The sequence below is a fragment of the Limnohabitans sp. TS-CS-82 genome (genome assembly GCF_002943475.1).
The window spans coordinates 1-114,813 of record NZ_PTQX01000005.1 but is presented as its reverse complement, the minus strand read 5'-3'; the positions used below and the strand labels follow the sequence as shown (position 1 = coordinate 114,813).

Here is a 114,813-nt window from a genome sequence, read left to right as displayed (position 1 = left end):
GCCCACAGGTGCTGACACCTTTGTGGTGGTCGACACAGCCGCTGGCAAGGTCACCGTGCGTACCGCGCCGCAAACCCAAGTCCGCCCCGGCGACAACGTGGGTTTGGGCATTCAAGTCGAGCACGTCACTTGGTTCGACCAAGCCTCTGGTTTGCGGGTGGCTTAAGGCTGGTTTAAGCGACGTTGAGCGTGAGCTCAACCCGCAAGCCCTGCGGCTGCACCGGCAGCACGCGCGCTTCGCCGCCATGGCGACGCGCAATTTCTTGCACGATGGACAAGCCGAGGCCGCAGCCACCTGGCAGTTCATTGGCGCGCCAAAAGCGTTCAAAGGCTTGCTCGCGTTGTGCATCGCTCAAACCCAGTCCGTTGTCTTCAATGGCCAGCACGCAGGTGTGTGCGTGTTGGCGGACCGACACCGTGATGGTCGGGTCGCTGCCTGGCGCAACGCCCACGGCCCCGTAGCGCAGCGCGTTGTCGATCACGTTGGTGATGGCTTCGCGCAGCAGCAGCACCGAGCCATTCACCCAAACATGGGCATCGCCTTCGTAGCCTAAATCGACCTTCAGCGCCACGGCGCGTGGGCTCAGTTCGCGCGCCACATCTTGGGCAAGGCTGGCCACATCCAAACGCGTCATGGGCACTTCGGTGCCACTGCGCGCCAAGGCCAGCAGTTGGTTGACCAAGTGCGCGCTGCGTTGGGCGCCAGCATGCACTTTGTGCAATCGCGCTTTGAGCAAGGAGGCATCGGGCTCGCCCAGCGCCAAATCGGTTTGGTTGATCAGCCCAGCCAAGGGCGTGCGCAGTTGGTGGGCCGCATCGTTGATGAAGCGCTTTTCTTGGCTCACATTGCGTCGCACAGCCAGCAGCAAGCGGTTGATCGAGGCCACCAACGCATGCACTTCGGTCGGGGCGGTGGTCAGCTCCAAGGGCGTGAGTTCAGACACCGAGCGTTCTTGCAGTTGCTTTTCAAGCTTGGTCAGCGGCGCCATGCCCCGTTTGATACCGGCGTACACCAAGATGCTCAGCACCACGCCCAAGAGCAGCAGTGGGGCCAGCAAATCAGCCACCAGTTCTTCGGCAATGCGCTCGCGCGCGACATAACTTTTGGCCAACTGCACACGCAAGCGCTGCGGGGTTTCAGCGTCACCGTAGGCCACTTCTAAAGACACGGCGCGCATGGGCTTGCCCGCGAGTTCCATGCGATAAAACACGGGCGCGTCGGGGGCATTCACTGGCGCGCTTGTGTTGGGTGGCTCGGGAAACGCTTGGTTGCCGAGCAAAAACTTGCCGGGCGGTGAGGACACCATGTAGCTCACGCGATCTGCTGGGTCTTCTTCGATGATGGCTTGCGCTGCGCGTGGAAAGTCCACCAACAGGCCCGATCCCAGCGGTTTGACTTGGCGTGCCAACGAGCGCACCGACTGCGACAGCGATTGGTCCAAGCCTTTTTCTGCGTAATTGCGTGCAATGCGGTAGGTCAGCGCACCGCCGCCCAACCACAGCACCAGTTGGGGCAACAGCAGCCAGAGCAACAACTGGCGGCGCAACGACAAGCTGGGTTGGCTCACACCGGTTCCAGCATGTAGCCCAAGCCGCGCACGTTGCGAATGTTCAGGCCAGAGCCATTGAGCTTGCGGCGCAGGCGGTGGATATACACCTCCAGCGCATTCGACGCTGTCGGCTCTGCCGATTCGCTTTGCCACGCGGCGGCCACATCGTCGCGGCTCACCACTTGGTTGAGGCGTTGGTGCAGCAAGCGCAGCAGTTCCCACTCGCGCTGCGTCAAGTCGGTGGCATGGCCGTTGATGCGCATGCGTGGCAGGTCGGGGTCAATCTCCAGCGCCTGTTTGGTGTCGTGGTCGTCAACCACGCTGCTTTGAAAAGCGGGCAATCGGGCGCGGCGCAGCAGGGCTTGCATGCGGGCGCTGAGCTCGGCGTTGTTGAAGGGTTTGGTGAGGTAGTCGTCGGCGCCAGCCATCAAGCCTTCGACGCGGTCGTCCACGCCGTCGCGCGCGGTCAAGATCATCACGGGCAGGCTTTCGAAGCGAAGTCGCAGCCATTTCAGCAAGGCCATGCCGTCGAGTTTGGGCAGTCCCAAGTCGAGCAGTACGGCGTCAACCACGAGGTCGCTCAACAGCGTTTGTGCGCTGAGGCCGTCTGCGCAGTGGTCCACGGTGTGACCGGCTTGGCGAAACAGGTCCGTCAAGCCGTCACGCAGCAAGTCGTCGTCTTCAACAATCAGTAAATGGGCCATAGGGGCTAATTTACCGCACCCAGCGCTGGGTTTAGCCCGTGTTGCGCAAACCAGCGGCAATGCCGTTGATGGAGATGTGAATGCCGCGTTGGGCTTTCTCATCGCGGTCTTGCGGGCGCAAGCCTGCCCGGTAGCGGCGAATCAGCTCGACTTGCAAATGGTGCAGCGGGTCGATGTAGGGGAAGCGGTGGCGCATAGAGCGCTCCAGCGCTGCGTTGTTGACCAAGCGCTGTTTGTCACCCGTGACTTGTTTGAGCGCGTCGGAGGTGCGGTGCCACTCGGTTTCGATCAAGGCAAAGATCTTTTTGCGCAAGCGCGTGTCGCTGACCAACTCGGCGTAGCGCGAGGCCAAGCCCAAATCGCTCTTGGCCAAGACCATGTCGAGGTTGGAGAGCAGTGAGCGGAAAAACGGCCACTGACGTTGCATTTTTTGCAGCAAAGCCAGCGCGTCTTTGGGCCTGAGCGTGGGGTGGTGGTGGATGAACTGGTCCACCGCCGAGCCAAAGCCCAACCAACCGGGCAAAGTCAGGCGGCATTGGCCCCAGCTGAAGCCCCAAGGAATGGCGCGCAAGTCTTCAATGCGTGGCGAGGCTTGGCCTTCTTTGGGGCGACTGGCGGGGCGCGAACCGATGTTGAGCTCGGCAATTTCACGCAGCGGGGTGGAGGCAAAGAAGTACTCGGTGAAGCCGGGTGTGTCGTACACCAAGCCACGGTAGGCCTTCATGCTCGCTTCGGACAGCCATTGCGCGGCATCCAAAAAGGTTTGGGGTGCGGGCTTGGTGGTTTGCAGCATCGTGGCTTCGAGTGTGGCGGCCACCAAAGTTTCTAAATTGCGTCGACCAATTTCGGGGTTGGCGTATTTGGAGCCAATCACTTCGCCTTGCTCGGTCAGTCGAATTTGGCCACGCACGGTGCCGGGGGGCTGGGCCAAAATGGCTTGGTAGCTGGGGCCGCCGCCGCGACCCACGGTGCCGCCACGGCCGTGGAACATGCGCAAGGTGATGTCGTGTTGTTTGAACAAGCCATCGAACAAAGCGACCAAAGCAATCTCGGCGCGGTACAGCTCCCAGTTGCTGGTGAAGATGCCGCCGTCTTTGTTGCTGTCCGAATAGCCCAACATGATGTCTTGCTCGGCACCGCTGCGTTTGACCAAATCGGCCACGCCCGGCACGGCATAGAAGCCGCCCATGATGTCGGCGGCACGGCGCAAGTCGTCGATGGTTTCGAACAAGGGCACCACCACCAAATCGCAGGTGGAGGTTTTGTGGTCCAAGGTGCCGCGCATCAAGCCGGTTTCTTTTTGCAGCAACAACACTTCCAGCAAGTCGCTCACGGTTTCGGTGTGGCTGATGATGTAGTGGCGAATGGCGTCGGCGCCAAAGGCAGCGCGCATGTCACGAGCGGTTTCAAAAATGGCCAGTTCTTTGCGGGCCAGGTCTGAGTAGGGCGCGCCCATGACGCGCAGGGGGCGGGCGTCGCGCAGCAACTGCGTCAGCACCGCTACGCGTTGTTCTTCGTTGAGCTTGGCGTAGTGCGCTTGCACACCTGCGGTGGCCAGCAATTCAGCGATGACCAACTCGTGTTGGTCAGAGCTTTGGCGCAAGTCCACGGTGGCGAGGTGAAAGCCAAATACCTCGACCGCGCGCATGAGCGGCGTGAGGCGTTGCGCCATCAAGGCGCTGCCGTGTTGCGCTTGCAGGGACTCGGCAATCACGCGCAAGTCAGCCAACAAGTCTTGGGCCGAAGCGTAGGGGTTTTGCGGCGCCACAGCGTGGCGTGCGGCGTCGCCACCGGTGAGGTCTTTGAGCGTGGCGGCCAAACGGGCGTACATGCCGGTCAAAGCGCGGCGGTAGGGCTCGTCTTGGCGGTGGGCGTTGGTGTCGGGCGAGCGTTCGGCCAAGGCTTGCATCTCGGGCGTGACATCGACCAGCATGGCAGACATGGACAACTCGGTGCCCAAGTAATGCAACTCGGTCAGGTAGTGGCGCAGCGCCACATCGGCTTGGCGACGCAGGGCGTAGTGCAGGGTGTCGGCGTTGACGTTGGGGTTGCCATCGCGGTCGCCGCCAATCCATTGCCCCATGCGCAAAAAGCTGTGCACATGGGCGTGGCCCAACTCGGCTTCGAGGTCGGCGTAGAGCTTGGGAATTTCGCTCAAGAACGTGGCTTCGTAGTAGCTCAGCGCGTTTTCAATCTCGTCAGACACGGTGAGTTTGGTGAAGCGCAACAGGCGCGTTTGCCACAGTTGCAACACGCGGGCGCGAATTTGCAGTTCGTTGGCGGCCAACTCGCGCAGGGCCAAAGCGTCGGGCACGGTTTTGGATTTGGCGCTGGCCTGCGGCAGGGCGCGAGATTGGATGTCATCGCGCTCACCCAGCAGCACGGCAATGCCACGCTCGGCGTCCAAGATGCTCTTGCGCTGCACCTCGGTGGGGTGGGCGGTGAGCACGGGCGACACATGGCTGTGTGCCAGCGTTTGCACAATGCTTTTCGGCGCGATGCCCGCTGCTTTGAGTCGGCTCAGTGCCACCGACAAGCTGCCTTCTTGCGTGTCACCCGCGCGCTCGTGGATGGCGCGGCGGCGAATGTGGTGGCGGTCTTCGGCCAAGTTGGCCAAGTGGCTGAAGTAGGTGAAGGCGCGAATCACGCTGACGGTGGCTTCGCCGCTGAGCGAGGCGAGTAGTTTTTTGAGCGCTTTGTCGGCGTCGGCGTCGGCATCGCGGCGAAAGGCGACCGAGAGTTTGCGCACTTGCTCGACCAACTCGTACGACTCGCGGCCTTCTTGCTCGCGAATCACGTCGCCCAAAATGCGGCCCAACAGGCGAATGTCTTCGACCAGCGGACGCTCATTGTTTTTGGCGATTTGTGTGGCGCGTGCAGCGGCAGACAGTTTGGCTTTGGCTGAAGGGGTTTTGTCAGTCATGCGAGGCTCGATGGTGTGAGGAGTGAAAAAGTGCGTCAGGCCTTGTGAGCCCTCAGCTGAAGAAACGTGTCAGACCCACTGCGTGAGCGACAGCGCTTGCGAGGCGCCTTGCAAGGCGGGCGAAACAGGGCTGTGGATGACCCATGTGGGCACGTCTTGCAGGTATTTTTTAAAGCGGCCTTTGGCTTCAAAGCGTTCGCGAAAGGGCGAGGATGCAAAGCGTTCACCCAAGCGTGGCACGATGCCGCCGCCAATGTAGATGCCACCGCGTGCGCCCAAGGTCAAGGCCAAATCGCCAGCGACGGCGCCTAGGAAGCCGCAGAACATGTCGAGCGCTTCGTTGGCGGTGGAGGTGGGGACTTCTTGGGCGCGCTCTAGTACTTCGGCGGGGGTGGTGATTTCTCTGCCGTGGCCATCTTTCAAATCGCACAGCGCGTGGTACAGATCGACCAAACCCGCGCCTGAGATGACGCGCTCTGCCGACACATGGCCGTAACGTTTTTGCAGTTGTTGGATGACCGCAAACTCATGCTCGGTGGTGGCGGTCAAGCTGACGTGACCGCCTTCACCGGCGATGGGCATCCATTTGTTTTGGTAGCCCACGGGGAACAGGCCCGACACGCCCAAACCGGTGCCAGGGCCAATCAAGCCGATCGCCGCGTCTAGCGCAGCTTGACCGCCGCCCACTTGCACTTTGCTGCCCACGGGCAACTGCGTCAGCGACAACGCCAAGGCGGTGAAGTCGTTGAGCAACAAGAACCGCGACACGCCCAAGCCTTCACGCAGCGCGGTGACCGAGAACTTCCAGTGGTGGTTGGTCATGGCCACTTGGTCGCCTGTGACGGGGTTGGCAATGCCGAAAGCGGCGCAGGGGGGGGCGCTCAACTGCTGGTCACGCAAGTAGCTTTGCGCCGCCTCTAGCAACGAGGCATGCTCTGCGCAGGGCAACACTTGCACATGGTCGATGGGCCCGTTCTCAGCGGCTTGCCAGCCAAAACGTGCATTGGTACCGCCGATGTCACCGAGCAAACGGGGGTAGGCCGCGCAGTGGCTCACGGCGGGGTCGCGGGACTCAAACATGCATCAGTCTTTCAGGCGTTCGGCGTCAGCGGCTTCAATGTCTTTGGCCATCTTCTTGCCCAATTCCACCCCCCATTGGTCGTAGGCGTGAATGCCCCAAATGGCGGCTTGGCAGAACACTTTGTGCTCGTACAAGGCCATCAAGGCGCCCATGCTGCGGGGGGTCAGTGCGTCCACCCAAATGGTGGTGCTGGGCACGTTGCCGGGGTAGCTGCGGTGCGGGGCCAAGCGTTGCACCTCGGCTTCGTCGGTGCCGCTGTCGCGCATTTCTTGCACGGTTTCTTCCAAACTGCGGCCCATCGCCAAGGCTTGCGCTTGGGCCTGCATGTTGAGCAACACCACGCGGTGGTGTTCAGCCGCAAATGGCAGGGGGCTGCGCTCGGTGCGCAGGCCAATGAAGTCCATGGGCACCAAATGCTGGCCTTGGTGGATCAACTGAAAGTAAGCGTGTTGGCCGTCGATGCCCAACCCGCCCCACAACACGGGCGAGGTGCCCACTTCGACAGGGCTGCCATCGATGTGGGTGCGCTTGCCGTTGGACTCCATGTCCATTTGCTGCAAGAACGAGGCGAACTTGCCCAAGGGCGACGCGTAAGGCGCGATGTTGTGCGTGGTGGCGCCTAAAAAGTTGCGGTTCCACACGCCCAACAAGGCCATCAACAGCGGCAGGTTTTGTTCTTTGGGCGCCGTCATGAAGTGCTCGTCCATGGCGCGTGCGCCCAAGAGCATGTCTTGAAACGCGAAAGCACCAATCGAGATGGCCAAGGGCAAACCAATGGCCGACCACACGGAGTAACGGCCACCCACCCAATCCCAAAAACCAAAGGTGTGCTCCGCGGTAAAGCCCTGCGCCGCCGAGAGTTTGGGGCTGGCGGTCACGGCCACCAAATGCTGGTGCAGTTGATCGGACGGGCAGCCGCCGTCGTTCAACCAACGCTTGGCCGAGGCTGCCAAGGTCATGGTTTCTTGCGTGGTGAAGGTTTTGCTTTGCACCACAAAGGCGGTGCGTGCGGGGTTGAGGTGGGCGAGGGTGGTGTACAGGCTCCACGCATCCACGTTGGACACGTAGTGCACGCGCACTTTGTTTTTGAAGCTGTCACGGGTCAAGTGGCTGAGCGCTTCGGTGGTCATGCGCGGGCCGAGGTCGGAGCCGCCAATGCCGAGGTTCACCACGTCGGTGATGGACTCGCCGCCATAGCCTTTCATTTGGCCTTCGCGCACTTTTTCAGCGAAGGTGCACACGCGGTGCAGTTCGTGCGCCACTTGTTTGGAAATCTCACGGCCCCACGGTGGGTTGGGCACATGGCTGCCACGCAAGGCCACATGCAACACGGCGCGCTGTTCGGTGGCGTTGATGGGCTCGCCCTTAAACATCGCTTGCGCTTGTTGCATGACTTGCGATTCATCGGCCAAGGCCAGCAGCTGTTGCAGCACAGCCTCGTTGACGCGTTGACGCTCGTACTCGATGGTGATGCCTGCGCCACTGGCTTGCAGTTGTTCGTGGCGGTGTGGCGTTTTCAGCAGGTCGCGCAAATGCGGCAGCGTGCTGTCAGACAGGCTTTGGAGGGCTTTCCAAGCCGTGCGGTGTTGGGGCGGGACGAAGGTGGTCATGTGTGAATTTTCGTCAAATTAAGAGGGGTTCTTAGGCCGGGCCGATGAAAGTTCTTCAACGGCCTTGAATTAATTCTGGTGGGTTCAGGCGTTGGCTGCCGCTGTGGCTTCACGCGCCAAGCGTGTGATTTCGGCCCAGTCGCCGCGCTCGACCACGTCGACGGGCGTGAGCCATGAGCCGCCGACCATGGCCACGTTGGGTTGCTTCAAGAACTCACCCATGTTGGCCAGCGACACGCCGCCGGTGGGGCAAAAACGCATGTCGCCCAAAGGGCCGCCCAAGGCTTTGAGCATGGCCAAGCCACCGGCTTGTGCGGCGGGGAAGAGTTTGACCACGCCAAAACCGTAGTCGCGTGCGGCCATCACTTCACCAGGCGTCATCACGCCGGGCATGAAGGGCAGCTTGCAATCTATGGCGGCCTGCACCAACGCGTCGGTCATGCCGGGTGAGAGCGCAAAGCTGGCACCTGCGGCTTGCACGCGTGCCATTTCTGCGGCGCGGGTGACGGTGCCTGCGCCCACATGCATCTGCGGCACATGCTTGGCGACTTGCTCAATCGCGGGCAGGCCTGCGGCATGGCGCAAGGTGATTTCCATCACATCCACGCCACCTTCGAGCAGCGCGTGTGCCATGGGCACGGCTTGGTCGGGGTGGGTGATGACGATGACCGGCACCACGCGTGAGTTGAAGGCGGGGCGGCTGAAAGCTGGGTTGGTGTGTGTCATGACTTTGATGCGAAGCAGTTGAACGTTTGAAACGCTTGGCTGATGGGTAAATGGTGGGTGAGCGGTTGGCTTAAAAAGCGGCTGATGCCACGCTTTAAGCGACGTGCGCCAGCAAAGGCGATGCGCCGTCTTCGGCATGCGCCGCGTTGTCGCGGAACAGCGCAAAGAGGTCGCGGCCTGTGCCACGTTGGTAAGCCGACACATCGGGTGCGGCGGCGGTGCGGGTGGCCAAGTCTGCAGCGCTGACTTCGAGCGTCAGGGTTTGGGCATCGCAATCGAGGCTGATGATGTCGCCGTTTTGGACTTTGGCAATGTTGCCGCCGTTCATGGCTTCGGGGCTGAGGTGAATGGCGGCGGGCACTTTGCCGGACGCGCCCGACATGCGGCCGTCGGTGACCAAGGCCACTTTGAAGCCTTTGTCTTGCAACACGCCCAAGATGGGCGTGAGCTTGTGCAACTCGGGCATGCCGTTGGCTTGCGGGCCTTGGTTGCGCACCACGGCCACAAAGTCGCGTTCCAACTGGCCGTCTTTGAAGAGTTGGGCCAGTTCTTTTTGATCAGTCACCACCACGGCGGCGGCGCGCACTTGGCGGTGCTCAGGCTTCACGGCCGAGACTTTCACCACCGCACGGCCCAAGTTGCCTTGCATCAAACGCAAGCCACCATCGGCGCTGAAGGGCTGGGTGTAGGGGCGCAACACGGCCTCGTCGGCGGATTGCGCAGGCACATCGCGCCAAGCCAATTGACCATCGTTGAGCCAAGGCTCCACGGTGTAGCGGTGCAAGCCGTGGCCCATGATGGTTTGCACATCGTTGTGCAACAAGCCCGCACCGAGCAGCTGGCTGATGAGGTAGCCCATGCCGCCAGCGGCTTGGAAGTGGTTCACATCGGCACTGCCGTTGGGGTAAACGCGGGCGAGCAAAGGCACCACGCCTGAGAGCTCAGAAAAGTCGTCCCAGTTGACGATCAAGCCTGCCGCGCGGGCCATGGCAATCAGGTGCATGGTGTGGTTGGTCGAGCCGCCTGTGGCCAGCAAACCGACGATGCCGTTCACCACCACTTTGGCGTTGATTTGGTAGCCCATGCCCGTCTCTTTGTCTTGCGACAGCGCCACGGCTCGTTGCACGGCGGCGACGGTGAGCGCTTCGCGCAAGGGTGTGCCTGGGTTCACAAAAGACGAGCCGGGCAGGTGCAGGCCCATGATCTCCATCAACATTTGGTTGGAGTTGGCGGTGCCATAAAACGTGCAGGTGCCAGCGCCGTGGTAGGCCGCTTGTTCGGCTTCGAGCAGAGTTTCGCGGTCGACCAAGCCTTGCGCGTATTGCTGACGCACTTTAGATTTTTCGTCGTTCGACAAGCCCGAAGTCATGGGGCCTGCGGGCACAAACACCGCAGGCAAATGACCAAACTGCAAGGCGCCCATGAACAAGCCAGGCACGATCTTGTCGCACACGCCCAAGAACATGGCGGCGTCAAACACGTTGTGCGACAAACCCACGGCGGTGGCCAAGGCGATCACATCGCGCGAGAACAGCGACAACTCCATGCCGTCTTCGCCTTGGGTGACGCCGTCGCACATGGCGGGCACGCCACCCGCCACTTGCGCGGTGGCACCGGCATCGCGTGCGGCGGCACGGATTTTTTCGGGGTAGTGCTCGTACGGCTGGTGGGCCGAGAGCATGTCGTTGTAGGCGGTGATGACGCCCACGTTGGGCTGGCGTTCTTGGCGCAGCACCAACTTGTCGTTGGCGGGCATGGCCGCGTAGGCGTGGGCGGCGTTGGCGCAACCCATGCCGCCGCGGTAGGGGCCGGGCTTTTTGGCTTTGGCCAGCACGGCCAAATAGGCTTGGCGTGAAGCCACGCTGCGTTGTTCGATGCGTGAGGTGACAGCCGCCAAGGTGGCGTGCAAGTTGACGTGCATGGGGGTAGGTGTGGTCATGGGGTCAGCCAAAGTGCGACGGGGGTTTGTGTTTGGTGCAACACGTAAGACACGGGGTAGCGCGGATCGCGCTGACCCCAAGCCTGTTGCAAGGTGTTGTGTTTCTCGGCGCCGCTGAGCGGCAGCACGATGTGACGCGCACTGAGGATGTGCGCGAGGGTTTGCGTCACCCGCGCATACGGGGCGTTGGCGGGCGGATGGGCCAGCTCAATCGCCACGCAAGCTTGGGTGTTGCGGGTGTCTAAAGCGTCTTGCAAATTGGGCGCGTCGGGGAACAGCGAGGCGGTGTGGCCATCGTTGCCCATGCCCAGCACCAACACATCGGCAATGCCTGCGGCCACCAAGGCGATGCCAGCCACTTTGGCTTGCACCACGGGCGATAACAACGGCACGTTGGTGATGTTGGGTACGTCGCTTGCATTGCGTTCGTGCGTGTCGTGGGTGGCTGTGCGCACCATCGGTACCAACCGCGCTTGCGCGGCCAAGCCTTGCAGCAAATGGGTTTGCACCAGCAGGGCGTTGCTGTCGGGGTGGGTGTGGGGCACACAGCGTTCGTCCACCAAGGTCACGCGTACCTTGGCCCAATCAATGGCTTGCACGCGCAAGGCTTCAAACAAGGCGATGGGCGATTTGCCGCCCGACACGCTGAGCACGGCAAATCCGCGTGCGTCAATGGCGGCGTTCAGGCGTTGTGCAATGTCTTGGGCCAAACGCGCATTGAGCGCGTCTGCGGCGACTTGCTGCACCGTCACTTGGGGCAGCGGCTGCGCTTGCCAAAAAGGTGCGGTGGTGTGAAGGGCGTGGGCAGCCGACATCAGACTTCCTCAAACCAAGACAAGTCTTCGCGCGCCATCAGCGCCGACGAGGCGGCGGGGCCCCAGCTGCCTGCTGAGTAATTACGAGGCTTGTCGTCCAAGGCTTGCCAGCCGTCCAAGATGGGCTCGACCCACATCCATGCCGCTTCCAATTCGTCGCGGCGCATGAAGTGCGTGAGGCGGCCTTTGATGACGTCCATCAACAAACGCTCGTACGCTTCGGCGCGGCGCTTGTCCGACGATTGCTGCAAATCGAGGCCGAGTTTGACGGGGTGCAGCGACATGCCTGTGCCCGGCTCTTTGACCATCATTTCCAACTGAATCGACTCTTCAGGCTGCAAGCTGATGATGAGGCGGTTGGGTTCGTGGTGCGCCGTGGTGCCAAAAATAGAGAAGGGCTGATCGGCGAACTCGATGATGATTTCGGACTGGCGCTTTTGCATGCGCTTGCCGGTGCGCAAGAAGAAGGGCACATTGGCCCAACGCGCGTTGTTGATTTGTGCGCGCAAGGCCACAAAGGTTTCGGTGCGGCTGCCCGCAGGCACGTTGTCTTCTTCCAAATAGCCTTTGACGGCGGCACCTTCCGAGGCGCCTGCGGTGTATTGGCCGCGCACGGTGTCGCGCTTGATGTCGGCCAAATCCATCTTGCGCAGCGAGCGTAAAACTTTGAGTTTTTCGTCGCGCACATCGTCAGCGCCCAACGAGATCGGTGGCTCCATGGCCACGATGCACAGCAGCTGCAACAAGTGGTTTTGCACCATGTCGCGCATGGCGCCCGCGCCGTCGTAAAAGCCAGCGCGGCTGCCCACGCCCACGCTTTCGGCCACGGTGATTTGCACGCTCTTGATGTAGGGCGCGCGCCACAGGGGCTCAAAAATGGCGTTGCCAAAGCGCAGCACCATCAGGTTTTGCACGGTTTCTTTGCCGAGGTAGTGGTCGATGCGGTAAATCTGCTGTTCGTCAAAATAGCGGGCCACATCGGTGTTGATGGCGCGGGCCGAGGCGAGGTCGGTGCCCAATGGTTTTTCTAACACCACGCGCGACTGTGCGTCCACCAAACCGGCAGCCGACAAGTTGGCGCAAATTTGCGTGAACAGGCTGGGCGCTGTGGCCAGATAAAACACGCGCACCATCGGCGCGTCGCACACGGCTTTGAGTTTGGCGTAGTCGCTGGCAGCGGTGACGTCGAGGCTCACATAGACCAAACGGGCCATGAAGCGCTGCCAATCGGCAGGGGTGAAGGCATTTTTTTCGATGAACTGGGGCGAGTTTTTGTCGATGAAGTCGAGGTACTCCTCGCGCGACCAGCTCTGACGCCCCACCGCCACGATGCGGGTCTCAGGGGAGAGGCGGCTGTGCAAATGCGCCATGTACAGCGCGGGCAAGAGTTTGCGAAACGACAAGTCGCCCGCACCGCCAAAAATCACGATGTCGAGTGCGCCTGTTTCAATGGGGGTCGTGTTCATGAGTAACGTTTGTTCAAGAGGTTTTGTTTCATGTTGCGCAGCAAAGGCTGCAGCTGCGCACTGCCAATGCGCAGCGCCACCGAGGTGGCCAACACGTCGATGATCATCAGGTGCAGCAAGCGCGACACCATGGGGCTAAAGCGTTCGTAACTCTCGGGATGATCGGCCGCGAGGTGAATGTGTCCGGCGTTGGCCAAGGGCGAGCCCGAGGCGGTGATGACCACGGTGGTCGCGCCGTTTTTGCGGGCAATTTCACAGGCGTCTTGCAAGTCACGGGTGCGCCCGGAGTTGGACACGACCACCAAGCAATCGCCGGGGCCGAGCAACGAGGCGCTCATGATTTGCAAATGCCCATCGCTGTGCGCGATGGTGTGAAAACCCAGCCTGAAAAATTTATGTTGCGCGTCTTGCGCCACGATGCCGGAGTTACCGACGCCAAAAAACTCCAGGCGGTTTTTGTTCGCGTGGGCCAGCGCGATGGCGTCCACCGCTTTGTCGATGGCGGCGGTAGAGGCGTCGTTGCGGTACTTCAAAAACGCAGCCACCGTGTTGTCGATCACCTTAACCAACACATCGCCCGTGGTGTCGGCTGTGCCCACGTTGCGGTGGATGAAGGGCACGCCTTCGCTGAGACTGCCTGCGAGTTTGAGCTTGAAATCGCTCAGACCTTCGTAACCCACGCTGCGACAAAACCGCACCACCGTGGGCTTGCTGACCTGCGCGCGCTCGGCCAACTCCACCACCGGCAAGCCCGCAAACGTGCGCGGGTCGCTCAACAGCAACTTACCCACACGTTGTTCGGCAGGGGCTAAAGAGGCGAGCGTCGATTTGATGCGATCTAGCATGGGCATGAATGTAACTTAGTTTCATGATGCATGCAAGGATGTTACGGGTAAATCCTCATAAATAGGTAACTTGGTTACTTTTTCTGGCTGCAGCATCTATCTTGGGTGTGAAAGTCATGCGCCATCAAATTAAAGCCAGCTTTAAAATGGTTGACTCGTATTAAAGATTTCTTTAATATCTTTTCTCCGTATTTAAAAATATATTTATGACACGCATCACTGGTACTTATGCAGTATCTACAACCTTGGGTGAGCCCGTGCGTGCGTTTATTCCGCATGCACTTCCACCCACAGAGCCGGTGCTGGCGGATGCCGTTTGGCGCACCCACAATGATGCGGCGGTCATGGCTTTGCAGCGCCTGTCAGCGGTTGCTGGACTGGTGCCGTCTGTGGACTGGTTGCTTTACAGCGCCATTCGCCAAGAGGCATTGATGACATCGCAAATCGAGGGCACGCAGGCCACTTTGGTCGATTTGTTTGACGACGAAGCCGGACTTGCCATCAGCAACACCGACGACGTGGAAGAGGTGACCAACTACTTGCAGGCGTTTCAGTGGGTGCAAGCGCAGTTGCGAAGTCCGCAAGGTTTGCCCATCAGTGTGCGGCTGCTCAGTGAGGCGCATCGTCGCTTGCTGGATGGCGCTCGCGGCTCAGGCAAACAACCGGGTGAGCTTCGGAGGTCGCAAAACTGGATTGGTGGCACTCGGCCGGGCAATGCTGTGTTTGTGCCGCCCCCTGCTGATCAAGTGCCCGCGTTGTTGACCGATCTGGAGCGTTTTATTCATGCTGAGCAAACAGATTTGCCCGCCTTGGTGCGCGTGGCTTTGGTGCATGCGCAGTTTGAAACCATTCACCCATACCTCGATGGCAATGGCCGTATTGGCCGTTTGTTGATTGCCTCTTTGTTGGAGCATTGGCAGTTGCTGCCGGAGCCGTTGATGTACTTGAGTGGCTACCTCAAGCAACACCAGTCGGAGTATTACCGTCGTTTGTCGGCCATCCGCACGGACGGTGATTGGGAGGGATGGGTGCAGTTTTTCCTGGAAGCGGTGCAAAACGCCGCCGCACAGTCAGAGCGCGCCGTGGTGGCACTTGCCAGCTTGGTTGCCAATGACCGTCGGCGTTTATTGGCGCATCCCAAAGCCAATGCCGTCAGTTACCGCTTGTTTGAACTGCTGCCCACCATGCCACGCCTGTCGGTGGATCGGGTGTGCGAGGCCGTGCAGACCACGTTTCCCACGGCGAATACAGCGATCAAGCTATTGGAAGAATTAGGCATTTTGACCGAGCTGACAGGTCAAAAAAAGAACCGCACTTTCAGCTATGCGGGATACATTCAATTGCTCAGTCAATAAGCCAGCGGAGTGCAGATCAAAGGTGCGTCTTCTACGCGTTGTAATTCAGCGCAAGTCCTGCCGTAGGCCAATCGTCAATGGCCACCAAGCGCCCCGTGGCAGACAAGGTGATGTAGGCCGTTCGCCGGTTGGGCCCACCAAAACAGATGTTGGTGGTGAACGGGTCTGGCAAAGGCACATGCTGCACGTGTTGGCCGTCTGGGCTGACGATTGAAATGCCGCCGTGCATCAGCGTCGCCACGCACACATTGCCCTCGGCATCGACCGCCATCGAATCGAACCTTTGCCAATGGTTCGCGGGCGAGGCGACCACCATGCGTGCGCCTTGGGGGGAGGGCCACGGGTCTTTGCGAAGCTGGCCTGGGGCTGTCACATCGAAGGCCCACAACCGAGCGCCCTCGGTTTCAGCGTAATAAAGCGTTTGGCCATCGGGCGACAGTGCAATGCCATTGGGCGTCATCACGGGCTTTGCCACAGCGTGTATGCCAGAGCCACTGGGTTGCGCATAAAAAAGGCCACCCCTGTCCATCTCGTGTTCGCGCACTTTGCCGAGGTCGGTGAAGTAAAAGCCGCCGTGTGCATCGAACACGAGGTCGTTGGGGCCGCGCAAACCGATGCCATCGACTTGTTCATACAGCCGCTCAACTTTGCCGGTGTGCAGGTTGACGCGCTCGATGCGACCGCCTGAATAGTCATGCGCTTGCCCAATGGGGCGCAAGTAGTTGCCGGGGTCGCGCGTCCATGCAAAGCCACCGTTGTTGCAGATGTATACCGCGCCATCGGGGCCGATGGCCGCGCCGTTGGGGCCCCCGCCTAAATCAGCCACCACGTGAACCTGTCCATCGACGGTCACCCGCGTGAGGGTGCCTCGGGCAATTTCGACCAACAACACAGAGCCATCGTCCATGGCGACGGGGCCTTCAGGAAATTGCAAACCGGTGGCGAGCTCTCGAATTTTCATGGTGTTGGCCTCTATCGATGATGAAGACCAATGTAGTGTCCGTGTGCAGACCCGCAATCGGGCAATCCCTGAGCGCCGCAGCGCGGACTGCCGAGCCTAAACTTAGCGACATGACTGCCTTCACACCGCGCACCCTAAGCCCACAACAAACCGCCGATGCACTGCCGTATGCCGCGCTCACCCGCGAAATCGAACGCTTGCTGCAAGACCCCAGCGTTCATGTGCCCGCTCGCCTGGTTCAACCCTTGCAGGGGGGCGGCAGTTTGTTCGTCATGCCTGCGGCCGACGCGCGTGTGGCGATGACCAAGCTGATCACCTTCATCGCCCAAAACGCCCAACAGGGCTTACCCACCATCCAAGGCGACATCGTCGTGTTTGATGTGGCGACGGGGCAACGCGTCGCCTTGATGGATGGCCCCACGGTCACGGCGCGGCGCACTGCGGCAGTGTCTTTGTTGGCTGCGCAAAAGCTGGCCCCGCGCAAGGAGGGGCCGTTGCTGATTGTGGGTGCGGGTGTGCAAGGCCTGTCTCACTTAGAAGCATTTCATGAAGGTCTTGGCGTGAAAGAAGTTTGGATCGCCTCGCGCTCTGCCGCCAGTGCGGACGCCTTGGTCGGCCATGCCGAGCGTTTGGGGATGAAGGCGCGTCGGGTGGACGACCCCAACGCGGCCTTGGCCGAGTGCCCGCTGGTGATCACCACCACGCCCGCACAGCAGGTGGTGATGACGGCGCGCCCCCGAGACGATGCCTTTGTGTCGGCCGTGGGCGCGTTCACGCCACGCATGGTGGAGTGGTCGGCAGACGTTTGCCAGCATGTGGCGAGCACCGGCATGCTGGTGGTGGACACCCGCGATGCAGACCATGAAGCGGGCGATTTCTTGCAAGCGGGGCTGGATGTGGCGGCATGGCCCACGTTGAGTGATGTGGTGTGCCAGACACCGATGTGGCAAGCCGCGGCCCAGCGCCATGCAGCGCGCACAGGGCCAGTATTTTTCAAGAGTTGTGGCTGGGGCGGCTGGGACTTGGCGGCCGCACGGTGTGTGGCCGCGCACAAGCCCAGTTAGATCAAACCGCGTTGTCTTGCTTCAAGAAAATATCTTTGTCAGGAAAGAATTGCGCATGCAGGGGCAGCAGCGAGCCACCCAAAGCGCGAGCGTGGCTGCCCACACGGCCCGCCAAAATTTGGGGCTGATGAAGAATGCCGTCAAAGCTGAAGTCGGCCAAGTGCTGCTGTGTTTGGGCGATCAAGGCTTGCATGAGCAGCGGGTTGAGTGAGCCATCAATCACCACGGCATCGAGGTCGAGCAGGGCAGCGGCACTGGTCACGGTCATGGCCAGTGCTTGGGCGGCTTGGGTGAGCCAAGGCTGGGTCCAAGTTTCATAAGCGGCGTCCATGATGCGGTCTTGTTGCACCAGCAGCGGGTCGTGGCCTGCGGCCATCAAGGTTTGTTCGAGCTGCCAGCCCGAGGCGCGCTCTAGCAATTGCGGATGTTTGAGGCCATCGCCGCGTGGCATGGGCAATGAGCCGATGGCGCCCGCGTTGCCACGCGGCCCGTTGACGATGTGCCCGTCCATCACCAAGCCGCCGCCGACGAAGGTGCCCACATACACATACAAAAAGTTGGGCACATCGCGGCCCAGGCCTTGTACCAACTCAGCCACACAGGCCGCCGTGGTGTCTTTGGCAAATTCCACGGGCAGGGGTGACATGGCTTGCACTTCTTGCACCAAGTCGAGGTGCTCCCAATCGACCATGGCTTTGCCTGCCTCGGGGCCCATCAAGTCGCCCCATTGGTGCATGGCCAGTGGCGCACTCAAGCCAATGCCCACGGTGCGCGACCACGCGTCAGCGCCCATGCGCCGTTGCATGAGCTTCAAACCTTCTTTGATTTTGGGCAGCACCTCGGTGGGTGAGGGGTAGGCGTAGCTTTGCTGCCACTGGTGCCGCATTTGTCCCACGAAGTCGGTGACCACCACTTCCAAGCTGCGGCGGCCCACTTGCAGGCCAATGCTGTACGCACCGTCTGGGTTGATGGACAACGGCACTGAGGGCTGGCCCATCTTGCCGCGAATGCGGTCTTGCTTGAGCAGCAGCCCATCGTCGAGCAAACGGTTGACGATGATCGACACCGTTTGGGTCGACAGTTGCGTGAGCCGCGCCAAGTCGGCTTTGGGAATGGCGCCTGCATGCCGAATGGCGCGCAGCACCGTGCGCTCATTGAATTGGCGCATGCCCGTGTGGTTAGACCCACGCATGGTTTTCATAACAAGATCACGCCTTTGCAAAACATCGCGTTGCCGTAGGCTGTGCCTTCGCCGGTTTGCACGATCAAACTGGCGCCTTTGATTTTTTCGTAAAACGCATAGCGCTCGACGGCTTCTACTTGCGCCTCGCTCAAACCTGCTTGGGCCACCAAATCCACAACGTCTTGTTGCGCCGCTGTGCGGTGGTGGGCGGCGCTGTGGCACACCTGCATGTACGCAGCGGGTCGGGCCACGTCTGCGGCCAGCGGAAATACCGACAGCACGGCTTGGCTGACGCGCGCCAAGCTCAAGCCGGGCAGGCGCACCACGGGTTTTCCGTGGGCCAAAAAGTCGGCCGTGAAGTTGGCGTCCACCACGGCCACCCATTCGCCGTGGCCCATGGCGCACAGGTGCATCAGCAGTTCTGGGGTGAGGATGGGGTCGATGCCTTTGAGCACGTTTTATTCCTTAAATTGTTATTTTTGACAGAGCTGAGAGCATGCCTGCATTTTGGATCGCAAGACCTTAGGGAATGTACTAACTAAACCAAGTTGATTTAGTTAGTCGACTTGTTTTACAGTTACACCGCGGCGCAAAAAGCGCTGGCGATGTCCAACAAACCATCTGGAGACTCCATGAAATCAATTGCCCCCAAACTGATGCTGTCCGCTGTTGTGCTGGCTGCGACCAGCGCCTACGCCGCTGAACCCGTGATCGGCTTGATCACCAAAACCGAGACCAACCCTTTCTTCGTCAAGATGAAAGAGGGCGCACAAGCTGAAGCTAAGAAATTGGGCGCAAAAGTGTTGTCTGCGGCCGGCAAGGCCGACGGCGACAACGCAGGCCAAGTGACCGCCATGGAAAACATGATCGCCGCCGGTGCCAAAACCATTTTGATCACCCCCAGCGATTCCAAAGCCATCGTGCCCGCCATCAAGAAGGCGCAAGCACAAGGCGTGATGGTCATCGCCTTGGACAGCCCCACCGAACCCGCCAACGCCACGGACGCCTTGTTCGCCACCGACAACTACAAAGCCGGTGTGTTCATTGGCCAATACGCCAAGGCCGCATTGGGCGGTAAAAAGCCCGTCATCGCCACCCTCGATTTGTTCCCAGGTCACCCCGTGGGCGCACAGCGCCACAACGGTTTCTTGCAAGGCTACGGTTTGACATCTCTGGATGCCAAGAGCAACGAGCTGGCCAAGCCTGCTGAAGTGGTGTGTATGGCCGACAGCTTCGGTGACCGCGCCAAAGGCCAAACCGGCATGGAAAACTGCTTGCAAAAGAACCCCGACATCAACGTGGTCTACACCATCAACGAACCTGCTGCTGCGGGTGCTTACAACGCACTCAAAGCCGCTGGCAAAGAAAAGGGTGTGTTGATCGTGTCGGTGGACGGCGGCTGCGCTGGCATCAAAGACGTGGGCGCTGGCGTGATTGCTGCGACTTCTCAGCAATACCCCTTACGCATGGCTGCGATGGGTGTGGCAGCGGGCGTGGAATACGCCAAGACAGGCAAAAAAGTCAGCGGTTACACCGACACAGGCGTGACCTTGATTGCCGCCAAGGCCTTGCCTGGCGTGGACAGCAAAGACGTCAAAACTGGCACAGACTTGTGCTGGGGCAACAAGTAAGGCACTCGCCTCATGTCTCGTGACGTTGTCATGAGACGCTGAACAAGGGGGCCGCGTGCTCCCTTGGGTTTTATTTTCATCTTCGAAAATTTAGGCAAATCGTATGAACTCCTTCAAAGACAAGCTGCCCCCGTTGGGCACGCTGGGTCCCTTGATCGCGCTGGTGTTGGCTTGCGTGTTTTTCGCCAGCCAAAGCGACCGCTTTTTGAGCACCCAAAACTTCTCGCTGATCTTGGCGCAAGTCATGGTGGTGGGCGTCATTGCGATTGGCCAAACCCTCATCATCTTGACCGCGGGGATTGACTTGTCGTGTGGCATGGTCATGGCCTTGGGCGGCATTGTGATGACCAAATTTGCAGCCGACTTCGGCCTCTCCACCCCCGTGGCCATGGCCTGCGGCTTGTTGGTGACCACCGCATTTGGCTACTTGAATGGCGTGTTGGTGACGCGCATCAAATTGCCGCCTTTCATCGTGACCTTGGGCACGCTCAACATCGCATTTGCAATCACGCAGCTGTACTCGGGCTCACAAACCATCACCGACATTCCACCCGGCATGACCTGGTTGGGCAACACCTTCACGCTGAGCGGCGCTACCGTCAGTTACGGTGTGATGTTGATGCTGGGCTTGTACCTCTTCACTTGGTTTGCGCTGCGCGAAACCGCCGCTGGCCGCCATGTCTACGCCGTGGGCAACAGCCCTGAAGCCACGCGCTTGACCGGCATTCCGACCGAGAAGGTGTTGCTGGGCGTGTATGTGTTGGCAGGCCTGTGTTACGGCGTGGCCGCGATGTTGGGCGTGGCCCGCACCGGCGCTGGCGACCCCAATGCCGGACAAACCGAAAACTTAGACGCCATCACCGCCGTGGTGCTGGGCGGCACCAGCTTGTTTGGGGGCCGAGGCATTGTGTTGGGCACCTTGGTGGGCGCGCTGATTGTGGGTGTGTTCCGCAACGGCCTCACGCTGATGGGCGTGTCGTCGGTCTACCAAATTTTGGTCACGGGTATTTTGGTGATCTTGGCTGTGGCCACGGATCAACTCTCACGCAAGGGAGCGCGTTAATCATGAGCAACACACACAAAATCGTGATGGAGGCCAAGGGCCTCGTCAAACGCTATGGTCAAGTGACTGCTTTGGATGGCGCAGACTTTGAGTTGCGCGCGGGCGAAATTTTGGCCGTCATTGGCGACAACGGCGCAGGCAAGTCCTCGCTCATCAAATGTTTGTCGGGGGCCACGGTGCCCGATGAGGGGTTGATCTCTTTGGACGGCAACCCCATTTATTTCAAATCGCCCATCGACGCACGTCGCGCTGGCATAGAAACGGTGTATCAAGACTTGGCGGTTGCACCTGCAATGAGCATTGCCGAAAACTTATTCTTGGGCCGTGAAATTCGCCGTGAAGGCTTTGCTGGCAACGTGCTGCGCATGCTCGACAAAAAGAAAATGTTGGCGCAAAGCATTGAGCGCATGAATGACCTCAAGGTGGGCATTCGCTCCATGACACAAGCGGTGGAAACCTTGTCTGGTGGTCAGCGCCAATGCGTGGCGGTGTCGCGTGCGGCAGCGTTTGCGCAGCATGTGGTCATCATGGATGAGCCCACGGCCGCGCTGGGTGTGAAAGAAGGCAACATGGTGCTAGAGCTGATTCGCCGCGTGCGCGACAAAGGTCTGCCGGTGGTGCTGATCTCGCACAACATGCCCCATGTGTTTGAAATTGCAGACCGCATTCATGTGGCCCGCTTGGGCAAACGTGCCGCCGTGTTGAACCCCAAGAAAATCAGCATGAGCGACACCGTGGCGGTGATGACTGGGGCGATGAAGCCCGAAGACATTCCGCTGGAGTGCTTGGCTTGACAGCCCCGTCGCAACCCACAGCCCACGCGCCGGTTTGGGTGCTGGGCGAAGCCTTGATGGACTGCATGGCGCAGCCAGACGGCTCGCTGCAACCCTTGTTGGGCGGCAGCCCTTACAACTTGGCCTGCGCCACCGCCTTGCAAGGGGCGGATGTGGGGTTCATCAACCCTTTCTCGATCGATGTGTTTGGTCAATCCTTGCTCGATCATTTGGTGACCAACAAAGCGCGCAGTCTGTTGCCACGCTCGGCTTTGCCGACGGCGTTGGCGGTGGTGCAAGTTAAGCAGGGGCAGCCCAGTTATGGCTTTTACCGAGAAGGCATTGCCGACCGCGATTACCAAGTGGCCGATGTGGTGGCATTACTCGAATCTTCGCCCCCGGGTGTGTTGCACACCGGCTCGCTGATGGCCATGCCGCCCGAGCATCACAAAGTGTTGCAAATCATCGCTGCGGCCAAACAGCTGGGTTGGACCATCAGCGTGGATGTGAATTTGCGTCCGCGCGTGGTCACCGATGTGCCTGCCTACTTGAGTGCCGTGCGAGATGTGGCGGCGCAGGCCGATTGGCTCAAAGCCAGCGATGAAGACCTTGAGCTTTTGGGTTTCAACGATGTGCGCTTTGCCAACGCCTCGGCCTTGGCTGCGCAGTGGATGCAGCAAGGCTGCTCACGCGTGGCCTTGACCTTTGGCGGGCAGGGCGCGTATTTGCAAGTCGGTCCTGACCGCGATCAAGCGGCTGCACCCGTGGTGAACGTGGTCGACACCGTCGGTGCAGGAGACACCTTTTGGGGCAATTGCTTGGCCGATTGGGTGCTGCACAACACCGTCAACGACCTCACGCGCGCGCAAGAACGCTTGGTCGACACCCTAGAACGCGCCTTGATCGCTGCGGCCATCAACTGCACGCGGGAGGGGTGTCAGCCGCCTAATGCAGATGAGTTAGCGGCTGAGTTGGCTGCGTCACTTCCAACCCCTGTGACGCTTTAAACCACCGATGGATGGGCTGCGGCCCAAGCCTCGGCTTCTTGCCATGTCGGTGGCACGCAGCCGCGTTGTTGCACACACAAGCTGGCACTGGCAATCGCGTGTCGCAGCAGTTGATGTGTTTGCGCTTCGCTCAAGGTGTTGAGCGTCTGCTTTGTTTTTTGCGTTGGTGCAAGGTTGACCAGCGCGGCCAGCAGGCCCGCTAAAAAGCTGTCGCCAGCGCCCACGGTGTCTACCACCGCTAACTCATTTGGTTCTTTGGCAAACACCGCGATGCCCGATGCGGTGAGCAACCAAGCCCCTTCAGCACCCAAGGTCAGTGCCAGCAATTGGGCTTGGCTGTTGGCGAGCAAGTGCTTGGCTTGATCGAGGTGCGTGTCGCCATCGAGCTGCAGATGTGCCAAGTCTTCATCGCTGACTTTGATGATGTCGGCCACGTCCAAGAACGACAACACGCAGGCGCGGTAGCTGTGTAAATCGGGCATGACAGAGGGGCGCAAATTGGCGTCGATGACGATGCATTGACCCAGCGACTTTTGCGCCTTCAGCCAAGGCAAATAAGACGCTTGATCGCGTGGGTCCAGCGCCAATGCGCCCGAACACACCAGATCCAATGCGTTGTGTTGTGCGCAATCGGCTTGCATCTGCTGCGCGCTGACTTGGCGGTCTGCCACGCCTTCGCGATAAAAGGCATAGCTGGGGTGACCGTCTGCATTCACATTCACCACGGCCAAGGAGGTCACGGCTTGAATGGGCGCGGGTTGTGACAACACCACGCCATCGGCGCGCATTTGAGCGCTCAGGTCTTGGCCCAAACGGTCTGACGAAAACGGGTTCAGGTACATGGTGCCCACGCCTTGGCGCGACAAGGCTCGTGCCAAGTTGTAAACAGCTCCGCCCAAGCACGGCGTGAATTTGCCGTCCTTGGGGTCGGCAATCAGATCGATCAAGGCTTCGCCTGCGATAGCTGCGCGAATGTTTGTCTGTTGAAGAGAGGTCGGCGCTGTCATGTCAGTCTTCTGTTTTCACACGCAAGGTCAACACCGCAGCAATGGCCAAAAAGCAGCCCGCCAGCTGAATGACGTGACGCGGGTCGCCGCCTAACACGCTGTTGAAGAACAGCGGCAAGGTCAGCATTTGAATGATCATGGGCAACACAATGAACATGTTGAAAATGCCCATGTACACGCCAGCGCGCTCGGGCGGAATGCTTTTCGCCAACATGATGTAGGGGTTGCCCATGATGCTGGCCCATGCCAAACCCACGCCAACCATGGGAACGAACAACCAAGTTTGGTCTTGGATGGTGGGCAGCATCCACATGCCCAAGCCCGCCAAGCTCAAGCACACCGCATGAACCACTTTGGGGCCAAATCGGCGCGTCAGTGGAATCAAACCAAAGGCGGCGAGGAAGGCGATGAAGTTGTAAAACCCGCCAATTTGGCCGTTCAGCAAACCTGCATCACGAAAGCCTTGTGCGCTGGCGTCGGTCGTGTTGAACATGGAGCGCGCCAAAGAGGGCACGATGTAAATCCAGTAGCACATCATGCCGTACCACTGAAACAGCTTCATCCACCACAACTGGCGCATGGCCTGCGGCATCTCGCGAATGGCATCGCGCACTTCCGTCAAGGTGGCTTGCATGCCGCGCGGTTTGGCCAAAATCGCGTTGCGTTCGTTCAAGCTTAAGGGCAGTTCAGGCGTGGAATGGACAGACCACCACACGGTGGTGAACGACAACACGGAGCCAATCAAAAACGCAATGACCGTGATGTGTGGGATGTTGCTGGCGTTGACCGCGTCTTTGTTGAGGCCAAACCAAAACAGCAGCGAGGGCGTGAGGTAGGCCAAGGTTTGGGCCAGTCCTGTGAAGGCACTTTGCGTCAAAAACCCCAGCGAGTGTTGGTCTGGGTTGAGGCGGTCACTGACGTAGGCGCGATAGGGCTCCATCGTCACGTTGTTGGCCGCATCCAAAATCCACAGCAAGCTGGCGGCAAACCACAGCGTGGGGCTGTAGGGCATGAACAACAGGCAAATGCTGCACAAAATGGCGCCCACCATGAAGAACGGCGTGCGTCGGCCCCAGCGGCTGATGGTTCGGTCGCTCATGGCGCCAATGATGGGCTGCACCAAGAGGCCGGTCATCGGACCTGCCAGCCACAGCAAAGGCAAGCTCGCCTCGTCCGCTCCGAGGTATTGGTAAATCGGACTCATGTTGGCTTGTTGCAAGCCAAAGCTGTATTGGATGCCGAAGAATCCAAAGTTCATGCTGAGGATTTGCCAGAACGAGAGTCTGGGTTTGAGGCCTGAGGTCATGGTGTGTCTTTTCGTCGTTTTTATGAGCGAGGGGCGATGAGCCAATCCGCTGCATAGGGAGCCAAGGTGTAGGCGTTCATGTCCGCAACGTGTTGCGTCAATGCATGGGTGGGTACTTGTAAACCTGTGGGCAGAGATGACGACAGATTCAGTGTCACGCTTGCGCCTGAGAAGTTGAACAGGCCCAACGCTTGTTCACCTCGTTTGAGCAGCAACACCGATGGATGTGGGCTTTGTAGCAAGCACAAAGCGTGCTCTGCGCTTAAAGCCGGATGCTGTTTTTTGGCCCGCACAAAGGCGCGCATCGCCGTGTAAATGCGGCCTGCCGTGGTGTGACTGTCGTGTCGTTGCGCAAACAAAGCTTCATCGAACACAGGGCGATGCAATTCACGCCCATCGGGGCCTTGACGTGCAGCCAGCTCCGCCGAAGACGTGTTGCCTTGACCCAATTCATCGCCCATGTAAATCAGCGGCAAACCACCGACAAACAAGGACAGCGACTGCAACAGGTTCAAGCGTGCGGTGGCTGCCAGCTGTTCTTCGGGCGTTTGCGCGGATGTCAATCCGACCAAGGCTGCGGCCATGCCATTGGTGCCATGCACCGCGTTGCTATCGCTGGCTTGGAAGGCTGCGCCTTGTGCATAGCTGCCCTCAATTTGCCCTGCAAAAAACTGCGAGGCGTGTAGCAATCTGCTGCGTTGATCGGGACCGCGTGCGTCCAACTCAGGGCGCAACACATTCCAGCCAATGTCGTCGTGGCAGCGCACATACGTCATCCAAGCGCAGCCCTCGGGCAGGGCAGGGGTGTGTGCCAACACGTCTTGAATGAGCTGTGTGTTCTCTTCGGCCAAGGCCACCCAACTGGCGGACATCAAGCTGGAGTGGTAGGCCACATGGCACTCTGGGCCTTGCGTGTCACCCAGACCAAAGTACGGCGGCAAATCTTGCGTGGGCATGATGGCCTCGGCTTTGAGCAAGGTGCCCGGAGCCGCGATGTTGGTGAGGCAGCGTAAGGCTTGCAACAACCAATGCACCTCGGGTTGGTTCATGCAGTTGGTGCCCTCGCGCTTCCAGAGAAAACCCGTTGAGTCCAAGCGGAAAGCTTCCACGCCGTGGTTGGCCAGTTGCAGTAAAGACTTGGCCATTTCTGAAAAAACGACCGGTTGGGCGTAGTTCAAATCCCACTGATAAGGGTAGAACGTGGTCCAAGTCCAAGCGTTCACTTCGGGCACAAAGGTGAAATTGCCGGGAGCAGTGTTCGGGAAAATCTGAACCAAGTTTTTCTCGTACGCAGCGATTTGCGCTTGCGACTTGACCCAATGAAAAAACGATTGGTGGTGGGCGCTGCCAGCACGCGCTTGCATGGCCCATTCATGTTCATGCGAGACATGGTTCAGCACGAAATCGCTGCACAAGCTGATGCCAGCGGTGCGCAGTTCGCGGGTGAGTTGTTGCAAGTCAGCCAATGTGCCCAACTGCGGATCGACCTCGTCGTAGCTGGCCACGGCAAAACCACCATCGTTGGGCGGTGTGCCTGGTTTTAAAAAGGGCAGCAGGTGCAAGTAGGTCACGCCCAACTCTTGCAAGTGAGGGATGCGCTGACGCACCCCCGCCAAATTGCCTGCAAACTTATCGGTGTAAGTGCAGTAGCCCAGCATGCCTTGCAAATGCCAGTTTGGATTGGCTTCGCGTTGCAGGTCGAGTGCCCACAAATCCGCAGGGCGGTTGAGGGCAGTTTGCACGGTTTGAACCAACACTTGGTCCAACCACTGTGCGTAATCAGGGGTGCAGCTGTAAAGGCGCGACAGTCGGTCGCGCAGTCGGGGTAATTCTTGGTTTAAACGCGCGCGCAGCACGTCTGCACGATCTGCATCGGCGTGCGCGAGCAAATCATTCAAAACAGCGGGAAGATGGGCCTCTCCGACGAGAGCGGGGCGATCTTCAATCACAGACATAGTGTTCACAGTTCAGTAAGAGAGGCGCCGAACCTTGTGAGTTCGGCGCTGAGTTTCTTTAAATACAAACACCCAAATCGCATTTGCGATTTGGGTGTTAACCGAGTTTTAGAACTCGTATTTCAGAGTTGCCTTGGCGCTGCGACCTGCCAAAGCGCGAGCGGCGTGGCCGTCACCTTCAACTTCTGTGAATGCCATTTTGTTGAAAGCGTTGTTCACGCTCACGATGGCAGATGCTTGCTTGTTGATGCGGTAGTTTGCGAACAAGTTAGTTATCACATAGCCGTCCATGGTGATGGTGTTAGCGTCATCACCGTATGACTTTGTGGAACCAATGAATGCTGCGCCGTACTCCAAGTCACCTGTGCGGTAAGAGGGTGACAAGGCGTACACCACATCAGCTTGGCGGCGTGGCTTTTTACCAATTTCAGCAGCAGTCAAAGAGCTCTTGATTTTTGCGTCGGTGATGGTCGCGCCAGCGTTCATGCGGAATGCGCCAGAGCGGTAGCCAGCTTCCAGTTCGAAACCTTGTGCCTTGTAGCCATTGGTGGTGAACTTTTGCGTGGTCGCTTCATAGTTCGACTCATCGGTCTTGGCAATGAAGAACGTACCAAACAAGCTCAAGTTGCCTTCACGGTGCTTCACACCCAATTCCTGCTGTTGCAGGCGGTTAAAGGAAATTGGCTTGCTGCCATTCAAGGCACCGGCAGTGCCGTACATCAAGCGATCTGCCGCGAAGTTGTAACCATCGCTGATGCGACCGTAAATCGCGGTGTCTTTTGTCAGGGCGTAGTTAGCGCCGCCCGAGTAAGACATCTTGCTTTGCTTGTAGTTCACAGTGTCTGCAGAAGCGCTGTCCCAAGTCGCTGAAGACAAAGACGTTGCGTTGCTAGGAGTCGTTCCTTTAAAGGTCTGACCTGTGGCAGACATCTCGTTATGACGGACGCTACCTTCAACAGTCAACTTGTCTTTTTCCCAGCTCAGTGCAGCATAAGGTGCCGTCACGTTGTACTTGACGTCATAAGTGCGCGAGCAGCAACCGCCCCATGTATTCCAGCCGCTGGATGTAGGCGCAGACCAAGAGCCGTTGGTGCCAACGGTGTATTGGTTCCAGAACCATGTTTGCGCCAAGTTTTGCGAGCCGGTGAACAAACCACCAGTGAACACGGACTTACCACCGTTCATGTCGAACGCTTTAGATGCTTTCAAGTCGTTGAACATGTTGTCCATGTTGTCCAACGATGTGTTGAACATGGTGCCTGTAAAGCTGCTCGTGCCACCGCCGTTGTCTGCGGGGAACATGCCGACAAAGCGACCGCCATTGGCGCTCTTACGCATTCTTTCTTCAACGGTCCAGCCGCCGTCCAAATTGAACTTGGCTTCCAAACCGATGGAGCGGCTTGTCACGTGCAGACCATCTGCGGGGTTGGTGGTGACTTGATTGCCATTGCGATCAATGGTGGTGTCACGCGTCATGTTCGGATTGATGAAGAACGCGGTACGTGGGTCAACACCTGGCAATGTTTGGATCTTGCCGTTGGAGAGGCGCGTTGGCACTGGCAAGATGGTGGGCGTTTTGTCATCCAAGTTTTTGAAGTTCAGGCGAACGTAGCTGCCTTTGTCAAATTCTTTGGTGATGCTGGCTTTGAGCTGACCGCCGTCTTGTGAGTTGAAACCAGTCTTGTAAGGGCCACCTTCGCCTTGGCGTGTGAAGCCACCAATGTTGAAGTAGGTGTCGCTGTTGATAGCGCTGCCAAAGTTGAAGTCGTAACGGTTCAAGCGTGAACCCAGACCGGTGGTGAAACCGACGGCATTGCCGACATCGCGACCGTTTTTGCTCACAAAGTTGATGATGGCGCCAGGGGCGTTGCTAGCCAAAGTTGATGCGCTACCGCCACGAACCACTTCAACGCGGTCTGTGGTGAAGTCGGTGCGCATGAATTGGTCAGGTGTACCAAATGCGATGTCACCAAACAGCAAGATGGGCAAGCCGTCTTCTTGCATCTGGACGTAGCGGCTACCGCCTGCGGACACAGGTGCGCCACGGACGGTGATGTTGGCGTTGCCTTCACCGCCTGATGACTCTGCGCGAATGCCAGGGACCGAGCGCAAAATTTCAGCTGCACTTGTGGCGCCACTGCGCATGATGGCTTCTTCGCCAACGGAAGTGACGGAGTCACTTGACTTCATCTTCGTGCGGCCCGTTGGCGAGGCTGTCACCACGACTTCGTCGAGGTTCAAGTTTTGTGCATACACCGCACCAATTTGCAAGGCGGCCAAAGAAGCTGCCACTGCAATCGTTTTTGGATTGATTTTGTTTTGTGTTTTTTTCACAAACGTCTCCAGATACAAGTTTTAAAAATGAAAAACCCATTGAATTTAGGGTCTGTCTTCGGTTTTGACTCTTTGTCCTGCCTTGGATGCATTGCAATGAGTGCGTGGATTTTTAACGACTTTGCAAACGTTTGCAATTTGTGTTGCAATTTTTCTTGAATTTCTAGGCTCCAATTCTTCGGAAATGATGTTCAAGATCTTCTGCAGGGCTTATGAAATATAGACTTTTTTCAAAAACTAGGACTTTCCCTAATGTGTGTGACTTGCAACATGGATGCTTGTAAATTCGATTTCAATAATTTTCACAACCTAGGGTTTTCACCGGTTTGATGTTTGTGTGTCTTGCATAGAATTGCAAACGATTGCAAAGATAGTTTTTGATTTTTGCTTCAAAAGATAACCAGGAGCCACACACACATGAAAGACTACGCCAGTCAACAACGCAACCCCGGTAAGCACATGCTTGGGTTGGGTCTGGTGGTTTTGTTGCACATCCTCGTGTTTTGGGCGATCAGCTCTGGCTTGGCCAAGAAGTTCGTCAAAGTGATCAAGGGGCCTGTTGAGGCTCAGTTGATTGAGGATGCCAAGCCCGACATTCCGCCGCCGCCACCCCCTCCGCCGCCAAAGAGCGCACCGCCGCCGCCTGCCTACGTGCCGCCGGTTGATGTGCCTACCACTGCGACGGCAGGTGTCAATGCCATCGCTTCTGTTTCTGCCACACCTGCACCGCCAGCACCTGTGGTGCCTCCTGCACCGGCTGTTGCGGTTAGAACAGCGCCTATCATCAATGCCGCTGCCAACTGTCAAAAGCCTGAGTACCCCAGCGCGTCAAGGCGTAACGAAGAAGAGGGCACCGTCCAGCTTCGTTTCTTGATCGGCCCCGAGGGCAATGTGCTTGAATCGCAGGTCGAAAAGAGCTCAGGCTTCACCCGATTGGATGAAGCCGCACGATCTGCCTTGTCGCGTTGTCAGTTCAAGCCAGGCACGATCAATGGCAAGCCCGAGCAAAGCTGGGCCAGCATGAAATACACATGGCGCTTGGAATAAGCGCTGTTTAAACCGTCAAAACACACACCGAATTTTCCTCAAGGAGTCCCTTCATCATGATTAAACATTTCAAAACTTTTGCGCTCAGCGCAGGCTTGGCTGCCACGTTGTTGTTTGGCTTGGTTGGCCACGCACAAGCGGCTAAACCCAAAGAAGCTGCCGCCGCGCCTGCCGTGGTTGAGGCTGCGCCACAAGCTTCTGCTGCCATTGCAGCGCCGATTGCTGCCGCACCTGCCGCCGCAGACCCGCATGCTGGCGAAGAAAACCCTTATGGCCTGAAAGCCTTGTGGAATCAAGGCGACATCGTGGCCAAAGGCACCTTGCTGATCTTGGTGTTGATGAGCATGGGCAGCTGGTACGTGTTGATCACCAAGTTCTTTGAACAAAACAAAGTGTCACGCTTTGCCAAGCAAGCCCAAGACAAATTCTGGTCCGCCGAAAACGTGCGTCAAGGCACCGATGCGTTGGACGAAGCCAGCCCATTCCGCTTCATTGCTGAAAAAGGCTTGGAAGGTGCGAGCAAGCACACGGGCATGTTGGGCGCCATCAACTTCAACGACTGGGTGACCATGAGCATCCAACGTGCGATCAACAACGTGCAAAGCCGCATGCAAGACGGTTTGGCTGTGTTGGCCACCGTGGGTTCGACCGGTCCATTCGTGGGTTTGTTCGGTACCGTTTGGGGTATTTACAACGCCTTGGTCAAGATCGGCATGTCGGGTCAAGCCTCGATCGACAAAGTGGCGGGCCCTGTGGGCGAGTCTTTGATCATGACCGCCATTGGTTTGGCCGTGGCTGTGCCTGCCGTGTTGGGCTACAACTGGTTGGTGCGTCGTAACAAGTCAGCCATGGAAGACATCAATGCTTTCGGTTCAGACTTGCATTCCGTGCTCTTGGCCAACAACAAGTAAACAGGAGTCATCATCATGGCGATGAACGTTGGAGGGGACGCCGATGACGAGATCATCGGCACGATCAACACCACCCCGTTGGTCGATGTGATGTTGGTGTTGTTGATCATTTTCTTGATCACGATTCCGGTGGTCACCACGTCGGTGAAGGTCGATCTTCCTAAAGAGAAAAACCTGATCCGCGAGACCAAACCAGAGAACGTGATCATTTCGGTGAACGCGGCAGGAAGCATTTTTCTGTACGACACACCGGTGAAGAATTCGACAGATTTGGTCGCACGCATGAAGACGTTTGCGGCCAAAGAACCGCAGCCGGAAGTGCAAATTCGTGGCGACGCGAAAAGCGATTTTGAAGCTGTTGGTCGCGTGATGTACGCCGTTCAACGCGCAGGCATTACCAAAGTTGGTTTCATCACTGAGCCCAATTGATCCACGCTGAATCAGGAGAGAAACATGGGAATGAACTTAGGAAGCGGGTCGGGCAGTGGTGAGCCAGAAGTGATGATGGACATCAACACCACGCCTTTGATTGACGTGATGTTGGTGCTGTTGATCATGTTGATCATCACCATCCCTGCGCAACTGCACACCGTGAACATGGACATGCCAGTGTCTAAACCGGCCGCTAAAAAGGTCGATCCAGTGGTGGTGAAGATCGAGGTCGATGCCAACAGCGTGATCAACTGGAACGGCAAGCCGATTGCCTCGCGCGCTGAGTTGGACATGAAGCTGCAAGAGGCTTACCAAATGCAACCCCAACCCGAGTTGCACATCCGCTCGCATGCCAAGGCCAAGTACGAGGCGGTGGCCGCCGTGTTGGCCAACGCGCAGCGCATTGGCTTGACCAAGCTGGGCATTGTGGGCTCGGAGCAATTTGTGAATTGATTTCTTCAAGGTTTTCAAACAGAAAACCCTTGCCCCTCCTCGCAAGAGGCGGGGCTTTTTTTTAAGCACATGAGGATGATGCGTATGTGGAAAAGATTATTTGCTTACAGCGTGTTGGGTGTCGCGCTGAGCAGCGTGGCACAGGTGAATTTGCGCTCTGAAGTGGCCAAACCTCTTCAAGCGGCCCAAGAGGCCATTCAGTCCAAGCAGCCCGAAGAAGCGTTGAAAAAGATTCAAGAGGCGCGTCAAGTGGCGCAGCTGACGGGGGCTGAAAAAATGCTGTTGGAGCGCTTGTCGGTGGTGGCGGCCATGAACGCCCAAAAGTTTGACTTGGCCGCTTCTTCGCTCGACTACCTGTTGCAAAGCAAAGACTTGCCCGAGGTCGATCGTTTGACGCTGATGGAAACCATGGTGAGCGTGAGCTTGCGCACCAAAGACTATCCGCGTGTGGTGGAGTGGGCGCGTCGTTACCTGCAGCAAGGGGGCACGAACACGCGTATTCGCTTGGCCTTGATGCAGTCGCTGGCTGTGCAAGGCGCGCACCAAGAGGTGTTGAAAGAAATGCCTGCCAAATTGCAAGCCGATGCCGCTGCGGGCAAGCTGCCAGATGAGGCCGAGTTGCGCATGTACGCCTTCAGCCAGCAGCAGGTGAAAGACGAAGCGGCGTACGTCAAAACCTTGACCGAGTTGGTCAAGCGCTTCCCAAGCCAAGCGTATTGGGGCGATTTGCTCAACCGCATCCCACGCCAAGCGGGCTTCAATGCGCGTTACCAACTGGATGTGTTTCGTTTGATGGATGCCACCGACAATTTGGAAGACGCTGAAGATTACGCCGATGTGGCCCAAGCCGCGTTGAAGGCCGGTCTGCCGCACGAAGCCCAGCGCATGCTCGACAAAGTGGCGCAACCCGCGTCTGCCGCTGCCCTCAAAAAGCAAGTGCAGCAACGCGTCGCAGAAGACGACAAGGCCATGCAAGCGATCGGACCGAACTCGGAAGATGCGGTGTTGTTGGCGCAATGGGCCGACGTGCAGCTGTCCAAAGGGGCTTGGAAGGCCGCCGTGCCCGCCTGCGAAAAAGCGCTGGCCAAAGGCGGTTTGCGCCGTGAGGCCGAGACGCGCTTGCATTGCGGCATCGCCATGTTCAAAAGCGGGCAAACCGACGCCGCCAAAAGCATGCTGCTCAGCGTGACAGGCGACGACACGGCCACACGCTTGGCGTCGCTTTGGCTGAATCTGGTGAAGTGAGGCCCTATCATCGGGTTTATAGAATGCTCAGCTGAGATAACCACTACCTAGCTCATGGCCAGTTCAGATCCTGACAAACGCAAAATCCAAATGATCGACATTGCTCGCATGGCGGGTGTGTCGACGTCTACCGTTTCTCGCGCCTTGAACGGCAGCGCATTGACCAATGATGAGACCCGTATTCGCATCATTGAGCTTGCCCGTTCGCTCAATTACACGATCAATCAAAGTGCCAAAAGCCTGCGTATGGGCGACAACCGCACCATTGGCGTCGTGATTCCCTACGACCGCAAGACCCGTCAGCATATTTCTGACCCCTTCTTCTTGGGCATGCTCGGTAGCTTGGCCGATGCGCTGACCGACAGAAATTACGACATGCTGCTGTCGCGGGTGGATGCAGATCGCCTCGACGACATGGCGGCTTTGTACGACACAGGTCGAGCCCGCGGCATCATCGTGATTGGCCAGTGGGGGCACCACGACCAACTCAACGATTTGGCGCGTCGTCATGTGCCCTTGGTGGTTTGGGGCGCGCAATTGCCCCGACAACTTTATTGCAGCGTGGGTAGCGACAACTTGAGCGGCGGGGCGTTGGCCACCGAGCACTTGCTGGCGGCAGGTCGTCGCCGCATTGCCTTCATGGGCGATAACAGCATGCCGGAGGCTGCTAAGCGTTACGAAGGCTATTTGCAGGCCCATCAAAAATTTGGCGTGGCTGTGGATCCCAAGCTCTACATCCCCAGCGCATTCACCGCTGAAGAGGCGCAAGCGGCGATGCGTGGCTTTTTGCAAGCCGGTGTGCCTTTTGACGCGCTGGTGGCGGCCAGCGATTTGATCGCCATCAACGCCATTGGCGTGATGAAGCGCGAAGGCATGGCGGTGCCTGAGCAGGTGAGTGTGGTGGGCTATGACGACATCGACATGGCTTCGCACAGCTTTCCGCCGCTCACCACCGTGCGCCAACCCATCGAGTTGGCGGGTGGCGTGATGGTGGATTGCTTGCAAGCCTTGCTGGACGGCGATCAGCTCGATTCGCAGTTGTTGCCCACGTCGTTGGTGGTGCGCGAGTCAAGCTTGCAAACTTCGGATGCCCAAGCCTGACGTTGCCGGCGCGATCAGCGCCACCAGCTCCGCCAGCCCCATTGGCGTCTTCGACTCCGGCGTAGGCGGCCTGTCCGTCTTGCGCGCCATCCGCGCTGCCCTACCTTTTGAAAATTTGGTCTACGTGGCCGATTCCGCTCACGCGCCGTATGGCGACCAAACCGAGGCCTACATCACGCAGCGCACCTTGACGGTTGGGCAGTGGTTGGTCACGTCGGGCGTGAAGGCCATCACCATTGCGTGCAACACGGCCACCGTGGTGGCGGCGCGCAGCTTGCGCGAACACACGGCTTTGCCCGTGGTCGCGATTGAACCGGCTATCAAACCTGCTGTGGCTCAGACCCGAAGTGGCGTGGTGGGCGTGCTGGCCACCCGTCAAACCGTGCAAAGCGAGAGCGTGGCGCGCTTGTGTGCGCTGCACGGTACGCAGGTGCGCTTCGTTTTACAAGCTTGCCCGGGCTGGGTGGCGTTGGTGGAGCAGGCTGATTTGCACAGTGCCCAGACCGAGGCCTTGGTGCGTCAATTTGTACAACCGCTGATCGACCAAGGGGCTGACACGCTGGTGCTGGGCTGCACGCATTACCCGTTTTTACGCGACACCATCCAGCGCGTGGCAGGCGAGGGCGTGGCCTTGATCGACCCCGCTGAAGCTGTGGCGCGTGAGCTGGTGCGACGTTTGGACGTCAACACCTTGGCCTCTGGCCCAGAGCTGGGGCAAACCTTGTTTTTCACCACAGGTGACGTGGCCCAAGTGCAACGCACCATCGCGCATTTGTGGGGCGACGGTGTCTCCGTTGGGGCTTTAACTGCGGTTTGAAGCCTTGTTTTGCACTTAAAGTGCAAAGCTTCAAATAAGGCTTCCAAGGAGACGGATGTGCAACTCGGCATGATTGGTTTGGGCCGCATGGGCGGCAACATTGTTCGGCGTTTGATGCGCCATGGTCACACCAGCGTGGTGTACGACGCCAACCCCGACAGCGTGGCCCAACTCGCCCAAGAAGGTGCCACGCCCAGCCACGACTTGGCTTCTTTGGTGGCGCAGTTGCAAGCGCCTCGTGCGGTCTGGGTGATGTTGCCTGCGGGCGAGATTACCGCGTCGACCATCCAAATGTTGAGCACCTTGCTGGAGCCGGGCGACATTTTGATTGACGGCGGCAACTCGAATTTTCAAGACGATGTGCGCCACGCCCACATGCTCAAAGCCAAAGGCATTCGCTACCTCGACGTGGGCACCAGCGGCGGCGTGTGGGGCTTGGATCGCGGCTATTGCATGATGATTGGCGGCGACGCCTCGGCAGCGCAGCACCTTGATCCGATTTTCAAAACCTTGGCCCCCGGCGTAGGCTCCATTCCTAAAACACCCGGCCGCGAAGGCAAGGTGTCGACCGCCGAAGAGGGCTACCTCTACACCGGCCCCGCAGGTTCGGGGCACTTTGTGAAGATGATTCACAACGGCATTGAGTACGGTTTGATGCAGGCCTATGCCGAGGGCATGGATGTGCTCAAAGGCGTGGGACAAGACAGCATTCCCGCCGATCGCCGCTACCAACTGGATTTGGCGGACATCACCGAGCTGTGGCGGCGCGGCAGCGTGGTGTCGTCGTGGTTGCTCGATCTGACGGCGATTTCGTTGGCCGAAGACCCTGAGCTCAAGGCCTATTCGGGCCATGTGCAGGACTCGGGCGAAGGCCGCTGGACCATCAACGCCGCCATTGAAGAGGCTGTGCCGGTGCCCGTCTTGTCTGCCGCGTTGTTTGCGCGTTTTCGCTCACGTCAGATCAGCACCTTTGCAGACAAAATGTTGTCGGCGATGCGCAAGCAGTTTGGCGGCCACCAAGAGCCGGGCAAGCACTGAGCAACGGCAACAAACACGGAAAAGCGGAGATATAGGTGCATGGAAAACTTAGACGTGATGGTGTTGCGCACCCTGCAAGCTTGGCGACAAAGCGGGCAACGCGCGCTGTTGGCCACGGTGGTGCGGACGTGGGGCTCGTCGCCACGCCCCATTGGCTCCATCATGGCCCTGTGCGAAACCGGTGCGGTGGTGGGCTCGGTGTCGGGGGGCTGCATCGAAGATGATTTGATTTACCGCTTCACGCAAGCCTATGCCTCCTCCGCGAACGTGAAGCCGCAAGATGCGCCTCAGACCTTGCCCAGCGGCGCGCCGCAGCGTGTGAAATACGGCGTCACGGCCGACGAAGCGCACCGCTTTGGCTTGCCTTGCGGGGGCACCTTGGAATTGGTGCTGGAGTTTGACCCTGATCCCGTCTTGTTGGCCGAGCTGTTGACCGCTTTGTCGCAAGGCCGTTTGATGCAGCGCCACTTGGATTTGCACAGCGGCGCATGCCGCTTGCAAGCCACCGATCAAACCGCTGAACTCAGCATTGACGCAGACCGTTTGGTGAACACCTTTGGCCCCGAGTTCCGCATGTTGCTGGTGGGGGCAGGGCAGTTGACCGAGTATTTGGCCACCATGGCCTTGTTTTCGGGCTTTGCCGTCACGGTGTGCGACCCGCGCGAGGAGTACACGGGCGCTTGGTCCGTGCCCCATGTCACCGTGCTCAAAGACATGCCCGACGACGTGGTGCAGCAGTTCAAACCCGACAGCCGCAGCTGCGTGATTGCACTGACGCACGACCCCAAGTTGGACGATTTGGCCTTGCTCGAAGCCCTCAACACCGAGGCGTTTTACGTGGGTGCCATCGGTTCACGTCGCAACAACGAAGCCCGCCACCAGCGCATGATTGAGCACTTTGACCAAACTGAAGCCTCATTGGCGCGCCTGCGTGGCCCCATTGGCATTTACATCGGCAGCAAAACGCCGTCCGAGATCGCGGTGAGCGTGATGGCTGAGGTGCTGGCCGTCAAAAACGGTGTGCCCTTGCCACGCGACATGGACGTGGCGCACATGAAAAATACCCAAAACGTGGCGCACAACGACCCGGGCGTGCTGGTCTGCGGCATTCGCTGATGGCGTTTGGTGCTTTGACAGATTTGTCGGCCACCCAACCCCCATTCGGCGCTGTGTTGCTGGCCGCAGGGGCTGCGACACGCATGGGGCGGCGGCCTAAATGTTTGCTGGAGCGCGATGGTCAGCCTTTGATCCAACATCTGGTGCACGCCTTGCACATGGCTGGTGTGGCCCATGTGGTGGTGGTTTTGGGGCATTACGCCGCGCAAATTAGCCCAGCCTTGCAAGGTTTACCTGTTCGCATCGTGCAAAACACAGACCCTGACCAAGGCCAAGCCTCGTCTTTGCACCTCGGCTTGCGCGCCTTGCCCGAGCACTTGGGCGGCGTGATGGTGGCGTTGGCCGATCAGCCCTTGATCACGGCCACCGATGTGGCTGATTTGCTGCAGGCCTTTGCACAAAGGCCAATGGGCACAGAGATGCTGGTGCCCACGGTGGCGGGCTTGCCCGGTAATCCGGCGGTGTTTTCTGAGCATGTTCGACTTGATCTGCTGGCATCGGGGCCAGATGTGGGCGGCAAGCAATGGCAGCGCGCCCACCCTGAGCAGCTGTACCGCTGGCCAACGGATAACGACCATTACCGCCAAGATGTCGACTCCCCAGACGATCTGGCGGCGTTGGCGGCACAAAAGAACGTGCATTTGTCTTGGGCCGCGGATAACCCCTAAAACCCACAGGCACAGGGCTAACCCGTACACTTACCGGCTCATGAATGCCTACGCCGACGTCTCCCTTTTCCCCCGCAACGCCAAGCCGCTGAACAGTTACCGCAAGTACTGGGCCGCTCGCTTTGGCACGGCCCCGTTTTTACCCATGAGCCGCGAGGAAATGACCCAACTCGGTTGGGACAGCTGCGACATCATCATCGTCACGGGCGACGCGTATGTGGACCACCCCAGCTTTGGCATGGCCGTGATTGGCCGCATGTTGGAGAACCAAGGTTTCCGCGTGGGCATCATCGCCCAACCCGATTGGCAAAGTGCCGATCCGTTCAAGGCCTTGGGCAAACCCAATCTGTTCTTTGGCGTGACCGCTGGCAACATGGATTCAATGATCAACCGTTACACGGCCGATCGCAAAATTCGCAGCGACGACGCCTACACGGCGGGCGACATCGGTGGCAAGCGCCCCGATCGCGCCGCCTTGGTTTACAGCCAGCGTTGCAAAGAGGCTTACAGCGACGTGCCGATTGTGTTGGGTGGCATCGAGGGCTCGTTGCGCCGTATCGCGCATTACGACTACTGGTCCGACAAAGTGCGTCGCTCGGTGGTGGTCGACAGCAAGTGCGACTTGCTGTTGTACGGCAACGCCGAGCGCGCGATTGTTGAAATTGCCCACCGCTTGGCCGCCAAAGAGCCGGTGCAGCAGATCACTGACGTGCGCGGCACGGCCTTTGTGCGCCGCGAAACGCCTGAAGGTTGGTTTGAGATTGACTCGTCCAGCATCGACGTGCCGGGCAGGGTAGAGGCGCACGTCAACCCGTATTTGATGGTCAGCGACCAAGCCAAAGCGCAAGGTGAAAGCTGCGCCCGCGAAGACGAGGCCAATGCAGTGGCGGATGCCGCCAACGCACAAACCGGCGCATCCACCGCCAAAGGTGAATCGTCGGGCAGCTCGCAAGGCTTCACCGTCTCGCCGTTGAAGTTTGTCGAGAACCCCGCCTTGCAAGGCAAGGGCAAACTCAAAGTGCCCCCGCGTGACCGCAGCGTGATTCGCTTGCCAGCCTACGAGCAAGTCAAGTCTGACCCCGTGCTTTACGCCCACGCCAACCGCGTGCTGCATTTAGAAACCAACCCCGGCAATGCCCGTGCTTTGGTGCAAGCTCACGGCGAAGGCCACACCGCGCGTGATGTGTGGGTCAACCCACCGCCCATTCCGTTGACCACGGCTGAGATGGACCTGGTGTTCGACTTGCCCTACGCCCGCAGCCCACATCCGGTCTATGCAGACGAGAACGGCGGTCACGACGGCGCCACCAAAATTCCCGCGTGGGAGATGATTCGCTTCAGCGTCAACATCATGCGTGGCTGCTTTGGAGGCTGCACGTTTTGCTCCATCACCGAGCACGAAGGCCGCATCATTCAAAGCCGCAGCGAAGACTCGGTCATTCGTGAAATTGAAGACATTCGCGACAAAGTGCCAGGCTTCACGGGCGTTATTTCTGACCTCGGTGGCCCCACGGCCAATATGTACCGCATTGGGTGCAAGAGCCCCGAGATTGAGTCGGCCTGCCGCAAACCCAGCTGCGTCTACCCAGGCATTTGCCAAAACCTCAACACCGACCACAGCTCGCTCATCCACATGTACCGACGAGCGCGTGAGTTGAAGGGGGTGAAGAAAATTCTCATTGGTTCAGGCCTGCGTTACGACTTGGCCGTCAAGTCGCCCGAGTACGTGAAAGAGTTGGTGCAGCACCATGTGGGCGGCTACCTCAAGATCGCGCCTGAACACACCGAGGGCGGCCCGCTGTCCAAGATGATGAAGCCCGGTATTGGCAGCTACGACAAGTTCAAACAGATGTTTGACAAGTACAGCGCCGAAGTGGGGAAGAAGCAATTTCTCATCCCGTACTTCATCGCAGCCCACCCCGGCACCAGCGACGAGGACATGATGAACTTGGCCCTGTGGCTCAAGCGCAATGGCTTTCGCGCCGACCAAGTACAGACTTTCTACCCCAGCCCCATGGCCAGCGCCACGGCGATGTACCACTCAGGCCGCAACCCCTTGGCCCGCGTGACGCGCAGCAGCGAGGTCGTCGACATTGTGCGCGGCGAGCGTCGCCGCCGCCTGCACAAAGCGTTTTTGCGCTACCACGATGCCAACAACTGGCCTTTGTTGCGTGAAGCCTTGAAAGCCATGGGCCGTGCCGATTTGATCGGCAACGGCAAGCTGCATTTGATTCCGACGTTTCAGCCGCAAACCGATGGCGCCTACGTCAGCGCGCGTCGCAAAAACAGCACGGTTACGGCTAAAGTGGGCGTCGCCAAAGCAGGGATGGCAAAAGCGGGCGTGGCAAAAACCACGATGCGCAACGAGCCCACCAAGGGCCGCATGCTCACGCAGCACACGGGCTTGCCGCCGCGCAAACAAAAATAATCAACTTTAGATTCAGTGGTAGCCGCGTTCGCGCTGGTGTCGAATAGCTAGCACGACTAGTAAATCTGTGGCTTCGTCGTACTGGTACAAGGCCAGATAGCCGGTTTTTCCTCTCGAAATTACCAGCTCTCTGAGCCCCTGCTCGATAGGGCGTCCGATCAAAGGGTGTTGGCTCAGAATCTGGATGGCGTCAACGATCAAATCAACGGTTGTGATGGCATCCTCGGGCTGGCTTAGTGTTAAGAAATCAACCAAACGCTCTAAGTCTTCGGTCGCATCAACCGAAAAGAGATGACGACTCATTTCCCTGAGGCTACAAAGTTTTCAATACCCATAGGTTCAGGCCGTTTGGCGGCATTGCCCCGAACTTTGGCTTTTAGATAGTCACCAAAGGCTGCTCCGTCCACCACCAAACCCGTTGTGGCCACACGTTGCCGCGAGGCCAGAGCTTGTTCAATCAGGCTGTGACGTGTTTCTGCAAGTTGCACCGCGTCTTCAATGGCATGCACCATGAGTGCGTGAGGCGTCAGGCCAAGATGAAGTGCCGCAGTTTGTAAGCGGTCTCGGGTCGAGTCGGAGAGTTTGACGGAGATGGTGGCCATGGCGGTGCCTGAAAATAAGGTGCCTAATGTTACTTAGGTAACACCTATGCCGTCAAGTCATGTAGGGGATTGGCGCATCGTGTTTAACGATTACGCGACTTCATAGCGCGCTCCACCTCGCGCTTGCCTTCGCGGTCCTTGATGGTGTCGCGTTTGTCGTGCTCGGCCTTACCTTTGGCCAGCGCGATTTCGCATTTGATCTTGCCGTTTTTCCAGTGCAGATTCAGCGGCACCAGGGTGTTGCCCTTTTGCTCGACTTTGGTGATCAAGCGTTTGATCTCGTCTTTCTTGAGCAGCAGCTTTTTCGTGCGCACGTTATCTGGGTTGACGTGACTGGAGGCGGTGTGCAGCGGGTTGATTTGGCAGCCGATCAAAAACAGCTCGCCATTGCGCACCACCACATAGCCGTCGGTGAGTTGCACTTTGCCTTCGCGGGCAGATTTGACTTCCCAGCCTTCCAGCACCATGCCTGCCTCGAATTTTTCTTCGAAGAAGTAGTTGTACGCGGCCTTTTTGTTGTCGGCGATGCGTGAGGGGAGTGCAGGTTTTTTGGTAGCCATTTAGAGAATATGGGGACAGTAGAGCTTCTTACAATGTGGACCATTCTATGAAAACCGTTCACAAGTCCGTCCTCATTTGGTTCAGCGCCGAAGAAATGTTTGCCTTGGTCACCGATGTGGCCCGTTATCCCGAGTTTTTGCCTTGGTGTGACCGCGCCGGCGTGGTGGAGCAGCACCCCAACGGGATGACCGCCGAGATCGGCATGTCGCTGGGCGGCTTTCACAAAAGCTTCACCACACGCAACGTGCACATCGAAGGCCGACAAGTGAAGCTGGAACTGGTCGATGGTCCGTTCAAGCACTTGGACGGTACGTGGGACTTTCATCCCTTGACCGACCCGAACACCCAAGCGCCGCAACGCGCGTGCCGCATTGAGCTGACCCTGAACTACAGCTTTGAGAGCATGTTCGGCGCGTTGGTAGGCCCCGTGTTTGACAAGATCGCGGGCACCTTGGTGGATGCGTTTGTCAAACGTGCCGAGCAGGTGTACCCCGCGTGAGCGCTGCCATCACCATCACGCTGCTCTATTCGCCAGCACCCCGCGTGGTGGATGAGCGCACTTTGCGCTGCAAGGCAGGCACCACGGTCGAGCAAGCGCTGGACCAAAGCGGTTTGTTGCGCGATCACCCCGACATTGCGCTGCACGACACCGACGCCTTTGTCGCGGGTATTTGGGGGCGCAAGACCACGCCTAACCATGTGCTGCGCGACTTGGACCGCATCGAGATTTACCGTGCCTTGACCGTCGACCCGATGGTCGCTCGCCGCGAGCGCTTCCAAAAACAAGGGGCTGGCCGTACAGGCTTGTTCTCCAAACGCCGCCCTGGCGCCAAACCCGGCTACTGAAATCCCTATGACGCATAACTTTTGGCCCGCCAGTGGCTACACCCTGCTGACGCAAAACGCCCAAGGCCACTTGGTGGTCAGCGACGATTTTTTGCGCTTCTTGCTGGAGCGACCCGAGTTGGCCCCGATTGCCAGCTCTTGTGCGGCTGAAATCGCCTTGCACCACAGCTTGGGCGAGCAGCCGCGCATGGCCGTCAGCGCCGACACCTTGGCCACGCTGCAAGACCCCGATGCGGCTGAAAACTACGCCGTGTGGCTGCGTTTTCGGGAACGCCTGTTGGCACACCCCACCTTAGAAGCCAGCTACATGGCGTTGTTCAAAGGCGAGGGCGTTGATGTGCCGCCGTTGCTGGTGCAGCACCTGACGCAAATTTTGCTGCGCCATGTGTTGGGCGACGAGGCCACGGCCATGCAGGTGCGTGCGGCTGAAATGCTCATGCACACCCAAAAAATCACGGTGCTCGAAGACGGCGCGGTCATGGCCGCTGACGACACCACGGTCGAGCGCCATGCCACGCAGGGCAGCTTTGGCTCGATTGGTGAGTTGCTGCAACAAGGCGGCATCAAGCTGCGCAGCGTGGACTTGGATGTGCTCAACCCTGACAACGAAGACGATTACTGGCCCCGCAGCGAAAGCTTCGATTGGGTGCTCAGTCTCAACCGTGGTCAACCTGGGCTGACGGCCCTGTGCGAGGTCATGGCCAAGTGGATTGGCCATTTCTTGGGCGTGCAAGTGCAGATTCAAACCGAGCGTGAGATTGACGACGACCACTGGGTGTGGCACATCGGCCTAGATGCGCAAGCCAGCAGCATCTTGAACGACCTGTACCAAGGTCGTGAGGTCGAGGCTGAGCGCATGGAACGCTTGCTGTGCCTGTTCAAGCTGACCTTTGATGAGCCCAATGCCATGCTGGCCGAGGTGCGCGGCAAGCCGGTGTATTTGGCGATGGCTGTCGATGCCAACCAACGCCTCAAACTCAAGCCGCAGAACTTGTTGATCAACTTACCTTTGGCACAGCGGTCATAACACGGGGCCGTTCAGGCAAAACGGCTGAGGATGCGTTCAAGGCCTCTCCAGTGGGCCTGCGACTGACTTGTACAAGAACACAGCGCGGCTGATGTCGGTGACCCACACCAAGCCATCGCCAATTTGGCCGATTTGGGCCACGTGAATGATGGTGTCGACAATGCTGTCGCACACCTCATCGGGTGACACGATTTCAATGCGTATTTTTGGCGTGTAGTCCGTCAACTCTTCTTTGAGGTTGGCGGGGCTGTGCAAATGAGGGGCCGAGCAACCTTCGGCCTTGCTCACCGTCATGCCAGGGAAGCCGGGCAGGGTGCGCAGCTTTTCACGCAAGGTGGGCAGTTTGGACGGGCGAATGATGGCTTTGATTTCTTTCATAGCAACTCTCTCAATCAAGCTTCAGGTTGGGTTTCATCGAACCAGTGATAAATCGTGGGCACCACCACCAAGGTGAGCAAGGTGCAGGTGATCAAGCCCCCGATCACCACGATGGCGAGCGGACGCTGAACCTCCGAGCCTGGGCCGTTCGAGATCAAGAAGGGGATGAGACCGAGCATGGCCACAGTCGCCGTCATCATCACGGGCCGGAAACGCTGACGCGCCCCTTCCAACACGGCCTCTTGCACGCTCATCCCACCTTCGCGCAAGCTGCGGATGTAAGACACCAGTACCACCCCGTTGAGCACTGCAATGCCCCACAAGGCAATGAACCCCACCGAGGCTGGGACCGACAAATACTCCCCAGAAATGAACAAACCCATCACGCCTCCCACCGACGCAAATGGCAGCACCGTGATGATCAAGGTCGCGAATTTAACGGAATTGAACAGCAAGAACAGCAAAAAGAAAATGGCAGCCACGGTGATGGGCACGATCACTTTCAAGTGCCCCAAGGCGCGCTCCATGTTTTGGAACTGACCGCCCCATTCCAAGTAGTAGCCATCGGGAAGGTCGATTTTCTCGTCCACTCGGGCTTGCAACTCGGTCACGAAACTGCCCAAGTCACGGTCTTTCACGTTGATGCCCACCACGATGCGGCGCTTGGCCATTTCGCGTGAAATTTGTGCTGGCCCATCCAGCACTTTGATCTGCGCCACATCGTTCAAGCGCGCATGGGCACCGTTGGGCGAGTCCAAGATGATGTTGGAAATGGCTTCGATGTTGTTGCGAAAGCGTTCGGGCAAGCGCACCACCGCTGAAAACCGACGTTCGCCCTCAAACACTTCCGACGCCACTTTGCCGCCAATGGCCATTTCAATCATGTCGTTCACATCGGCCACGTTGATGCCCAAGCGCGCAATGGCTTGACGGTCGATGTCGATTTGCAAATATTGTTGGCCGGAGATGCGTTCCACCCGCAAGTCCTGTGCGCCCTGAATGCCTTGTGCCACTTTGGCGATCTGGTTGGCCAAGCGTTTGAGGTCATCCAAGTCATCGCCAAACACCTTCACCGCGATGTCTGAGCGCACGCCGGTGACCATTTCATCCACGCGGTCAGAAATAGGCTGGGCCATCACAATTTGAACCCCGGGCAAGGCCTTGAGTTTGTCGCGCATGGCTTCGGCGATGGTGTCTTGTGTCCATCCTGCGGGCCATTGGTCGCGGGGTTTCAAGCTCACGATGGGTGTGGACTCGTTGGGGCTTTGCGGGTCCGCAGGCGATTCGCCACGGCCCACGCCCGACACGGCTGACTTCACGCCCGGCACGGTCATGACCAATTTCATGGCCTGCATTTCCATCTTGATGGACTCTTCCAGCGAGATGTTGGGCACGCGGTTGATGCCGGGCACCACGGAACCCTCTTTCATTTCGGGAATGAAGGCGCTGCCCAAAAAGGGCAAGATACCCACCGCCAAGGCCAAAGTGGCCAGCGACACGGCGACGGTGCGCTTTTGATGTGCCATGGCAGCACCCAGCAGTTTCAAATAGCGCTTTTTCAGGGCCGCAATGAGGCGCGTGTCATGGTCGCCATCGGTGGCGGGCGGCTTGAGCAGGTAAGACGAGAGCACGGGCGACAAGGTCATTGACAACACCAGCGAAATCGCCAAGGCAATGGCAATGGTGTAGGCCAGCGGGGCAAACATCTTGCCCTCCATGCCCTGCAAAGTCATCAGCGGCAAGAACACCAAAATGATGATGCCTACGCCAAAGATCACCGGGGTCGCCACTTCGATCACCGCATTCAAAATGCAGCGCACTTGGCTTTCGCCCAGTTCAGCGGCTCGTCCCAATCGGGCGTAGGCGTTTTCCACCACCACCACGGAGCCGTCCACCATCAAACCAATGGCAATCGCTAAGCCCCCTAACGACATGAGGTTGGCCGAAATACCCAGCTTGTTCATGGCCAAGAACGTCAGCAGCGGCGTCAACACCAAGGTAGCGACCACGATCAGCGATGAGCGGACGTCGCCCAAGAACAAGAAGATCACCACCACCACCAACAGCACGCCTTCCAGCAACACTTTGACGACGGTCCACAACGCCGCATCGACCAGTTCGGAGCGGTCGTAATAGGGCACCACTTTCAAATCATTGGGCAACATGCCGCGTTCGTTGATTTCTTTCACCCGCTTTTTGATGCGACTGACCACTTCTTTGGCGTTACCGCCCGTCATCATCATCACCACGCCGCCGACGGCCTCGGTGGTGCCGTTCTTGATGACCGCACCTTGGCGCACTTCATGTCCAAACTCGATGCTGGCCACATCGCGGATGTAGACCGGCGTGCCGTTGATTTCTTTCAACACGATTTGGCCTAAGTCGCTCAAGCCTTGCACCAAGCCCACGCCGCGGATCAAGTACTGCTCGGACGATTGCGGCAACACGCCGCCCCCCGAGTTGGCGTTGTTGCGCGATACAGCTTGGTACACCTCTGACAGGCTGACCTTGTAATGCCGCAGGCGCTCTGGATTGACCAAAACGTGGTACTGCTTGACGTAGCCGCCCTGGGAGTTGATTTCGGCCACGCCAGGGATAGATCGCAGCAGCGGCCGCAGCACCCAGTCTTGGACCACACGGCGCTGAGTGAGCTCTTCTTCCGTCAAGGCGTGATCGCCGTCTTTGGCGTGCTCAAGCGTGTATTGGTACACCTCGCCCAAGCCCGATGACACAGGCCCCAACACCGGCATGATGTCGGCGGGCAGTTTTTGCCCCACTTCCATCAAGCGTTCCATCACGAGTTGGCGTGCGAAATAGACGTTGGTGGCGTCGGTGAAGACCAAGGTGATGAGCGACAAACCGGGCTTGTTGAGTGAGCGCAACTCGGTTAAACCGGGCAAGCCCGTCATCGCCACTTCGATGGGTACCGTGGCGAAGCGTTCCACCTCTTCGGGGGAGCGACCACGTGCCTCGGTGGCGATTTGCACTTGGACGTTCGTCACGTCAGGAAATGCATCGACAGAGAGTTTGCTGGCGGCTTGAATGCCAAACAGCAGCAACACAACGGCGATGACGCAGATGATCAAGCGCTGTTTCAGCGCAGCGCGAACGAGCGATTCAAGCATGGCTTAGCTCCCGCTTTCCATGGCTTTGAGGTTGCGTTGGTTGTTCAAATGGAAGGCACCTTCCGTCACGACACGTGCCCCTTGTTGAATACCGTCCAACACGATGCGTTGACCCGCACGTTCGGGGCTTAAGCGGACTTTGGTGAGTCGGTATAAACCATTGGGCTCTTGGACAAACACATGGTCTGTGTCATCCTCGCGCACCACGGCTGCAGAGGGTACGACCAAGCGTTGAACAGGCGCGGCCTCAATCAACATGGACGCCAGCATGGAGGGTTTCAGGCGCCCCCCTTGGTTGTCAAGTTCGGTGCGCACCAACACGGTTCGGGTGTCTGGGTTCACGGTTTGGCCCACATAAATCAGCTTGCCCACCAGTTTTTCGTTGTTCAAGGCGGGCACTTCAATGTGCACCGATTGGCCTGTTTTGACTTGTGAAATTTGCTGCTCTGGCACTTGAGCCACAGCCCACACCCGATGCAAATTGGCCACGGCAAACAACACATCCGAGGGTTGCACCACCTGGCCTGCTGCGACCTTGCGTTCGACCACCACGCCTTGGATGGTGGCAATCACGCTGGCCACCGAGTCAATCGCGCCTGTGGCGGCCAAGCGATCAATGGACTGCGCACTCACGCCCAACACGCGCAATTGGTCTTGCGCCGCACGTGTTTCGGCGGAAGCAATTTCATATTCGTTTTCGCGTCGCTGTAACTCCGCCAAGCTGATCACATCGGCTTGGTACAAGGTTTTGGCGCGCTCCACATTGCGACGGTGCAGTTCTTTTTCAGAGCGTGCTTTGAGGTAAGCCAGTTGTGAGCCCGATAACTCGCTGCTGTTGATGACAGCCAAGGTGTCGCCCTTGTTGACCGCATCACCCAGCTGGGCCTGAATTTGTGTGACGCGTCCTGTCACGCTCGCGCCAATGCGGGTGAGGGCTTGTTCATCAAAGTCGATTTGACCGGCCACTCGCAAGGTTTCCGAGACGCCTGTTGTTAGGACATCCGCCACTTGAATTTGACTTTGCATCGCAGCGTCAGCGGCAATTAAATTGGTGTCGATATCGCTGGATTGGGGGACTTCTGGCCCTGCTTTTTTACAAGCTGACAAAGTCAATACACAGCACATCAAAAGGGTGCGTATGGCGCGGGTGTGGGTGTTTTTATTCATAAATTTCTTCAAGGCGTGGGGGTGGCGCGTAAGCGTTCAATTTCTGCCCAAGCGCTGGCTAATTCATAGCGTGCGGTGATCAATTCATTGCGCGCTGCACGAAAGACGCGTTGCGCATCCAAGACTTCGAGAAAACCCTTTTCACCCGCTTTGTAGGCAGTCTCAACGATGCGCAAAGCGTTGGCCGCTTGTCGAACAATGCCCGACTCCAGAGCCACCATTTGCGCTTGCGCGATGTCGTATTGCTGGTAGGCCGCATCCAGCTCTTGCATCAGCGAAAACTCTTGGTGCATCACGTCGTTGTCTGCGCGCGATAAACGTCCCGCAGCTTCGCCAATGGGGCCAGAGCGCCAGTTCCATAGCGGAATGGTGACCGCCAAGCCGATGCGTTTGTTGCGTACTTCGGTGTCTTGGTCAATGGCCGCTTTGAGGGCAAATTGCGGCAGGCGCAACGCCTTTTCTTCGTTGAGTTTGTGCGTCAGCTGCAGACGTTCTGCGCGTGCTTTGGCCAGCGCTGGGTTGGTGTTGGCGATCTCGGTTCGAACGTGTGCCAGTGGTGCAGGGCGGGGCAGGTCTTGCGCGCTGCTGTCAATTTGAAAGTCTTCGGGCAACTGTGCGCCAACCACCGCACGCAAGGCGGCGCGTGACTGGCGGGTGCGCAGTTCGGCCGATTGCGCCAATTTTTGCGCATTGAGTGTTTCAGCGTCGGCTTTGACCAGCTCGTAGCGTGCGGCCTCACCAGTTTCAACGCGCAAGGCAATACGGCTGCGGATGCCCTCCATCAGCTTGCCATCTTCGCGACTGGCGCGTTCTTCCGCTTGGCGGCGCATCAGGTCAAAGAAGCGCAGGCGAAGCTTGGCGATCAAGTCGGTGGAAAACGCGCGCTGGTGGGCTTGTTCTGCTTGCAGCCCTGCTGTGGCCGCATCGACACGCGGAAAGCGTTGCCAAGGCATGTCTAAAACCTGCGTGACGCCCCAGCTTTGGGTGGGGCCAACTTCGGTACGGTTCAACCGGGTGACTTGCTGACCTTTCAAGGCCTCGATTTCAGGATTCGGAAAGGCGCGCGCCGTGGTGACTGCGGCGGCAGCGGTGTTGACCGCTTCGTTGCTGGCCTTCACCGCGAAACTGGTCTCAAGTGTGAGTTTTTCGAGGTCGCTCAAACTGAAGGGCGTGGGGGCATTGGCCCAACTCCCCAAGGACTGCATCAAAAATAGCATCAGCAAAAGTTTGAAGGGGGGTATGCGTCGAATCAAAGTGCGAATCTCATCAAAAATAGGGTGTAACGTTTGAAACAATTATCCGCACATTTACTAAAACTTAAGGGTCGCACGGAATTGACGCGGCCTTGGACTTGGCCTAAAGGGCTGTATACAACCGCCTTGGCGACGTTCTCTAAAATGTTGTTTTTGGAGCCATCACCATGCGCCTTCTCGGCAAAGCCCTCACCTTCGACGACGTGTTGTTGGTGCCCGCCTACTCCCAAGTCCTGCCCAAGGACACGTCCCTCGCAACCCAATTCACCCGCAACATCCGCTTGAACCTGCCGCTTGTGTCCGCAGCCATGGACACCGTGACCGAAGCACGTTTGGCCATCGCCATCGCGCAAGAAGGCGGCATCGGCATCGTGCACAAAAACCTCACCGCGCAAGAGCAAGCCGCCCAAGTGGCCAAGGTCAAGCGCTACGAGTCCGGCGTGCTGCGCGACCCGGTCGTCATTACGCCCGACACCACCGTGCGCCAGGTCATGGCCCTCTCCGACGAGCTGGGCGTGTCGGGCTTTCCGGTCTGCGATGGCCGCCAAGTGGTCGGCATCGTCACTGGTCGCGATCTGCGTTTTGAAACCCGCTACGACCAAAAGGTCAGTGAAATTATGACGCCGCGTGAGCGTTTGATCACCGTGCCCGAAGGCACCACCCCCGAGCAAGCCAAACACCTGCTCAACAAACACAAACTCGAACGCCTGCTGGTGGTCAACGACGCCTTTGAACTCAAGGGTCTGATCACCGTCAAGGACATCACCAAACAGCTGAACTTCCCCAACGCCGCACGCGACGCCGCTGGCAAACTGCGCGTGGGCGCGGCAGTGGGCGTGGGCGAGGGCACCGAAGAGCGCGTGGAAGCGCTTTCCCGTGCAGGCGTTGACGCCATCGTGGTGGACACCGCACACGGCCACAGCAAAGGCGTGCTCGACCGCGTGCGCTGGGTCAAACAAAACTACCCACACATCGAAGTCATCGGCGGCAACATTGCCACGGGCGCTGCCGCTTTGGCCTTGGTTGAGGCGGGCGCGGACGGCGTCAAGGTCGGCATTGGCCCTGGCTCCATCTGCACCACCCGCATCGTGGCGGGCGTGGGCGTGCCGCAAATCATGGCGGTGGACAGCGTGGCTACGGCCCTCAAAGGCACAGGCGTTCCCCTGATTGCCGATGGCGGCATCCGCTACAGCGGCGACATCGCCAAAGCCATTGCCGCAGGCGCAGGCACGGTGATGATGGGCGGCATGTTTGCGGGCACCGAAGAAGCGCCGGGCGAGATCGTGCTGTTCCAAGGCCGCAGCTACAAGAGCTACCGCGGCATGGGCTCCATTGGTGCCATGCAGCAAGGCAGTGCAGACCGCTATTTCCAGGAATCGAGCACCGGCAACCCCAACGCCGACAAACTGGTGCCCGAAGGCATCGAAGGCCGTGTGCCCTACAAAGGCTCGGTCGTCTCCATCATCTATCAAATGGCGGGCGGCTTGCGTGCCAGCATGGGTTACTGCGGCTGCGCGACGATTGAGGCCATGCACGAAGAGTCTCAGTTTGTGGAAATCACGGCTGCGGGCATTCGTGAAAGCCATGTGCACGACGTGCAGATCACCAAAGAAGCGCCGAACTACCGCGCTGAATAAAGGCTTTGCAAGCGCTAAACGCGCGCGATGCCTTGTTTTGTACCCCTACACAAGCCACCCCTCGGGGTGGCTTTGTTTTTTGAGACAATAACGGCCTAGGCCACTTGACGGCCCTTTTTTATTTATGTCGCACCAAAAAATCCTCATCCTCGATTTCGGCTCTCAAGTCACCCAACTCATCGCCCGCCGCGTGCGCGAGGCCCATGTGTTCTGTGAAGTTCATCCTTGCGACGTGACCAGCGATTGGGTGCGCGAGTACGCCAAAGACGGCAACCTGAAGGGCATCATCCTCTCAGGCAGCCACGCCAGCGTGTACGAGGTGGACGACCGCGCGCCTGACGCCGTGTTTGAGCTGGGTTTGCCCGTGTTGGGCATTTGCTACGGCATGCAAACCATGGCCACCCAGTTGGGCGGCAAGGTGGAGGCGGGCACCACACGCGAGTTTGGCTACGCCGAAGTGCGTGCCCACGGGCACACATCTTTACTGAAAGACATTGAAGACTTCAACACACCCGAAGGCCACGGCATGCTGAAAGTGTGGATGAGCCACGGCGACAAAGTGACCCAGCTGCCTGAAGGTTTCAAGGTCATGGCCTCGACGCCTGCTTGCCCCATCGCCGGTATGGCCGACGAAGCACGCAAGTTTTATGCGGTGCAGTTCCACCCCGAAGTCACGCACACCGTGCAAGGTCAAGCCTTGTTGAACCGTTTTGTGCTGGATATTTGCGGCACACGCCCAGACTGGATCATGGGTGACTACATCGAAGAAGCGGTGGCTGCGATTCGCAAACAAGTGGGTGACGAAGAAGTTATCTTGGGTCTGTCCGGCGGCGTGGATTCCTCCGTGGCTGCAGCCCTGATTCACCGTGCCATTGGCGACAAACTCACCTGTGTGTTCGTGGACCACGGCCTGTTGCGCCTGAACGAAGGCGACATGGTGATGGACATGTTTGTGGGCAAGTTGCACGCGCATGTGATTCGCGTGGATGCCAGCGACTTGTTCTTGGGCAAATTGGCGGGCGTGAGCGAGCCAGAGGCCAAACGCAAAATCATCGGTGGCTTGTTTGTGGATGTGTTCAAAGAGCAAGCGGCCAAGCTCAAAGCGGGCGATGGTGGGCATAAAGGCGCTACCTTCTTGGCCCAAGGCACGATTTACCCAGACGTGATCGAGAGCGGCGGCGCGAAGAGCAAGAAAGCTGTGACGATCAAGAGCCACCACAACGTGGGCGGCTTGCCTGAGCAATTGGGCTTGAAGCTCTTGGAGCCATTGCGTGAACTGTTCAAAGACGAAGTGCGCGAATTGGGCGTGGCCTTGGGTCTGCCACACGACATGGTGTACCGCCATCCATTCCCAGGTCCAGGCTTGGGCGTGCGCATTTTGGGTGAAGTGAAAAAGGAATACGCCGACTTGCTGCGCCGTGCCGACGCCATCTTCATTGAAGAACTGCACAACTTCACAGACGAAGCCACAGGCAAATCTTGGTACGCCTTGACCAGCCAAGCCTTCACCGTGTTCTTGCCCGTCAAGAGCGTGGGCGTGATGGGCGACGGCCGCACCTACGACTACGTGGTGGCCCTGCGCGCCGTGCAAACCAGCGACTTCATGACCGCCGACTGGGCCGAGTTGCCTTATGCGCTGCTCAAGAAAGTGTCCGGCCGCATCATCAACGAAGTGCGTGGCATCAACCGAGTGACCTATGACGTGAGTTCAAAACCACCGGCGACGATCGAGTGGGAATGACGGGTTCGTTTTGATCACTTGAAATTAAAAAGGGTGTTTATTCAATGGTGAATAAGCAGGTTTCGCGTCGGTCGGGCCGCCACGCATTTTTACTTGCGTCTTCACCATGACCCCTATCTCTATGGAGTGGGTGGCTGCTTTTTTATTTGCAGTTGCTCTGATTCACACGTTCACGGCCAAATTTTTTGAACGTTTATCTCACCGCCATCCTGAACATGCTGGTTTGTTTCACTTGTTAGGTGAAGTTGAGGTCGTGTTTGGCTTTTGGGCCAGCGTGCTGATTTTGACGATGGCTTGGTTCCAAGACGGAACAGAAGCCATGGCCTATGCGGAATCACGTCAATACACCGAGCCACTTTTCGTTTTTGTGGTGATGGTGGTAGCGGCTTCAAAGCCAATTTTGACCTTTGTAATTTCTATGGTTGACACATTAGCCCGCTTAATTCCAGTGCGTGCTTCGCTGGCTAAGGTTTGGTTGGGCTTGTGTGTGGTGCCCTTGCTCGGATCTGCGATCACCGAACCTGCAGCGATGACCATTGCCGCCTTGATGCTGGCCCCGCAAATATTTCGCTCCCAAGTGCCTGAACGGGTGAAGTATTTGGCATTGGGGGTACTGTTTGTGAACATTTCCATTGGTGGCACATTGACTTCTTTTGCTGCTCCACCTGTGCTGATGGTCGCTGGTGCGTGGAATTGGGACAGTGCATTCATGTTCACGCAATTTGGCTGGAAGGCGGCAGTGGCTGTGTTGGTTAACGCCACGGCGGCTGTGTATCTTTTTCGCAATCACTTGGGCGTTAATTCTTCTGTTGAGACTGTGCCAGAACCTATCCCTAAATCTATTGTGGTGGTGCATTTGGCTTTCTTAGCAGCCGTTGTGGCGATGGCGCATCACCCTGTGGCATTCATTGGTTTGTTTGTCATGTTTATGGGTTTCGCGCAAGCGTATGAGCGCTACCAAAGTCCGCTCATTTTGAAAGAAGCGTTGTTGGTGGGCTTTTTCTTAGCGGGTTTGGTGGTGTTAGGCGGCATGCAGCAATGGTGGCTGCAACCCATCGTGGCCAGTATGGGACCGCAAACTTTGTTTTTGAGCACCACGGTGCTGACCGCCTTCACCGACAACGCAGCTTTAACTTATTTGGGTTCGCTAATTTTGGATATTTCTGACGAAGCCAAATATAGCCTTGTCGCAGGTGCGGTGGCGGGTGGTGGCCTCACGGTGATTGCCAACGCACCCAACCCCGCAGGTGTGGCGCTGCTACGTGCAGGCTTTGCCGACGCATCCATTGGCGCCGGGGGGTTGCTACTGGGGGCGTTATTTCCGACGTTGGTGGCTATGGTCGCTTTGGCTTGTTTGTAATTTAAATGGAACGAAGTGTGAGGAAGTGACAAATCCTTTCAAATAAGATGTTTTAAATCAACAGCTTATGATGTAGACCTATTAAATTTGATACAGCTTTAGGCGCCTTGAACATGGACAACGGTCAGTACGAAAAATACCGCTTAGAAAACCCCGTGGTCAACACCCCGTTGTCCACGTACGACCACATTGAAGTGTTCGTGACCCACTTGACCAAGGTCGAACTTGTGGTGTGCATCGTTTTCGCTGTGATCGCGGGGTACGCAGTTTTTCGCGTCATCCAGAAAATGTTCAAAAAGTAGCCCATTTTTGGCTGGCTTTCAGGCGTTGAAAGCACCGCGGCAGCGCGGTTCTGAACGTCTGACTTAAACGACCTACAATCGAAGACTTGAAACAAGACGCGACGCAGGTCGCGTTCTTGGTTTTTTGCCCCAGTTTTGGGGCTCCTTTTTTTAATTTGAGAACTCCTAGTACATGGCCAAAGAAGAAATGATCGAAATGAAGGGTGTCGTGCACGAGGTCTTACCCGACTCTCGTTACCGCGTCACCTTAGAAAACGGTCACTCACTGATCGCATATACCGCCGGTAAGATGCGTCTGCACCGCATCCGCATCATCGAAGGTGACAAAGTCACGGTCGAACTGTCTCCTTACGACATGAACAAGGCCCGTGTGACTTTCCGTCACATCGAAGGCAAGGGCCCAGGCCCCGCAGTCAAACGCCGCTTCTGAGCGTTTTCATTTGAAGGTGGTCGCCAATCACGCTTGAGCACCACCTGTTTTCACTGAGGCACATCGCGTGTACTTGCCGCCGCAGTTCAATCCAAAAGACGAAGCCCATGCATGGCGTGTGATGCGTGCGCATCCGTTCGCCAGTCTGATCAGCGTGGACGACGAGGCGTTTCCCTTCGTCACGCATTTGCCGCTGCACCTGACGCACCGCAACGCGCAACACGTGCTACTTGGGCATTGCGCCAAAGCCAATCCGCATTGGCGTTATCTGCAAGCTCGCCCTCAGGCCTTGGTCACGTTCATGGGGCCGCAGGCCTATATGTCGCCCAAGGTGTACCCAGACTTGGTCCGTGTGCCCACGTGGAGCTATGTGGCCGTACACGCACGCGTCGAAGCCACGTTGGTCGACGAGCCACAAGCCAAAGACCGCTTGCTCAAACAACTCATTGGCGACCACGAGCCGCCTTACGCCGCCCAATGGCGTGGGCTAGAGGCCGATTACCAACAAAAAATGCTGAGTGGCATCGTGGCTTTTGAGCTGCGCATCACCGATGTGCAATGCAAGCTCAAACTCAACCAACACCGCCCGGAATCGCACGCGGCCATGCACGCCGCTTACCTACATGGCAATGCGAACGAGCAGGCCTTGGCCGCGTGGATGGTCGCGCTGGGCATGGTCATCGTAGACGCTGATGCCCGCGGTTCCATGGGGGCGAGCGGAGTCACTGAGCGTCCCGAGCATTCATGAGCCACGACATCTCGCCAGACGACGACCGCGCGTTCATGCGGCTCGCGTTGGCACAAGCGCAAGCCGCCGCTGAGGCGGGTGAAGTGCCGGTTGGCGCCGTGGTGGTGCGGGCAGGGCAGGTGCTGGCGTCAGGCCACAACGCGCCATTGAGCCAAATCGACCCCACTGCGCACGCTGAAGTCAACGCCATGCGCGCCGCAGCCCAAGCGTTGGGCAATTACCGGCTCGACGATTGCACCTTGTACGTGACGCTAGAGCCCTGTGCCATGTGCAGTGGCGCGGCCTTGCATGCCCGCTTCAAGCGCGTGGTGTTTGGCGCCTCAGAGCCCAAAACGGGTGCAGCGGGCTCGGTGCTCAATGTGTTTGGCTACCCACAACTGAACCATCACACCGAGGTCACAGGCGGTGTGTTGGCCGCTGAATGTGCGCACACCTTGCAGCGCTTCTTTGAAGACCGGCGGGTGCAACAACAGCTGCACAAAACCCCATTGCGAGAAGACGCCTTGCGCACCCCAGACAGCGCTTGGCAAGGCTTGAACTTGCCCACGGACCTGTCTTGCTTCACCACCGATTTACCCGCTTTGAATGGCTTGCGATTGCACTGGTTTGACAACCGCAAAGCACCGATCACCTCACAAGCCGCCCCCGATATCTATCTGCATGGCCTTGACGATTGGAGCGCCGTTTATTCGCAAGAGTTAGGCGGTTCACATCCCGCCATTGCCTTGGATTTGCCTGGCTTTGGCATGTCGGACAAACCTAAAAAAGAAAAAGCGCACAACTTGTCTTGGCACGCCCAAGTGCTGTTCGAATTTTTGGCGCAAGTGCAACCCGCCCCCGTTGCCCTGCATGCACCACCAAGCATGGCCCCGTTGGTTCATGCGGTACAGGCCCTTTGGTCAACGCACCAAGGTGAGCCTTTGCGCGTGCAGTGGCACAGCACCTCTGGCGCCCTGACGCCTGCGCTGCGTGATGCGCCTTACCCAGACACAGGGCACCGTGCCGGTCCGCGCGCTTTACGCGCGTTCAGTGCCTTGTTGGCCACGCCACCACCGGTCAAGCAACCACCCACACCCCAAAGTTAAAACATGCACCAGCCCCCCGCATCGCCCCTCGGTTACGACGTCAAGTTTCAGAGGGTGGGTGTAGGAGGTGGGGCTGATTTGCAAATTCGCTCCTTGCTCGACAAGCAGCAATTCAGCGATCCATTCGGGCTGGCCTTGGCGGCTGGCATTTCATCGGCCACATGGCCCTTGTTTGGCTTGGTGTGGCCATCGGCCCAAAAGCTGGCGGACTTGATGCAGACCTGGGAGCTCAAGGGCAAACGCGTCTTGGAGCTGGGCTGCGGCTTGTCCTTGGCCAGCTTGGTGGTGCACCGGCGAGAAGGCAACGTCACCGCCAGCGATTGCCACCCGCTGACCGAGCTCTTTTTGAAAGCCAATCTGCGCTTGAACGCCTTGCCGCCGCTGCCTTACGAAACAGGCAATTGGGGCCGCATCAACCTTGGGCTGGGTCAGTTTGATTTGCTCATTGCCAGCGACGTGCTGTACGAGCGCAACCATCCCGCGCAGCTGTCGGGCTTCATCCAAGAGCACGCCGCAGACGGGGCCGAGGTGCTGATCGTGGACCCCAACCGCGGCAACCGCAGCGCCTTTCACCGCGACATGGCGCGCATGGGGTTTTCGGTCACCGAGTTGCTGATGAATGAGCCTTTGCAAGACCTCAGTCGCTACCGCGGGCGCTTGCTGCATTACAAACGCGACGCAGGGTGAATCGGCCTCTGAATTGCCACGACAATTCAGGCATGGCTCATATCTACATTTATTCCCCCAGCGGCGCAGTGCGCGACAAAGCAGCTTTCAAACGTGGCGTGGCACGCCTCCAAACACTCGGGCACGAGGTGGAGTTAGACGCCGACGCGCTCAGCCGTTTCACGCGCTTTGCGGGCGACGATGCCACCCGCGTGGCCGCCATTCACCGTGCTGCAGCCAGCGGTGCCGACGTGGCCTTGATCTCGCGCGGCGGTTACGGCCTCACGCGGATCTTGCCGCAGATCAAATACAAAACCGTGGCCAAGGCCATCGCCAAAGGCACGCAGTTTGTGGGCTTGAGTGATTTCACGGCGTTTCAAAACGCGTTGTTGGCTCAGACCGGCGCCATCTCGTGGGCGGGGCCCGCTCTAGGCGAAGACTTTGGGGCCGAGCAGCCCGACGACATCATGGAAGCCTGTTTTGACGACATGGTGAGCGGGCAGGGCGAGGGCGCAGGTTGGCACTTTTCGACCCGCTGTGCCGAGGCTTTGGCCCAACGTCGCCCCGGCGTGTGGGCACAAGACGCGGTGTTGTGGGGCGGTAACTTGGCGGTGCTGGTGTCCTTGCTCGGTACGCCATATTTTCCGCACATCAAAGGCGGCGTGTTGTTTTTAGAAGATGTGGGCGAGCACCCCTACCGCATTGAACGCATGCTGACGCAGTTGTTGCATGCCGGTGTGTTGGCGCAGCAAAAAGCGGTGGTGCTGGGGCAATTCACCAACTTCAAACTCACGCCGCACGACAAAGGCTTCAAGTTGCAAACCGTGGTCGACAAGCTGCGCAGCCAGCTCAAAGTGCCTGTGCTGACCGATTTACCCTTCGGCCATGTGGCCACCAAGCTGTGTCTGCCTGTGGGCCAAAAAGTCAGTTTGGTGGTGGAAGACCGTGATGCGCTGCTCTTGTGGGCGCACGGCAATCACTGATCGCGTGACGCGCACCGTTAGCACGCAGCTTTAACTTTGGGCAGAAGCTGTCGCCAGACTGGCTGACGCGCCGACTGCCGTCCAGCGGTCGGCATGACCGCTTAGCCAAGAGGCAGCAGCAGTGGGTGAGCCCACATCGTTCGGATGAAAGTCTTTGCGGCGGTAGGCCCACAGGGGCTTAGCCACCCGCCACACCAACCCGTGCGAGCCAAATGTGAACTTCAAGGCCGACCACCATGTGGACGGCTTGTGCAAGGTCTTGTCATGCCACAGGTTGTTGACCGTTTGCCGAATGATGTCGAGCGTGAATTGAACCGACACAAACGTGAACCACCGCAAACGCCATGCGTGGTTGCCGCCTAAGCGCTGGTACAGATCAAAGGCCACGGTTTTGTGTTCGGACTCTTCGGCGGCGTGCCAGCGCCACAGGGTTTTGAGCGGTTCTTCGGCCTTGGCAAACAGATCGCCGGGGCCATCCAAGTCTTCCAAAGTAAGGTCGCCGAAGATGGCGGTGTAGTGCTCAAACGCGGCCGTCACGGCCAGCATGTGCAAATAGGGTTTGTCGCTTTTGCTGAAAAAATCTTGGTGTGCTTGTGCAATTCGCTTCACTGTGCGTGGCTCCCAAGCGTTGTGCAAACCTTGTTTGAGCAAATGGTCGTTGTAGAGCGTGTGCAGTCGGCGATGGGTGGCCTCTTGGCCGATGAAACCCTTGGCAGTTTCACGCAGCGCAGCATTCTCGGGGATGTCAGGCAGCGCTTTGAGGGCGGCTTTTACCGAGTCGACAAAGAACTGCTCGCCCACCGGAAAACTCATGGATAAGGCATTGCAGTAGGCCGTCAAAAACGCATCGCCGCCATTCCAGTGACGGCTGAAGCCCTGCGACAAGTCAACGCCCAAGCGGCGCACCGTCAATTTGAGCGGCGTTGGCGTGTGCTGAGGCTCTGCGTGTTGTGCAGATGGAGGCGAGGGCGTGTGGCTGTGTTGCATAGAGGCTGCATTATCAGCATTCCTGAATGTCCTCTGTGGCTAGCGCCAATGTGCACTTTAATTCAGGGAATTCACCGACCGATCGGTCGATAAAAATGTACTATATTGCAACTTTTGCAACCATCAGGCAGGCACATGACGCATTCCGTTCACACGTACACCGACCACTACATCAACGGCCAATGGGTCAAAGCGCAATCTGGCAAGACTTTTGAGGTGCATGACTCCACCACCGAAGAGGTGTTTGCCACCGTGCCCCAAGGCACCCGTGCCGAGGCCGAGCAAGCGGTGTTGGCGGCGCGTGCCGCGTTTGACAGCTGGTCGCAATTGCCGGTTGAAACCCGTTGCGGCTACATCGACAAAATTGTGCAGGGCCTGAAGGACCGCACCGATGACATGGGCACCGCCATCGCTCGCGAAGTGGGCATGCCCATCAAGCTCGCCAAGATGATTCAAGTGGGTGGCCCCGTTTTCAACTGGGGCAATGCGGCCAAAGTGGCGCGTCGTTTTGTGTGGGAAGAAAAAGTGGGCAACTCGCTGGTGGTACGCGAGCCCATTGGCGTGGTGGGTTGCATCACGCCCTGGAATTTCCCGTTGAATCAAATCACTTTGAAGGTAGCGCCTGCCTTGGCCGCAGGTTGCACCGTGGTGTTAAAGCCCAGCGAAATCGCGCCCATCAACGCCATGATTTTGACCGAAATCATCCATGCGGCGGGCTTGCCTGCGGGCGTGTTCAACTTGGTCAACGGTACAGGCCCCGAAGTGGGCGAGGTGTTGGCCAGTCATCCTGAGGTGGACATGGTCAGCTTCACGGGCTCCACCCGCGCTGGCAAACGTGTGGGCGAGTTGGCCTCACAAAGCATCAAGCGTGTGGCGCTGGAGTTGGGCGGTAAATCGGCCAGCCTGATCTTGCCCGATGCCGATTTGGAAGCAGCCGTCAAAGGCAGCATTTCGGCGTGCATGTTGAACAGCGGTCAAACCTGTTCGGCACACACCCGCATGTTGGTGCCCGAGTCGCGCTACGAAGAAGCCAAAAAGATCGCGCAAACAGCGATTGCCAAACTCACCCTCGGCCCCAGTTTGGACGAGAGTACACGCTTAGGGCCTTTGGTCAGCGCGGCTCAGCGTGACCGCGTGATCGGCTTCATTGAACAAGGCATTCAAGAGGGCGCCGAAGTGGTGGCCGGTGGCCCACAAAAGCCACCGTTCGACAAAGGCTACTTTGTGCAGCCCACCATCCTGCGCGTGAAAGCGACCGACAGCTTGGCCAAAGAAGAAATCTTTGGCCCCGTGTTGGTCATCATCACCTACGCTGACGAGGCCGACGCCATTCGCATTGCCAACGACAGCATTTACGGTTTGGGCGGCGGCGTGTGGAGCAACGACGAAGCGCACGCGGTGGCCGTGGCACGCCGCATTCGCACCGGTCAGGTGGACATCAACGGCGCGCCGTTCAACAGCAACGCGCCGTTTGGTGGCTACAAGCAGTCGGGCAATGGCCGCGAAAATGGTAAGTTCGGGTTTGAAGAATTTTTGGAGTTCAAAGCGCTCCAATTCAAGCCCGCCACCCCTTAAACAGAAAGCCCACCTATGACGCGCTGGTTGAAAAGAATTGCCCAATTCCTTCTGCTAGCGCTGCTGGCTTTGGGGGCTGCATTTGGGGTGTGGGTGTTTCACACCTTGCCCATGGTCGATGGCGCGTTGAAGGTCGCGGGACTGAGTCAGCGCGTGCAGATCAACCGTGACGCCGACGATGTCGTGCACATCCAAGCGCAATCAAGCCGTGATGCGGCGTTTGCCTTGGGCTTTGCACATGCCCAAGATCGCAGCTGGCAACTGGAGTTCAACCGCCGTTTGATGCATGGCGAGTTGTCTGAAATTTTGGGCGAGGTCACGCTGCCCACCGACAAGCTCATGCGCACGCTGGGGCTGATGCAAGCGGCGCAACGTCAATACGACAACTTGCCCGCCGAGGTGCGCGATCAGCTGCAGGCTTACAGCGACGGCATCAACAGCTTTCATGCCAACCGGCCGCAAGGTTTGCCGCCTGAGTTCGCTTTGATGCGCACCGAGCCGGGTGGCACCTCGGGCAAGCCTTGGCAGCCTATTGACAGCGTGGCTTGGTCCTTCGTGATGGCGCTTGATTTAGGTGGCAATTGGGGCAACGAGTTTGCCCGCCTCACTGCGGCGCGCACCTTGAGCACCGAGCAGCTGTGGCAGCTTTACCCGCCGTACCCCGGCGAAAAACCAGCCTCGGGCGTGGACTTGGCGCAGCTCTACCGCAGCTTGGGCGTGTACAAAAGTGCAGGGGGTTTGAAGACCTCGCTGTCGTTGCCCGTGGTCGGTGAGCCTGGCTTCAACGAAGGGCGGGGCAGCAACAACTGGGTGGTGGCAGGTTCGCACACCACCTCGGGCAAACCGTTGCTTGCCAACGACCCGCATTTGGCCTTGAGTGCGCCCGCGATTTGGTATTACACCCATTTGCAAGCGCCTGATCTGAACGTCATCGGTGCCAGCCTGCCGGGCTTGCCGTTTGTGGTGTTAGGCCGCAACGAACATGTGGCTTGGGGCTTCACCAACACCGGCCCTGATGTGCAAGATTTGTACTTGGAGCAAATCGATCCAGCAGATCCGACCCGCTACAAAACGCCCACCGGCTGGCAAGCATTCGAAACGCGGCAAGAAACCATCGCGGTCAAAGGCCAACCCAGCGTGACGCAGGTGGTGCGCAGCACGCGGCATGGCCCCGTCATCAGTGATGCCCAAGCCTCGCATGGCGAGGTGCTGGACCTGTCGCGTTTTGTGCTGGCCCTGCGCTGGACCGCCTTGGACGCCGACAATCGCACCTTGGCCAGCGGCTTCAAGGTTCCCAAGGCCAAGAACGTGCCGGAACTGATTGCCGCGTATGCCGACAACCAATCGCCCACGCAAAATATTGTGATGGCCGATAGAGAAGGGCGCATTGCCTACAAAGCCGCAGGGCGTGTGCCGCTGCGTCGCGCGAACAACGACATCCGAGGCGTGGCACCCTCTCCGGGTTGGGACGCGCGTTATGACTGGGACGGTTGGATTCCCTACGCCGAGATGCCCCAAGACGATGGTAAAAAGGGCTGGGTGGCGACCGCCAACCAACGCATCACAGCGCCGGGCTATGCCCACTTTTTAGGACAAGACTGGACCGCGCCCCACCGGTACGACCGCATCGAGCAAGTCTTGAGCGCCAAGCCTCGCCACAGTTTCGCGGACATGCAAGCGCTGCAAAACGATGCCTTGTCTTTGTCGACCCTGACCTTGTTGCCCGCGCTCAAAGCCACCCTATCGCAGCACCCGTTGGCTGCGCAAGCGCTCAAAACCTTGGACGGTTTCGATGGCCGCATGAGCGCCAATTTGCCCGCGCCTTTGCTGGTGTCGGTCTGGGCCGATGAGCTGACGCGCGGCTTGATTGAGCCCCAGTTGGGCGCCGACACCTTCAAAGCCCAATACGGCAAACGCAACTTTCGGGTGTTTCTTGAAAACGTGATGCGTCAGCCAAACAGCCCTTGGTGTGCCCCGAAAACCTGTGCCGAGCAATCGACCGCCGCGCTAGACCGCGCCTTAGACCGCATCGCTGTTCTGCAAGGCAACACCCCTGCCGACTGGCGTTGGGGCCGTGAACATGTGGCCTTGAGCACACACAGGCCCTTTGGACAAGTGCCGTTCCTGCGCGAGATGTTCAACGTGAAAGAGCCGTCCGATGGTGACCCTTTCACCGTCAACGTGGGCCAGTATTGGCCCGGCGAAAAGTACATGCCTTTTGCCAATCGCCACGCGGCGTCCATGCGTGCGGTGTACGACTTGTCGGATTTGGAGCAGTCACAGTTCATCTACCAAACGGGCCAAAGTGGTTTGGTCTGGAGCGCGAACTACCGTGACATGAAAGACAGCTGGGCGAGGGGGCAATACCGTGATTTGCGTTTGAGCCCCAAAGTGGTGGCACATCAATTGACCCTCACGCCTTGAGCCTTCAGATGTGACGGATCAAGGCGGCGAGTTTGTGCAAACCTTCGTCTGCCTGCACTTCGTTGGCGTGGCTGAAGTTCAAACGCAGTTGACCGCAGCCGGTCGTTTCAAAGGGTAAAAACGGCTCGCCAGGCATGAAGGCCACGCCTTGCTCAATCGCCAACGGCAGCACGCGTCGGGTGTCGATGCAGCGGTTGAGGGTGAGCCAAAAGAACAGGCCACCTGGGGGCTTTTCCCAGGTCGCGAGATCGCCAAAGTGGCGCTGCAAGGCCGCCTCAAAAGCGTCACGGCGTTGGCGGTAGTGATTGGCAAGACTTGTTGCGCCAAGCCATTGAACAGCTGTACTTTGGTTACCGTGCCTTCACGGAGCAGCCTGACCGTATGCTTGAACAGCGTGGTTTAAACCGAGTTCACCACCGCATTTTGTATTTTGTAGGGCGACGCCCACAGCTCACGGTCAACACCTTGTTGGCAACACTCAACGTCACCAAACAGGCATTGAATGCACCTTTGCGGCAACTCATCGGCATGGATTTGGTTGAAATTCGCACGGCGGAACATGACAAACGCTTGCGTTTGTTGGCTTTGACAGCCGCAGGCATGCAGTTGGAAGCGCAGTTAACGGGCACACAGATCCAGCAGGTGTTCGCAGCGTTTGAGGGCGCTGGCCCAGAAGCTGTGGTGGGATGGTTGAAAGTCATGCGAAGTTTGAGCAAGGTTCAGAGTGGTTAAGGTTGAATGTTTGGCTGCTTGAACTTCATTTTAATTTCATACGATGTATATTATGTAAAGTTAAATTACAGCAAGCGAATTTATAAATGAGTCAACTCATACATTGGGTTGGCAATCACCCAATGCACCCAACGGCACGATTCATCACTCCCCAGCTTCCCTAATTTCCCAAGCCACAGTAAACGCTCTCAGGTAATACGCACTTTGCTTGCGCTCGTTGGCCAAGGCCATGTCCAACGCCGAGGCTTTGGCTTGGTTGCGCAGCGTGGGGTCGGCGCCTTCTTCCAGCAAGAGTTTCACCGCCAAAGGTGGTGCGTAATAGGCAGCCATCATCAACGGCGTGGTGCCGTTGGGTGACTCGGCGTCGATGTAGGCGCTGTTTTCGAGCAGCAAGCGCATCATGGCAATGTGGCCGCGTGTGGCGGCGTAATGCAGCGGTGTCCAGCCTTTGCGGTTGACTTCGGCGCCGCGCTCAATCAACACCGTCGCCACTTCCAGTTGGTTGTTGATGGCGGCCATCATCAAGGCCGACTCGTTGTTTGGATTGCTCACTTCCACGCGGGTTTGAGGCTCTTGCGCCAAGAGCACGGCTGTTTTGTTGGAGCCCGATTGCAGGGCTACCAGCAGCGCAGGCACGCCTTTTTCGTTGGGTGAATTCGGGTCGATGCCGCGTCTCAGTAGCTTTTGAACCTCTTGCACTTGGTCAAAGTGGATGGCTTTGAAAAAGTCATCGTACGAGCCTGCATTGGCCGATGAAAAACCAATGAAAACAAATAGATAGGCAAGGTGCTTAAAGTAAAACTTCATTTCAAAACAGCCTTGAACAACTGGTCAAAATTACGGCTGGTTGCCTCAGCCACGGCTTCAATGGGCAGGCCTTTGATGTCGGCAATCTGCTTGGCCACAAACGGCACGTAAGACGGATTGTTGGTTTTTCCGCGGTACGGAACGGGCGCCAAGTATGGGCTGTCGGTCTCAATCAAGATGCGGTCCATGGGCACAAAGCTGGCCACGTCACGCAAATCTTGGGCATTTTTAAAGGTCAAGATGCCTGAAAACGAGATGTACAGCCCGAGATCCAAGCCGGCACGGGCCACGTCTGCCGTTTCGGTGAAGCAATGAAACACGCCCCCTGCACTGCCCGCTGAGCCGTCTTCGCCCTGCTCTTTCAAAATCGCCACGGTGTCTGCCGAGGAACTGCGGGTGTGGATGACCAACGGCAGTTGGGTTTGCTGCGCGGCTTGAATGTGGACGCGAAAGCGGTTGCGTTGCCATTCCATATCGGCCACGGTGCGGTCGCCCAAACGGTAGTAATCCAAACCGGTTTCACCAATGCCCACCACGCGTGGCAGTTGAGCGCGGGTCAGCAAGTCGTCCAGCGTGGGTTCTTGCACGCCTTCGTTATCGGGGTGAACACCGACCGTGGCCCAGAAATTGTCAAACTGCGTGGCAAGGCCGTGAACTTCGGGAAAACGCTCCAAGGTGGTGCTGATGACCAACGCACGCGTGACGTGCGCCTTGGCCATGTCGTCGCGAATGGTGTGGATATTTTCAGCCAGCTCGGGAAAATTCAAATGGCAATGGGAGTCGGTGAACATGGGTTTTGAGCAGATAGGCGTTGTGATCGCGAATGAATGGAGCGAGAGTAGTTGGTTTGCTGCCTAGTTTTGGCTAGCTTTGGGTTCAGTCTTTGGCTCGCAACGCTGTTTGTGCACGGGCAACCAAAGCCTCAAACATCAAGCCTGGGTTGTACGGGTGCTCGGAGGTGCGTGCGCCTTGCATCAAATCTTTAGACCATTGCGTGAGGGACGATACCGTGCCCGCGGCAGGTAAATCAGCGGCCATGAAAAAGCGTGGTTCAGCGCCGGTGCGCACGGCCAGCAGGTCATGACACAGCTTTTGCAGCATGGCAATGGCCTGCGACGGCGTGGCGTCAGACACCGCGCTCACGTCACCGCGCAACACGGCCTTCGGCAAACTGGCCCAGTGCGCGGCCTTCAAGCCGTTGTTGGCCAAATCGAGCGCGTCTTCAGGGCGACCGCCTGCGGCGCGCAGCAAAACGGCAGCATCGGCGTTGGGCACGCCCTGTTGTTGCAGCCAAGCCATCGACTCGGCTTCACTGGGCCACACCATGGTGTGGGTTTGGCAGCGGCTGCGAATGGTGGGCAGCAACTGGTGCGAGGCTTCGCTGGCCAACACAAAGCGGGTTTCGCCGGGCGGTTCTTCCAAGGTTTTCAAAATGGTGTTGGCCGTCACATGGTTCATGCGCTCGGCCGGATAGACAAACACCACTTTGGTGGTGCCGCCCGAGCGGGTTTGCTGTGTGAAGGTCACCATTTGGCGAGCGCCTTCGACACGAATTTCTTTGCTGGGTTTGCGTTTTTTGTCGTCGAGGTCTTTTTGGGTTTTCTCGTCGAGGGGCCAGTTCAGCGCCAAGGCCAAGGTTTCGGGCATCAAGGTGCACAAATCGGCATGGGTGCGCACGTCCACGCTGTGGCAGCTGCGGCATTGGTAACAAGCGCCCTGCGGCGTGGGCTGTTCGCACAACCAAGCGCGCGCCAGTTCTAGCCCCAAGGTGTATTGGCCCAAGCCCGAGGGCCCTTGCAACAACCACGCATGGCCGCGCCGTGCCAACAAGGTGGTGAGTTGGCCTTGCAGCCACGGGCTCAACACCGGGCGCACTGCAGAAGAGGTGTCGCTCATGCGGACAACCAGCCGCGTTGCACAAAGTGCTGCGCCAATTGCTGCCAAACCGCGTCGCGGGATTGGGCGGCGTTGAGGCGCACAAAGCGTTGTGGGTCAGCCTCGGCGCGTTGGGCATAACCGTCGGACACTTTTTGGAAGAACGCCACGGGCTGTGATTCAAAGCGATCCGGCACGCGTGCACCGGCCAAACGCTCGGCGGCAATGGCAGGGTCTAGCTCAAACCACACGGTCACGTCGGGTTGGCGCAAGCCCGTGGCTGAGTTGCCCGCGAGGCCTTGCGGCAGCGCTTGCACCCACGATTCCAGTTGCTGCAACACCGCCAAATCAAAACCGCGTCCACTGCCTTGGTAGGCAAAGGTGGCGTCGGTGAAGCGGTCGCACAGCACCACATCGCCGCGCGCCAAGGCGGGTTCGATCACGTTTTGCAAGTGGTCGCGTCGGGCGGCAAAGATCAACAGCGCTTCGCACAGCGGGTCCATCGCGTCGTGCAACACCAAGTCGCGCAGCTTCTCGGCCAGCGGCGTGCCGCCGGGTTCGCGTGTGAGCGTGACGTGACGGCCTTGGGCCTTGAAGGCCGCAGCCAATCCGTCGATGTGCGTGGATTTACCCGCGCCGTCGATGCCTTCGAAACTGATGAACAGCCCAGTATTTTTCATAGCCTGCTATTTTGCCTGCGACTCAAGGCGTCTCAGGGGGTCTCGGGCCGGCTCGCTGCCCGGCGCTGAAACCGGTTCACGGCGGCGTTGTGTGCGTCGAGCGTCGCGCTGAACTCGCTGGTGCCGTCGCCGCGTGCCACAAAATACAAAGCGCGGCTGTCAGCGGGCTGCACCGCGGCCAGCAAAGCGTTGCGCCCTGGCATGGCGATGGGCGTGATGGGCAGGCCCTTGCGGGTGTAGGTGTTCCACGGATGGTCGGTCCGCAAGTCCACACGGCGCAGGTTGCCGTCGAACGATTCGCCCAAGCCATAAATCACGGTGGGGTCGGTTTGCAGCGGCATGTCGATGGCCAAACGGTTGTGAAACACCCGGCTGATGGTGGTGCGGTCGCTCTCGCGGCCCGTTTCTTTTTCGATGATGCTGGCCAAAATCAAGGCTTGCTCTTGTGTTTTGACCTGCAAGCCGCTGGCACGTTGGCCCCATGCAGCCGCCAATTGCTTGACCATCGCGTTGGCCGCACGTTGCATCACATGCAGCTCAGACGTGCCTTTGCCGTAGGTGTAGGTGTCGGGGAAAAACCGGCCTTCGGGCGCCACATCGGGCAGGCCCAGTTTTTCCATCAATTCGCTGTCGCTGAGTTGGCGGGTGTCGTGCTTGAGGCCCTCAGCCTTGTCCAGCGCGGCGCGGAATTGGCGAAACGTCCAGCCATCAATCAGCGTCACGGCTTTGAGGCTTTCTTCACCACGGGTGAGTTTGCGCAGCACATCCAGCGCCGTGTTGCCTTCGGTGATTTCGTAGCTGCCCGCACGCAATTTGCGCGACTGGCCGCTCAGGCGAAACAAGGCGTAAAGCAACTCGGGTTGCACCGCAATGCCTGATTCCACGGCCGTTTGGGCGATGCCGCGCACGGGCGTTTGCGGCGCAATCGACACGTCAACGGTTGGTTTGGCCAATGGCAGCGGTCGCAAGACCCACCAGCTGGCGGCCGCGCCCGTCAAGAGCGACAGCACCAGCAAGGTCAAAAAGATGCGCTTGAGCAGTTTGATCACAACCCTAGTTCCAACGTGTTGAATGAAGCGGGCATGATAATTCAGCCATGTCTACACCCGTTTTTGACCTCGCCACGCCCTTGTCTGGCGTCAGCCCCCTGCCGCACCTCGGCGTGATGCGCGCCGTCGGTGCCGATGCGGCCAGCTTTTTGCACAACCAACTCACCAACGATGTGCTGTTGATGAAAGCCGGCGAGTGCCGCTTGGCTGCCTTTTGCAACGCCAAAGGCCGCATGCAAGCCAGCTTTGTGGTCTACAAGCGCAGTGCCGAAGATGTGTTGTTGATCTGCCGCCGCGACTTGATGGCCCAAACCATCAAGCGTCTGTCCATGTTTGTGATGCGCGCCAAAGCCAAATTGAGCGATGCCAGCGACGAGTTTCAGCTGCTGGGCTTGGCGGGTGACGCGGTGCCCCTGTTGACAGTTGAGCCTTGGCAACGCCACGCTGTAGGCGCGGCAGATGTCCTGACCCTCTACCCCGCTTTGGGTCAAGCGCGCGCTTTGTGGCTTGCACCTATGGATGCGGTGGCCCCTGCGGGCACCCCACTCAGCGCTGATTTGTGGCAAGTCGGTGAAGTGATGAGCGGCATTGCGTGGGTGGAACAAGCGACCTTTGAAGCCTTCGTGCCGCAAATGCTCAATTACGAATCGGTCGACGGTGTGAACTTCAAAAAAGGCTGCTACCCCGGCCAAGAGATCGTGGCGCGCAGCCAATTCAGAGGCTCCTTGAAGCGCCGCGCTTTCATCGTGCAAAGCACGGTGCCGATGACTGCAGGCCAAGAGGTGTTTTCAAGTTTGAATGCCACGCAGCCTTGTGGCTTGGTTGCACAAGCCGCCCAACACGGCGCGGTCTGCGTGGCGATTGCGGAGCTACAACTGGCGGCGACTGAAAACAGCACGTTGCATTTAGGTGCAGCGCAAGGCCCCGTGTTGCAGTTGTTGCCGTTGCCTTATCTACTTCGCGACGACATTTAACTTTGTAACGCGCCATCTGCCTACACATCGGCAGAGGCTGTCCTTTGCTTTTGTCCCGCTCCCACGCTGTTGCACGCGAGTCGGTAGTCTTCCAAAGTTTTCTGTACGCGGCCCAGCACTGTTTCTGGCGGATAAGCGCCAGTGTCACGCGCGCCAAAGGTCATGCCGGTGAGCAAACTCATGCCATCGCTCACGCGTTCAGCGGTGTAGATGTGGAACTGCCCTTGCCTCACAGCCTCGACCACGCGCGGGTCCAGCATCAAATGGTGGCGGTTGCGGCTGGGTATCAACACACCTTGCTGGCCATCAAGGCCCAGTAATTCACAGCTGCGGAAATAACCTTCGATTTTCTCGTTGATGCCCCCGACGGGCAGCATGTCGCCATGCTGATTCATCGCGCCAGTGATCGCGATGCTTTGTTTCAAAGGCAAACCCGACAGGCTCGACAGCAGGGCATAAAACTCGGCGCACGATGCCGAATCGCCTTCGACGCCGCTGTACTCTTGTTCAAACACCACCGACGCGTTGAAGGCCAAGGGCGCAATGTGTGAAAACAGCACGGACAAATAGCTGTGAAAAATCAACACCCCTTTGTCGTGAATCGGGCCCGAGAGTTTGACCTCACGCTCGATGTTCAACAAACCTTCTTCGCCCGCGTGCGTGCAGGCCGTGATGCGGATCGGAAAACCAAATTGGTAGTCCCCCAAATCGAGCACCGTCAAACCATTGACCTGGGCCACGCGCTCGCCCGTCACAGTCAGCAAACGTTCGCCACTGACGATCATTTCTTGCAACTGTTCTTCGGGATAGTTGTGTCGGCGTATGCGGGCCAGTTTGGCCGCTCGCACGTCTTGCGCTTGAACGCATGCTGCGCCTGATTTTTGCGCGATCACGCTGCTCTCAATCACCAAGGCTTCGGTGCTGGCGAACACAGCGCTTTGGTGGGTTTGATCTTCCGCTTCTCGGTGGGTTTCTTCAATCAGTGCGGCAACCGCCGCGGCTGAAAAATGCAGCAAGCTCAAGCGGTGGCAGGTGTGCGCCACAAAAATGGCGATGGATCGGTTGGACGCCGATGTGGCTTTGAACGTTTCTGCAAAATCGACTTTGCAACGAAAGCGTTCGGCCGTTTCAGGATCGGCATCTTGCACGGCGTAATAAGCCTCAATCGAGCCAATCAAAACGATCTTCACATCCACTTGGATGGCCTCGGGCCGCAACGACACGGCAGCAATGGGGGCAGCTGCCATGCCAGGCTCTTCGATTTGCAAGCGTGCACTGCGCAAGAAGCGGCGCAACTTGCCCCACACCGGCTCATCGCTGAGCAGATCGCGCAAATGCAACATCAAAAAGCCGCCATGGGCTTTGAGCAAACTGCCTGCACGGATTCGCGAGAAGTCGGTCACCAACACATCTTCATCGGTCTCGTATTCAATGCTGCCAAACAGATTGTGGAACAGTGGGTTGTCTTCCACAATGACAGGGGCGCCCACCAAATCGTGGTTATCGACCACCAAATTCACACGGAAACGCGACAACACAGCGTCCAGAGCCTCAAGGCGCGCCTCATCGTCAGAGAGGGGCATGAACAGCTCTAAGTTTTCCAGCACATCGTGCTGCACTTGGTCGAGGTAAATGCCGAGTTTGAGGACTTCTTTGTCGCTGCGGTCATCGATTTTTTTGTTCAGGGCATCCATCACCCTTTGCGACTCTTGCGTGAGCAAGGGTTTGACCATTTGACGCCGTAACACCCCCAATTGCTCGTTCAGCTCGCGCTCCATGGCCTGAGACTTTTCCAAGAAACGGTTGATTTCAGCGAGCAACGCATCTTCGGCTTTGTCAATTTCAAGCCGCTTTTCGGGCGACAGCAACAGCGATTGATTGGCCGTCACCGGCTCACCTTTGTCATCTCGCAGCGTGAACACCAGCCGTCCTTCATCGCGCATGAGTCCGAAGTGACGTGCTTTGGCGTAGGCGGTCAACTCGGCATAGGCCGCATCTTCTTGCGCTTTGACCGTGGTTTTCAACGCGTCATTTTTGGCTTTGACGTCAGGGGCCGACAAGCGTTTGGGAATTTGAGACTGCAAAGATTTGGAGAATTGCGTCATCAACTGACGAAACACGCGCCCTTCGCCAGGAGCCAGCCTCAAGGCGCGGGGTTGCTCCGGGGCCTCAAAGTTATGCAGGTAACACAGGTCAGGTGGCACAGCGCGTTGTGCCGCCACCTCCGTCATCAACTGCGTCATCAAGGTGGTGCGGCCCGTGCCAACCTCCCCCAAGATGAACAAGTTGTAATTGGGCTGCGCCATGGAGAGCCCAAAACGCGCGGCTTCTTGCGCACGTTCTTGGCCGATCCAAGGCAGTGCCAACTGCACCAATTCTGAGGTGTCGGTAAACCCCAAACTTGGCGGGTCCACCGTGAGGCGCAAATCGGAGGGGGCAAGCTGGGTGACTTGGTTGGCGTTCAGATGTTGGTCAGGCATGGGTTGAGCGTAGCAAGCTCTGCCGCGTTTGACCACCCCTTGACAGGCCTTGTCAGGCGCGGTGACGGCTAACCCAACGCGAGGCGCATTTCAATGTGCGCAATGCCCACTTCATCAAAGGGTTCGCCGTGGTTGGCGAACCCTTGGCGGGCGTAAAAACCTTGGGCGCTGCGTTGGGCGTGCAAGCGCACTTCATGGTCGCCGCGTGCGCGCGCCTGTTGCATCAGTGCTTGCAGCAGTTGCTGGCCTAAACCCGAGCCACGCAACAAACGCGTGACGGCCATGCGGCCAATTTGCGCCACACCGGCTTCGGGTTGCAAGAGGCGCGCTGTGCCCAAGGGCAAGCCAAAGCCGTTGCGCACCACGGCATGCACGGCGGTGGCATCGGCGTCGTCCCACTCCTCTTCAGCGGCAATGCCCTGCTCTTGCACAAACACTTCTGTGCGTACAGCGCTGGCATGGGCTTGCAAGTCTTGCCATGTGCCAACTTGGCACTGCGTGACAGCCTCACCCGCCTCAAAGCCTAAGAAGATGTCTCGCAAACGGGGCGGCACTGGCAGCGAGGTTTGTGTGGCGGGGTTGGCGTAAACGTAGATCAACTCGCTGTTGATGAGCAGCTGCTCGCCACAAAAAATAGCGCCCACAAATTGGATAGACGAGGTGCCGATGCGTTGGCATTTCAGCCCCACATCGAGCTGGTCGTCGTACCGTGCGGAGGCGTGGTACTCGACGCTGGCTTTTTTGACGTACAGGTCACCGCCTAGGGCATGCATGGTGTGCTCGTACGGCAGCGCCAAGGCGCGCCAGTAATCGGCCATGGCGGTGTCGAAATACATCAAGTAGTGGCCGTTGAACACAATTTTTTGCATGTCCACTTCGGCCCAGCGGACGCGCAGGCGGTGGAACAAACGAAAGTCTTGACGGGTGGTAGGCATGGGCGCAATTTACCAGACGCCGCCGCCCCGACTTTCACGCCAGCGTGTATTGCGCCGCCAGTTTCAAAAAGCCTTGCACGTCGGGGTCAACGCCGGTTTCGGACTGCAAGATGTCGGCCACGGCAGGTGCGATGTGGGCCGCGCGTTGGGCATCTAAAAACAACAACCTGGATCGGCGAGCCAACACATCTTCTACCCGCAGCGCATATTCGTAGCGTGCGGCAAAACGCACCATGGCTTCGCTCAAACTGGGGGTGAGCCAGTTTTGTGCCCCTGGCAATTGCGCGAGTAACCCTTGCTCGCTGCCGTACGAATGCACGCCTTCGGGCTCGCAGATGGACACCGGTGCACGCACGTCAGCGCCCACGAGTGTCAGGTGTTCGGTCATGGCGTCATGTCGAGGCACCATCAACGCGCTGTCGAAACACTTTTGCAGCACGTCTTCTGCCATCGCACGGTAGGTGGTCCATTTGCCGCCTGTGACGGTGACCAATCCCGAGCGGCTGACCAACACCGTGTGTTCGCGACTCAGTGCTTTGGTGTTGTCGCCTTCGTCTTGCGGGGGCTTGACCAGCGGGCGCAAGCCCACCCAAATGCTTTTCACATCGCTGCGCTGCGGGGCGTGTTGCAAGTAGCGGGCAGACTCTTGCAAGATGAAATCGATTTCTTCTTCAAACGCCAAAGGCTCTTTGGCCAAATCGTCACGCGGTGTATCGGTGGTGCCCAAAATCACTTTGCCCAACCAAGGCACGGCAAACAGCACGCGACCATCGGCGGTTTTAGGAATCATCAAGCCCGCGTGTCCGGGCAAAAACTTTTTGTCCACCACGATGTGCACGCCTTGGCTGGGCGCCACCATCGCTTGCGGGGTGCCGTCTTGTTCACGCAAGGCATCGACCCACACGCCTGTGGCATTGACCACACAGCGCGCTTGGATGTCATGGGTTTGGCCTGTGAGCGTGTCTTCGCCATGCAGGCCAGAAATTTTGTCGTCGGTGTAGCGCAGCCGCACGGCCCGCATGTAGTTGAGCAACAACGCGCCTTCAAGCGCGGCACTGCGCGCCAAGGCCAGCGCTAATTTGGCGTCGTTGAATTGACCATCCCAATACTTCACGCCACCGCGCAAGCCGTTGACTTGCACCGCCGGCAAGCACGCCACGGTCTCTTGGCGTGACAAAAACTCGGTAGACCCCAAGCCTGATTTGCCCGCCAAGGCGTCGTACATCTTCAAGCCGATGCCGTAAAAGGGTTTTTCCCACCACGCGTAGGACGGCATCACAAATGGCAAAGGTTGTGCAATGTGCGGTGCGTTGTGCAGCAAGGTGCTGCGCTCGTGCAGGGCTTCGCGCACCAAGGCGATGTTGCCTTGCGCCAAATACCGAACACCGCCATGCACCAACTTGGTCGAGCGCGACGAGGTGCCTTTGGCGAAGTCGTCCGACTCCACCAACACCACGCGGTAACCGCGCGAGGCTGCGTCTAAGGCCAGACCTAAACCCGTGGCACCACCGCCCACAATGGCCATGTCATAGACCGTGTTGGGGTCTAGCTGGGCAACGAGGTCTTCGCGGCGCGTCGGCAACGGCTGTGCGTGAGTCGGCATAAAAACGAGCGCTCCAGAAGTCTTCAATTGGGGTTAACAAGGGCCGTGTGAATGTGCATCCACACGGCCACGGGGCTTAACGGACCTTGCCGTTCTTCCACGCGTTCAACAACGAGTCGTACGCAATGGTTTCGCCTTTTGGCTTTTCATTCGCCAATTTTTTCCAAGGTGCGCCCTTGTCGCTGAGCCACTTGTTGGGGTCAGATTTGGCATTGAGCTTGGGTGGGCACACGGCCATGCCTGAGCGCTCCAAGCGTGCCATCACGTCGTCCATTTCGTTGGCCAAGTTGTCCATCGCGGCTTGCGGTGTTTTCTCACCCGTCACAGCCACCGCCACGTTTTTCCACCACAGCTGAGCCAGCTTGGGGTAGTCAGGCACGTTGGTGCCGGTGGGCGTCCACGCCACGCGGGCGGGGCTGCGGTAGAACTCCACCAGACCACCCAACTTGGGCGCCATGTCGGTCATGGCTTTGGACTGGATGTCGGACTCACGAATCGGCGTCAAGCCCACGATGGTCTTTTTCAAGGACGTGGTTTTAGCCGTCACGAACTGGGCATAGAGCCAAGCCGCAGCGGTTTTGCTTTCGTCATGGCCTTTGAAGAAGGTCCATGAGCCCACGTCTTGGTAGCCGTTTTGCATGCCTTGCTTCCAATACGGGCCGTTGGGGCCTGGGGCCATGCGCCACTTGGGTGTGCCGTCGGCATTCACCACGGGCAAACCGGGCTTGATCATGTCGGCCGTGAAGGCGGTGTACCAGAAGATTTGCTGTGCAATTTGGCCTTGTGCAGGCACAGGGCCGGCTTCGCCGAAGGTCATGCCAATGGCTTCCTTGGGCGCGTATTGCTTCATCCAGTCCACGTACTTGGTGAGGGCGTACACGGCAGCGGGCGAGTTGGTGGCACCGCCGCGCGCGACCGATGCGCCTTGGGGGGTACAGCCGTCGGCCGAGGCGCGAATGCCCCACTCGTCCACAGGCTTGCCGTTGGGAATGCCGATGTCAGCCGAACCGGCCATGGACAGCCAAGCGTCGGTGAAACGCCAACCCAGCGAGGGGTCTTTCTTGCCGTAATCCATGTGGCCGTAAATGGCTTTGCCGTCGATGTTTTTCACATCGTTGCTGAAGAAGGCAGCGATGTCTTCGTAGGCGCTCCAGTTGAGGGGCACGCCCAACTCGTAGCCGTACTTGGCTTTGAATTTGGCTTTCAATTCAGGCTTGGCAAACAAGTCGGCGCGGAACCAATACAGGTTGGCAAACTGTTGGTCGGGCAACTGATACAACTTGCCGTCTGGGGCGGTGGTGAAGCTGGTGCCAATGAAGTCTTTGATGTCAAGGCCAGGGTTGGTCCACTCTTTGCCATTGCCGCTCATGTAGTCGGTCAAGTTCATGACCTTGCCGTAGCGGTAGTGGGTGCCGATCAAATCGGAGTCGGTGATCCAGCCGTCGTAAATCGACTTGCCCGATTGCATGGAGGTTTGCAGTTTCTCCACCACATCGCCCTCGCCGATCAGGTCGTGCTTGACCTTGATGCCGGTGATCTCTTCAAAGGCCTTGGCCAAAGTTTTTGATTCGTACTCGTGGGTCGCGATGGTTTCGGACACCACCGAGATTTCCTTCACGCCTTTGGCCTGAAGTTTCTTGGCCGCGTCGATGAACCATTTCATCTCGGCAGCTTGCTGGGTTTTACTCAAGGTGGAGGGTTGGAACTCGCTGTCAATCCACTTCTTGGCCGCGGCTTCATCGGCCCAACCTTGAGACGACAGTGAGCAGGCAACTGCCACTGCAACGACGCTGTAACGCAACTTCATTTCTATCTCCTCATTTTTGAATACCCCTGTTTCAAAGGCACTTTCGGCTCCAGGGGAAAACAAGCCGTCCTTTTCTAGAAAACGTGTGTCAGCCTTTGCGCATGATCCAAACCAACAAGATCATGGACGCCACAAAGCTGAACCAAATCGACGGGTCCCCGTCTAAGCCCAAGGCTTGCCCCAGCCAGCCGCTGATGCCGACAAATGCCAAGTTCACGTACGCGGCCGACAACAGGCCGATGAACAAACGGTCGCCTCGGGTGGTCGACATGGGTAAAAAGCCTTTGCGCATCACCGTGGGCGATTTGATTTCCCACACGGTCATGCCCGCGATCATCAGCACGATGCAGCCAAAAAATACGGCCACGGGGGTGGTCCAAGCCATCCATTCAAACATTGCAGTTCTCCTCTTGCGGCCGCGTCAGACGCGTCCCATCGCAAAACCTTTGGCGATGTAGTTACGAACAAACCAAATCACGATGGCGCCAGGCACGATGGTCAGCACACCCGCTGCGGCCAAGGTGGCCCAATCCATGCCCGAGGCCGAGACGGTGCGCGTCATGGTGGCGGCAATGGGCTTGGCATTCACGCTGGTCAAGGTGCGTGCCAACAGCAACTCCACCCAACTGAACATGAAGCAAAAGAACGCCGCCACGCCCACACCCGCTTTGATCAAAGGCAAAAAGATTTGCACAAAAAAACGCGGGAACGCGTAGCCGTCGATGTAGGCCGTCTCGTCAATCTCGCGGGGAATGCCGCTCATGAAGCCTTCCAAAATCCACACCGCCAGCGGCACGTTGAACAGCAAATGCACCAGCGCCACGGCCAAGTGCGTGTCCATCAAACCGACCGAGCTGTAGAGCTGAAAGAACGGCAGCAAAAACACGGCGGGTGGCGTCATGCGGTTGGTCAGCAGCCAAAAGAACACATGCTTGTCGCCCAAAAAGCTGTAACGCGAAAACGCATAAGCGGCGGGCAAGGCGACGATGAGCGACATCACGGTGTTCATCGCCACATAAATGAGGCTGTTGATGTAGCCCGAGTACCACGCTGGATCGGTCAGGATGGTTTCGTAGTTGGCCCACGTGAAATGCTCGGGGAACAAGGTGAAGCCCGCCAAGATTTCGTTGTTCGTTTTGAACGACATGTTGACCATCCAATAAATGGGCAACAAGGCAAACACGAGGTAGAAGCACAGAAAAATCGTGCGTTTTTGAAACTTCTGCTTAGGCATGACCGCCCTCCTTGGGCTCTGTACCGACTTGTTGCATCCAGTTGTACAGAACAAAACAGAACAACAAAATGATCAAGAAATAAATCAACGAGAACGCCGCAGCAGGCCCCAGGTCAAACTGCCCCACGGCTTTTTGCGTCAGGAACTGCGACAAGAATGTGGTCGAGTTGCCGGGGCCGCCGCCGGTCAGCACAAACGGCTCGGTGTAAATCATGAAGCTGTCCATGAAGCGCAACAGCACCGCAATCACCAACACGCCGCGCATCTTGGGCAACTGCACGAAACGGAACACATCGAACTTGCTCGCCCCATCGATGCTGGCGGCTTGGTAATACGCATCGGGAATGGAGCGCAAACCGGCGTAACCGAGCAAGGCCACCAAAGGCGTCCAGTGCCACACATCCATCAGCAACACGGTGAGCCACGCGTGGCTGGCATTGCCGGTGTAGTTGTAGGCCAGACCCAAGCCCTGCAAGGCTGCGCCCATCAAACCAATGTCGGTGCGTCCAAAGATTTGCCAAATGGTGCCCACCACGTTCCATGGAATCAGCAAGGACAGCGACACGATGACCAACACCGCCGACGATTTCCAACCCGTGGCGGGCATGGACAAGGCCAACAAGATGCCCAGCGGCAGCTCGACGGCCAGCACCGAGAACGAGTAAATGAGTTGGCGCAACAAAGCGCCGTGCAACTCTTCGTCGCGCATGATGGCGGCAAACCATTCGGTGCCCACAAACACACGACGGTCGGTGGAGATGATGTCTTGCACCGAGTAGTTGACGACCACCATCAACGGCAAGATGGCCGAAAACGCGACGCACAACAACACGGGCAAGATTAAAAACCAGGCTTTCTGGTTGACGGGCTTGGTGGTCGTACTCATGCCACGATCTCCTCATTTTTGTAGAAGCAGGTGTGTTCGCCCAAGACCTGCAACCAAACGGTGCTGCCCGAAGTCAATGACACGGCATCGGTGCCCAAACGTGCTTTCACTACCTGCCCGTCGTACTGGGCCGTGACGATGAAATGCGTGCCCACGTCTTGCACTTGCGACACCACCATGGGCAAAGCACCCGGCGTTTGCGCAGAAGCCAAGGCCACATATTCGGGGCGGATGCCCAGCTTGATCTCGCCCAAGGGCAAGGCCAAATTGGCGGCCACAGGCAGCACTTGCGTGCCGATGTGCAAACCGTCTAAGACCCTGCGCGCCTTCAAAAAGTTCATGCCCGGCGAGCCAATGAAGTTGCCCACAAAGGTGTGACTGGGGCGCTCAAACAAATCGGCCGGTGAGCCCACTTGCACGGCGCGGCCGCGGGTCATCACCACCACTTGATCGGCAAAGGTCAGCGCCTCGACTTGGTCGTGTGTGACGTAAATCAGGGTGAGTTTGAGTTCGTGGTGAATCTGCTTGAGTTTGCGGCGCAGCTGCCATTTCAGGTGCGGGTCGATCACGGTCAGAGGCTCGTCAAACAACACGGCCGACACATCGGGCCGCACCAAACCGCGACCGAGCGAAATCTTTTGCTTGGCATCGGCCGATAAACCGGCGGCGCGTTGGTTGAGCTGACCACTCATCTCCAGCATTTCGGCAATTTGGCCCACACGTTGGTCCATTTTGTCTTTGGGCCATTGACGGTTGCGCAGCGGAAACGCCAAGTTCTCGGCCACCGTCATGGTGTCGTAGATCACAGGAAACTGAAACACTTGTGCGATGTTGCGGGCCTGCGGTGAGGCGTGCGTCACATCGTGGCCATCAAACAACACGGTGCCCTGCGACGGGGTGAGCAGGCCCGACATGACGTTGAGCATGGTGGTTTTGCCGCAGCCCGATGGGCCGAGCAAGGCGTAGGCGCCGCCATCGTCAAAGGTCATTTTCAAAGGCAGCAAGGCGTAGTCGCTGTCTTGTTGCGGGTTGGCTTTGTAGGCGTGGGCCAAGTCGAGGTCAATACGTGCCATGTCAATGTCCTCCCGCACGCACGGGCGCAAGCAGCAGTAGCCCTTGCGCGTCAAATACATACAGATGCGCCGGATTCACGAACACTTGAATCTGCGCGCCCAAATCAAAGTAATGCACGCCGGTGAGCTGCGCTACCACGTTGCCCACCGAAGTGGTCACATGCACAAAGGTGTCGGAGCCTGAAATTTCGGCCAACTCCACCCGACCGGCCAAAGCGATGTCGCCGCTCTGCCCATGCACACGCACGGCGCTGGCACGCATACCCACCGTCAAAGCGGTGGACGCGGTGGCTGGCAAGTTCAAGGCAAGCAAGCTGCCATCGGCCAACTGAGCGCCTGTGGCTTGGCGGGTGGCCACCATCAAATTCATGGGCGGGTCGCTGAAGGCGCGCGCCACGCGCAAAGACTGGGGGTAGTGAAACACCTCGGCGGTGGGGCCGTATTGCAACAGTTCACCCGCATCCATCACGGCGGTGTAGCCGCCCAAGAGCAGCGCTTCGCCGGGCTCGGTGGTGGCGTAAATCACGGTGGAGTCGCCGCTGGCAAACAAGGCGCCCAGCTCTTCGCGCAACTCTTCGCGCAGCTTGTAATCGAGGTTGACCAAGGGCTCGTCGAGCAGCATCAGCGGCGCGCCTTTGGCCAAGGCGCGGGCCAGCGCCACGCGTTGTTGTTGACCGCCCGACAGCTCGGTGGGGTAACGGTCTAAAAACATCTCAATGTGGAGCTTTTCGGCCAAGGCTTGCACGCGTTGGGCCACGTCTTTGTCGCCGCGCAGCTTCATGGGCGAGCCAATGTTGTCGCGCACTTTCATGGACGGGTAGTTGATGAACTGCTGGTACACCATGGCCACGTTGCGCTCCCGCACGGGCACGCCCACCACGTCTTGACCATCAACCAACACGCGGCCAGAGCTGGGCACATCCAAACCCGCCATGATGCGCATCAAACTGGTTTTGCCCGCTTGCGTGGCGCCCAACAGCACAGTCACGTTGGCGCTGCGCGGGGCGAGGCTCATGTCGTAGAGCCAGGTTTGCGGCCCGACTTTTTTACTGACACCTTCGAGAGACAACTGCATCGCACCACCTTTACCCATTAAGTACACAGCCGGTGTACGCCACCGCTTTGATGGGCTTCATTATTGTTCGTAATTTTTCTTTTCAACTCGGTGATTACCCTTTGAATGTTCGTTTTGATTCGATTTAAAGTGAGCGCTCTTCGTTTCTGCATGGAAAATGGGCGCTTATGAATTCCAACCCACGACAAATTACCTTGCTCAAAGTGGTGCAAGAACTCGGCTCGGTGACGGTGGAGCAGCTGGCCGAAAAGCTGGGTGTCACGCTGCAAACCGTGCGTCGTGATGTGCAGCGCATGGCCGAAACAGGGCAATTGACCCGTTTTCACGGCGGCGTGCGCGTGCCCAGTTCGACCACCGAAAACATTGGCCACCAGCAGCGCGTCAACCTCAACTCCGACGCCAAAACCCGCATTGCCCGCAGCGTGGCGGCGGCGGTGCCCAACGACTGCTCGTTGATCTTGAACATCGGCACCACCACCGAAGCCATTGCCCGCGCGCTTTTGCGCCACACCGGCTTGCGCGTGATCACCAACAACCTGAATGTGGCCAGCATCTTGAGCGCCAACCCGAACAGCGAAGTCATCGTGGTGGGCGGCGTGGTGCGCGGTCGTGACCAAGGCATCGTGGGCGAAGCCGCGGTGGACTTCATTCGCCAATTCAAGGTGGACATTGCCTTGATTGGCATTTCGGGTATCGAAGCCGACGGCTCGCTGCGCGACTACGACTACCGCGAGGTGAAGGTGTCACAAACCATCCTCTCGCATGCCCGCGAGGTGTGGCTGGCTGCAGACCACAGCAAGTTCAACCGCCCGGCCATGGTCGAGGTGGGCACCATCGCACAAATTGACCGTTTGTTCACCGATGCGCCACCGCCCGCGCCTTTTGCGGCCCTGTTGGCTGAGGCGCAAGTCCAGCTTCACATCGCCCAATGATCTGCCCTTGCCTTGCCCTTCATTTGCCCTGCTTTTGATCTGACCCAGAACGCTGACACCACACCATGACCTACATCCTCGCTCTCGACCAAGGCACCTCCAGCTCGCGCAGCATTGTGTTCAACCACCAAGGCCAAATCGTGGCCATGGCGCAGCAAGAGATCACCCAAATCTACCCACAACCGGGTTGGGTCGAACATGACCCCCTGCAGATTTGGCGCACCCAGCTGGCCACGGCCCAAGAGGCGCTGGCCAAGGCGGGCATCAGCGCGCGTGAGGTGTCGGCGCTGGGTATCACCAACCAACGCGAAACCAGCGTGGTGTGGCACAAAACCACGGGCCAACCCATTTACAACGCCATCGTGTGGCAAGACCGACGCGCCGAACCCGCTTGTGTGGCGTTGCGCGAGCAAGGCTTGACCGACACCATCCAAGCCAAAACCGGCTTGCTGGTGGATGCGTATTTCTCGGGCACCAAACTGCAATGGATTTTGGACAACGTGCCCAATGCCCGTGCACTTGCCGAGCGCGGTGAGCTGCTGTTTGGCACCGTCGACAGTTGGTTGATGTGGCAACTCAGCGGCGGCGCCGTGCACGCCACCGATGTGAGCAATGCCTCGCGCACCATGCTCTTCAACATCCACACCAACCAATGGGATGCGGAGCTGCTGGCCGCATTGCGCATTCCTGCATGCATGATGCCCAAGGTGCTCGCCTCTAGCGCGATGTTTGGCCAAGTGCGGCCCGAGTTGTTGGGCCACGCCATTCCGATGGGCGGCGTCGCAGGCGATCAACAAAGTGCGTTGTTTGGCCAAGCGTGCTTCAGCGCAGGCATGGTCAAAAACACCTACGGCACGGGCTGCTTCATGCTCATGCACACGGGCGACGTGGCCATGCGTTCGCAAAACGGCTTGATCACCACCAGTGCCGCACAAGCCACGGCGCAACCGCAATTTGCCATGGAAGGCAGCGTGTTTGTGGGCGGCGCCGTGGTGCAGTGGCTGCGTGATGGTTTGGGCGCCATTCGCCACAGCAGCGAAGTACAAGCCTTGGCTGAAAGCGTGCCCGATTCAGGCGGCGTGATGGTGGTGCCCGCCTTCACCGGCCTCGGCGCGCCTTATTGGAAACCCGATGCACGGGGCTCCATCACCGGTTTGACACGCGGCAGCACCGTGGCCCACATTGCGCGTGCTGCGTTGGAAAGCATTGCCTTCCAAAGCGCGGCCTTGCTGCAAGCGATGGGCCGCGATTTGGCCCAAGCAGGCGTGGCCCAAGTGCAAGAACTGCGCGTGGATGGCGGCGCTTGCGTGAACAACTTGCTCATGCAGTTTCAAGCCGATTTGCTGGGCATTGATGTGGTGCGCCCTGAAGTGGTGGAAACCACCGCGCTGGGGGCCGCCTATTTGGCAGGCCTGTCTACGGGCTTGTACGCCAGCACCGACGAGTTGAGCGCGCAATGGCGCGTAGAACGCCGCTTCACCCCGCAACGCCTGCCCGACTACGCCGTCGAACAAATGGCGTTGTGGGAGCATGCGGTGCGCAAAACGGTTCTTTAAACGATGCGCGAGATTTGGCGCTTAAACACCGTGTTTTAAAAACATGGGAGGTTTAGGCAAAGGCGTGACGCAGCGCCCGTGCCGCATCGGCATGCGCCACCAAGGCCTCAGGAATGACGCGTCCCATTTGGATGAAGCTGTGCACCACGCCTTTGTAAATTTCTAAATCAACAGGCACACCGCACAGCCGCAGGTGGTCGGCATAGGCCACGCCTTCGTCCACCAGTGGGTCGCATTCGGCCAAGCCCAACCAAGCCGGCGCGACGCCTGACACATCGGCCAGCAAGGGTGAAAAGCGCGGGTCGTGGCGGTCGGCCAAATTCGGGACGTAGTGGTTGTAGAAGTACTCAATGCTGGCTTTCTCCAGCAAAAAGCCTTTCTCAAACGTGTGCGCCGAAGGCATGTACTCGGGCGAACAGCCGGGGTAGAACATGAGCTGCAGCTTCAGCGTAATACCCGCATCGCGTGCGGCAATCGCGGTGGCGGTGGTGAGCGTGCCGCCCGCACTGTCGCCGCCAATGGCCATGCGTGTGACGTCTAAGCCCAGACCTGTGGCATTGGCCGCGAGCCATTGCAAAGCATCAAAGGCGTCGTTGTGCGCGGTGGGAAACGTGTGTTCAGGCGCCAAGCGATAGTCCAGCGACACCACGGCGCATTGCGCCAAATGGGCCAAGTGCTTGCACAGCGCCTCATGGGTTTCGGGGCTGCCCACGGTGAAGCCGCCGCCATGAAAGTACAACAAAACAGGCAAGTTGGGCGATGCGTGCTCGGCCCACAGCTTGGCCCTTAAAACGGCGCCATCGCGCACCGGAATCTGAAGCGTGTCGTCACGCGCCATTTTGTGGGCGTTGACTTCCAACACGCCTGCGCCCAAGGCGTAGCCCTGTTTGGCTTGCTCTGCGGTGAGCAACGCGATGGGTGGGCGCCCTGCTTTGGCAATGGCATGCAGCACATCGCGCATGGCAGGGGTCAACAGGCTTTGTGGGTTACGTGGGTGACTCATACAGATTTGCTTTTGGTGAGTGGGCTTTTATAGTGTGCCATGGCTCAAATTCTTTACCTCACCAACATCCAGATCGACTTTGGCGTGCTCAGCACTTTGGGTGCCGAATGCGAAAAGGCGAACATCAAACGCCCGCTCATCGTGACGGACCCAGGCGTCAAAGCCGTGGGCATTTTGCAGAAAGCGCTCGCCGCACTGCCCGGTTTGCCTGTCGCGGTGTTTGACCAAACCCCGTCCAACCCGACCGAAGCGGCGGTGCGTGCAGCTGTTGAGGTGTACCACGCGAACCAGTGCGACGGCTTGATCGCGGTGGGCGGCGGCTCTTCCATCGACTGCGCCAAGGGCGTGGCCATTGCCGCCACGCACGAAGGCCCGCTCAAAACCTACGCCACCATCGAAGGTGGCTCGCTCAAAATCACGCCTGCGGTGTCGCCGTTGATTGCGGTGCCCACCACGGCGGGCACGGGCAGCGAGGTGGCACGCGGCGCCATCGTCATCGTGGACGATGGGCGTAAGCTGGGTTTTCACTCGTGGCACTTGGTGCCCAAAGCCGCCCTGCTCGACCCCGAACTCACCCTCGGTCTGCCCCCTGCCCTGACCGCGGCCACCGGCATGGATGCCATCGCACACTGCATGGAAACCTTCATGGCCGCCCCCTTCAACCCACCCGCCGATGGCATTGCGTTAGACGGCCTCACACGCGGCTGGGCGCACATCGAGCGCGCCACCAACGACGGCCAAGACCGCGACGCACGCCTGAACATGATGAGCGCCTCTATGCAAGGTGCGATGGCGTTTCAAAAAGGCTTGGGCTGCGTGCATTCGCTCAGCCACAGCTTGGGCGGCGTGAACCCACGTTTGCACCACGGCACCTTGAACGCCATGTTCTTGCCTGCGGTGATCCGGTTTAACGCGGCGGCGGAGTCGGTACAGCGTGAGCGACGCATGCAGCGCATGGCCTATGCGATGGGCTTAGGCGCTATCGGTGGCCATGAGGCGACAGCCGCTGCGTCGGCTCAAGCCGCCGAAGCCGTGGCGCAAGCCATCACCGCCATGAACGCACGTTTAGGCCTGCCCAAAGGCTTGGCCGAGATGGGCGTGACACCCGATTGTTTTGACCAAGTGATCGCAGGCGCCATGGCCGACCACTGCCACAAAACCAACCCGCGCTTGGCAACCGAGCAGGAATACCGCGAGATGCTGAACGCGGCAATGTAAGGCCGCGCGGTTATTCGCTTTTTTCTTGTGGGTGTTGATGTGTGTGCTCGTGCCCTGGCATCTTGGCGCCCACATGAGTTTCACCTCGCGCTTCGGCCAGTTCGACCTGACGTTGGCGCTCTGCCATCTGCGCCTTTTGCTCAGGCGTGCGCTGGTCGTGGCAGTGTTCGCAGCTCACGCCCAACACGTAATGCGGCGACAACTTGTCTTCGGCGCTCAAGGGCCAGCGGCATGATCGGCACAGCTCGTGGTGGCCCACGCCTAAGCCGTGGCTCACACTCACACGCTCGTCGAACACAAAGCAATCGCCTTCCCAAGTACTTTGCTCAGGCGGGATTTCTTCTAAATACTTGAGGATGCCGCCTTCGAGGTGATACACCTCGTCAAAGCCGCGCATTTTCATCAGCGCGGTGGACTTTTCGCAGCGGATGCCGCCGGTGCAAAACATCGCTACTTTGGTTTTTTTCGCGGCTTCACCTTGCAAGTTTTCTTGGGCATCCAGCCAAGCGGGCAGTTGCACAAAGGTTTTGATGTTGGGGTTGATCGCGCCTTTGAAGGTGCCAATGGCCACCTCGTAGTCGTTGCGTGTGTCGATCACCACCACGTCGGGGTCGGCCAGCAAGGCGTTCCAGTCTTGGGGTTTGACGTATTGACCCACGGTTTTGTTGGGGTCCAGCTCGGGCACGCGCAAGGTGACGATCTCTTTTTTAAGCCGGACCTTCATGCGGGTGAACGGCGGCTTGGGGCTCCACGATTCTTTGTGTTGCAGCGTAGCCAAGCGCGGATCGGCATGCAAAAACGCCAGCACGGCGCGGATGCCCGCCTCGGGCCCGGCAATCGTGCCGTTGATGCCTTCGTGCGCCAAAAGCAGCGTGCCTTTGACGTCGTTGGACTCGCAACAGGCTTGCAAAGGCGCTTGCAACTCGGCGAAGTCGGGCAGCGCGACGAATTTGTAGAGGGCAGCGGTGAGGTATGGCGCGGTAGAAGACATGCCCGAATTATCCATGCCCGCTTGGCGCCTCAAACGTCCGTTTGAATGGCGAAGGGCTGCAACTCGCTCAACTGCTGGTCCAACGAAAACGACACCAGCATGGCCACCGACATCAGCGACACCACGGCGTTGGTGTTGGCGTCGCGGGACACCGCATCGTCAAGGCGAAGCTTGAGATAGCGGTTCACCGTCTGCACTTCGGCATACATGCGGCTCAGGCTATCTAGCGTGAAATCGGCCGTTTGGCCCTGTTGGCTTTTGAGGTATTGGCCCACAAAGTAGGCGCCCACCATGCGAAACAAGGTTTCTTCGACCGTGGCAAACGGCATGTGCAAGCGCCCAGGGCCCTTCATTTGCGACAGCACCGGGCAGGCGCTGGTGGCCAGCGTCAGGCCCAAAAGCGACTGCAAGGCCGTTTGTACATCGGTACGTTTGCTGTGTTGGCGGTCGCCGATCTGTACGTCCACCTGCACCTCGGCGTGTGAGTCCACATGGCAAAAGGTGTCCACGATGTGCTCAATGTCCACCGCCGCTGGGCAATGGCGCTCAGCGCTGGCCGCCAAAGGACAGTTGGGGCACTGGTGGTGCGACAACGTGGTCCAAAAAGGCGGGGAAATGGTGTTTTCTTCAGTAGACAGACGCTCGGTGTCCACCGTGAACGTCAGCGGCTCTGCGTTTTCTAACGACAACTTGTACGCAATGACCGGCATGAAGAAAAAAGCCTCTGAAGACATTTTGATGATTTTTTCATTTTCCCATCATCTGAAGGTTTTTAATCAATCCACCATCAATTTGTCATTTTTGCTTGCATCGAAGCGCCGCTTCAAACGCGCTACGCCCCCAAAGTCGGGCTTGGTCACGTTCATCGAGGATGACTTCTGGCGCAGACCAGTAAGACAGCTTCACAGGCTTGTCGCGCTGCATATAGATAAACGGCGCAGACCCCGCCGCCTCAAATTGCGCCACGTTGTGCGCATCGGTCTTCAAATACAAACGCCCTGCTGCGTACAGCCCGAACATCAACCCATCGTGGTAAATGCCCCAACCGCCAAACATGCGGCGGGCGCGGATAGGGCCGAATGCGTCGAAGACTTCGTGGAGGTAGTCGGTGGATTCGTTCATGGGTTACCTAAGCATGGTGAACTGATTTCAAGAAACGATAATTTATGAATACAAAGAAATTACTTGGATTAATCTGAGTCTTATTGGAGCAATCAAATGAAACAAAGTTGTATTTTCTGTGGGCTATCTGAGTTGCAAATCATTGCCCAGAATGAATTCGCTTATGCAATTCGCGATAAATATCCAGTTAGGCCACTACATACATTGATTATTCCTAAACGGCATGTTGCAGACATTTTCGAAACCACGTCCGATGAACGCCAAGCGATGCATGAACTTGCCTTGTTGTGCCGTCAGTCGATTTGTGACGAAGACGCAAAGGTAGCTGGATTTAATTTTGGATCCAACGTGGGCGAAGCCGCTGGACAAAAAGTTTTCCATGCGCATATCCACCTCATTCCTAGACGAAACGGGGAAATAGATTTGCCACCTGCAAAAGCAAATTGAAGGTTATGCCTGTAACTAGTCCGAAGCAGCAAGCACGTCTTAAAGACGCTGCACAGCAGTCATATCGGGATTGGCTAACCATTCTGCAAACTCCTGCGCCATCTGCTCACTCGCACGCGCCGCCGCTTTCCAAACCTTCACCCGCCCCTCAAAGTCAGAGGCATAGGTCACAAAGTCGCTGCGGTCTGGCAGTTTGCCATTGGGCAGGGTTTTGACCCACTCGGGGTTGGGCGCCAAGACGATGGTGTTGTCTAAAAATGGGGTGGCTTTGTGTCGCCACTTGAGGGCTTTGTCTAGCCAACCGGGCACCACGGCTTTTTGAAAGTGTGGATACAGCACCAAAGGGCTTTTCGCCACGCCGTTGTAGTTGAGGTGCAAGTGGTAGTCGGTGATGCCGCCATCCCAATACGCGCCCGTGGGTGCATCGGGAATGTCGTGCACGGCTTGCAGCACAAATGGGATGGAGCAACTGGCTTGCAGCGCGGCCATGAAGTTGCGCTCGTTCAGTGCCATGTGTTGGGTGGCAAAGTCTGCCGTATCAAACGGCAGCTCGCCACGGCTTGAAAACACCACACGCTCTAACCATGCGCCCATGGCTTTGCGCTGCACGGCGTTGCACAGATACGCGCCTGCATAGCCCAAGGGTGTGAGCAGCGGGTGTTCGTGGTGCAGGATGTGTTTGCCACGCGAGGTCACCACATGCAGGCGATAGCGCGGGTTGTTGAGCACTTCGCTCAAATGGCCGCCATAAAAAGCTTGCAGGGTTTGGCTGAACTCGTCGCTCACCTGCTTTGCGCTGGGGCGCTTTCGGCCCTCTGGCACTTTGTATTCTTGGTGGATGTAGTCGTGCGACAGGCGGTCAAAGCCTTGCACAGGGTTGTCCAAACACGCCGTGGCCATGCGCCATGCGCCAATGGACGCACCCACCAAGTCGATGGGCTGCGTGCTTTGCGGCAACCACTCGCCAAACAAAAACCGATCCAGCGGCCCGAGGATCAAACCCTTGGGCCCACCCGCCGCAGCGGGAATGACGCCAATGTGTTCGGGCCTCAAGCCATGGGCCTCGATGTGGGCCAAGGCTTTGGGGCCAGCGTAGATGTGCAGGGCTTTCAATTCGGTTAAACCTCAAACAGCTCTTTGAGTTTTTGCAATGTGGTCGTCAATGTTTTGGGCTGGATTCGCCCTAACTTTTTGATCAGCCTAGATTTGTCGATGGTGCGAAGCTGGTCAAGCAGCACCAAGCCAGTCGTGCCTTGAAATGTCAGCGGGATTCGAAATGGCGCTTGAAAACCTTGTGAAGTCATGGGCGCCACGATCACAGTTTTCAGATGGTCGTTCAGTTCGGGGGGTGAGATCACCACACAAGGACGTGACTTGCGAATTTCGCTACCTACCGAGGGGTCTAAGTTGACAAGCCAAACATCGCCACGGCTTACCACTTCAAGTCCTCATCTGACTCATTGCTGAAGTCGCCCATGACCAAGACATCGTCATGGGCTTGGGCCAATGCTTTAGCGGCTTCGCCCCAACCTGCCCGTGCTGCATGGGCAGGTTTGCGAATGACCAATGCATCGTTTTCAACACTCACCTCGGCCTCGTCTTCTAAGCCCAATTGCGTGAGCAAAGGCTTAGGAATGACGATGCCACGCGAGTTGCCAAAGGGGCGGATGGCGATGTGCATGAGGGTCTCCTAGTTGAGAGGGAATTTCGGACAATGTTATTACCAAGTAATAACATTGTCAACCACTCTTACTTCTTCAAACCTTGCAGCTTGGCAAACGCACTCGCCATGGCCGAGCCAGCCGCCGCTTGTGGTGGTGCCGTGTAGCCACTGCTGTAGCTGCCACCACCTCGTTGGCGGTTATCACGGCCAGCGTGTTCAAAGCGGTTATCGCGTGGCCCATCCTTGCGGGCAGGCGCAGCGTCCATCTTCATGGTCAGGCTGATGCGTTTGCGGGCCACGTCCACTTCCAGCACTTTGACCTTGATGATGTCGCCGGTCTTCACCACTTCGCGGGCGTCGGTGATGAACTTGTTGCTGAGTTGGCTGACGTGAATCAAGCCGTCTTGGTGCACGCCCAAATCGACAAACGCACCAAAGGCCGCCACGTTGCTGACCGTGCCTTCGAGCACCATGTCGACCTTCAGATCTTTGATGTCTTCCACGCCGTCTTGCAACTTGGCCACTTTGAAGTCAGGGCGCGGGTCGCGGCCTGGCTTTTCGAGCTCGCTCAAGATGTCTTTGACGGTGATGACGCCCACGGTGTCGTTGGCAAACAACTCGGGCTTCAATGTTTTGAGCATGTCAGTGCGGCCCATCAGCTCGGCCACGGGTTTCCCGGTTTGCGCCATGATGCGCTCGACCACTGGGTAGGTTTCGGGGTGAACCGCGGTCATGTCCAGCGGGTTGTCGCCATCGCGGATGCGCAAGAAGCCCGCGCTTTGCTCAAACGTTTTCGCGCCGAGGCCCGTGACCTTGAGCAACTGCTGGCGGTTGGCAAATGCACCATTGGCTTCGCGCCAACGCACCACGGCTTTGGCGGTGGTGGTCGAGAGGCCCGACACGCGGGTGAGCAGCGGCACGCTGGCGGTGTTCAGGTCCACGCCCACTTTGTTCACGCAGTCTTCCACCACGGCTTCGAGCGTGCGGGCAAGTTCGCTTTGGTTCACATCGTGTTGGTACTGGCCCACGCCGATGGATTTGGGGTCGATCTTCACCAACTCAGCCAAGGGGTCTTGCAAGCGGCGTGCAATGCTGGCTGCGCCGCGCAGGCTCACGTCCACATCGGGCATTTCGTTGCTGGCGTACTCACTGGCGCTGTACACCGACGCGCCCGCTTCGCTGACCACCACTTTGTCGATCACCTTGCTTGCGTCGTGTTTGGCCTCAGCATGCTTCGACATTAACTTGATGAGTTCACCCGCCAGTTTGTCGGTCTCGCGGCTGGCTGTGCCGTTGCCAATGGCAATCAGGTTCACGCCGTGTTTCTCGGCCAACTTGGCCAAGGTGTAGAGCGCGCCGTCCCAATCTTTGCGGGGCTCGTGTGGGTACACGGTGGATGTTTCTACTAGCTTGCCAGTGGCGTCGACCACGGCCACTTTCACGCCGGTGCGGATGCCTGGGTCCAGGCCCATCACCACGCGGGGGCCTGCGGGTGCCGCCAGCAGCAAGTCGCGCAAGTTGTCGGCAAACACTTTGATGGCCACCTTCTCGGCTTCTTCACGCAGACGCGTGAACAAATCGCGCTCGGTGGAGAGGCTGAGCTTCACGCGCCATGTCCATGCCACGCATTTGCGAATCAGGTCATCCCCTGCCCTCGCTGAATGGCTCCAGCCGAGGTGCAAAGCAATCTTGCCTTCGGCCAAGCTGGGTTTGCCGGGCTCAGGTTTGGCATTGACACTCGCCTCCGGCTCGGGCAGCACCAGTTTGGCATCCAACATTTCCAGCCCACGGCCACGGAACACGGCCAAGGCACGGTGCGAGGGCACGCGGCCAATGGGCTCGTCGTAATCAAAGTAGTCGCGAAACTTCGCCACATCGGGGTTGTTTTCGTCTTTGCCAGCGGCCAGCTTGCTGCGGAACAAGCCTTCGGTCCACAGCCATTCGCGCAAGCCTTGCACCAAAACGGCGTCTTCCGCCCAGCGCTCGCTCAGCAGGTCGCGCACACCGTCCAGCACAGCGGCGACGGTGGTGAAGTCGGCCCCTTCAATCTTGCCTGCGGGCAGGATGAAGGCTTCGGCTTCCACATTGGGGTTGAGCGTGGGGTCTGCAAACAGCTTGTCGGCCAGTGGCTCCAAACCCGCTTCTTTGGCAATCATGCCCTTGGTGCGGCGCTTGGGTTTGAAGGGTAAGTAAATGTCTTCCAGCTCTTGCTTGGTGGGCGCGGCTTCGATGGCGGCCAGCAACTCGGGGGTGAGCTTGCCTTGTTCTTGAATGCTTTTGATCACCGCAGCGCGGCGGTCGGTCAGCTCGCGCAGGTAGCTCAGGCGAGCTTCGAGTTCGCGCAATTGAATGTCGTCCAAGCCACCCGTGACTTCTTTGCGGTAACGCGCAATGAACGGGACGGTGGCACCGCCATCCAGCAACTCAACCGCGGCGCGGACTTGCTCGGGGCGAATTTTGATTTCAGCGGCCAGCTGGCCCATGATTTTCTGCATGTTCTCTAGTTCTGTCTTGGCAAAGCGTGCAAGTTTGCCATACCGCAAATGTATCTACGCCTAAAAACGAAAATCGCTGCAATCTCTAAAATTGAAATACTTAGAGGTACTTAATGCAGCTTAAAACAAATAAACATACAGCTTTCTTGGGGATCTTGGCCATATTGTTGTTTTTATCAGGATGCCAACATATTTCTTCTGCCGAATATATGCAATTCACGCCACTTGACGAAAAAAAGCGAATCATGAATCGGGTCAAACTCACGTGGGAGGTTCGATCCGACGCCGTGACGTACTGCCAACGTGTGCAGCAAGATTACCAGCGCGATGCTGCCATGACCGTCGCAGCCTGCTCGATCTGGTCGCGCAGCACCAATGAATGCACCATCGTGACAGGCCCCAACCCCGACCACGTCGTCATCGGGCATGAGGTGCGTCACTGCTTTGAAGGTCATTTCCACTGACACGTACCTTTGTAACGTGGTGATCTAGCAACACTCAAAAATAGCAGGAGTTTTAAATCGTTAAGATAGCGATATCTTGATGTACTTAGTATTAAAGTTTAACAAAATGATTGGCTTTTTGCCAATTGCTTTGCTTTGTTCATTTTTATTGAGCGGTTGTCAGAACGTGCCCAAATGGGAATACACCGAATTTACGCCGATGACGTATGACAAACGCATCATGAACAAAGTCAGATTGAGCTGGGAAGTGCGTCCCGATGCCGCCGAATACTGCTTGCAGGCGCACAAGGGGCGTGATCAAGCCTTCAACGGCACCCCCGTCGCCTGCGCCAAGTGGTCACAAAGCACGAACGAATGCACCATCGTGACCGGCCCCAACCCCGACCATGTGGTGCTCGGCCACGAAGTTCGCCACTGCTTCGAAGGCCACTTTCACTGAAACGAGGGCAGATGGAGGGGCCCCCTGCTCATCCGCCGCTCGCTCAACTGCGTAGTTGGGCTTTGAGTTTCTCGCCCAAATCAGGCCGCTCTTTGAACGGGTCTGGCGGGTTGTGCTGTTGGACGATGGCTTCCATGCGGCTTTGCACATTGCCCAGCGCTTGCGGGTGGCTATAGATGTAGAACTGATCGGCGGCGATGGCGTCAAACACCATTTGCGCCACATCGGCGGCGCTCACTTTGCCGCTGCTCACCGCTTTGTCGCTCATGGCTTGGCCAATCAGCTGGCTCTTAGTGGGTTGCTCACTATCTAAGGCGGCGGGACGGTTGCGATGGCTTTGGCTGATGCCGGTGGGCACAAAATACGGGCACAACACGCTGGCACTGATTTGGTCGTTCACCAGTTTCAGGTCTTGGTAGAGCGTTTCGGTCAATGCCACCACGGCGTGTTTGCTGACGTTGTAAATGCCCATGTTGGGCGGCGTGAGCAAACCGGCCATGCTGGCGGTGTTGACGATATGGCCCTGAAAACTTGGGTCTTTGGCCGCAGCCTCCAGCATCATGGGGGTGAACAAGCGCACGCCGTGCACCACACCCCAGACGTTGACGCCCAGCACCCAGTCCCAGTCGGCTTGGGTGTTTTCCCAGATCAAGCCGCCAGCGCCCACGCCTGCGTTGTTGAACACGAAGTTGGGCGCACCAAAAGTGGCTTTCACGTCGTGGGCCAAGGCTTGCATTTGCGCCGCATCGGCCACGTTGACCAATCGGGCCATCACCTGAACGCCAGTGGCTTTGAGCTCGGCCTCCGCTGCGTCGAGGGCGTCTTTTTGCACATCGACCAGCACCAAGTTCATGCCCAGTTTGGCGCCAATGCGGGCACATTCCAAGCCAAAGCCTGAGCCAGCGCCGGTCAACACGGCGGTTTTGCCTTTGAAGTTGGAAATCATCAGTCCGCCTTTTTCAAAATAAAGCCATTGCGTGGGAAATGCACATGCACGGTGCCTGCGCGTTCGTCGGTACGACGTACGGTGTAACGCGTGCGCGTGGCCGCGACCAACTCACCCGCCGTGGGTTCCAAGCCAAACGACTCAGCGGTGATGACCACTTGGCTGCCCAACGCAATGCCGTGGTGATCCATGAAGGGTTCTTCTGACACATCCACAGGCTGGCTGTCGTGTGCGATTTGCAGCGCTTGGGTGGAGGACAGGTCGGTGTGCGTGCCGTGGCCAAACTTTTCCATGCGTTCCAGCCAAGCGCGCACATTCGGCGTGGCGTTGAAGATGTCGGCCAGCAACGGCACCACGCGCAAGGTGTACCAAGTGGGGTGGTAGGCCGCAAAGTCGGCCACCGAGGGCACATCGTCCATCAAAAACGGGTGCTGTTCCAGCATGTGCGACAAACGGCGCAAGTAGCTTTTGTACATGCCAATCGCATCAGCGGGCGGCATGCGTGGCGCACCCCCGCGCATGGTGGCGCGGTCTTGCACGAACACCTTCACGTCTTCGGGTGACCATTTCGCCAACACATAGGCCGCACCTGCGGGCTGAAAGTTGTAGGCCATGGCCACGGGGAACACCAAGGTGTCGGCCCACTGCGCCACGATGCGCGCCGCACCTTTGACCGCCTCTGGATACAAGGTGGGCGTGGGCTGCATTTGCTCCAGCACATCGGCAATCAAGTTGCTATCGCAATAAATGTCGGCGCCGATTTGCATGAACGGCGTGCGGCGATGACCGCCGGTCAGCGCAATCACATCGGGCTTGGGCATGTACATCGGAATGTGCACGCTCTGCCAGCTGAGTTGTTTGTAGCCCAAAATGAGCCGCACTTTTTCAGCAAACGGCGACAGGGGGTAATGGTGAAGAATGATCTGAGACATGCGGGCGATCGTTTGCGTGAACTTAGATCAACTTGACCAATTGCTTGCCGAAGTTTTTGCCCTTGAGCAAGCCCAAAAACGCTTCAGGTGCCGCAGCCAAACCTTGCGCCACCGACTCGCGTGGACGCAGTTTGCCGCTGCCCACCAAAGTGCCCAGCTCATGCAAGGCCTCGGGCCACACTTCCATGTGCTCGCTGACGATGAAGCCTTCGATCTTCATGCGGTTGACCAAGATCAGCGCGGGGTTGGTCATGGGCAGTGGTGCCCCGTCGTAGCCCGCGATCATGCCGCACACCGCAATGCGGGCGAAGGCGTTGGTGCGCAACATCACCGCGTCGAGCACCATGCCGCCCACGTTTTCAAAGTGACCGTCGATGCCGTTCGGGCAGGCTTCGCGCAGGGCTTTGGAGAGCGAGAGGTAGTCTTTGTGTTCTTTGTAGTCAATGCACGCGTCAAAGCCGAGCTCGTTGACCACGTAGGCGCATTTGTCTTTGCCGCCCGCAATGCCCACCACGCGGCAGCCGCGTGCTTTGGCCAAGGCGCCGTAAGCGCTGCCTACCGCGCCACTGGCCGCGCTGACCGTCACGGTCTCGCCTGCTTTGGGGTTGATGATTTTCACCAAGCCGTACCAAGCGGTCACGCCGGGCATGCCGACCGCGCCCAAGTAATGGCTGAGCGGCACATGCGTGGTGTCCACGCGGCGCAACATGCCGGGCGCATTGCCGTCCACCACGCTGTAGAGCTGCCAGCCGCCCATGCCCACCACTTTGTCGCCTGGGTTGAATTTGGGGTGACGGCTTTGCACCACTTCGCCCACGGTGCCGCCGATCATGACCTCACCCAAAGGCTGTGGCACGGCGTAGCTCTTGCTCTCGTTCATGCGGCCACGCATGTAGGGGTCGAGGCTGAGGTAGTGGTGGCGCACCAGCACTTGGTTGTCTTGCAGTTCAGGCGTTTGCGTGTGCAGGAGCTTGAAGTTGCTGGTGGTGGCTTCTCCTACGGGGCGGTTGTCGAGCACGATTTGTTGGTTTTCTGTCATGTTGTCTCCGAGATGTTGTTGTGTGGTGTGTTGAAAATTAATCGGTCGAAATTTCAGGGCTGGCGTGCGCTGGGTGTTGTGCATCATCGGGCGCAGGTGCACGGGTGACGTACTTGAATGTGCCCGTGGCGTGTGCGCACACCTTGCCGTCGGCATCGAACACCGTGCCTTCGGTGAAGGCCATGCTGCGCGTGCGGTGGATCAGGCGACCTTTGCCCGTCAACGTGCCACGCGCGGGTTGCATGAAACTGGTTTTCATCTCAATGGTCACCACGCCAACTGCCTTGTCGACGCTGCGCGCAGCGGTGGCCAAGGTGACGTCGAGCAGCGTCATGACTGCGCCACCGTGGGTGACGTTGAAGGAGTTCAAGTGCTCGGGCTCAGGGGTGTAGCGCAACTCGGACTGGCCATCGTCAAAGAACACCATCTCAAAGCCGAGGTGTTCAACAAAGGGAATGTAGGCACCAAAACTTTCTTGCATAGGCGTTCTTTCTTTGAAAAAGTTGGGCGCTTAAAACGCGTCTTCTGACAGTTGGGCGCAGGTCATGTCGCGGCTTTCGACCACGTTCAGCCAAGCGCCAATTTTGGGCAATTCGTAATGGAAGAAGAACTGTGCAGCAGCCCGGCGACCGGCGTTGGCCGCGCCCTCGCCTTCGCTGGCCAAGGCCACTTCCAGCCACATCCATGCCAGCACGGTGTGGCCAAAGGCTTGCATATAAGGCACCGCATTGGCCAAGGCTTCGTTGGGCACGCCGCTGCTCCACGCCATTTTGGTGGCCCGGCCCACCCGCTGCAAGGCTTGCGCTAAAGCGTGGGCGTGTTCGGTACGTGCCAAGTGTTCGTGGGCGTTGTCGGCGTTGAGTGCTTTTTGCACGGTCACGTTGATGCGGTCGGCCAGCAGCCACAAACCCTTGCCTTCTTCCATCAGCACTTTGCGACCCAACAGGTCGAGGGCCTGAATGCCGTGCGTGCCTTCGTGGATCATATTGAGGCGGTTGTCGCGCCAATATTGCTCCACGGGGTAGTCGCGCGTGTAGCCGTAGCCACCGTGAATTTGAATGGCCAGCGAGTTGGCTTCCAAGCACCATTCGCTGGGCCAGCTCTTGGCGATGGGCGTGAGCACTTCCAGCAACAAGCGGGCTTGGTTGGCGCTTTCTGCATCGCCGGTGTGCTGTTCGTCGACCAAGCGGGCGCAGTACAACTCCAACGCCAATGCCCCTTCGCCGTACGATTTTTGAGCCAGCAACATGCGCTTCACATCGGCGTGTTCGATGATGCGCGCTTGTGGCGATGCTGCGTCTTTGCCGGCCGTGGTCATGGGGCGACCTTGTGGGCGGTTTTTGGCGTAATCGAGTGACGCGTAGTAGCCCGCCAGCCCCAACATGGTGGCGGCCATGCCCACACCGATGCGGGCTTCGTTCATCATGTGGAACATGCAGCGCAAGCCCTCGCCGGGTTTGCCGACCAAATAGCCAATGGCACCAGCGCCTTTGCCGTCCAAGCCTGCACCACGCACGGGGTACTTGCCTTCGCCAAAGTTCAGCAAGGTGTTGACCGTGCCGCGCCAACCGCATTTGTGGTTCAAGCCAGCCAGCGCCACGTCGTTGCGTTCGCCGGTCAGCGCGCCTTGGGCGTCAACCAACTTCTTGGGCACCACAAACAGCGAAATGCCTTTGACGCCAGCAATAGTTTTGCCGTCCGGCCCTGGAATTTTGGCCAGCACCAGATGGACGATGTTCTCGGTGAGTTCATGATCGCCCGTCGAGATCCACATCTTGTTGCCTTTGAGGCGGTAGCGTGGGCCCAGTGCGTCGGTTTCGAATCCGTCGCCATCGGGCATGGCGCGGGTGGCGATGTCGCTCAGCGATGAGCCCGCTTGTGGCTCAGACAAACACATGGTGCCCGCCCAATCGCCGGCAAATTCTTTCAAAGCAAACACTTGCTTTTGCAGGTCGGTGCCGTGCGCCATCAACAAATTGGCGTTGCCGACCGTCAACATGCCTGCACCAATGCTGACCGAAGCGCAGGCAAAAAATGCGTTGGCGGCAGACTCCACCGTGTAGGGCAGCTGCATGCCACCGATGTCGTAATCTTGTGCCGCGCTCAACATGCCCGATGCGGCGTAGGCTTCGCGGGCGTCGTAAGTCGCTTGGGGGAGCACCACTTTTTCGCCGTCAAATTGCGGCTCTTCGGTGTCGACGGTGCGGTTGAAGGGGGCGAACTTATCGCGCGCAATGCGCTCGCAGGTGTCGAGCACCGCGTCAAACGTGTCGCGGGAGTGGTCGGCGAAGCGCTCACGTTGGTTCAAGCTGCTGACTTGCAGCCAGTCGTGAAGTAAAAAATCAACCGTGGAACGCAGAGACATAAAACACCACTCAGGGTTTAGAGAAAGAACAGGCCAAGGGCTTCACGTCACCCTTGGCCTTTGGACACAGTCTGAGGTTTACAAGACTTCAAAGATGCCGCAAGCACCCATGCCGCCACCGATACACATGGTCACCGCCACGCGCTTGGCGCCACGGCGTTTGCCTTCGATCAAGGCATGGCCTGTCAAACGCTGACCGCTCACGCCGTAGGGGTGACCCAAGGCAATCGCGCCGCCGTTGACGTTCAAACGCTCAGCAGGAATGCCCAATTTGTCGCGGCAGTACAGCACCTGCACGGCAAAGGCTTCGTTCAATTCCCACAGGTCGATGTCGTTGACGGTCAGGCCTAGGCGCTTCAAGGCTTTGGGCACGGCGTAAACGGGGCCAATGCCCATTTCGTCAGGCTCGCAACCTGCAACAGCGAAACCGAGGAAGCGGCCCAGCGGCTGCAAGCCGCGTTTGCTGGCCAGTTCTTCGCTCATCACCACGCAAGCACCGGCGCCGTCCGAGAACTGGCTGGCGTTACCGGCGGTGACCAAGCCACCAGGCATGGCCGAGCGCAAACCGCGAATGGCTTCGACAGTGGTGCCTTCGCGGGTGCCTTCGTCGCGGCTGACCGTGACTTGTTTGGTCATCATGCCCATGACTTTGTCGATCACGCCTGCGGTGACGGTGATGGGTGCGATTTCGGCGTCAAACAAACCGGCGGCTTGTGCGGCACAAGCTTTTTGCTGGCTACCGGCGCCGTACTCGTCCATCACGTCGCGGCTGATGTTGTAGCGCTTGGCCACTTGCTCAGCGGTTTGCAACATGTTCCAGTAGATTTCTGGCTTTTTCTTCATCAAGTTGACGTCGGCCAACATGTGTTGGTTCATCTCTTGCTGCACGCAAGAAATGCTTTCCACGCCGCCCGCCACATACACGTCGCCCTCGCCCGCGATGATGCGTTGCGAGGCCAGCGCGATGGTTTGCAGGCCAGAAGAACAGAAACGGTTGACCGTCACGCCCGACACAGAGATGGGGCAATCGGCCATGAGCGCGATTTGACGGGCGATGTTGGCGCCGGTGGCCCCTTCGGGGTTGGCACAACCCATGATGACGTCTTCGACTTCACCAGCGTCAATGCCAGCGCGTGCGATGGCGTGTTTCACGGCATGGCCACCCAGCGTGGCGCCGTGGGTCATGTTGAAGGCACCTTTCCAGCTCTTGGCGAGCGGGGTGCGGGCGGTAGATACGATGACAGCGTTGGTCATGAGGAGTCCTTAATTCGGTTTCAGTTGAAGGTCTTGCCTTCGGCGGCGAGCTTGGCCAGCAACGGGGCTGGTTTCCAGAACTCGGCGTCATCGAGGGGGTTGGTGGCAAAGCGGTTCATGGCTTGAACCACGTTGAACAGGCCAATTTGGTCGGCGTACAGCATCGGACCACCGCGATAGATTGGGAAGCCGTAGCCGGTGATGTAGACCATGTCGATGTCGCTGGCCTTGGAGGCAATGCCTTCTTCCAAGATGTGCGCGGCTTCGTTGACCAACGAGAACACCAAGCGCTGCACGATTTCTTCGTCGCTGATCTTGCGAGCGGTGATGCCCATGTCGGCGCGGTGCTTGACGATCATGGCCTCCACCTCTTTGTTGGGGATGGCGTCACGTTTGCCGGCTTGGTAGTCGTACCAACCTGCGCCGGTTTTTTGACCGTAACGGCCCATCTCGCACAACAAGTCAGCGGTTTTGCTGTACTTCATGTTGGGTTTTTCTTGGTAACGGCGCTTGCGGATGGCCCAGCCAATGTCGTTGCCAGCCAAGTCGCCCATGCGGAATGGGCCCATGGCGAAACCAAATTTCTCGATGGCTTTGTCCACTTGCGAAGGCGTGCAGCCTTCTTCGAGCAAGAAGCCGCCTTGACGGCCGTACTGCTCGATCATGCGGTTGCCGATGAAACCATCGCACACGCCAGACACCACGGCAGTTTTCTTGATCTTCTTGGCCACGGCCATGACCGTGGCCAGCACGTCTTTGGCGGTTGCCGCGCCTCGCACGACTTCGAGCAGCTTCATCACGTTGGCAGGGCTGAAGAAGTGCATGCCCACCACGTCTTGCGGACGCTTGGTGAAGTTGGCGATTTGGTTCACGTCCAAGGTGGAGGTGTTGGAAGCCAAGATGGCACCGGGCTTCATCACCGCGTCGAGCTGCTTGAACACGGCTTCTTTGACGCCCATTTCTTCAAACACGGCCTCGATCACCATGTCGGCGTCTTTGATCTCGTCGTAGCTCAAGGTGGTGGTCAACAAAGCCATACGCTGGGTGTATTTGTCTTCTTTGAGCTTGCCCTTTTTGACTTGCGCTTCGTAGTTTTTCTTGATCGTGGCGATGCCGCGGTCCAAGGCTTCTTGCTTGGTTTCGAGCATCTTGACGGGAATGCCCGCGTTCAAGAAGTTCATGGTGATGCCGCCGCCCATGGTGCCCGCACCGATCACCGCCACTTGCTTGATCTCGCGTGTGGGGGTGCTGCTTGGCACGTCTGGAATCTTCGAGGCGGCACGTTGTGAGGTGAACAAGTGACGCAACGCACGGCACTCCGGTGTCCACATCAGGTTGATGAAGATTTCGCGCTCGAAGGCCATACCGTCGTCGAACTTCTTCTTGGTGGCGGCTTGCACGGCGTCCACGCACTTGGGCGGTGCGGGGTAGTTTTTAGCCATGCCTTTGACCATGTTGCGGGTGAACTGGAAGTACGCATCGCCTTGGGGGTGCTTGCAAGGCAAGTCACGCACGCGGGGCAAGGGGCGCACGTCCGCCATCGAACGGGCGAAAGCCAAAGCCTCGTCCATCAACGATGCGGGCGATGCGGCCATTTGGTCGAACAACTTTTGGCCGGGCAGCATGGCGAGCATTTCGCTCTTGATGGCTTCGCCGCTGACGATCATGTTCAGGGCAGCTTCGACGCCCAAGACGCGTGGCAAGCGTTGTGTGCCACCGGCGCCGGGAATCAAACCAATTTTCACTTCAGGCAACGCGATGCTGGCACCGGGTGCGGCAATGCGGTAGTGGCAACCGAGGGCCAATTCCAAGCCGCCGCCCATGGCGACCGAGTGGATGGCAGCCACGACGGGCTTGGTGCTGTTTTCGATGACCGAGATCACGCTCAACAAGTTGGGTTCTTGGACCGCTTTGGGTGAGCCGAACTCGCGAATATCTGCGCCACCTGAGAAGGCGGTGCCCTCGCCGGTCACCACAATGGCTTTGACGGCGGCATCGGCCAAGGCTTTGGCCACACCGTCAGCAATCGCTTGACGTGTCGACAAGCCCAAGCCGTTGACCGGTGGGTTGTTGAGAGAAATCACGGCCACGTCGCCGTGAACTTTGTAGTCTGCACTCATGCGGGTTCCTTGTTGGAGCAATTGAAGGAAAAAAGAACGGTCGTTCTATTTTTTATTCTAGATCAAACTTCGAGCCATTCGCGTCGGGTATACGCGTCTGCTTTCAGTTCAGCGGGTGTGCCTGTGAACACAATGCTGCCGTGGCCCATGACCAACACGCGGTCAGAAATGTCCATGGCGATGGTGAGTTTTTGCTCAATCAGCAGCACCGAAATGCCGCGCTCTTTGAGCGTCTGTAAATACTGGCCAACCAACTCGACAATCTTGGGCGCCAAGCCCTCGGTGGGCTCGTCAATGATGATCAAGTCGGGGTCGCCCATGAGCGTGCGGCACAGCGTGAGCATTTGCTGCTCGCCGCCTGACATCACGCCGGCTTCCGTGTGCTCGCGCTCTTTGAGACGCGGGAACATGGCGTACATGTCGTCGAACGACCAACGACTGCCCTCGCCCTTGCCTTTTTGACCCAGCAGCAAGTTTTGATGCACGGTCAGGGTCGGGAAAATGTCGCGACTTTCGGGCACATAACCAATGCCTAAATGGGCAATTTGGTAGGCCTTTTTGTCGAGGATGGACTGGCCCTTCCAGTCAATTTTTCCCTTGCAATCGACCAAGCCCATGATGCTGCGTGCGGTGGTGGAACGGCCTGAACCGTTGCGTCCCAAAAGCGACACAATTTCGCCGGGCTGGATGTCAAACGACACGCCATGCAAGACATGGCTTTTGCCGTAAAACGCGTGAAGATTTTCAATGTGAAGCATGCGGTGTGTCTCGCGCGGTCTTGTTGGTCGGTCAGCCGTGGGCTTGAGAGTCGGCCACAGCCGAGCCCAAATAAGCCTCTTGCACCTTGGCATTGGCGCGCACGGCCTCGGGGGTGTCAAAGGCGATCACTTCGCCGTACACCACCACCGCAATCTTGTCGGCCAAGCCAAACACCACACCCATGTCGTGCTCCACGGTCAGCAAGGTTTTGCCTTCGGTGACTTCACGGATGAGTTGGATGAAGCGCTTGGTTTCGCTCTTGCTCATGCCCGCTGTGGGCTCGTCGAGCAAGATCACGTTGGCGCCGCCTGCGATGGTGATGCCAATTTCTAAAGCGCGTTGCTCGGCGTAGGTCAGGTTCATGGCCAGCACATCACGCTTTTTGTCGAGACGAATCTCGTGCATCAACTTTTCAGCGGCGTCGTTGGCGTCGTCCAGATCGGCCAAAAACTTGAAGAAGGTGTACTTGTAGCCCAGCTTCCAGAGCACGGCGCAACGCAGGTTTTCAAACACGCTCAACTTCGGAAAGATGTTGGTGATTTGAAAACTGCGGGACAAGCCCAAGCGGTTGATCTCAAATGGCTTTTTGTGGTCGATGCGGTTCTCGCCCAGCCAAATCTCGCCGCTGCTGGGCTCAAGCCTGCCACTGATGAGGTTGAACAAGGTCGATTTACCGGCGCCGTTGGGGCCAATGATGCCCACGCGCTCGCCGGATTGCACCGCTAAATTCACGCCTCGGATGATCTCGGTCTTGCCGAAATTCTTGCGGACGTCTTTGAGTTCGAGGGCGATCACAGGGCCTCCCGGCGTTTGATTTCTTTTTCGATGAACACCTGCGTCTCATCCCAATCGTGTACGTATTGGCGTCTGGCCAGCTCAAACAGGCCCAAGCCGGTGAGCATGACAAACGCAGAACCAAACCAGCTGTTGAGCGAGTCGGCGTTGAGGTGCACGCCTGCAAATTTCAACTCAGGGCCAAGCGCTGCGTTGAGTTGCAAGTGGTAGACCATTTCAATCATGGCCGCAGCTCCAGCCAGCGCCATCAATGCGGTGACGGCGAGGCCGACATAAGCCACCCACATTTGCCGCAAGCGCCCAAAGGCAGCCAAGCGCAAGTTCATCATGATCAAGCTGGCGATGCCACCTGGGGCAAACATCACCATGAACAAGAAGACCAAGCCCAAATACAACAGCCAAGCCTTGGTGAACTCGGACAGCAGCACAAACGCCAGCACCATCAACACAGCACCGATCAAGGGGCCAAAGAAGAAGGTGGCGCCACCCAAGAAGGTGAACAACAGATAAGCGCCTGAACGCCCTGCACCCACCACTTCAGCCGTGACGATTTCAAAGTTCACCGAGGCCAAGCCACCCGCAATGCCTGCGAAAAAGCCCGCAATGATGAATGACAAATAGCGCACATGCTGCGTGTTGTATCCAATGAATTCCACGCGTTCGGGGTTGTCACGCACCGCATTCAAGATGCGCCCCAAGGGCGTACGGGTGAAGGCGTACATCAACGCCACACACACCAGCGTGTAGGCGGCGGTGAGGTAATACACCTGCACGGGCGGACCGTAGGTGATGCCCATGAACGCTTCGCCCATCACGCGGTTGCCAGACACACCCGCTTCGCCGCCGAAAAACTCAGAGAACATCAGCGACATGGCAAACACCAACTCGCCCACCCCCATGGTGATCATGGCGAAGGTGGTGCCCGATTTGCGTGTGGTCACATAGCCAAACAGCACGGCAAACAACATACCGCCCACGCCGCCCACCAAGGGAATCAAGGTGACGGGAATGTTCAGTCCACCGCTGCTGGCGGCATTCAACGCATGCATGGCAAGGTAAGAACCAAGGCCCGTGTACACCGCATGGCCAAAGCTCAGCATGCCGCCCTGCCCCAACAACATGTTGTAGGACAAGCAAGCAATCATGGCGATGCCCATTTGGGTGAGCATGGTGATGGACAAGTTGCTGATGAACACCATGGGTGACACCACCAGCAACAGCGCAAACAGGCTCCAAATGACCCAACGGGCCACGTTGTAGGGTTTGAATTCGTAATGGGTTTTGGTCAAGGCCATGGCTCAAGTCTCCCGAGTGCCCAACAGACCCTTGGGTCGGAAGATCAAAATCAACACCAAAAATAGGTACGGCAAGATGGGCGCGACCTGCGACAACGTGAGCTTCAACACAGAGTTGTTTTGCAGCGCACTGCTGAGTTGCCAGCCAAAGCCTTGCATCAGCGAGACCAGCGAACTGTCAAACGCCACCGCAAAGGTTTGCACCACGCCAATCAGCACCGAGGCCAAGAACGCACCGGCCAAAGAGCCCATGCCGCCGACCACGACCACCACGAAAATCACCGATCCCACGGTGGCCGCCATGGCGGGTTCGGTGACAAACGTGCTGCCACCAATCACCCCCGCTAAACCGGCTAAGCCGGTGCCCACGCCAAACACCATCATGAAGACGCGCGGCACGTTGTGGCCCAAGGCTTCCACGGCTTCTGGGTGGGTGAGTGCGGCTTGAATGACCAAGCCCACGCGGGTGCGTTTGAGCAACAGCCACAAACCCACCATCATCATCAAAGCCACCAGCATCATGAAGCCGCGTGTGGCGGGAAATGGCGAGCACACCACGCGCACCGCAGCATCTGTAGCGCTGCACAACTCAGGTGCCGCAGCGCCCCACACCAAAGACAAACCATTCAAGGAGTTTTGCACCAAGGTGAAGGCCGGACCTTGCAAGGACGGCGGTGGCGCAAACTCAACCGCCGTGCGGCCCCACACGAGTTGCACAATTTCCAACACGATGTAAGACAAACCAAACGTCACCAGCAACTCAGGCACATGCCCAAATTTGTGAACGCGGCGCAAGCACAAGCGCTCGAACATGGCGCCCAAAGCGCCCACCAAAATCGGTGCCACGAGCAACGCCACCCAAAAGCCTAAAACGCTGTTGAGGGTGTAACCAATGTAGGCACCGATCATGTAAAAACTGGCGTGTGCAAAGTTGAGCACACCCATCATGCTGAAAATCAGCGTCAAGCCTGAGCTGAGCATGAACAACAGCAAGCCGTAGCTCATGCCGTTGAGCATGGAGATGAAGAAAAACTCCATGGTTGAACCTGTTCTCTCGAAACCTCACAAGACGGAGTGCCAAGCGCACTTGGCGCTCCGTCACCGATGACCGCTTAGCCGGGTCGTTTCATTTGGCAGCTGGTGGGCGTGCTGGCCACATAAGCTTCAAACGTTTTAACAGGCGCCAATGTCATGCCTGTGTTTTCTGGGCTGTAAGGGTACTTTTTGTCCGCCTTTTGCCACACAGCCAAGAACAGAGGTTGCTGCAACTGGTGGTCTGTTTTGCGCATTTCAACTTCACCGTTGAAGCTGTTGAACTTCATGCCCTCAAGTGCCGCAGCCACTTTGACGGGGTCTGTTGATTTGGCTTTGGCCATGGACTGACCCAAGGCGTTGAACACATGCACCACGGCGTTGGTGTAGAAATCGTCTTTGAACTTGGTGTTGAACTCAGCAGCCCATTTGTCGTTTTGGCCGCCCATGTTGTAGTGTCCGTAGCCGATTTGGAACACACGGCCTTCGCCACCTTTGCCCAAGGCTGTGGGTGTACCCGTTACGCTGGTGTAGTAGGTGTAGAACTTGCCGGTGTAACCGCCTTCGTTCGCGGCTTTCACCAACAAGGCCAAGTCTGAACCCCAGTTGCCCGTGATCACGGTGTCTGCGCCAGACGCTTTGATCTTGGCAATGTACGGTGCGAAATCGCGTACCTGGGCCAAGGGGTGCAGGTCTTCACCGACGATTTGCACATCAGGACGCTTGCGGGCCAAGTTCTCTTTGGCGTACTTGGCGACTTGGTGACCGTGCGAATAGTTTTGGTTGAGCAAATAAACTTTTTTCACGTCTTTTTGGTCGGCCATGAACGTGGTCAATGCTTCCATCTTCATGGAGGTGTCGGCATCAAAGCGGAAGTGCCAGTAGCTGCACTTGCTGTTGGTGAAGTCGGGGTCCACGGCGGCGTAGTTCAGGAACAAGATTTCTTTGCCGGGGTTGCGCTCGTTGTGTTTGTTCACCGCTTCGATCAAAGCACCGGCGACGGAAGAGCCGTTGCCTTGCACGATGTAGCGCACGCCTTGGTCCATGGCGGCTTTGAGGGCGTTCAAGCTTTCAGCGGGGCTGAGCTTGTTGTCGAACGGCACCATTTCAAACTTCACCTTCGCGGGGTTGGTCGCGTTGAACTTTTCAGCGAAGAACTGGAAAGACTTGATTTGGTTCGAGCCCACGGGGCCCATCAAACCAGAGAGCGGATCGATCCAGCCAATTTTGACTGTCTCTCCGGCTTGTGCGAAAGCTGAGACGCCAGCGGTCACCAAGACGGCGGTGGCGATGAGGTTGCGTGCTAATTTCATGGTTGTCTCCTTTGAAGTTTTAATGCCAGTGAAAGCGTACAAGGTTTGTTTTCAGCACACGCAAGGGATTGCCCTAGACACTATCTCGCGTGCGACTGACAACATCTTTTTAGAGGGTGGGCAACACGTAGTCTTTGAGTTGCTCACGCAGTTTGGTTTTGAGCAACTTGCCGGTTGCGCCAATTGGAATGCTGTCGACAAACACCACGTCATCGGGGATTTGCCATTTCGCGGTTTTGCCTTCGTAGAAATGCAGCAACTCTTCGCGGGTGACTTGCCCGTCTGGTTTTTTCACCACCACCACGATCGGACGCTCGTCCCACTTGGGGTGCTTCACGCCAATGCAAGCGGCCATCAAAATGGCGGGGTGCGCCACGGCGATGTTTTCAATGTCGATGGAGCTGATCCATTCGCCACCGGACTTGATGACGTCTTTGCTGCGGTCGGTGATTTGCATGAAACCATCGGCGTCGATGGTGGCCACGTCGCCAGTGGGGAACCATTCCAAACCGTTGGCATCTTTCACCAAAGGACTGTCGCCTTCACCTTTGTAATAGTTGGCCACCACCCAAGGGCCGCGCACCAGCAAGTCGCCAAAGGCTTTGCCGTCGTGCGGCTGGTCATGGCCGGCGTCGTCGATGATCTTCATGTCGACGCCGTAAATGGCGCGGCCTTGCTTGAGCAAAATTTTCATTTGCTCGTCTTTGGGCAGGCTGAGGTGTTTGTTTTTCAACGTACACAAGGTACCCAAAGGGCTCATTTCAGTCATGCCCCAAGCGTGCAGCACCTCGACGTTGTACTCGTCGCGGAAAGCATTGATCATGGCGGGCGGGCAGGCCGAGCCACCAATGACTGTGCGGTTCAATTTGGAGAAGCGCAAGCCTTGCGGCTTCATGTGCGTCAGCAGCATTTGCCAGACCGTGGGCACGCCAGCGGCAAAGGTCACGCCCTCGCCTTCGATCAGCTCATAAATCGACTTGCCGTCCATGCCTGCGCCGGGGAACACCAGCTTGGCACCGGTCAACGCCGCGCTGTATGGAATGCCCCATGCGTTGACGTGGAACATGGGCACCACGGGCAAGATCGCGTCACGCGCGGAAATGCACATCACGTCGGGCATGGCGGCGGCGTAGGCGTGCAAGGTGGTGGAGCGGTGGCTGTACAGCGCAGCTTTCGGGTTGCCCGTTGTGCCGCTGGTGTAGCACATGCTGGAGGCCGAGTTTTCATCAAACACGGGCCATTTGTAAGTCGTCGATTGCTGGCCCATCCAAGTCTCATAACTGAGCAAGCCAGGAATCCCGGTGTCGGCGGGCAGTTTGTCGGCATCGCACAGCGCGATCCACTGTTTGACGGTGGTGCATTTGCTGTGCACGGCTTGAATGATGGGCAAGAACGTCATGTCAAAGCACAACACTTGGTCTTCGGCGTGGTTGGCAATCCATGCCACTTGATCGGGGTGCAAACGCGGGTTGATGGTGTGCAGCACGCGTCCGCTGCCGCTGACACCAAAGTACAACTCCAAATGGCGGTAGCCGTTCCAAGCCAAGGTGGCCACGCGGTCGCTGAAAGCCAAGTTCATGCCATCTAAAGCGTTGGCCACTTGGCGCGAACGACGGGCCACATCAGACCAGGTGTAGCGATGGATGTCGCCTTCCACGCGGCGCGACACGACCTCACCGTCGCCGTGGTGGCGATCGGCGTACTCGATCATGTTTGAAATCAACAATGGTTGGTCTTGCATCAAACCCAGCATGGGGAGAACTCCTGTGGCATCTAAAAATTTTGGCACGGTCGTGCTTTTTCACGAATCCATTGTGCCCAGAGTTTTTGACGATTTCGGGATGGCCTATGAAAAACAAGCCTATGGAATACCCTAGACAATCCCAACATGACTTACGACGATCCAGCCCCTCGCGTGGCTCCGCTTGACCTGCCGTGGCGCCCCGCCAACGCCTCGGGTTTGACCCAACTCGGATCGACCTTCGCCACCCCCACCGCACCGACCGCTTTGCCTGCCGCGCATTGGGTCGCACGCAACGACCGCCTGCGCGCCGAATTGAGCTTACCGAGCGAATTTTGGACGCAGCACGACACGTTGCAGGCCTTGACCGGCAATGTGGTGTTGACCGGCAGCTCGCCCTATGCGAGTGTGTACAGCGGCCATCAATTCGGACAATGGGCGGGCCAGTTGGGCGACGGCCGGGCCTTGAATTTGGGCGACATCGACACCCCGTTTGGCCCCCAAACCCTGCAACTCAAAGGCGCAGGCCCCACGCCTTATTCACGCCGTGGCGATGGACGGGCCGTTCTGCGCTCCAGCATTCGCGAGTACTTGGCCAGCGAAGCCATGCATGGCTTAGGGGTGGCCACCACCCGCGCGCTGTGCGTGACAGGTTCGCCAGGGCTTGTGCGCCGTGAAGAGGTAGAAACCGCGGCGGTGGTGACCCGCATGGCGCCGAGTTTTGTGCGTTTTGGCCACTTTGAGCACTTCGCCTCCAACGGCCTCATCGACGAGTTACAAGCCTTGGCTGACTGGGTGGTGGCCCAACACATGCCCCACTTGCAAGCGCTGCAAGGCCCCGCGCGCTACACAGGTTTGTTGCAAGCCATCACACACAGCACCGCCGAATTGATGGCGCAATGGCAAGCCGTGGGCTTTTGCCACGGCGTGATGAACACCGACAACATGAGCGTGTTGGGCCTCACGCTGGATTACGGCCCGTTCCAGTTTTTAGACGCCTTCGACCCCAGTCACATTTGCAACCACTCTGACCACCAAGGCCGCTACGCCTATGCGCGTCAGCCGCAAGTGGCGTATTGGAATTTGTTCTGTCTGGGCCAAGCCCTGATGCCGCTGATTGACGAGCAAGCCCCCGCCTTGGCCGCATTGGAGCGCTACAAAGACGCTTTCCCCGCCGCGCTAGACGCACGCATGCGCGCCAAACTCGGTTTGCACAACGCCGCCGAGGGCGACCGCGCTTTGGTCGAAACCTTGCTCAAAGCCATGCACCAAGACCGTGTGGACTACACCGTGTTTTGGCGCCGCCTGAGCCACGCCGTGGGTGAATCCGCATCAGTGACGCATGCCTTTGAGCCCGTGCGCGATTTGTTCTTGCACCGCGAGGTGTTTGATGCGTGGTTGTCGTCGTATCAAACCCGAATGGCCGCTGACTGCGCGACCGGCGACGCCGCGTCATCCGATCTGTCGCCGCTGTCTAACCAAGCACGCAGTCAAGCCATGCTGCAAGTGAACCCTAAATTCATCTTGCGCAACCATTTGGGCGAATTGGCCATACGCCAAGCCAAAACCGGCGACTTTTCGATGGTGCAAGACCTGTGTGATGTGCTGCACCAGCCGTTTGACGAACATCCTGCCTTTGAAGCTTGGGCGGGTCTTGCGCCAGAATGGGCGTCGTCTATTGAAATCAGTTGCTCCTCATGACCACCCCAACTAACGAACAAGAATGGCGCGCCCTGCTCGCGGCCAAAAACGCCGAACCTGTGGCTTATGAAGTCACCCGCAAAGCCGCCACCGAGCGCCCGTTCACCGGCAAATACGAAGACCACTGGGCGGCGGGCAGCTACCACTGCATTTGTTGCGGCAACAAACTCTTTGAGGCCGACACCAAATTTGATGCGGGTTGCGGCTGGCCGAGTTTTCACACGGCTGTCGATTCAAACGCGATCACCGAGCATCGCGACACCAGCCATGGCATGACCCGCGTGGAAACTGTGTGTTCTCAATGCCAAGCGCACCTCGGCCATGTGTTTCCAGATGGTCCGGCGCCCACGGGCCTGCGCTATTGCATGAACTCGGCCTCGTTAGACTTCGTGCCCAAAGACTGAACCTTTTCTATGAAATTACTGCTCGACTTCTTCCCCATCATTTTATTTTTTGGCACTTTCAAAGCATTCGGCATCATGGCGGCCACGGCTGTGGCCATCGTCGCCACGCTAGGGCAAATTGGGTGGCTCTGGCGCAAAAACGGGTTTGTAGAACCCATGCAATGGGTGAGCCTTGGCGTCATCGTGGTGTTTGGTGGCGCCACGCTGCTGACCCAAGACGAAACCTTCATCAAATGGAAACCCACCGTCTTGTATTGGCTGATGGGCAGTGCTTTGTGGATCGGCCATTACGTGTTCAAGCGCAACTTTTTACGTCAACTCATGGGCGCACAAATTGAATTACCCAACCATGCATGGATGGTGCTGCTGCACAGCTGGGCGTGCTTCTTTGCGGTCATGGGGTGCCTCAATTTGTGGGTGGCCAATCACTTTGACACCGACACTTGGGTGAGCTTCAAACTCTTTGGGGGTTTGGGCCTGATGCTGGTGTTTGTGGTGATGCAAGGCATGTACATGAGCCGCTTTGTGCAAGAAGCACCTGAAGACAAACCATGAATATCTCTGCCCAAGCGCTGACACAGCGATTACAAGAACGCCTTTCTCCCGCTTTTGTGGAAGTTTTAGACGAAAGTGCGGCCCATGCCGGCCACGCAGGTGCCGATGGCACGGGGCAAGGTACCCACTTTCGGGTACGTATCCAAAGCGACGTTTTCACAGGCAAATCGCGGGTTTCGCGCCATCGCCTTGTGTATGATGCATTGCAAGAATTCATAGACCAAGGTGTGCATGCCTTGGCCATCGAAGTCATCGAAACCCAACCGGATTGAGACCCCTGACATGAAAAAACAAATGATTTGGACCGCTGTTGCCGCCGCTGTGTTGGCGACATTGAGCATCAGCGCTTCGGCGCAAAACATCGCCATCGTCAATGGCAAAGCGGTGCCTAAAACACGCGTTGAGGCCTTGATGCAGCAAGTCGCTCGCTCAGGTCGCCCAATCACGCCAGAAGTCGAAGCCCAGGTCAAAGAAGAAGTCATTGCCCGTGAAATCTTCATGCAAGAAGCCCAAAAGCGCGGCTTGGATGCAACGGACGACTTCAAAGCTCAAATCGAGCTGGCCCGTCAAACCATTTTGATCCGCGAATTGTTTGCCGAATACCAAAAAACAGCCGCAGTGACCGACGCTGACGTGCAAGCTGAATACGACAAATTCGTGGCAGCCAACGGTGGCAAAGAGTACCGTGCGCGCCACATCTTGGTGGAAACCGAAGACCAAGCCAAGGCCGTCTACGCCAGCCTGAAAAAAGGCGCTAAGTTTGAAGACTTGGCCAAGAAGATGTCCAAAGACCCAGGCTCAGGTGCCAACGGTGGTGATTTGGACTGGGCTGCTGCTGGCAACTTCGTCAAAGAGTTCTCGGACGCCATGGTGGCCCTGAACAAAGGCGAAACAACACCGACTGCAGTGAAGAGCCAATTTGGTTTCCACATCATCCGTTTGGACGATGTGCGTGAAGCCCAGTTGCCCAAGTTGGAAGAAGTGAAGCCACAAATCACCCAACAAATGACACAGCAACGCATGGCCGCTTTCCAACAAGAATTGCGCGCCAAAGCCAAGGTCGAATAATTCACCTTTGCCCCATGCACACAGCGGCCTTCGGGCCGCTTTTGTTTTTTTAGATAATTCAAGCCATGTCCTTGCTCAACCACCAACTCGAACTGCTTGCTCCCGCGCGTGATGCCGACATTGGCATGGCCGCCATTCACCACGGCGCAGACGCGGTGTACATCGGCGCCCCTGCCTTTGGTGCGCGAGCCGGTGCCACCAACACGCTGCAAGACATTGAGCGCTTGTGCAAAGAAGCGCACCGCTTTAACAGCAAAATTTTCATCACCCTCAACACCATCTTGCGCGACGACGAGCTAGAAGCCGCCCGCCAAATGGCGTGGGACGTGTACCACGCCGGTGCAGACGTGCTGATCGTGCAAGACATGGGCTTGTTGGAACTGGACCTGCCGCCCATTCAGCTGCACGCCAGCACGCAAACCGACATTCGTACGCCTGAAAAAGCGCGCTTCATGCAAGACGTGGGCTTCTCGCAAATTGTGTTGGCCCGCGAGCTGACGCTGCCGCAAATCAAAGCCATTCATGATGTGCTCGATGCTGAGCGTTGCAAACTGGAATTTTTTGTGCATGGCGCCTTGTGCGTGGCCTACAGCGGCCAGTGCTTCATCAGCCACGCCCACACGGGCCGCAGCGCCAACCGTGGCGACTGCAGCCAAGCCTGTCGCCTGCCCTATCACGTCACCGATGCCCAAGGCCGCTTCATCGCGCATGACAAACATGTGCTCTCGATGAAAGACAACAACCAAAGCGAGAACCTCGCGGCCTTGGTCGATGCCGGTGTACGCAGCTTCAAAATCGAAGGCCGCTACAAAGACATGGCCTATGTGAAAAACATCACCGGCCACTACCGCGTGTTGATGGACGAGCTGATCGAAGCGCGCCAATTTTCTGCCGATCCTGAGCGTCCCCCGCTCAGCCGCGCATCGAGTGGCAACACCACGCTGTACTTCACGCCCAACCCCGAACAAAACTTCAACCGCGAATTCACCGACTACTTTGTACAAGGCCGCAAAGAGGATATCGGTGCGTTTGACTCACCCAAGAACCCAGGCATCTTGCTGGGCGAAGTGATGGGAACTGGCCCCAATTGGCTGGAAGTTCAGCCTTACGATAAAGCTGCTGTGCTGCACAACGGCGATGGCCTGTGCTACTACGACCTGCAAAAAGAACTGGTCGGCGTGGCCATCAACCGCGCCGAACCCAGCCCCAAAAAAGGCGTGTGGCGCTTGTACCCCAAAGACCCCATCGAAGGCTTTCGCGATTTGCGCGCGGGCATGGTTATCAACCGCAACCGCGACATGGATTGGGTGCGTGGGCTTGAGAAAAACTCCAGCGAACGCCGCATTGGCGCATGGGTGGCGTTTGCAGAAACCCCGCAAGGGTTCGAGCTCCAACTCACCGATGAAGACGGTCACACGGGCAGCGCCACCCTCGCCTGCGCCAAAGAACTGGCCAAAGACGCGGTGCGCAACGAAGCAAGCCTGCGCGAACACCTGAGCAAATTTGGCGCAACGTTGTTTGAAGTGCTCAACTTGCAAATCAATATCAGCCAGCCTTGGTTTGTGCCGGCCTCGTCGCTCAATGCCTTGCGCCGCGATGCGGTGGAACAGCTAGAACTCGCCCGCCTCAAAGCCTACGACCGCCCCCAACGCGCGGCAGCGGTTGAGCCGCCTGTGAGCTACCCTGAAGACTCGCTCACCTACCTCGCCAACGTGTTCAACCAAAAGGCGCATGACTTTTATGCCAAGCACGGCGTGAAAGTGATTGAAGCGGCTTATGAGAGCCACGAAGAGTTGGGCGAAGCCAGCCTGATGATCACCAAACACTGCGTGCGCTTCAGCATGAGCCTGTGCCCCAAACAAGCCAAGGGCGTCACAGGTGTGCAAGGCACGGTCAAGGCCGAGCCGCTGATGCTGATCAACGGCAGCGAAAAACTCACCCTGCGCTTTGACTGCAAACCCTGCGAAATGCATGTGGTGGGCAAGATGAAAAAATCGGTGCTCAACCAGCGTGTACGCGAACTGACGCAAGGGCAAGAAGTGCCCATGCAGTTCTACAAAACGCGACCTTAAAAACGCACACGCCCAGCCTCAAAGCACCACGGTGCTGGGCGTTTTTTTCGTTCGCGCACCGCGCGGTAACACGGCTTCCAATTGCGCTTTTTGCAGTGGCTTAGACAGAAAGGCATTCATGCCTGCGTCCATCGCGCGTTGTTCGGCATCGTTCATCACATCGGCGGTCAAGGCCACGATGGGCACTTGTGAGCGTGGCGTAGGCAACTCACGAATGTGGCGCGTGGGGCGTGTCCTAGATTTTGTGTAAACGGTCTAATGGCAGGAAACTGCCTTCATCTTCAAAGGAAGAGAAATGACCGTAAGCAACGAACTGATAGACCGCCTGTTGGCGGATTACAAAAAGCCTGAAGACCTCATCGGAGAAAACGGGCTTCTCAAACAATTGACCAAACGCTTGGTCGAGCGAGCCCTTGAAGCCGAGATGGCTG

108 protein-coding genes and 1 pseudogene (1 of these 109 only partly in view) are annotated in these 114,813 nt (G+C 58.2%); 47 read left to right on the top strand and 62 right to left on the bottom strand.

Annotated elements, in window-relative coordinates; all coding sequences use genetic code 11:
• Positions 1-166: the 3' portion of an ABC transporter ATP-binding protein gene (locus C5F52_RS12420; RefSeq protein ID WP_104798682.1), read on the top strand. Its footprint begins 908 nt before the window's first position; 166 of the gene's 1,074 nt are visible here — the last part of the coding sequence; the start codon falls outside the window, past its left edge; the stop codon is at positions 164-166.
• A 7-nt stretch (positions 167-173) separates the two neighbouring features.
• Here the strand turns inward: C5F52_RS12420 and C5F52_RS12415 are convergent, their stop codons facing one another.
• The 10 genes from C5F52_RS12415 to C5F52_RS12370 form a co-directional block, all read right to left on the bottom strand.
• Complete coding sequence (locus tag C5F52_RS12415; protein ID WP_104798681.1) at positions 174-1,568, bottom strand: sensor histidine kinase; 1,395 nt, start codon at positions 1,566-1,568, stop codon at positions 174-176.
• Positions 1,565-2,254, bottom strand: coding sequence for a response regulator transcription factor (locus C5F52_RS12410; protein ID WP_104798680.1), 690 nt, complete (start codon positions 2,252-2,254; stop codon positions 1,565-1,567). Before C5F52_RS12410 ends, C5F52_RS12415 begins: the two co-directional genes overlap by 4 nt.
• Positions 2,255-2,285: 31 nt before the next feature.
• Complete coding sequence (gene ppc / locus C5F52_RS12405; protein WP_104798679.1) at positions 2,286-5,177, bottom strand: phosphoenolpyruvate carboxylase; 2,892 nt, start codon at positions 5,175-5,177, stop codon at positions 2,286-2,288.
• A gap of 69 nt (positions 5,178-5,246) precedes the next feature.
• Positions 5,247-6,257, bottom strand: a complete 1,011-nt coding sequence (locus tag C5F52_RS12400) for a glucokinase (RefSeq protein WP_104798678.1) — start codon at positions 6,255-6,257, stop codon at positions 5,247-5,249.
• A gap of 3 nt (positions 6,258-6,260) precedes the next feature.
• Positions 6,261-7,868: a glucose-6-phosphate isomerase gene (pgi, locus tag C5F52_RS12395; protein ID WP_104798677.1), complete on the bottom strand. Its 1,608-nt coding sequence runs from the start codon at positions 7,866-7,868 to the stop codon at positions 6,261-6,263.
• An 84-nt stretch (positions 7,869-7,952) separates the two neighbouring features.
• Positions 7,953-8,594, bottom strand: a complete 642-nt coding sequence (gene eda / locus C5F52_RS12390; protein ID WP_104798676.1) for a bifunctional 4-hydroxy-2-oxoglutarate aldolase/2-dehydro-3-deoxy-phosphogluconate aldolase — start codon at positions 8,592-8,594, stop codon at positions 7,953-7,955.
• 94 nt (positions 8,595-8,688) lie between these two features.
• Positions 8,689-10,515 (bottom strand): phosphogluconate dehydratase, encoded by a 1,827-nt coding sequence (gene edd / locus C5F52_RS12385; RefSeq protein WP_201747010.1) that lies wholly within the window; start codon positions 10,513-10,515, stop codon positions 8,689-8,691.
• Positions 10,516-10,529: 14 nt separating this feature from the next.
• Positions 10,530-11,348 (bottom strand): 6-phosphogluconolactonase, encoded by an 819-nt coding sequence (pgl, locus tag C5F52_RS12380; RefSeq protein ID WP_104798674.1) that lies wholly within the window; start codon positions 11,346-11,348, stop codon positions 10,530-10,532.
• A complete protein-coding gene (zwf, locus tag C5F52_RS12375; protein WP_104798673.1) occupies positions 11,348-12,814 on the bottom strand; it encodes a glucose-6-phosphate dehydrogenase in 1,467 nt (488 codons plus the stop codon). Before zwf ends, pgl begins: the two co-directional genes overlap by 1 nt.
• Positions 12,811-13,659, bottom strand: a complete 849-nt coding sequence (locus C5F52_RS12370; protein WP_104798766.1) for an SIS domain-containing protein — start codon at positions 13,657-13,659, stop codon at positions 12,811-12,813. Before C5F52_RS12370 ends, zwf begins: the two co-directional genes overlap by 4 nt.
• Positions 13,660-13,865: 206 nt before the next feature.
• Between C5F52_RS12370 and C5F52_RS12365 the strand changes: the two genes are divergently transcribed.
• Positions 13,866-15,014, top strand: coding sequence for a Fic family protein (locus C5F52_RS12365; RefSeq protein ID WP_104798672.1), 1,149 nt, complete (start codon positions 13,866-13,868; stop codon positions 15,012-15,014).
• A gap of 31 nt (positions 15,015-15,045) precedes the next feature.
• Here C5F52_RS12365 and C5F52_RS12360 read toward each other — a convergent pair whose 3' ends face one another.
• On the bottom strand, positions 15,046-15,975 hold the full coding sequence (locus tag C5F52_RS12360) for an SMP-30/gluconolactonase/LRE family protein (RefSeq protein WP_104798671.1): 930 nt from the start codon (positions 15,973-15,975) through the stop codon (positions 15,046-15,048).
• A gap of 110 nt (positions 15,976-16,085) precedes the next feature.
• Here C5F52_RS12360 and C5F52_RS12355 point away from each other — a divergent pair, with 110 nt between their 5' ends.
• Complete coding sequence (locus C5F52_RS12355) at positions 16,086-17,039, top strand: delta(1)-pyrroline-2-carboxylate reductase family protein (RefSeq protein ID WP_104798670.1); 954 nt, start codon at positions 16,086-16,088, stop codon at positions 17,037-17,039.
• Position 17,040: 1 nt separating this feature from the next.
• Here the strand turns inward: C5F52_RS12355 and C5F52_RS12350 are convergent, their stop codons facing one another.
• A complete protein-coding gene (locus C5F52_RS12350) occupies positions 17,041-18,240 on the bottom strand; it encodes an ROK family transcriptional regulator (protein ID WP_104798669.1) in 1,200 nt (399 codons plus the stop codon).
• Positions 18,237-18,677, bottom strand: a complete 441-nt coding sequence (locus C5F52_RS12345) for an RbsD/FucU family protein (protein WP_104798668.1) — start codon at positions 18,675-18,677, stop codon at positions 18,237-18,239. The genes C5F52_RS12350 and C5F52_RS12345 overlap by 4 nt, the downstream gene beginning before the upstream one ends.
• A gap of 201 nt (positions 18,678-18,878) precedes the next feature.
• On the opposite strand from C5F52_RS12345, the gene C5F52_RS12340 reads away from it, so the two are divergent.
• The 4 genes from C5F52_RS12340 to C5F52_RS12325 all read left to right on the top strand — a co-directional run bounded on the left by C5F52_RS12340 (position 18,879) and on the right by C5F52_RS12325 (position 22,696).
• Positions 18,879-19,853 (top strand): sugar ABC transporter substrate-binding protein, encoded by a 975-nt coding sequence (locus tag C5F52_RS12340; RefSeq protein ID WP_369806841.1) that lies wholly within the window; start codon positions 18,879-18,881, stop codon positions 19,851-19,853.
• Positions 19,854-19,956: 103 nt separating this feature from the next.
• Positions 19,957-20,916 (top strand): ABC transporter permease, encoded by a 960-nt coding sequence (locus C5F52_RS12335; RefSeq protein WP_104798667.1) that lies wholly within the window; start codon positions 19,957-19,959, stop codon positions 20,914-20,916.
• 2 nt (positions 20,917-20,918) lie between these two features.
• Complete coding sequence (locus C5F52_RS12330) at positions 20,919-21,710, top strand: ATP-binding cassette domain-containing protein (RefSeq protein ID WP_104798666.1); 792 nt, start codon at positions 20,919-20,921, stop codon at positions 21,708-21,710.
• A complete protein-coding gene (locus tag C5F52_RS12325) occupies positions 21,707-22,696 on the top strand; it encodes a PfkB family carbohydrate kinase (protein ID WP_146100078.1) in 990 nt (329 codons plus the stop codon). The genes C5F52_RS12330 and C5F52_RS12325 overlap by 4 nt, the downstream gene beginning before the upstream one ends.
• On the opposite strand, the gene C5F52_RS12320 is transcribed toward C5F52_RS12325, so the two are convergent.
• The 4 genes from C5F52_RS12320 to C5F52_RS12305 all read right to left on the bottom strand — a co-directional run bounded on the left by C5F52_RS12320 (position 22,693) and on the right by C5F52_RS12305 (position 29,298).
• On the bottom strand, positions 22,693-23,703 hold the full coding sequence (locus C5F52_RS12320; protein ID WP_104798664.1) for a carbohydrate kinase: 1,011 nt from the start codon (positions 23,701-23,703) through the stop codon (positions 22,693-22,695). The two genes, C5F52_RS12325 and C5F52_RS12320, sit on opposite strands and share 4 nt — an antisense overlap.
• A 1-nt stretch (position 23,704) precedes the next feature.
• Entirely contained in the window at positions 23,705-24,961 is a 1,257-nt protein-coding gene (locus C5F52_RS12315) for an MFS transporter (protein WP_236657847.1), read from the bottom strand.
• 68 nt (positions 24,962-25,029) lie between these two features.
• Positions 25,030-26,964, bottom strand: a complete 1,935-nt coding sequence (locus C5F52_RS12310) for an alpha-amylase family glycosyl hydrolase (RefSeq protein WP_104798662.1) — start codon at positions 26,962-26,964, stop codon at positions 25,030-25,032.
• 108 nt (positions 26,965-27,072) lie between these two features.
• The gene (locus C5F52_RS12305; protein ID WP_104798661.1) at positions 27,073-29,298 is read right to left on the bottom strand and encodes a TonB-dependent receptor domain-containing protein; all 2,226 of its coding nucleotides are present in this window, start codon (positions 29,296-29,298) and stop codon (positions 27,073-27,075) included.
• Positions 29,299-29,715: 417 nt separating this feature from the next.
• Here C5F52_RS12305 and C5F52_RS12300 point away from each other — a divergent pair, with 417 nt between their 5' ends.
• From C5F52_RS12300 to C5F52_RS12250, 11 genes are all read left to right on the top strand, one after another.
• Positions 29,716-30,345, top strand: a complete 630-nt coding sequence (locus C5F52_RS12300; RefSeq protein WP_104798660.1) for an energy transducer TonB — start codon at positions 29,716-29,718, stop codon at positions 30,343-30,345.
• A gap of 56 nt (positions 30,346-30,401) precedes the next feature.
• A complete protein-coding gene (locus C5F52_RS12295) occupies positions 30,402-31,256 on the top strand; it encodes a MotA/TolQ/ExbB proton channel family protein (RefSeq protein ID WP_104798659.1) in 855 nt (284 codons plus the stop codon).
• 15 nt (positions 31,257-31,271) lie between these two features.
• Entirely contained in the window at positions 31,272-31,685 is a 414-nt protein-coding gene (locus C5F52_RS12290) for a biopolymer transporter ExbD (protein ID WP_104798658.1), read from the top strand.
• A gap of 24 nt (positions 31,686-31,709) precedes the next feature.
• Positions 31,710-32,141 (top strand): biopolymer transporter ExbD, encoded by a 432-nt coding sequence (locus tag C5F52_RS12285; protein WP_104798657.1) that lies wholly within the window; start codon positions 31,710-31,712, stop codon positions 32,139-32,141.
• An 84-nt stretch (positions 32,142-32,225) separates the two neighbouring features.
• Entirely contained in the window at positions 32,226-33,386 is a 1,161-nt protein-coding gene (locus C5F52_RS12280; RefSeq protein ID WP_146100077.1) for a hypothetical protein, read from the top strand.
• Between the two features lie 90 nt (positions 33,387-33,476).
• Entirely contained in the window at positions 33,477-34,487 is a 1,011-nt protein-coding gene (locus C5F52_RS12275; protein ID WP_104798765.1) for a LacI family DNA-binding transcriptional regulator, read from the top strand.
• Positions 34,474-35,304 carry a glutamate racemase gene (gene murI, locus C5F52_RS12270; RefSeq protein WP_104798655.1) on the top strand — a complete coding sequence of 277 codons (831 nt, stop codon included), beginning with the start codon at positions 34,474-34,476 and terminating at the stop codon, positions 35,302-35,304. Before C5F52_RS12275 ends, murI begins: the two co-directional genes overlap by 14 nt.
• 57 nt (positions 35,305-35,361) lie before the next feature.
• Positions 35,362-36,342, top strand: a complete 981-nt coding sequence (gnd, locus tag C5F52_RS12265) for a phosphogluconate dehydrogenase (NAD(+)-dependent, decarboxylating) (protein WP_104798654.1) — start codon at positions 35,362-35,364, stop codon at positions 36,340-36,342.
• A gap of 39 nt (positions 36,343-36,381) precedes the next feature.
• The gene (locus tag C5F52_RS12260; protein WP_104798653.1) at positions 36,382-37,458 is read left to right on the top strand and encodes an XdhC family protein; all 1,077 of its coding nucleotides are present in this window, start codon (positions 36,382-36,384) and stop codon (positions 37,456-37,458) included.
• A complete protein-coding gene (locus C5F52_RS12255; protein WP_104798652.1) occupies positions 37,458-38,126 on the top strand; it encodes an NTP transferase domain-containing protein in 669 nt (222 codons plus the stop codon). Before C5F52_RS12260 ends, C5F52_RS12255 begins: the two co-directional genes overlap by 1 nt.
• A gap of 40 nt (positions 38,127-38,166) precedes the next feature.
• Positions 38,167-40,554: a YgiQ family radical SAM protein gene (locus C5F52_RS12250; protein ID WP_104798651.1), complete on the top strand. Its 2,388-nt coding sequence runs from the start codon at positions 38,167-38,169 to the stop codon at positions 40,552-40,554.
• A gap of 12 nt (positions 40,555-40,566) precedes the next feature.
• Here C5F52_RS12250 and C5F52_RS12245 read toward each other — a convergent pair whose 3' ends face one another.
• The 3 genes from C5F52_RS12245 to smpB form a co-directional block, all read right to left on the bottom strand.
• Positions 40,567-40,857, bottom strand: coding sequence for a type II toxin-antitoxin system RelE/ParE family toxin (locus C5F52_RS12245; RefSeq protein WP_104798650.1), 291 nt, complete (start codon positions 40,855-40,857; stop codon positions 40,567-40,569).
• On the bottom strand, positions 40,854-41,156 hold the full coding sequence (locus C5F52_RS12240; RefSeq protein WP_104798649.1) for a CopG family ribbon-helix-helix protein: 303 nt from the start codon (positions 41,154-41,156) through the stop codon (positions 40,854-40,856). Before C5F52_RS12240 ends, C5F52_RS12245 begins: the two co-directional genes overlap by 4 nt.
• Positions 41,157-41,239: 83 nt before the next feature.
• On the bottom strand, positions 41,240-41,716 hold the full coding sequence (gene smpB, locus C5F52_RS12235) for an SsrA-binding protein SmpB (RefSeq protein ID WP_104798648.1): 477 nt from the start codon (positions 41,714-41,716) through the stop codon (positions 41,240-41,242).
• Between the two features lie 47 nt (positions 41,717-41,763).
• On the opposite strand from smpB, the gene C5F52_RS12230 reads away from it, so the two are divergent.
• The 3 genes from C5F52_RS12230 to C5F52_RS12220 are packed head-to-tail and all read left to right on the top strand — an operon-like array spanning position 41,764 to position 43,590.
• The gene (locus C5F52_RS12230) at positions 41,764-42,216 is read left to right on the top strand and encodes a type II toxin-antitoxin system RatA family toxin (protein WP_104798647.1); all 453 of its coding nucleotides are present in this window, start codon (positions 41,764-41,766) and stop codon (positions 42,214-42,216) included.
• The gene (locus tag C5F52_RS12225) at positions 42,213-42,563 is read left to right on the top strand and encodes an RnfH family protein (protein WP_236657846.1); all 351 of its coding nucleotides are present in this window, start codon (positions 42,213-42,215) and stop codon (positions 42,561-42,563) included. The genes C5F52_RS12230 and C5F52_RS12225 overlap by 4 nt, the downstream gene beginning before the upstream one ends.
• 7 nt (positions 42,564-42,570) lie before the next feature.
• Entirely contained in the window at positions 42,571-43,590 is a 1,020-nt protein-coding gene (locus C5F52_RS12220; protein WP_104798646.1) for a DUF6352 family protein, read from the top strand.
• Positions 43,591-43,626: 36 nt separating this feature from the next.
• Here the strand turns inward: C5F52_RS12220 and C5F52_RS12215 are convergent, their stop codons facing one another.
• Genes C5F52_RS12215 through C5F52_RS12200 form a run of 4 tightly spaced genes read right to left on the bottom strand, consistent with a single transcriptional unit; the run spans position 43,627 to position 49,477 of the window.
• A complete protein-coding gene (locus C5F52_RS12215; protein ID WP_104798645.1) occupies positions 43,627-43,968 on the bottom strand; it encodes a P-II family nitrogen regulator in 342 nt (113 codons plus the stop codon).
• Positions 43,969-43,982: 14 nt separating this feature from the next.
• Positions 43,983-47,093: an efflux RND transporter permease subunit gene (locus C5F52_RS12210; RefSeq protein ID WP_104798644.1), complete on the bottom strand. Its 3,111-nt coding sequence runs from the start codon at positions 47,091-47,093 to the stop codon at positions 43,983-43,985.
• Between the two features lie 3 nt (positions 47,094-47,096).
• Positions 47,097-48,260: an efflux RND transporter periplasmic adaptor subunit gene (locus C5F52_RS12205; protein ID WP_236657845.1), complete on the bottom strand. Its 1,164-nt coding sequence runs from the start codon at positions 48,258-48,260 to the stop codon at positions 47,097-47,099.
• A gap of 8 nt (positions 48,261-48,268) precedes the next feature.
• Entirely contained in the window at positions 48,269-49,477 is a 1,209-nt protein-coding gene (locus C5F52_RS12200) for a TolC family protein (RefSeq protein WP_146100076.1), read from the bottom strand.
• Between the two features lie 203 nt (positions 49,478-49,680).
• Here C5F52_RS12200 and guaB point away from each other — a divergent pair, with 203 nt between their 5' ends.
• The 9 genes from guaB (at position 49,681) to C5F52_RS12155 (ending at position 58,465) form a co-directional block, all read left to right on the top strand.
• Positions 49,681-51,150, top strand: coding sequence for an IMP dehydrogenase (gene guaB / locus C5F52_RS12195; protein WP_104798641.1), 1,470 nt, complete (start codon positions 49,681-49,683; stop codon positions 51,148-51,150).
• Positions 51,151-51,274: 124 nt separating this feature from the next.
• The gene (guaA, locus tag C5F52_RS12190) at positions 51,275-52,891 is read left to right on the top strand and encodes a glutamine-hydrolyzing GMP synthase (protein WP_104798640.1); all 1,617 of its coding nucleotides are present in this window, start codon (positions 51,275-51,277) and stop codon (positions 52,889-52,891) included.
• A gap of 106 nt (positions 52,892-52,997) precedes the next feature.
• A complete protein-coding gene (locus C5F52_RS12185; RefSeq protein WP_104798639.1) occupies positions 52,998-54,251 on the top strand; it encodes a putative Na+/H+ antiporter in 1,254 nt (417 codons plus the stop codon).
• A gap of 113 nt (positions 54,252-54,364) precedes the next feature.
• Entirely contained in the window at positions 54,365-54,553 is a 189-nt protein-coding gene (locus C5F52_RS12180; protein ID WP_104798638.1) for a hypothetical protein, read from the top strand.
• Between the two features lie 172 nt (positions 54,554-54,725).
• The gene (gene infA / locus C5F52_RS12175) at positions 54,726-54,983 is read left to right on the top strand and encodes a translation initiation factor IF-1 (RefSeq protein WP_100133080.1); all 258 of its coding nucleotides are present in this window, start codon (positions 54,726-54,728) and stop codon (positions 54,981-54,983) included.
• A gap of 67 nt (positions 54,984-55,050) precedes the next feature.
• Entirely contained in the window at positions 55,051-55,731 is a 681-nt protein-coding gene (locus C5F52_RS12170) for an FMN-binding negative transcriptional regulator (protein ID WP_104798637.1), read from the top strand.
• Positions 55,728-56,816 carry a tRNA adenosine(34) deaminase TadA gene (tadA, locus tag C5F52_RS12165; RefSeq protein WP_236657844.1) on the top strand — a complete coding sequence of 363 codons (1,089 nt, stop codon included), beginning with the start codon at positions 55,728-55,730 and terminating at the stop codon, positions 56,814-56,816. The genes C5F52_RS12170 and tadA overlap by 4 nt, the downstream gene beginning before the upstream one ends.
• A 3-nt stretch (positions 56,817-56,819) precedes the next feature.
• On the top strand, positions 56,820-57,503 hold the full coding sequence (locus tag C5F52_RS12160; RefSeq protein WP_104798636.1) for a methyltransferase: 684 nt from the start codon (positions 56,820-56,822) through the stop codon (positions 57,501-57,503).
• A 32-nt stretch (positions 57,504-57,535) separates the two neighbouring features.
• Positions 57,536-58,465: an LD-carboxypeptidase gene (locus C5F52_RS12155; protein WP_104798635.1), complete on the top strand. Its 930-nt coding sequence runs from the start codon at positions 57,536-57,538 to the stop codon at positions 58,463-58,465.
• A 30-nt stretch (positions 58,466-58,495) separates the two neighbouring features.
• On the opposite strand, the gene C5F52_RS12150 is transcribed toward C5F52_RS12155, so the two are convergent.
• The gene (locus C5F52_RS12150; protein WP_104798634.1) at positions 58,496-59,452 is read right to left on the bottom strand and encodes a metal-dependent hydrolase; all 957 of its coding nucleotides are present in this window, start codon (positions 59,450-59,452) and stop codon (positions 58,496-58,498) included.
• A 135-nt stretch (positions 59,453-59,587) separates the two neighbouring features.
• Here C5F52_RS12150 and C5F52_RS12145 point away from each other — a divergent pair, with 135 nt between their 5' ends.
• Complete coding sequence (locus C5F52_RS12145; protein WP_104798633.1) at positions 59,588-61,027, top strand: aldehyde dehydrogenase family protein; 1,440 nt, start codon at positions 59,588-59,590, stop codon at positions 61,025-61,027.
• Between the two features lie 15 nt (positions 61,028-61,042).
• On the top strand, positions 61,043-63,451 hold the full coding sequence (locus C5F52_RS12140) for a penicillin acylase family protein (RefSeq protein ID WP_104798632.1): 2,409 nt from the start codon (positions 61,043-61,045) through the stop codon (positions 63,449-63,451).
• A gap of 4 nt (positions 63,452-63,455) precedes the next feature.
• Here C5F52_RS12140 and C5F52_RS12135 read toward each other — a convergent pair whose 3' ends face one another.
• Positions 63,456-63,719: a hypothetical protein gene (locus tag C5F52_RS12135; protein ID WP_201747008.1), complete on the bottom strand. Its 264-nt coding sequence runs from the start codon at positions 63,717-63,719 to the stop codon at positions 63,456-63,458.
• 50 nt (positions 63,720-63,769) lie between these two features.
• Here C5F52_RS12135 and C5F52_RS12130 point away from each other — a divergent pair, with 50 nt between their 5' ends.
• Complete coding sequence (locus C5F52_RS12130) at positions 63,770-64,183, top strand: MarR family winged helix-turn-helix transcriptional regulator (RefSeq protein ID WP_201747007.1); 414 nt, start codon at positions 63,770-63,772, stop codon at positions 64,181-64,183.
• A 144-nt stretch (positions 64,184-64,327) separates the two neighbouring features.
• On the opposite strand, the gene C5F52_RS12125 is transcribed toward C5F52_RS12130, so the two are convergent.
• From C5F52_RS12125 to mltG, 5 genes are all read right to left on the bottom strand, one after another.
• On the bottom strand, positions 64,328-64,990 hold the full coding sequence (locus tag C5F52_RS12125; protein WP_104798631.1) for an ankyrin repeat domain-containing protein: 663 nt from the start codon (positions 64,988-64,990) through the stop codon (positions 64,328-64,330).
• Complete coding sequence (locus tag C5F52_RS12120) at positions 64,987-65,781, bottom strand: TatD family hydrolase (protein ID WP_104798630.1); 795 nt, start codon at positions 65,779-65,781, stop codon at positions 64,987-64,989. The genes C5F52_RS12125 and C5F52_RS12120 overlap by 4 nt, the downstream gene beginning before the upstream one ends.
• A gap of 85 nt (positions 65,782-65,866) precedes the next feature.
• Positions 65,867-66,886 (bottom strand): DNA polymerase III subunit delta', encoded by a 1,020-nt coding sequence (locus C5F52_RS12115; protein WP_104798629.1) that lies wholly within the window; start codon positions 66,884-66,886, stop codon positions 65,867-65,869.
• The gene (gene tmk, locus C5F52_RS12110) at positions 66,883-67,545 is read right to left on the bottom strand and encodes a dTMP kinase (RefSeq protein WP_104798628.1); all 663 of its coding nucleotides are present in this window, start codon (positions 67,543-67,545) and stop codon (positions 66,883-66,885) included. Before tmk ends, C5F52_RS12115 begins: the two co-directional genes overlap by 4 nt.
• Before the next feature lie 32 nt (positions 67,546-67,577).
• Positions 67,578-68,591, bottom strand: coding sequence for an endolytic transglycosylase MltG (mltG, locus tag C5F52_RS12105; RefSeq protein ID WP_104798761.1), 1,014 nt, complete (start codon positions 68,589-68,591; stop codon positions 67,578-67,580).
• 50 nt (positions 68,592-68,641) lie between these two features.
• On the opposite strand from mltG, the gene C5F52_RS12100 reads away from it, so the two are divergent.
• Positions 68,642-69,568 (top strand): folate-binding protein YgfZ, encoded by a 927-nt coding sequence (locus tag C5F52_RS12100; RefSeq protein ID WP_104798627.1) that lies wholly within the window; start codon positions 68,642-68,644, stop codon positions 69,566-69,568.
• Positions 69,569-69,588: 20 nt separating this feature from the next.
• On the opposite strand, the gene C5F52_RS12095 is transcribed toward C5F52_RS12100, so the two are convergent.
• The 9 genes from C5F52_RS12095 to C5F52_RS12055 form a co-directional block, all read right to left on the bottom strand.
• Complete coding sequence (locus C5F52_RS12095) at positions 69,589-72,048, bottom strand: Lon protease family protein (RefSeq protein WP_104798626.1); 2,460 nt, start codon at positions 72,046-72,048, stop codon at positions 69,589-69,591.
• A gap of 68 nt (positions 72,049-72,116) precedes the next feature.
• On the bottom strand, positions 72,117-72,983 hold the full coding sequence (locus tag C5F52_RS12090; RefSeq protein ID WP_104798625.1) for a YbgC/FadM family acyl-CoA thioesterase: 867 nt from the start codon (positions 72,981-72,983) through the stop codon (positions 72,117-72,119).
• Positions 72,984-73,017: 34 nt separating this feature from the next.
• Positions 73,018-74,586, bottom strand: coding sequence for a glycerol-3-phosphate dehydrogenase/oxidase (locus C5F52_RS12085; protein WP_104798624.1), 1,569 nt, complete (start codon positions 74,584-74,586; stop codon positions 73,018-73,020).
• 76 nt (positions 74,587-74,662) lie between these two features.
• Entirely contained in the window at positions 74,663-76,393 is a 1,731-nt protein-coding gene (locus tag C5F52_RS12080) for an ABC transporter substrate-binding protein (protein ID WP_104798623.1), read from the bottom strand.
• Positions 76,394-76,481: 88 nt separating this feature from the next.
• Positions 76,482-76,790: a DUF2160 domain-containing protein gene (locus C5F52_RS12075; RefSeq protein WP_104798622.1), complete on the bottom strand. Its 309-nt coding sequence runs from the start codon at positions 76,788-76,790 to the stop codon at positions 76,482-76,484.
• Between the two features lie 24 nt (positions 76,791-76,814).
• Positions 76,815-77,627: a carbohydrate ABC transporter permease gene (locus tag C5F52_RS12070; protein WP_104798621.1), complete on the bottom strand. Its 813-nt coding sequence runs from the start codon at positions 77,625-77,627 to the stop codon at positions 76,815-76,817.
• The gene (locus C5F52_RS12065) at positions 77,620-78,513 is read right to left on the bottom strand and encodes a carbohydrate ABC transporter permease (protein WP_104798620.1); all 894 of its coding nucleotides are present in this window, start codon (positions 78,511-78,513) and stop codon (positions 77,620-77,622) included. The genes C5F52_RS12070 and C5F52_RS12065 overlap by 8 nt, the downstream gene beginning before the upstream one ends.
• Complete coding sequence (locus C5F52_RS12060; protein ID WP_104798619.1) at positions 78,510-79,586, bottom strand: ABC transporter ATP-binding protein; 1,077 nt, start codon at positions 79,584-79,586, stop codon at positions 78,510-78,512. Before C5F52_RS12060 ends, C5F52_RS12065 begins: the two co-directional genes overlap by 4 nt.
• A 1-nt stretch (position 79,587) precedes the next feature.
• Positions 79,588-80,661 (bottom strand): ABC transporter ATP-binding protein, encoded by a 1,074-nt coding sequence (locus C5F52_RS12055; RefSeq protein ID WP_104798618.1) that lies wholly within the window; start codon positions 80,659-80,661, stop codon positions 79,588-79,590.
• Positions 80,662-80,828: 167 nt separating this feature from the next.
• Between C5F52_RS12055 and C5F52_RS12050 the strand changes: the two genes are divergently transcribed.
• Positions 80,829-81,593, top strand: a complete 765-nt coding sequence (locus C5F52_RS12050) for a DeoR/GlpR family DNA-binding transcription regulator (protein ID WP_104798617.1) — start codon at positions 80,829-80,831, stop codon at positions 81,591-81,593.
• A 65-nt stretch (positions 81,594-81,658) separates the two neighbouring features.
• The gene (gene glpK, locus C5F52_RS12045) at positions 81,659-83,149 is read left to right on the top strand and encodes a glycerol kinase GlpK (protein ID WP_104798616.1); all 1,491 of its coding nucleotides are present in this window, start codon (positions 81,659-81,661) and stop codon (positions 83,147-83,149) included.
• A 52-nt stretch (positions 83,150-83,201) separates the two neighbouring features.
• Here glpK and C5F52_RS12040 read toward each other — a convergent pair whose 3' ends face one another.
• Positions 83,202-84,152, bottom strand: a complete 951-nt coding sequence (locus tag C5F52_RS12040) for an alpha/beta hydrolase (RefSeq protein WP_104798615.1) — start codon at positions 84,150-84,152, stop codon at positions 83,202-83,204.
• A gap of 39 nt (positions 84,153-84,191) precedes the next feature.
• On the opposite strand from C5F52_RS12040, the gene C5F52_RS12035 reads away from it, so the two are divergent.
• The gene (locus C5F52_RS12035) at positions 84,192-85,370 is read left to right on the top strand and encodes an iron-containing alcohol dehydrogenase (protein WP_104798614.1); all 1,179 of its coding nucleotides are present in this window, start codon (positions 84,192-84,194) and stop codon (positions 85,368-85,370) included.
• 10 nt (positions 85,371-85,380) lie between these two features.
• Here the strand turns inward: C5F52_RS12035 and C5F52_RS12030 are convergent, their stop codons facing one another.
• From C5F52_RS12030 to C5F52_RS12020, 3 genes are all read right to left on the bottom strand, one after another.
• A complete protein-coding gene (locus C5F52_RS12030; protein ID WP_104798760.1) occupies positions 85,381-86,361 on the bottom strand; it encodes a rhodanese-related sulfurtransferase in 981 nt (326 codons plus the stop codon).
• A 29-nt stretch (positions 86,362-86,390) separates the two neighbouring features.
• Entirely contained in the window at positions 86,391-87,095 is a 705-nt protein-coding gene (locus tag C5F52_RS12025) for a hypothetical protein (protein ID WP_146100075.1), read from the bottom strand.
• 61 nt (positions 87,096-87,156) lie between these two features.
• Positions 87,157-87,483, bottom strand: a complete 327-nt coding sequence (locus C5F52_RS12020; RefSeq protein WP_104798612.1) for a TfoX/Sxy family protein — start codon at positions 87,481-87,483, stop codon at positions 87,157-87,159.
• A gap of 96 nt (positions 87,484-87,579) precedes the next feature.
• On the opposite strand from C5F52_RS12020, the gene C5F52_RS12015 reads away from it, so the two are divergent.
• A complete protein-coding gene (locus C5F52_RS12015) occupies positions 87,580-87,930 on the top strand; it encodes an HIT family protein (protein ID WP_104798611.1) in 351 nt (116 codons plus the stop codon).
• 39 nt (positions 87,931-87,969) lie between these two features.
• On the opposite strand, the gene C5F52_RS12010 is transcribed toward C5F52_RS12015, so the two are convergent.
• From C5F52_RS12010 to C5F52_RS11995, 4 genes are all read right to left on the bottom strand, one after another.
• On the bottom strand, positions 87,970-89,043 hold the full coding sequence (locus tag C5F52_RS12010) for a phospholipase (protein ID WP_104798610.1): 1,074 nt from the start codon (positions 89,041-89,043) through the stop codon (positions 87,970-87,972).
• 5 nt (positions 89,044-89,048) lie between these two features.
• The gene (locus C5F52_RS12005; protein ID WP_104798609.1) at positions 89,049-89,369 is read right to left on the bottom strand and encodes a type II toxin-antitoxin system PemK/MazF family toxin; all 321 of its coding nucleotides are present in this window, start codon (positions 89,367-89,369) and stop codon (positions 89,049-89,051) included.
• Positions 89,363-89,611 carry an AbrB/MazE/SpoVT family DNA-binding domain-containing protein gene (locus tag C5F52_RS12000; protein WP_104798608.1) on the bottom strand — a complete coding sequence of 83 codons (249 nt, stop codon included), beginning with the start codon at positions 89,609-89,611 and terminating at the stop codon, positions 89,363-89,365. The genes C5F52_RS12005 and C5F52_RS12000 overlap by 7 nt, the downstream gene beginning before the upstream one ends.
• A 68-nt stretch (positions 89,612-89,679) precedes the next feature.
• The gene (locus tag C5F52_RS11995) at positions 89,680-92,088 is read right to left on the bottom strand and encodes a Tex family protein (protein WP_104798759.1); all 2,409 of its coding nucleotides are present in this window, start codon (positions 92,086-92,088) and stop codon (positions 89,680-89,682) included.
• A gap of 245 nt (positions 92,089-92,333) precedes the next feature.
• On the opposite strand from C5F52_RS11995, the gene C5F52_RS11990 reads away from it, so the two are divergent.
• Together C5F52_RS11990 and C5F52_RS11985 are read left to right on the top strand one after the other, a co-directional pair.
• Complete coding sequence (locus C5F52_RS11990; protein ID WP_146100074.1) at positions 92,334-92,552, top strand: hypothetical protein; 219 nt, start codon at positions 92,334-92,336, stop codon at positions 92,550-92,552.
• A 220-nt stretch (positions 92,553-92,772) separates the two neighbouring features.
• Positions 92,773-92,991: a hypothetical protein gene (locus C5F52_RS11985; protein ID WP_236657843.1), complete on the top strand. Its 219-nt coding sequence runs from the start codon at positions 92,773-92,775 to the stop codon at positions 92,989-92,991.
• Positions 92,992-93,034: 43 nt separating this feature from the next.
• Here C5F52_RS11985 and C5F52_RS11980 read toward each other — a convergent pair whose 3' ends face one another.
• The 13 genes from C5F52_RS11980 to C5F52_RS11920 form a co-directional block, all read right to left on the bottom strand.
• Positions 93,035-93,937, bottom strand: a complete 903-nt coding sequence (locus tag C5F52_RS11980; RefSeq protein ID WP_104798605.1) for an SDR family oxidoreductase — start codon at positions 93,935-93,937, stop codon at positions 93,035-93,037.
• A complete protein-coding gene (locus tag C5F52_RS11975) occupies positions 93,937-94,869 on the bottom strand; it encodes a glutathione S-transferase family protein (protein WP_104798604.1) in 933 nt (310 codons plus the stop codon). The genes C5F52_RS11980 and C5F52_RS11975 overlap by 1 nt, the downstream gene beginning before the upstream one ends.
• A 22-nt stretch (positions 94,870-94,891) precedes the next feature.
• Positions 94,892-95,908 carry an NADP-dependent oxidoreductase gene (locus C5F52_RS11970; RefSeq protein ID WP_104798603.1) on the bottom strand — a complete coding sequence of 339 codons (1,017 nt, stop codon included), beginning with the start codon at positions 95,906-95,908 and terminating at the stop codon, positions 94,892-94,894.
• Positions 95,909-95,945: 37 nt separating this feature from the next.
• A complete protein-coding gene (locus C5F52_RS11965) occupies positions 95,946-96,389 on the bottom strand; it encodes a PaaI family thioesterase (RefSeq protein ID WP_104798602.1) in 444 nt (147 codons plus the stop codon).
• 30 nt (positions 96,390-96,419) lie between these two features.
• Positions 96,420-98,273: an acyl-CoA dehydrogenase gene (locus C5F52_RS11960; RefSeq protein WP_104798601.1), complete on the bottom strand. Its 1,854-nt coding sequence runs from the start codon at positions 98,271-98,273 to the stop codon at positions 96,420-96,422.
• A 78-nt stretch (positions 98,274-98,351) separates the two neighbouring features.
• On the bottom strand, positions 98,352-99,527 hold the full coding sequence (locus tag C5F52_RS11955; RefSeq protein WP_104798600.1) for an acetyl-CoA C-acyltransferase: 1,176 nt from the start codon (positions 99,525-99,527) through the stop codon (positions 98,352-98,354).
• A 20-nt stretch (positions 99,528-99,547) separates the two neighbouring features.
• Positions 99,548-101,647: a 3-hydroxyacyl-CoA dehydrogenase NAD-binding domain-containing protein gene (locus C5F52_RS11950; RefSeq protein WP_104798599.1), complete on the bottom strand. Its 2,100-nt coding sequence runs from the start codon at positions 101,645-101,647 to the stop codon at positions 99,548-99,550.
• Between the two features lie 62 nt (positions 101,648-101,709).
• On the bottom strand, positions 101,710-102,405 hold the full coding sequence (locus C5F52_RS11945; protein WP_104798598.1) for an ABC transporter ATP-binding protein: 696 nt from the start codon (positions 102,403-102,405) through the stop codon (positions 101,710-101,712).
• Between the two features lie 31 nt (positions 102,406-102,436).
• Positions 102,437-103,201: an ABC transporter ATP-binding protein gene (locus C5F52_RS11940; protein ID WP_104798597.1), complete on the bottom strand. Its 765-nt coding sequence runs from the start codon at positions 103,199-103,201 to the stop codon at positions 102,437-102,439.
• Positions 103,198-104,496, bottom strand: coding sequence for a branched-chain amino acid ABC transporter permease (locus C5F52_RS11935; protein ID WP_104798596.1), 1,299 nt, complete (start codon positions 104,494-104,496; stop codon positions 103,198-103,200). Before C5F52_RS11935 ends, C5F52_RS11940 begins: the two co-directional genes overlap by 4 nt.
• Before the next feature lie 3 nt (positions 104,497-104,499).
• Positions 104,500-105,534, bottom strand: coding sequence for a branched-chain amino acid ABC transporter permease (locus tag C5F52_RS11930; RefSeq protein ID WP_104798595.1), 1,035 nt, complete (start codon positions 105,532-105,534; stop codon positions 104,500-104,502).
• Between the two features lie 74 nt (positions 105,535-105,608).
• Positions 105,609-106,841 carry a branched-chain amino acid ABC transporter substrate-binding protein gene (locus C5F52_RS11925; protein WP_104798594.1) on the bottom strand — a complete coding sequence of 411 codons (1,233 nt, stop codon included), beginning with the start codon at positions 106,839-106,841 and terminating at the stop codon, positions 105,609-105,611.
• 109 nt (positions 106,842-106,950) lie between these two features.
• On the bottom strand, positions 106,951-108,594 hold the full coding sequence (locus tag C5F52_RS11920) for a 3-(methylthio)propionyl-CoA ligase (protein WP_104798593.1): 1,644 nt from the start codon (positions 108,592-108,594) through the stop codon (positions 106,951-106,953).
• A 135-nt stretch (positions 108,595-108,729) separates the two neighbouring features.
• Between C5F52_RS11920 and C5F52_RS11915 the strand changes: the two genes are divergently transcribed.
• From C5F52_RS11915 to C5F52_RS11890, 6 genes are all read left to right on the top strand, one after another.
• Positions 108,730-110,283, top strand: a complete 1,554-nt coding sequence (locus C5F52_RS11915; protein WP_104798592.1) for a YdiU family protein — start codon at positions 108,730-108,732, stop codon at positions 110,281-110,283.
• A complete protein-coding gene (gene msrB, locus C5F52_RS11910; protein WP_104798591.1) occupies positions 110,280-110,687 on the top strand; it encodes a peptide-methionine (R)-S-oxide reductase MsrB in 408 nt (135 codons plus the stop codon). Before C5F52_RS11915 ends, msrB begins: the two co-directional genes overlap by 4 nt.
• 9 nt (positions 110,688-110,696) lie before the next feature.
• The gene (locus tag C5F52_RS11905; RefSeq protein ID WP_104798590.1) at positions 110,697-111,242 is read left to right on the top strand and encodes a septation protein A; all 546 of its coding nucleotides are present in this window, start codon (positions 110,697-110,699) and stop codon (positions 111,240-111,242) included.
• Complete coding sequence (locus C5F52_RS11900) at positions 111,239-111,514, top strand: BolA family transcriptional regulator (protein WP_104798589.1); 276 nt, start codon at positions 111,239-111,241, stop codon at positions 111,512-111,514. The genes C5F52_RS11905 and C5F52_RS11900 overlap by 4 nt, the downstream gene beginning before the upstream one ends.
• 10 nt (positions 111,515-111,524) lie before the next feature.
• Positions 111,525-112,310: a peptidylprolyl isomerase gene (locus C5F52_RS11895; protein ID WP_104798588.1), complete on the top strand. Its 786-nt coding sequence runs from the start codon at positions 111,525-111,527 to the stop codon at positions 112,308-112,310.
• Positions 112,311-112,375: 65 nt separating this feature from the next.
• Positions 112,376-114,382 (top strand): U32 family peptidase, encoded by a 2,007-nt coding sequence (locus tag C5F52_RS11890; RefSeq protein ID WP_104798587.1) that lies wholly within the window; start codon positions 112,376-112,378, stop codon positions 114,380-114,382.
• 18 nt (positions 114,383-114,400) lie between these two features.
• On the opposite strand, the gene C5F52_RS11885 is transcribed toward C5F52_RS11890, so the two are convergent.
• Complete coding sequence (locus C5F52_RS11885) at positions 114,401-114,589, bottom strand: response regulator (protein WP_201747006.1); 189 nt, start codon at positions 114,587-114,589, stop codon at positions 114,401-114,403.
• An 88-nt stretch (positions 114,590-114,677) separates the two neighbouring features.
• Between C5F52_RS11885 and C5F52_RS11880 the strand changes: the two are divergent.
• Positions 114,678-114,813, top strand: a pseudogene (locus C5F52_RS11880) (IS256 family transposase); the annotation flags it as partial.

Bases quoted from the DNA above. Each gene is read 5' to 3' on its own strand.
- C5F52_RS12410 (WP_104798680.1), bottom strand. From the start codon at position 2,254: ATGGCCCATTTACTGATTGTTGAAGACGACGACTTGCTGCGTGACGGC.
- ppc (WP_104798679.1), bottom strand. From the start codon at position 5,177: ATGACTGACAAAACCCCTTCAGCCAAAGCCAAACTGTCTGCCGCTGCA.
- C5F52_RS12400 (WP_104798678.1), bottom strand. From the start codon at position 6,257: ATGTTTGAGTCCCGCGACCCCGCCGTGAGCCACTGCGCGGCCTACCCC.
- pgi (WP_104798677.1), bottom strand. From the start codon at position 7,868: ATGACCACCTTCGTCCCGCCCCAACACCGCACGGCTTGGAAAGCCCTC.
- eda (WP_104798676.1), bottom strand. From the start codon at position 8,594: ATGACACACACCAACCCAGCTTTCAGCCGCCCCGCCTTCAACTCACGC.
- edd (WP_201747010.1), bottom strand. From the start codon at position 10,515: ATGCACGTCAACTTGCACGCCACCTTGGCGGCTGTCACCTCACGCATC.
- pgl (WP_104798674.1), bottom strand. From the start codon at position 11,348: ATGTCGGCTGCCCACGCCCTTCACACCACCGCACCTTTTTGGCAAGCG.
- zwf (WP_104798673.1), bottom strand. From the start codon at position 12,814: ATGAACACGACCCCCATTGAAACAGGCGCACTCGACATCGTGATTTTT.
- C5F52_RS12370 (WP_104798766.1), bottom strand. From the start codon at position 13,659: ATGCTAGATCGCATCAAATCGACGCTCGCCTCTTTAGCCCCTGCCGAA.
- C5F52_RS12365 (WP_104798672.1), top strand. From the start codon at position 13,866: ATGACACGCATCACTGGTACTTATGCAGTATCTACAACCTTGGGTGAG.
- C5F52_RS12360 (WP_104798671.1), bottom strand. From the start codon at position 15,975: ATGAAAATTCGAGAGCTCGCCACCGGTTTGCAATTTCCTGAAGGCCCC.
- C5F52_RS12355 (WP_104798670.1), top strand. From the start codon at position 16,086: ATGACTGCCTTCACACCGCGCACCCTAAGCCCACAACAAACCGCCGAT.
- C5F52_RS12350 (WP_104798669.1), bottom strand. From the start codon at position 18,240: ATGAAAACCATGCGTGGGTCTAACCACACGGGCATGCGCCAATTCAAT.
- C5F52_RS12340 (WP_369806841.1), top strand. From the start codon at position 18,879: ATGCTGTCCGCTGTTGTGCTGGCTGCGACCAGCGCCTACGCCGCTGAA.
- C5F52_RS12335 (WP_104798667.1), top strand. From the start codon at position 19,957: ATGAACTCCTTCAAAGACAAGCTGCCCCCGTTGGGCACGCTGGGTCCC.
- C5F52_RS12330 (WP_104798666.1), top strand. From the start codon at position 20,919: ATGAGCAACACACACAAAATCGTGATGGAGGCCAAGGGCCTCGTCAAA.
- C5F52_RS12320 (WP_104798664.1), bottom strand. From the start codon at position 23,703: ATGACAGCGCCGACCTCTCTTCAACAGACAAACATTCGCGCAGCTATC.
- C5F52_RS12315 (WP_236657847.1), bottom strand. From the start codon at position 24,961: ATGAACTTTGGATTCTTCGGCATCCAATACAGCTTTGGCTTGCAACAA.
- C5F52_RS12310 (WP_104798662.1), bottom strand. From the start codon at position 26,964: ATGTCTGTGATTGAAGATCGCCCCGCTCTCGTCGGAGAGGCCCATCTT.
- C5F52_RS12300 (WP_104798660.1), top strand. From the start codon at position 29,716: ATGAAAGACTACGCCAGTCAACAACGCAACCCCGGTAAGCACATGCTT.
- C5F52_RS12295 (WP_104798659.1), top strand. From the start codon at position 30,402: ATGATTAAACATTTCAAAACTTTTGCGCTCAGCGCAGGCTTGGCTGCC.
- C5F52_RS12290 (WP_104798658.1), top strand. From the start codon at position 31,272: ATGGCGATGAACGTTGGAGGGGACGCCGATGACGAGATCATCGGCACG.
- C5F52_RS12285 (WP_104798657.1), top strand. From the start codon at position 31,710: ATGGGAATGAACTTAGGAAGCGGGTCGGGCAGTGGTGAGCCAGAAGTG.
- C5F52_RS12280 (WP_146100077.1), top strand. From the start codon at position 32,226: ATGTGGAAAAGATTATTTGCTTACAGCGTGTTGGGTGTCGCGCTGAGC.
- C5F52_RS12275 (WP_104798765.1), top strand. From the start codon at position 33,477: ATGATCGACATTGCTCGCATGGCGGGTGTGTCGACGTCTACCGTTTCT.
- murI (WP_104798655.1), top strand. From the start codon at position 34,474: ATGCCCAAGCCTGACGTTGCCGGCGCGATCAGCGCCACCAGCTCCGCC.
- C5F52_RS12260 (WP_104798653.1), top strand. From the start codon at position 36,382: ATGGAAAACTTAGACGTGATGGTGTTGCGCACCCTGCAAGCTTGGCGA.
- C5F52_RS12255 (WP_104798652.1), top strand. From the start codon at position 37,458: ATGGCGTTTGGTGCTTTGACAGATTTGTCGGCCACCCAACCCCCATTC.
- C5F52_RS12250 (WP_104798651.1), top strand. From the start codon at position 38,167: ATGAATGCCTACGCCGACGTCTCCCTTTTCCCCCGCAACGCCAAGCCG.
- C5F52_RS12245 (WP_104798650.1), bottom strand. From the start codon at position 40,857: ATGAGTCGTCATCTCTTTTCGGTTGATGCGACCGAAGACTTAGAGCGT.
- C5F52_RS12240 (WP_104798649.1), bottom strand. From the start codon at position 41,156: ATGGCCACCATCTCCGTCAAACTCTCCGACTCGACCCGAGACCGCTTA.
- smpB (WP_104798648.1), bottom strand. From the start codon at position 41,716: ATGGCTACCAAAAAACCTGCACTCCCCTCACGCATCGCCGACAACAAA.
- C5F52_RS12230 (WP_104798647.1), top strand. From the start codon at position 41,764: ATGAAAACCGTTCACAAGTCCGTCCTCATTTGGTTCAGCGCCGAAGAA.
- C5F52_RS12220 (WP_104798646.1), top strand. From the start codon at position 42,571: ATGACGCATAACTTTTGGCCCGCCAGTGGCTACACCCTGCTGACGCAA.
- C5F52_RS12215 (WP_104798645.1), bottom strand. From the start codon at position 43,968: ATGAAAGAAATCAAAGCCATCATTCGCCCGTCCAAACTGCCCACCTTG.
- C5F52_RS12210 (WP_104798644.1), bottom strand. From the start codon at position 47,093: ATGCTTGAATCGCTCGTTCGCGCTGCGCTGAAACAGCGCTTGATCATC.
- C5F52_RS12205 (WP_236657845.1), bottom strand. From the start codon at position 48,260: ATGAATAAAAACACCCACACCCGCGCCATACGCACCCTTTTGATGTGC.
- C5F52_RS12200 (WP_146100076.1), bottom strand. From the start codon at position 49,477: ATGCTATTTTTGATGCAGTCCTTGGGGAGTTGGGCCAATGCCCCCACG.
- guaB (WP_104798641.1), top strand. From the start codon at position 49,681: ATGCGCCTTCTCGGCAAAGCCCTCACCTTCGACGACGTGTTGTTGGTG.
- guaA (WP_104798640.1), top strand. From the start codon at position 51,275: ATGTCGCACCAAAAAATCCTCATCCTCGATTTCGGCTCTCAAGTCACC.
- C5F52_RS12185 (WP_104798639.1), top strand. From the start codon at position 52,998: ATGACCCCTATCTCTATGGAGTGGGTGGCTGCTTTTTTATTTGCAGTT.
- C5F52_RS12180 (WP_104798638.1), top strand. From the start codon at position 54,365: ATGGACAACGGTCAGTACGAAAAATACCGCTTAGAAAACCCCGTGGTC.
- infA (WP_100133080.1), top strand. From the start codon at position 54,726: ATGGCCAAAGAAGAAATGATCGAAATGAAGGGTGTCGTGCACGAGGTC.
- tadA (WP_236657844.1), top strand. From the start codon at position 55,728: ATGAGCCACGACATCTCGCCAGACGACGACCGCGCGTTCATGCGGCTC.
- C5F52_RS12160 (WP_104798636.1), top strand. From the start codon at position 56,820: ATGCACCAGCCCCCCGCATCGCCCCTCGGTTACGACGTCAAGTTTCAG.
- C5F52_RS12155 (WP_104798635.1), top strand. From the start codon at position 57,536: ATGGCTCATATCTACATTTATTCCCCCAGCGGCGCAGTGCGCGACAAA.
- C5F52_RS12150 (WP_104798634.1), bottom strand. From the start codon at position 59,452: ATGCAACACAGCCACACGCCCTCGCCTCCATCTGCACAACACGCAGAG.
- C5F52_RS12145 (WP_104798633.1), top strand. From the start codon at position 59,588: ATGACGCATTCCGTTCACACGTACACCGACCACTACATCAACGGCCAA.
- C5F52_RS12140 (WP_104798632.1), top strand. From the start codon at position 61,043: ATGACGCGCTGGTTGAAAAGAATTGCCCAATTCCTTCTGCTAGCGCTG.
- C5F52_RS12125 (WP_104798631.1), bottom strand. From the start codon at position 64,990: ATGAAGTTTTACTTTAAGCACCTTGCCTATCTATTTGTTTTCATTGGT.
- C5F52_RS12120 (WP_104798630.1), bottom strand. From the start codon at position 65,781: ATGTTCACCGACTCCCATTGCCATTTGAATTTTCCCGAGCTGGCTGAA.
- C5F52_RS12115 (WP_104798629.1), bottom strand. From the start codon at position 66,886: ATGAGCGACACCTCTTCTGCAGTGCGCCCGGTGTTGAGCCCGTGGCTG.
- tmk (WP_104798628.1), bottom strand. From the start codon at position 67,545: ATGAAAAATACTGGGCTGTTCATCAGTTTCGAAGGCATCGACGGCGCG.
- C5F52_RS12100 (WP_104798627.1), top strand. From the start codon at position 68,642: ATGTCTACACCCGTTTTTGACCTCGCCACGCCCTTGTCTGGCGTCAGC.
- C5F52_RS12095 (WP_104798626.1), bottom strand. From the start codon at position 72,048: ATGCCTGACCAACATCTGAACGCCAACCAAGTCACCCAGCTTGCCCCC.
- C5F52_RS12090 (WP_104798625.1), bottom strand. From the start codon at position 72,983: ATGCCTACCACCCGTCAAGACTTTCGTTTGTTCCACCGCCTGCGCGTC.
- C5F52_RS12085 (WP_104798624.1), bottom strand. From the start codon at position 74,586: ATGCCGACTCACGCACAGCCGTTGCCGACGCGCCGCGAAGACCTCGTT.
- C5F52_RS12080 (WP_104798623.1), bottom strand. From the start codon at position 76,393: ATGAAGTTGCGTTACAGCGTCGTTGCAGTGGCAGTTGCCTGCTCACTG.
- C5F52_RS12075 (WP_104798622.1), bottom strand. From the start codon at position 76,790: ATGTTTGAATGGATGGCTTGGACCACCCCCGTGGCCGTATTTTTTGGC.
- C5F52_RS12070 (WP_104798621.1), bottom strand. From the start codon at position 77,627: ATGCCTAAGCAGAAGTTTCAAAAACGCACGATTTTTCTGTGCTTCTAC.
- C5F52_RS12065 (WP_104798620.1), bottom strand. From the start codon at position 78,513: ATGAGTACGACCACCAAGCCCGTCAACCAGAAAGCCTGGTTTTTAATC.
- C5F52_RS12060 (WP_104798619.1), bottom strand. From the start codon at position 79,586: ATGGCACGTATTGACCTCGACTTGGCCCACGCCTACAAAGCCAACCCG.
- C5F52_RS12055 (WP_104798618.1), bottom strand. From the start codon at position 80,661: ATGCAGTTGTCTCTCGAAGGTGTCAGTAAAAAAGTCGGGCCGCAAACC.
- C5F52_RS12050 (WP_104798617.1), top strand. From the start codon at position 80,829: ATGAATTCCAACCCACGACAAATTACCTTGCTCAAAGTGGTGCAAGAA.
- glpK (WP_104798616.1), top strand. From the start codon at position 81,659: ATGACCTACATCCTCGCTCTCGACCAAGGCACCTCCAGCTCGCGCAGC.
- C5F52_RS12040 (WP_104798615.1), bottom strand. From the start codon at position 84,152: ATGAGTCACCCACGTAACCCACAAAGCCTGTTGACCCCTGCCATGCGC.
- C5F52_RS12035 (WP_104798614.1), top strand. From the start codon at position 84,192: ATGGCTCAAATTCTTTACCTCACCAACATCCAGATCGACTTTGGCGTG.
- C5F52_RS12030 (WP_104798760.1), bottom strand. From the start codon at position 86,361: ATGTCTTCTACCGCGCCATACCTCACCGCTGCCCTCTACAAATTCGTC.
- C5F52_RS12025 (WP_146100075.1), bottom strand. From the start codon at position 87,095: ATGTCTTCAGAGGCTTTTTTCTTCATGCCGGTCATTGCGTACAAGTTG.
- C5F52_RS12020 (WP_104798612.1), bottom strand. From the start codon at position 87,483: ATGAACGAATCCACCGACTACCTCCACGAAGTCTTCGACGCATTCGGC.
- C5F52_RS12015 (WP_104798611.1), top strand. From the start codon at position 87,580: ATGAAACAAAGTTGTATTTTCTGTGGGCTATCTGAGTTGCAAATCATT.
- C5F52_RS12000 (WP_104798608.1), bottom strand. From the start codon at position 89,611: ATGCACATCGCCATCCGCCCCTTTGGCAACTCGCGTGGCATCGTCATT.
- C5F52_RS11995 (WP_104798759.1), bottom strand. From the start codon at position 92,088: ATGCAGAAAATCATGGGCCAGCTGGCCGCTGAAATCAAAATTCGCCCC.
- C5F52_RS11990 (WP_146100074.1), top strand. From the start codon at position 92,334: ATGAATCGGGTCAAACTCACGTGGGAGGTTCGATCCGACGCCGTGACG.
- C5F52_RS11985 (WP_236657843.1), top strand. From the start codon at position 92,773: ATGAACAAAGTCAGATTGAGCTGGGAAGTGCGTCCCGATGCCGCCGAA.
- C5F52_RS11980 (WP_104798605.1), bottom strand. From the start codon at position 93,937: ATGATTTCCAACTTCAAAGGCAAAACCGCCGTGTTGACCGGCGCTGGC.
- C5F52_RS11975 (WP_104798604.1), bottom strand. From the start codon at position 94,869: ATGTCTCAGATCATTCTTCACCATTACCCCCTGTCGCCGTTTGCTGAA.
- C5F52_RS11970 (WP_104798603.1), bottom strand. From the start codon at position 95,908: ATGACAGAAAACCAACAAATCGTGCTCGACAACCGCCCCGTAGGAGAA.
- C5F52_RS11965 (WP_104798602.1), bottom strand. From the start codon at position 96,389: ATGCAAGAAAGTTTTGGTGCCTACATTCCCTTTGTTGAACACCTCGGC.
- C5F52_RS11960 (WP_104798601.1), bottom strand. From the start codon at position 98,273: ATGTCTCTGCGTTCCACGGTTGATTTTTTACTTCACGACTGGCTGCAA.
- C5F52_RS11955 (WP_104798600.1), bottom strand. From the start codon at position 99,527: ATGACCAACGCTGTCATCGTATCTACCGCCCGCACCCCGCTCGCCAAG.
- C5F52_RS11950 (WP_104798599.1), bottom strand. From the start codon at position 101,647: ATGAGTGCAGACTACAAAGTTCACGGCGACGTGGCCGTGATTTCTCTC.
- C5F52_RS11945 (WP_104798598.1), bottom strand. From the start codon at position 102,405: ATGCTTCACATTGAAAATCTTCACGCGTTTTACGGCAAAAGCCATGTC.
- C5F52_RS11935 (WP_104798596.1), bottom strand. From the start codon at position 104,496: ATGGCCTTGACCAAAACCCATTACGAATTCAAACCCTACAACGTGGCC.
- C5F52_RS11930 (WP_104798595.1), bottom strand. From the start codon at position 105,534: ATGGAGTTTTTCTTCATCTCCATGCTCAACGGCATGAGCTACGGCTTG.
- C5F52_RS11925 (WP_104798594.1), bottom strand. From the start codon at position 106,841: ATGAAATTAGCACGCAACCTCATCGCCACCGCCGTCTTGGTGACCGCT.
- C5F52_RS11920 (WP_104798593.1), bottom strand. From the start codon at position 108,594: ATGCTGGGTTTGATGCAAGACCAACCATTGTTGATTTCAAACATGATC.
- C5F52_RS11915 (WP_104798592.1), top strand. From the start codon at position 108,730: ATGACTTACGACGATCCAGCCCCTCGCGTGGCTCCGCTTGACCTGCCG.
- msrB (WP_104798591.1), top strand. From the start codon at position 110,280: ATGACCACCCCAACTAACGAACAAGAATGGCGCGCCCTGCTCGCGGCC.
- C5F52_RS11905 (WP_104798590.1), top strand. From the start codon at position 110,697: ATGAAATTACTGCTCGACTTCTTCCCCATCATTTTATTTTTTGGCACT.
- C5F52_RS11900 (WP_104798589.1), top strand. From the start codon at position 111,239: ATGAATATCTCTGCCCAAGCGCTGACACAGCGATTACAAGAACGCCTT.
- C5F52_RS11895 (WP_104798588.1), top strand. From the start codon at position 111,525: ATGAAAAAACAAATGATTTGGACCGCTGTTGCCGCCGCTGTGTTGGCG.
- C5F52_RS11890 (WP_104798587.1), top strand. From the start codon at position 112,376: ATGTCCTTGCTCAACCACCAACTCGAACTGCTTGCTCCCGCGCGTGAT.